Origin of the sequence: Janthinobacterium sp. SUN206, from assembly GCF_030587305.1 — a bacterium.
GTDB lineage: Bacteria > Pseudomonadota > Gammaproteobacteria > Burkholderiales > Burkholderiaceae_D > Janthinobacterium > Janthinobacterium kumbetense.
Genome location: NZ_JAPWIB010000005.1, coordinates 1 through 115,343, shown reverse-complemented (window position 1 = coordinate 115,343; position 115,343 = coordinate 1). Strand labels below are relative to the sequence as shown.

The 115,343-nt window shown below is 61.2% G+C and carries 97 protein-coding genes, 1 tRNA gene, 1 rRNA gene and 2 pseudogenes (1 of these 101 running past the window's edge); 38 read left to right on the top strand and 63 right to left on the bottom strand.

Annotated elements, in window-relative coordinates; all coding sequences use genetic code 11:
* Positions 1-776, bottom strand: the 5' portion of a protein-coding gene (locus tag O3300_RS23885) for a polysaccharide deacetylase family protein (protein WP_305054519.1). The gene continues 31 nt to the left of window position 1, outside the view; 776 of the gene's 807 nt are visible here — the first part of the coding sequence; it begins with the start codon at positions 774-776; its stop codon lies off the left edge, out of view.
* Positions 777-846: 70 nt separating this feature from the next.
* Positions 847-1,818, bottom strand: a complete 972-nt coding sequence (locus O3300_RS23880; RefSeq protein WP_034760259.1) for a beta-propeller fold lactonase family protein — start codon at positions 1,816-1,818, stop codon at positions 847-849.
* Between the two features lie 197 nt (positions 1,819-2,015).
* On the opposite strand from O3300_RS23880, the gene O3300_RS23875 reads away from it, so the two are divergent.
* Both O3300_RS23875 and O3300_RS23870 read left to right on the top strand, forming a co-directional pair.
* Complete coding sequence (locus O3300_RS23875; RefSeq protein WP_034782471.1) at positions 2,016-2,372, top strand: FKBP-type peptidyl-prolyl cis-trans isomerase; 357 nt, start codon at positions 2,016-2,018, stop codon at positions 2,370-2,372.
* Positions 2,373-2,571: 199 nt separating this feature from the next.
* Positions 2,572-2,826 carry an acyl-CoA-binding protein gene (locus O3300_RS23870; protein WP_034782468.1) on the top strand — a complete coding sequence of 85 codons (255 nt, stop codon included), beginning with the start codon at positions 2,572-2,574 and terminating at the stop codon, positions 2,824-2,826.
* A 138-nt stretch (positions 2,827-2,964) separates the two neighbouring features.
* Here O3300_RS23870 and proX read toward each other — a convergent pair whose 3' ends face one another.
* The 4 genes from proX to O3300_RS23850 all read right to left on the bottom strand — a co-directional run bounded on the left by proX (position 2,965) and on the right by O3300_RS23850 (position 7,222).
* The gene (proX, locus tag O3300_RS23865; protein WP_305054313.1) at positions 2,965-4,023 is read right to left on the bottom strand and encodes a glycine betaine/L-proline ABC transporter substrate-binding protein ProX; all 1,059 of its coding nucleotides are present in this window, start codon (positions 4,021-4,023) and stop codon (positions 2,965-2,967) included.
* Positions 4,024-4,032: 9 nt separating this feature from the next.
* On the bottom strand, positions 4,033-5,136 hold the full coding sequence (gene proW, locus O3300_RS23860; RefSeq protein WP_289906358.1) for a glycine betaine/L-proline ABC transporter permease ProW: 1,104 nt from the start codon (positions 5,134-5,136) through the stop codon (positions 4,033-4,035).
* Positions 5,133-6,365: a glycine betaine/L-proline ABC transporter ATP-binding protein ProV gene (gene proV, locus O3300_RS23855; protein WP_099668215.1), complete on the bottom strand. Its 1,233-nt coding sequence runs from the start codon at positions 6,363-6,365 to the stop codon at positions 5,133-5,135. Before proV ends, proW begins: the two co-directional genes overlap by 4 nt.
* Before the next feature lie 572 nt (positions 6,366-6,937).
* Positions 6,938-7,222, bottom strand: a complete 285-nt coding sequence (locus O3300_RS23850) for a polyhydroxyalkanoic acid system family protein (RefSeq protein WP_099665323.1) — start codon at positions 7,220-7,222, stop codon at positions 6,938-6,940.
* A gap of 200 nt (positions 7,223-7,422) precedes the next feature.
* Here O3300_RS23850 and O3300_RS23845 point away from each other — a divergent pair, with 200 nt between their 5' ends.
* From O3300_RS23845 to O3300_RS23830, 4 genes are all read left to right on the top strand, one after another.
* The gene (locus O3300_RS23845) at positions 7,423-8,820 is read left to right on the top strand and encodes a hypothetical protein (RefSeq protein ID WP_305054312.1); all 1,398 of its coding nucleotides are present in this window, start codon (positions 7,423-7,425) and stop codon (positions 8,818-8,820) included.
* Between the two features lie 90 nt (positions 8,821-8,910).
* Complete coding sequence (locus O3300_RS23840) at positions 8,911-9,198, top strand: protealysin inhibitor emfourin (RefSeq protein ID WP_077400196.1); 288 nt, start codon at positions 8,911-8,913, stop codon at positions 9,196-9,198.
* Between the two features lie 332 nt (positions 9,199-9,530).
* A complete protein-coding gene (gene fdxA, locus O3300_RS23835; protein WP_010395176.1) occupies positions 9,531-9,854 on the top strand; it encodes a ferredoxin FdxA in 324 nt (107 codons plus the stop codon).
* Between the two features lie 275 nt (positions 9,855-10,129).
* Positions 10,130-11,350, top strand: coding sequence for a polyhydroxyalkanoate depolymerase (locus tag O3300_RS23830; RefSeq protein WP_077400193.1), 1,221 nt, complete (start codon positions 10,130-10,132; stop codon positions 11,348-11,350).
* Positions 11,351-11,416: 66 nt separating this feature from the next.
* Here the strand turns inward: O3300_RS23830 and O3300_RS23825 are convergent, their stop codons facing one another.
* The 3 genes from O3300_RS23825 to O3300_RS23815 form a co-directional block, all read right to left on the bottom strand.
* The gene (locus O3300_RS23825) at positions 11,417-12,100 is read right to left on the bottom strand and encodes a DOPA 4,5-dioxygenase family protein (RefSeq protein ID WP_305054311.1); all 684 of its coding nucleotides are present in this window, start codon (positions 12,098-12,100) and stop codon (positions 11,417-11,419) included.
* Positions 12,101-12,142: 42 nt separating this feature from the next.
* The gene (locus O3300_RS23820) at positions 12,143-14,707 is read right to left on the bottom strand and encodes a TonB-dependent siderophore receptor (RefSeq protein ID WP_305054310.1); all 2,565 of its coding nucleotides are present in this window, start codon (positions 14,705-14,707) and stop codon (positions 12,143-12,145) included.
* A 129-nt stretch (positions 14,708-14,836) separates the two neighbouring features.
* Positions 14,837-15,577 carry an ABC transporter substrate-binding protein gene (locus tag O3300_RS23815; protein ID WP_099665327.1) on the bottom strand — a complete coding sequence of 247 codons (741 nt, stop codon included), beginning with the start codon at positions 15,575-15,577 and terminating at the stop codon, positions 14,837-14,839.
* A 43-nt stretch (positions 15,578-15,620) separates the two neighbouring features.
* On the opposite strand from O3300_RS23815, the gene O3300_RS23810 reads away from it, so the two are divergent.
* The 7 genes from O3300_RS23810 to O3300_RS23780 are packed head-to-tail and all read left to right on the top strand — an operon-like array spanning position 15,621 to position 24,030.
* On the top strand, positions 15,621-15,920 hold the full coding sequence (locus O3300_RS23810) for a hypothetical protein (protein ID WP_251349780.1): 300 nt from the start codon (positions 15,621-15,623) through the stop codon (positions 15,918-15,920).
* Between the two features lie 19 nt (positions 15,921-15,939).
* Positions 15,940-16,671, top strand: coding sequence for an electron transport complex subunit RsxB (rsxB, locus tag O3300_RS23805; protein ID WP_305054309.1), 732 nt, complete (start codon positions 15,940-15,942; stop codon positions 16,669-16,671).
* A complete protein-coding gene (gene nth, locus O3300_RS23800) occupies positions 16,668-17,315 on the top strand; it encodes an endonuclease III (protein WP_034782448.1) in 648 nt (215 codons plus the stop codon). The genes rsxB and nth overlap by 4 nt, the downstream gene beginning before the upstream one ends.
* A gap of 27 nt (positions 17,316-17,342) precedes the next feature.
* Positions 17,343-20,201, top strand: coding sequence for a class I adenylate-forming enzyme family protein (locus O3300_RS23795; protein ID WP_305054308.1), 2,859 nt, complete (start codon positions 17,343-17,345; stop codon positions 20,199-20,201).
* A 14-nt stretch (positions 20,202-20,215) separates the two neighbouring features.
* Positions 20,216-22,009, top strand: coding sequence for an AMP-binding protein (locus O3300_RS23790; RefSeq protein WP_305054307.1), 1,794 nt, complete (start codon positions 20,216-20,218; stop codon positions 22,007-22,009).
* Between the two features lies 1 nt (position 22,010).
* Complete coding sequence (locus tag O3300_RS23785; protein ID WP_305054306.1) at positions 22,011-22,901, top strand: hypothetical protein; 891 nt, start codon at positions 22,011-22,013, stop codon at positions 22,899-22,901.
* A gap of 34 nt (positions 22,902-22,935) precedes the next feature.
* Positions 22,936-24,030: an MBOAT family O-acyltransferase gene (locus O3300_RS23780; RefSeq protein ID WP_305054305.1), complete on the top strand. Its 1,095-nt coding sequence runs from the start codon at positions 22,936-22,938 to the stop codon at positions 24,028-24,030.
* Positions 24,031-24,207: 177 nt separating this feature from the next.
* Here the strand turns inward: O3300_RS23780 and proB are convergent, their stop codons facing one another.
* The 5 genes from proB to rplU all read right to left on the bottom strand — a co-directional run bounded on the left by proB (position 24,208) and on the right by rplU (position 27,624).
* Positions 24,208-25,326 (bottom strand): glutamate 5-kinase, encoded by a 1,119-nt coding sequence (gene proB, locus O3300_RS23775; RefSeq protein WP_305054304.1) that lies wholly within the window; start codon positions 25,324-25,326, stop codon positions 24,208-24,210.
* Between the two features lie 27 nt (positions 25,327-25,353).
* Positions 25,354-25,764, bottom strand: a complete 411-nt coding sequence (locus O3300_RS23770; protein WP_035825091.1) for a hypothetical protein — start codon at positions 25,762-25,764, stop codon at positions 25,354-25,356.
* 12 nt (positions 25,765-25,776) lie between these two features.
* Complete coding sequence (obgE, locus tag O3300_RS23765) at positions 25,777-26,886, bottom strand: GTPase ObgE (protein ID WP_077400162.1); 1,110 nt, start codon at positions 26,884-26,886, stop codon at positions 25,777-25,779.
* 113 nt (positions 26,887-26,999) lie between these two features.
* On the bottom strand, positions 27,000-27,272 hold the full coding sequence (gene rpmA, locus O3300_RS23760; RefSeq protein WP_070219281.1) for a 50S ribosomal protein L27: 273 nt from the start codon (positions 27,270-27,272) through the stop codon (positions 27,000-27,002).
* A 40-nt stretch (positions 27,273-27,312) separates the two neighbouring features.
* Complete coding sequence (rplU, locus tag O3300_RS23755) at positions 27,313-27,624, bottom strand: 50S ribosomal protein L21 (RefSeq protein ID WP_034754730.1); 312 nt, start codon at positions 27,622-27,624, stop codon at positions 27,313-27,315.
* A gap of 304 nt (positions 27,625-27,928) precedes the next feature.
* On the opposite strand from rplU, the gene ispB reads away from it, so the two are divergent.
* A complete protein-coding gene (gene ispB, locus O3300_RS23750) occupies positions 27,929-28,918 on the top strand; it encodes an octaprenyl diphosphate synthase (RefSeq protein WP_099395339.1) in 990 nt (329 codons plus the stop codon).
* A 66-nt stretch (positions 28,919-28,984) separates the two neighbouring features.
* On the opposite strand, the gene arsH is transcribed toward ispB, so the two are convergent.
* The 3 genes from arsH to O3300_RS23735 are packed head-to-tail and all read right to left on the bottom strand — an operon-like array spanning position 28,985 to position 30,514.
* Positions 28,985-29,722: an arsenical resistance protein ArsH gene (arsH, locus tag O3300_RS23745; protein ID WP_289918027.1), complete on the bottom strand. Its 738-nt coding sequence runs from the start codon at positions 29,720-29,722 to the stop codon at positions 28,985-28,987.
* A gap of 1 nt (position 29,723) precedes the next feature.
* Positions 29,724-30,146: an arsenate reductase (glutaredoxin) gene (arsC, locus tag O3300_RS23740; RefSeq protein WP_289899830.1), complete on the bottom strand. Its 423-nt coding sequence runs from the start codon at positions 30,144-30,146 to the stop codon at positions 29,724-29,726.
* Positions 30,143-30,514 (bottom strand): helix-turn-helix transcriptional regulator, encoded by a 372-nt coding sequence (locus tag O3300_RS23735; protein WP_289899829.1) that lies wholly within the window; start codon positions 30,512-30,514, stop codon positions 30,143-30,145. The genes arsC and O3300_RS23735 overlap by 4 nt, the downstream gene beginning before the upstream one ends.
* A gap of 132 nt (positions 30,515-30,646) precedes the next feature.
* On the opposite strand from O3300_RS23735, the gene O3300_RS23730 reads away from it, so the two are divergent.
* From O3300_RS23730 to O3300_RS23720, 3 genes are all read left to right on the top strand, one after another.
* Complete coding sequence (locus O3300_RS23730; protein WP_305054303.1) at positions 30,647-32,740, top strand: AsmA family protein; 2,094 nt, start codon at positions 30,647-30,649, stop codon at positions 32,738-32,740.
* Between the two features lie 54 nt (positions 32,741-32,794).
* Positions 32,795-32,871: transfer RNA gene (locus tag O3300_RS23725), tRNA-Pro, on the top strand.
* A gap of 128 nt (positions 32,872-32,999) precedes the next feature.
* Positions 33,000-34,394 (top strand): GntP family permease, encoded by a 1,395-nt coding sequence (locus tag O3300_RS23720; RefSeq protein ID WP_305054302.1) that lies wholly within the window; start codon positions 33,000-33,002, stop codon positions 34,392-34,394.
* 1 nt (position 34,395) lies between these two features.
* Here O3300_RS23720 and O3300_RS23715 read toward each other — a convergent pair whose 3' ends face one another.
* From O3300_RS23715 to O3300_RS23700, 4 genes are all read right to left on the bottom strand, one after another.
* Complete coding sequence (locus O3300_RS23715) at positions 34,396-35,799, bottom strand: sodium:solute symporter family protein (RefSeq protein WP_251349768.1); 1,404 nt, start codon at positions 35,797-35,799, stop codon at positions 34,396-34,398.
* A 105-nt stretch (positions 35,800-35,904) separates the two neighbouring features.
* Positions 35,905-36,693, bottom strand: a complete 789-nt coding sequence (pcaD, locus tag O3300_RS23710; RefSeq protein WP_369812320.1) for a 3-oxoadipate enol-lactonase — start codon at positions 36,691-36,693, stop codon at positions 35,905-35,907.
* Between the two features lie 51 nt (positions 36,694-36,744).
* A complete protein-coding gene (gene catC, locus O3300_RS23705; RefSeq protein ID WP_251349767.1) occupies positions 36,745-37,035 on the bottom strand; it encodes a muconolactone Delta-isomerase in 291 nt (96 codons plus the stop codon).
* Positions 37,036-37,188: 153 nt separating this feature from the next.
* Positions 37,189-38,298 carry a muconate/chloromuconate family cycloisomerase gene (locus O3300_RS23700; RefSeq protein WP_305054301.1) on the bottom strand — a complete coding sequence of 370 codons (1,110 nt, stop codon included), beginning with the start codon at positions 38,296-38,298 and terminating at the stop codon, positions 37,189-37,191.
* Between the two features lie 102 nt (positions 38,299-38,400).
* Here O3300_RS23700 and O3300_RS23695 point away from each other — a divergent pair, with 102 nt between their 5' ends.
* Positions 38,401-39,315, top strand: coding sequence for a LysR family transcriptional regulator (locus O3300_RS23695; RefSeq protein ID WP_305054300.1), 915 nt, complete (start codon positions 38,401-38,403; stop codon positions 39,313-39,315).
* 3 nt (positions 39,316-39,318) lie between these two features.
* On the opposite strand, the gene O3300_RS23690 is transcribed toward O3300_RS23695, so the two are convergent.
* The 14 genes from O3300_RS23690 to O3300_RS23625 all read right to left on the bottom strand — a co-directional run bounded on the left by O3300_RS23690 (position 39,319) and on the right by O3300_RS23625 (position 55,129).
* Complete coding sequence (locus tag O3300_RS23690) at positions 39,319-39,711, bottom strand: hypothetical protein (protein WP_305054299.1); 393 nt, start codon at positions 39,709-39,711, stop codon at positions 39,319-39,321.
* A gap of 56 nt (positions 39,712-39,767) precedes the next feature.
* The gene (locus O3300_RS23685; protein ID WP_305054298.1) at positions 39,768-41,117 is read right to left on the bottom strand and encodes a PepSY domain-containing protein; all 1,350 of its coding nucleotides are present in this window, start codon (positions 41,115-41,117) and stop codon (positions 39,768-39,770) included.
* Between the two features lie 8 nt (positions 41,118-41,125).
* Positions 41,126-43,240, bottom strand: coding sequence for a TonB-dependent receptor domain-containing protein (locus O3300_RS23680; protein ID WP_305054297.1), 2,115 nt, complete (start codon positions 43,238-43,240; stop codon positions 41,126-41,128).
* A gap of 77 nt (positions 43,241-43,317) precedes the next feature.
* Positions 43,318-43,716, bottom strand: a complete 399-nt coding sequence (locus tag O3300_RS23675) for a DUF2946 domain-containing protein (RefSeq protein ID WP_251349761.1) — start codon at positions 43,714-43,716, stop codon at positions 43,318-43,320.
* Positions 43,717-43,763: 47 nt separating this feature from the next.
* Positions 43,764-44,333, bottom strand: a complete 570-nt coding sequence (locus tag O3300_RS23670) for a membrane integrity-associated transporter subunit PqiC (protein ID WP_251349760.1) — start codon at positions 44,331-44,333, stop codon at positions 43,764-43,766.
* A 23-nt stretch (positions 44,334-44,356) separates the two neighbouring features.
* A complete protein-coding gene (locus O3300_RS23665) occupies positions 44,357-45,988 on the bottom strand; it encodes an intermembrane transport protein PqiB (RefSeq protein ID WP_305054296.1) in 1,632 nt (543 codons plus the stop codon).
* Positions 45,981-47,273: a paraquat-inducible protein A gene (locus O3300_RS23660; RefSeq protein WP_369812319.1), complete on the bottom strand. Its 1,293-nt coding sequence runs from the start codon at positions 47,271-47,273 to the stop codon at positions 45,981-45,983. The genes O3300_RS23665 and O3300_RS23660 overlap by 8 nt, the downstream gene beginning before the upstream one ends.
* A 128-nt stretch (positions 47,274-47,401) precedes the next feature.
* Positions 47,402-48,751 carry an amidase gene (locus tag O3300_RS23655; protein ID WP_305054295.1) on the bottom strand — a complete coding sequence of 450 codons (1,350 nt, stop codon included), beginning with the start codon at positions 48,749-48,751 and terminating at the stop codon, positions 47,402-47,404.
* Positions 48,752-48,755: 4 nt separating this feature from the next.
* On the bottom strand, positions 48,756-49,433 hold the full coding sequence (locus O3300_RS23650; protein WP_099665347.1) for a DUF2848 domain-containing protein: 678 nt from the start codon (positions 49,431-49,433) through the stop codon (positions 48,756-48,758).
* A 9-nt stretch (positions 49,434-49,442) separates the two neighbouring features.
* Complete coding sequence (locus O3300_RS23645; RefSeq protein WP_099665348.1) at positions 49,443-50,768, bottom strand: MFS transporter; 1,326 nt, start codon at positions 50,766-50,768, stop codon at positions 49,443-49,445.
* 106 nt (positions 50,769-50,874) lie between these two features.
* Complete coding sequence (locus tag O3300_RS23640) at positions 50,875-51,546, bottom strand: DUF4286 family protein (protein ID WP_305054294.1); 672 nt, start codon at positions 51,544-51,546, stop codon at positions 50,875-50,877.
* A 134-nt stretch (positions 51,547-51,680) separates the two neighbouring features.
* Entirely contained in the window at positions 51,681-52,607 is a 927-nt protein-coding gene (locus tag O3300_RS23635) for a LysR family transcriptional regulator (protein ID WP_305054293.1), read from the bottom strand.
* A gap of 57 nt (positions 52,608-52,664) precedes the next feature.
* The gene (locus O3300_RS23630) at positions 52,665-53,900 is read right to left on the bottom strand and encodes a M20/M25/M40 family metallo-hydrolase (RefSeq protein WP_099665351.1); all 1,236 of its coding nucleotides are present in this window, start codon (positions 53,898-53,900) and stop codon (positions 52,665-52,667) included.
* Positions 53,897-55,129, bottom strand: a complete 1,233-nt coding sequence (locus tag O3300_RS23625) for a urate hydroxylase PuuD (RefSeq protein ID WP_305054292.1) — start codon at positions 55,127-55,129, stop codon at positions 53,897-53,899. Before O3300_RS23625 ends, O3300_RS23630 begins: the two co-directional genes overlap by 4 nt.
* A 131-nt stretch (positions 55,130-55,260) precedes the next feature.
* On the opposite strand from O3300_RS23625, the gene O3300_RS23620 reads away from it, so the two are divergent.
* Complete coding sequence (locus O3300_RS23620; protein WP_034754583.1) at positions 55,261-56,199, top strand: LysR family transcriptional regulator; 939 nt, start codon at positions 55,261-55,263, stop codon at positions 56,197-56,199.
* Between the two features lie 72 nt (positions 56,200-56,271).
* Positions 56,272-58,026, top strand: coding sequence for an allantoate amidohydrolase (locus tag O3300_RS23615; protein WP_305054291.1), 1,755 nt, complete (start codon positions 56,272-56,274; stop codon positions 58,024-58,026).
* Positions 58,027-58,028: 2 nt separating this feature from the next.
* Here O3300_RS23615 and O3300_RS23610 read toward each other — a convergent pair whose 3' ends face one another.
* The 7 genes from O3300_RS23610 to O3300_RS23580 form a co-directional block, all read right to left on the bottom strand.
* Positions 58,029-59,264, bottom strand: a complete 1,236-nt coding sequence (locus O3300_RS23610; protein ID WP_305054290.1) for a Zn-dependent hydrolase — start codon at positions 59,262-59,264, stop codon at positions 58,029-58,031.
* Positions 59,265-59,274: 10 nt separating this feature from the next.
* The gene (gene hydA / locus O3300_RS23605; RefSeq protein WP_305054289.1) at positions 59,275-60,666 is read right to left on the bottom strand and encodes a dihydropyrimidinase; all 1,392 of its coding nucleotides are present in this window, start codon (positions 60,664-60,666) and stop codon (positions 59,275-59,277) included.
* 17 nt (positions 60,667-60,683) lie between these two features.
* Positions 60,684-62,168: an NCS1 family nucleobase:cation symporter-1 gene (locus O3300_RS23600; RefSeq protein WP_305054288.1), complete on the bottom strand. Its 1,485-nt coding sequence runs from the start codon at positions 62,166-62,168 to the stop codon at positions 60,684-60,686.
* A 122-nt stretch (positions 62,169-62,290) separates the two neighbouring features.
* Positions 62,291-63,571 carry an NAD-dependent dihydropyrimidine dehydrogenase subunit PreA gene (gene preA, locus O3300_RS23595; RefSeq protein ID WP_305054286.1) on the bottom strand — a complete coding sequence of 427 codons (1,281 nt, stop codon included), beginning with the start codon at positions 63,569-63,571 and terminating at the stop codon, positions 62,291-62,293.
* Positions 63,571-64,938, bottom strand: coding sequence for an NAD(P)-dependent oxidoreductase (locus O3300_RS23590; RefSeq protein WP_305054285.1), 1,368 nt, complete (start codon positions 64,936-64,938; stop codon positions 63,571-63,573). The genes preA and O3300_RS23590 overlap by 1 nt, the downstream gene beginning before the upstream one ends.
* Before the next feature lie 47 nt (positions 64,939-64,985).
* Positions 64,986-66,488, bottom strand: coding sequence for a CoA-acylating methylmalonate-semialdehyde dehydrogenase (locus tag O3300_RS23585; RefSeq protein WP_099665359.1), 1,503 nt, complete (start codon positions 66,486-66,488; stop codon positions 64,986-64,988).
* 8 nt (positions 66,489-66,496) lie between these two features.
* Positions 66,497-67,813 carry an aspartate aminotransferase family protein gene (locus O3300_RS23580; protein ID WP_289899799.1) on the bottom strand — a complete coding sequence of 439 codons (1,317 nt, stop codon included), beginning with the start codon at positions 67,811-67,813 and terminating at the stop codon, positions 66,497-66,499.
* A 199-nt stretch (positions 67,814-68,012) separates the two neighbouring features.
* Here O3300_RS23580 and O3300_RS23575 point away from each other — a divergent pair, with 199 nt between their 5' ends.
* From O3300_RS23575 to O3300_RS23550, 6 genes are all read left to right on the top strand, one after another.
* Positions 68,013-69,470 carry a PLP-dependent aminotransferase family protein gene (locus O3300_RS23575; protein ID WP_251349745.1) on the top strand — a complete coding sequence of 486 codons (1,458 nt, stop codon included), beginning with the start codon at positions 68,013-68,015 and terminating at the stop codon, positions 69,468-69,470.
* Between the two features lie 10 nt (positions 69,471-69,480).
* Complete coding sequence (locus O3300_RS23570; RefSeq protein WP_305054284.1) at positions 69,481-70,158, top strand: TetR/AcrR family transcriptional regulator; 678 nt, start codon at positions 69,481-69,483, stop codon at positions 70,156-70,158.
* Between the two features lie 91 nt (positions 70,159-70,249).
* A complete protein-coding gene (locus O3300_RS23565) occupies positions 70,250-70,765 on the top strand; it encodes a hypothetical protein (RefSeq protein ID WP_305054283.1) in 516 nt (171 codons plus the stop codon).
* A gap of 141 nt (positions 70,766-70,906) precedes the next feature.
* On the top strand, positions 70,907-71,176 hold the full coding sequence (locus O3300_RS23560) for a hypothetical protein (RefSeq protein ID WP_305054282.1): 270 nt from the start codon (positions 70,907-70,909) through the stop codon (positions 71,174-71,176).
* A 160-nt stretch (positions 71,177-71,336) separates the two neighbouring features.
* Positions 71,337-71,759 (top strand): VOC family protein, encoded by a 423-nt coding sequence (locus tag O3300_RS23555; protein ID WP_099665365.1) that lies wholly within the window; start codon positions 71,337-71,339, stop codon positions 71,757-71,759.
* Between the two features lie 11 nt (positions 71,760-71,770).
* Complete coding sequence (locus tag O3300_RS23550; protein WP_305054281.1) at positions 71,771-72,934, top strand: dipeptidase; 1,164 nt, start codon at positions 71,771-71,773, stop codon at positions 72,932-72,934.
* Between the two features lies 1 nt (position 72,935).
* Here the strand turns inward: O3300_RS23550 and O3300_RS23545 are convergent, their stop codons facing one another.
* From O3300_RS23545 to xapA, 7 genes and pseudogenes are all read right to left on the bottom strand, one after another.
* The gene (locus O3300_RS23545; protein ID WP_180278815.1) at positions 72,936-74,153 is read right to left on the bottom strand and encodes a nucleoside deaminase; all 1,218 of its coding nucleotides are present in this window, start codon (positions 74,151-74,153) and stop codon (positions 72,936-72,938) included.
* 4 nt (positions 74,154-74,157) lie between these two features.
* Positions 74,158-74,580 (bottom strand): annotated as a pseudogene (locus O3300_RS23540) (cytidine deaminase); the annotation flags it as partial.
* A gap of 84 nt (positions 74,581-74,664) precedes the next feature.
* Positions 74,665-75,987 carry a thymidine phosphorylase gene (gene deoA, locus O3300_RS23535; RefSeq protein ID WP_305054280.1) on the bottom strand — a complete coding sequence of 441 codons (1,323 nt, stop codon included), beginning with the start codon at positions 75,985-75,987 and terminating at the stop codon, positions 74,665-74,667.
* Positions 75,988-76,061: 74 nt separating this feature from the next.
* A complete protein-coding gene (locus tag O3300_RS23530) occupies positions 76,062-78,443 on the bottom strand; it encodes an aldehyde dehydrogenase family protein (RefSeq protein ID WP_369812318.1) in 2,382 nt (793 codons plus the stop codon).
* Positions 78,444-78,455: 12 nt separating this feature from the next.
* Positions 78,456-79,415, bottom strand: coding sequence for a deoxyribose-phosphate aldolase (gene deoC, locus O3300_RS23525; RefSeq protein ID WP_046685481.1), 960 nt, complete (start codon positions 79,413-79,415; stop codon positions 78,456-78,458).
* Positions 79,412-80,605 (bottom strand): phosphopentomutase, encoded by a 1,194-nt coding sequence (locus tag O3300_RS23520; RefSeq protein ID WP_305054279.1) that lies wholly within the window; start codon positions 80,603-80,605, stop codon positions 79,412-79,414. The genes deoC and O3300_RS23520 overlap by 4 nt, the downstream gene beginning before the upstream one ends.
* Before the next feature lie 117 nt (positions 80,606-80,722).
* Positions 80,723-81,562, bottom strand: coding sequence for a xanthosine phosphorylase (xapA, locus tag O3300_RS23515; protein ID WP_305054278.1), 840 nt, complete (start codon positions 81,560-81,562; stop codon positions 80,723-80,725).
* A gap of 380 nt (positions 81,563-81,942) precedes the next feature.
* Between xapA and O3300_RS23510 the strand changes: the two genes are divergently transcribed.
* From O3300_RS23510 to O3300_RS23480, 7 genes are all read left to right on the top strand, one after another.
* Entirely contained in the window at positions 81,943-83,100 is a 1,158-nt protein-coding gene (locus O3300_RS23510; RefSeq protein ID WP_305054277.1) for a carbohydrate kinase, read from the top strand.
* Position 83,101: 1 nt separating this feature from the next.
* Entirely contained in the window at positions 83,102-84,031 is a 930-nt protein-coding gene (locus O3300_RS23505; protein WP_099665374.1) for a pseudouridine-5'-phosphate glycosidase, read from the top strand.
* 87 nt (positions 84,032-84,118) lie between these two features.
* Positions 84,119-85,021 carry a LysR family transcriptional regulator gene (locus O3300_RS23500; RefSeq protein WP_077400023.1) on the top strand — a complete coding sequence of 301 codons (903 nt, stop codon included), beginning with the start codon at positions 84,119-84,121 and terminating at the stop codon, positions 85,019-85,021.
* Positions 85,022-85,400: 379 nt separating this feature from the next.
* On the top strand, positions 85,401-86,396 hold the full coding sequence (locus O3300_RS23495; RefSeq protein ID WP_289917938.1) for a BMP family protein: 996 nt from the start codon (positions 85,401-85,403) through the stop codon (positions 86,394-86,396).
* An 81-nt stretch (positions 86,397-86,477) separates the two neighbouring features.
* Positions 86,478-88,007: an ABC transporter ATP-binding protein gene (locus O3300_RS23490; protein ID WP_305054276.1), complete on the top strand. Its 1,530-nt coding sequence runs from the start codon at positions 86,478-86,480 to the stop codon at positions 88,005-88,007.
* Positions 88,004-89,083, top strand: coding sequence for an ABC transporter permease (locus tag O3300_RS23485; protein WP_035824975.1), 1,080 nt, complete (start codon positions 88,004-88,006; stop codon positions 89,081-89,083). Before O3300_RS23490 ends, O3300_RS23485 begins: the two co-directional genes overlap by 4 nt.
* 4 nt (positions 89,084-89,087) lie before the next feature.
* Positions 89,088-90,059, top strand: coding sequence for an ABC transporter permease (locus O3300_RS23480; RefSeq protein WP_034754516.1), 972 nt, complete (start codon positions 89,088-89,090; stop codon positions 90,057-90,059).
* Positions 90,060-90,166: 107 nt separating this feature from the next.
* On the opposite strand, the gene O3300_RS23475 is transcribed toward O3300_RS23480, so the two are convergent.
* Positions 90,167-92,266, bottom strand: a complete 2,100-nt coding sequence (locus O3300_RS23475) for a peptidase domain-containing ABC transporter (protein WP_099665378.1) — start codon at positions 92,264-92,266, stop codon at positions 90,167-90,169.
* Between the two features lie 38 nt (positions 92,267-92,304).
* Positions 92,305-93,684, bottom strand: coding sequence for an HlyD family secretion protein (locus O3300_RS23470; RefSeq protein WP_305054275.1), 1,380 nt, complete (start codon positions 93,682-93,684; stop codon positions 92,305-92,307).
* 515 nt (positions 93,685-94,199) lie between these two features.
* Here O3300_RS23470 and O3300_RS23465 point away from each other — a divergent pair.
* From O3300_RS23465 to O3300_RS23455, 3 genes are all read left to right on the top strand, one after another.
* On the top strand, positions 94,200-94,442 hold the full coding sequence (locus O3300_RS23465; RefSeq protein WP_143451385.1) for a hypothetical protein: 243 nt from the start codon (positions 94,200-94,202) through the stop codon (positions 94,440-94,442).
* 137 nt (positions 94,443-94,579) lie between these two features.
* Entirely contained in the window at positions 94,580-96,298 is a 1,719-nt protein-coding gene (locus O3300_RS23460; protein WP_305054274.1) for a hypothetical protein, read from the top strand.
* Positions 96,280-96,825, top strand: coding sequence for a toxin-activating lysine-acyltransferase (locus tag O3300_RS23455; RefSeq protein ID WP_305054273.1), 546 nt, complete (start codon positions 96,280-96,282; stop codon positions 96,823-96,825). Before O3300_RS23460 ends, O3300_RS23455 begins: the two co-directional genes overlap by 19 nt.
* 392 nt (positions 96,826-97,217) lie before the next feature.
* On the opposite strand, the pseudogene O3300_RS23450 reads toward O3300_RS23455, so the two are convergent.
* Positions 97,218-97,802, bottom strand: a pseudogene (locus O3300_RS23450) (NUDIX domain-containing protein); the annotation flags it as partial.
* 85 nt (positions 97,803-97,887) lie between these two features.
* Between O3300_RS23450 and O3300_RS23445 the strand changes: the two are divergent.
* Positions 97,888-98,652, top strand: a complete 765-nt coding sequence (locus O3300_RS23445) for a DeoR/GlpR family DNA-binding transcription regulator (protein WP_305054272.1) — start codon at positions 97,888-97,890, stop codon at positions 98,650-98,652.
* 35 nt (positions 98,653-98,687) lie between these two features.
* Here O3300_RS23445 and O3300_RS23440 read toward each other — a convergent pair whose 3' ends face one another.
* The 10 genes from O3300_RS23440 to puuE form a co-directional block, all read right to left on the bottom strand.
* Positions 98,688-99,758 (bottom strand): S1/P1 nuclease, encoded by a 1,071-nt coding sequence (locus O3300_RS23440; RefSeq protein ID WP_305054271.1) that lies wholly within the window; start codon positions 99,756-99,758, stop codon positions 98,688-98,690.
* 2 nt (positions 99,759-99,760) lie between these two features.
* Positions 99,761-100,990, bottom strand: a complete 1,230-nt coding sequence (locus O3300_RS23435) for a phospholipase D-like domain-containing protein (RefSeq protein WP_305054270.1) — start codon at positions 100,988-100,990, stop codon at positions 99,761-99,763.
* Between the two features lie 17 nt (positions 100,991-101,007).
* Complete coding sequence (locus tag O3300_RS23430) at positions 101,008-102,660, bottom strand: bifunctional UDP-sugar hydrolase/5'-nucleotidase (RefSeq protein ID WP_305054269.1); 1,653 nt, start codon at positions 102,658-102,660, stop codon at positions 101,008-101,010.
* Positions 102,661-102,871: 211 nt separating this feature from the next.
* On the bottom strand, positions 102,872-105,295 hold the full coding sequence (locus tag O3300_RS23425; protein ID WP_099665385.1) for a TonB-dependent receptor: 2,424 nt from the start codon (positions 105,293-105,295) through the stop codon (positions 102,872-102,874).
* A gap of 531 nt (positions 105,296-105,826) precedes the next feature.
* On the bottom strand, positions 105,827-107,314 hold the full coding sequence (locus tag O3300_RS23420; protein WP_305054268.1) for an adenosine deaminase: 1,488 nt from the start codon (positions 107,312-107,314) through the stop codon (positions 105,827-105,829).
* Between the two features lie 43 nt (positions 107,315-107,357).
* A complete protein-coding gene (guaD, locus tag O3300_RS23415) occupies positions 107,358-108,674 on the bottom strand; it encodes a guanine deaminase (protein ID WP_289899781.1) in 1,317 nt (438 codons plus the stop codon).
* Between the two features lie 9 nt (positions 108,675-108,683).
* On the bottom strand, positions 108,684-109,751 hold the full coding sequence (gene xdhC, locus O3300_RS23410; protein ID WP_305054267.1) for a xanthine dehydrogenase accessory protein XdhC: 1,068 nt from the start codon (positions 109,749-109,751) through the stop codon (positions 108,684-108,686).
* A gap of 9 nt (positions 109,752-109,760) precedes the next feature.
* Positions 109,761-112,106, bottom strand: a complete 2,346-nt coding sequence (gene xdhB / locus O3300_RS23405) for a xanthine dehydrogenase molybdopterin binding subunit (RefSeq protein ID WP_305054266.1) — start codon at positions 112,104-112,106, stop codon at positions 109,761-109,763.
* 10 nt (positions 112,107-112,116) lie between these two features.
* Positions 112,117-113,583 (bottom strand): xanthine dehydrogenase small subunit, encoded by a 1,467-nt coding sequence (xdhA, locus tag O3300_RS23400; RefSeq protein ID WP_305054265.1) that lies wholly within the window; start codon positions 113,581-113,583, stop codon positions 112,117-112,119.
* Positions 113,584-113,682: 99 nt separating this feature from the next.
* Positions 113,683-114,636: an allantoinase PuuE gene (gene puuE / locus O3300_RS23395; RefSeq protein WP_305054264.1), complete on the bottom strand. Its 954-nt coding sequence runs from the start codon at positions 114,634-114,636 to the stop codon at positions 113,683-113,685.
* Between the two features lie 121 nt (positions 114,637-114,757).
* Between puuE and uraH the strand changes: the two genes are divergently transcribed.
* A complete protein-coding gene (uraH, locus tag O3300_RS23390; RefSeq protein ID WP_070303439.1) occupies positions 114,758-115,111 on the top strand; it encodes a hydroxyisourate hydrolase in 354 nt (117 codons plus the stop codon).
* A gap of 124 nt (positions 115,112-115,235) precedes the next feature.
* Here uraH and rrf read toward each other — a convergent pair.
* Positions 115,236-115,343, bottom strand: a 5S ribosomal RNA gene (gene rrf, locus O3300_RS23385); the annotation flags it as partial.

Sequence of the window (115,343 nt, the reverse complement as noted above, 5' to 3'; positions counted from 1 at the left end):
GGGTGCTCGCGCAGGGTGGCAAAGCAGAAACCTTTGTCTTGCAGGCCGGAAATCAAGGCGTCCAGGTTGGCCGGTGCCCATGCATCCTTGCGCGACCAGATGCCCATGTGCGCAATGAAAATATCGCCGCTGCGCAAGTTCGCCAGGGCTTTCTTCAGCAGCGTGGCGTTTGGATACTTATCGCTGGGTAATTCATCGCCCGAATAGCCGGCCGGCGCCCAGCCCGCGTGCTGGTAGCCGCAGGCGCTGCCGGCCGCCAGGGTGCGCGGCGACGTGTAGCCGCCCGGCGCGCGCCAGAACGGGTCGAGCTTGCGCCCGGTCAGCTCCTGGAAGCGCGTATCGACGCGGCGCAATTCTTCGCAGAACTGCTGATCCGTGAATGACGCCAGCTTGCCGCCATCCTTGCCGAACTGGGGCTTGACCTGGATCAAGCCGTTGGCCAGATCCTTCTTCCAGTACACGTGGTCAAACGTATGCGTGCCAAACGCATGGCCTTCGGCCACGCGGGCTTTCCAGTACGGCGCCCACGAGGCATCGAGCGAATAGTCGCCGCGCGTGGTCTTTTCATTGGCCAGGAAGAAGGTTGCCTTCACATGGCGTTTATTCAGCACGTCGGCGATCAGCTGCGCTTGCGACTGGCTGCCCGTGTCAAACGTCATGTAGATGGTGCCCTTGCAGGCGGCTGGCGCTAAAGATGCAGCTGGAGATGCGGCTGGGGCAGCAGATACGGCGGCAGGTACGGCAGCAGGTGTGGCGGCATGCGCGGGCGACAGCATGGCGTTGGCGCACAGCAGCATGGCGGGCGCGTGGCCCGCGAAAATGAAGCGTTTCATCATCACCGGCTCATCACATGCGCGGCGAGTGGGTGGCGAAGTACACGCCATGGGGCGAGCGGCCCACCGGGATGGTCTTGATCACCTTGCGCGTGGTAAGGTCGATCACGGCCACTTTCTTGATCCAGCGCAACGTTACCCACATGGTCTTGCCGTCCGGCGTGATTTCCATGCAATCGGGGCCGCCCGGCACATTGATGGTGCCCACGTTTTCCAGGGTTTGCTGGTCGATGATGTTAATGGTGTTCGACACGCGGTTCGAGACAAACGTCATGCGGTTGTCGCCCAGCGCGCGGAAATTGTGCGTGCCGGCGCCCGCCTTGATGCGCTTGACGGTCTTTTGCGTGCGCCAGTCGATCACTTCCACGTAATCGCTGCCCATGATGCCCACCAGCAAATGCTTGCCATCGGGCGTCATCGTGATGCCGGCCGGCGCCGGGCCGACAGGCATGGTCCATTTCACCGTTTGCGTGGCCAGGTCGATGGCGCTGACCTGGTTGCTGCCCTGCTGCGTAATGAAAGCCATGGTGCTGTCGGCCGTGAACGCCATGTGGCTGGGCAGTTTTGGCAGCGGGATGCGCTTGGCCAGGGTCAGGTTCTTGCCGTCGTAGCGGTACAGGTCGATGCGGTCCAGGCGCAAGGAGTTCGAGATGAACCATTTCTGGTCCGGCGAAAAGCCGATCTGGTACGGGTCGAGGATGTTGCTGATGCGGCGCTGGATCTGGCCCGACACAGGGTCGAGGAAGATCAGCTCGTTGCCGACGGAACTGGCGACGATCAGCGACTTGCCGTCCGGCGTTTCCATCAGATGGTGCGGTTCCTTGCCGACGGCAAAGGTGGACAGGGGAGCATAGGTTTTCTGGTCCAGCAGTTGCACCGTAGCATCACGGGAATTGAGCACCACCACCACTTCGGCTTGCGCCGTCGATATTGCGGAAACCAGGCACAGCGAGGAAAAAACAAGGCGGCGTAGACTGCGGAACATGGCAAAAATCACTGTTAAATACAAAACATGCATTTTACGTGGAACACTGTATTTATTGTGTGAAATCCCCCCTTAAATGCTGCCGGCAGCCACACATCGCCGTAATTTCCGTTTTTTCCCCGTGCCAGGCCTGGAATGGCGCTTTGCAACTCATTGCTCTACAATCTGAAGCTTTCATCGCCTACACAAGGATAATCATGACCACCACCACTACCGCTTCCGGCCTGCAATACATCGACACCACCGTTGGCGAAGGCGCTGAAGCGCAAGCCGGCAACAATGTTGTCGTGCATTACACGGGCTGGCTGCAAAACGACGACGGCAGCGCCGGCGCGAAATTTGACTCGAGCAAGGACCGCAACGATCCATTCGAATTCCCGCTGGGTGCCGGCCGCGTCATTCAAGGCTGGGACGAAGGCGTGCAAGGCATGAAAGTGGGCGGCAAGCGCCAGCTGATCATCCCGGCAGCACTGGGCTATGGCGCACGCGGCGCCGGCGGCGTGATTCCTCCGAACGCCACCCTGATTTTCGACGTCGAACTGCTGGGCGTATAAGCACCGACTCCGCAGCGCTCAAGCGACTGTACCGACGCCGCCCCTGTTCACTCAGCGGCGGCGTTTTTGTTTTGAGTGTGTCCTCTAATGCACGGCGCGCTTTTTTCACTATGATGTCAGGCACTGCAGCACGCACGGTGGCCACTCCGCCGGGCCTGCCGCACTTTTCCAGCGATTCCATCAGCACACAGGAGCCATCATGAGTTTACAAGAGCAATTCGAACAAGCGCAGCTCGATTCCAAGACCCTGTCCGAGCGTCCGGACAATATGACCTTGTTGAAAATCTACGCCTTGTTCAAGCAAGCGTCGAGCGGCGACGCCACGGGCGAGCGTCCTGGCATGACCGATTTCGTCAACCGCGCCAAGTTCGACGCCTGGGCGGCCCTGGCCGGCACCTCGAAGGAAGAGGCGCAACAGCAATACATCGACCTGATCGAAGACTTGAAGGATTAAACCTGAAAACGCCTGTTTTGCAGAGAAATGGGCCGAAAACGGCTGAAAACTCACCAAAAACCACAAAAACAGGCTGAAAATGCAAAAGTGGCTACCAAATCGGTAGCCACTTTTTTTACGCCTGTCTCAGCCGCAAACTTACTTTTTCGCCGCCGCCAGCGCTTGCGCGATCCAGCCGTCAAACGTCTGCTGGTGGAACTTGATCCAGCCAGCCGTATGACGGGCGATATCGGCTTGCGTGTTTTCGCCGCGGCGCATGCGCTCGTTCTGCGCATTGATGTCCGCCACGGGCAATTGCATCACTTCGAACAGCTTGGCCGCGGCCGGATTCTTCTCCGCCCAGGCCTTGTTCGACACGATGCGCGCCGTGTTGACGGCAAAGCCGTAGTCGCTGCCATCGTCGAGGCGGGTATTCACCTTGTCCGGATTGGCCGAGAACGGCACTTTCAGCCAGACCACGTCCTTGCCCGGCACCAGCACGCCGCTGACCCAGTACGGCGTCCACGTGTAATACAGGATCGGTTCGCCACGCTTGTAGCGGCCCAGGGTGTCGGCGATCAGGGCCGCATAGCTGCCCTGCACGTGGGTCACCGTCTTGCGCAATTTATACGCATCCATGTGGTTCTCGATCAGCGCTTCGCAGCCCCAGCCGGGGTTGCAACCGGTCAAGTCGGCCTTGCCATCGCCATCATGGTCGAACAGCTTGGCCAGGTTGGGATCGCGCAACTGGTCGATATTCGTGATGTTGTACTTTTCCGCCGTCACCTTGTCGATCAGATAACCTTGCGCGGCAGGCCCCGCATACTGGCCCGTGCGCGACAGCTTGGCGTCGCCGCCCGCATTGTTATAGAAATCCTTGTGCATCGGGTCCCAGTGCACGGCCATGAAGGTGGCGTCACCGTTGGCAATGGCGATATGCGCCGTCGGATATTCCACTTCCTTGATGGGCTGCACTTCGTAGCCCAGCTTTTCCAGGGCCTTGTCGACCAGCATGGTCTGGAAGGTTTCTTCCGCGATCGAGCTTTGCAGCGGTTGCACCTTGACGCCCTTGCCGGGCAGCGCATCGGCAGCGGCGGCCGGCGTCTGCGCCATGGCCAGGCTGGTGGTCAGGGCCATGGCGGCGATCGCCAGGGCGGAAAACAGCTGGAACTTGCGTTGCGATTTTTGCGTCACTTTGAAATTGTCGATTTGATGCATGTGTATCCTTTATTGTGCGTTGGCCAGCGTTACTTGCTGTTCAACATTATTTTTCTCCGCATTGCCGCGCACCAGGCGCAGCACGAAACCGGCAGGACCCGTCTGGTACCAGTGGCGCACGCCGCGGCGTGGCTGGCCCATCGCTTGCGTCAAGCGGTCCAGGGTGATGGCCAGCAGCACGATGCCCAGGCCGCCCACGGTGGCCAGGCCCATGTCCAGGCGGCCGATGCCGCGCAATACCATCTGGCCCAAGCCGCCGACGGCGATCATCGAGGCGATCACGACCATCGACAGCGACAGCATCAGCGACTGGTTGATACCGGCCATGATCGATGGCATGGCCAGCGGGAATTGCACGCGGGTCAGCAACTGCCACGGCGAGGCGCCATAGGCGCGGGCCGCTTCGATCAGGTCGGGACGCACCTGGCGGATGCCGAGGTTGGTCAGACGCACCAGCGGCGGCAGGGCAAAGATGATCGTCACGATCACGCCAGGCGCATTACCGATACCAAACAGCATTACCACGGGCACTAGGTAGACAAACGCGGGCGTCGTCTGCATGGCATCCAGCAGGGGGCGCAGGATATTCTGTGCGCGGTCGCTGCTGGCAAGGAAGATGCCCAACGGCAAGCCGATGGCCAGGCAGAACGCCAGCGACGTCAAGACCAGCGACAGGGTCGTCATGGCTTCCGGCCAGATGCCCAGCATCGACACCACCAGCAGCGCCAGCACGGTGCCGATGGCCAGGGTGCGGCTGGTAAATTGCCAAGCCAGCAAGCCGATGATGGCGATCACCGTCAGCGACGGGGCGGCCAGCAGCACGCCTTCCACGCCGGACAGCACACTGTCGATCGGCGCGCGCACGGCCTGGAAGAAGGGACGGAAATGCGCGACGACCCAGCCCAGGCCCTGGTTGATCCAGCTTTCCAGCGGCAGCGAGCCGTCGAAAATCTGCGTCAGGTGAAAGCCGGACGCATGTTCCGGCTGCACGGCAGGCGCGGCGGCGTCCAGCCAGGCGGTGCTGGCGTCGGTAGGCGGCGTCAGCGCCCAGGGATTGATTTGAGCGGCCTGTTCAACAACAGGTTCTACTGCGGAAACGGTGCTTGGGTTCATGCTTGTCCTTTCTGTTGTTGTTCGGCTATGGCTGGCGTGTCGCGGTCGAGGAACTTCAGCAAGGTTGTCTTGCTGATGGCGCCGCGGAAGCTGCCGTCATTGGCCACCACAGGGACGGCGTAAGGCAGTTGCGCCACCTGGCCGAACAGGCCGGCGACTGGCTCATCTGCATTGATGGTCTGCACGTCGGGCAGATAGGCATGCGCCAGGCCCAGCGGACCGACATGGCCGTCGAGCGCACTGCGCAGCGAATCGGCCGAGACGACGCCGAGAAACTTGCGCTGCGGATTGACGACGTAGGCAAACGCGCGATCCTGCTCTTCCAGCATCGACAGCGCGGCGCGCGAGCCGCGGCTCGGCGACTCGGACACGACGATCTGGCTCTTGCGGGCGATATCGCTGGCCTTGAAGACAGCCGCCGCATCGACGCCGCGCACGAAGTTGCGCACGTAATCGTTGGCAGGCTTGCGCAGGATTTCTTCCGGCGTGCCCACTTGCACCACGTGGCCGTCTTTCATGATGGCAACGCGGTCGCCGATGCGCATGGCTTCGTCGAGGTCATGCGAAATGAAGACGATGGTGCGGCGCTTGATTTGCTGCAAGCGCAGCAGTTCCGATTGCATTTCCGTACGGATAATCGGATCGAGCGCGGAAAACGCTTCATCCATCAACAGAATCGATGGATCGCAGGCCAGCGCACGGGCCAGGCCCACGCGCTGCTGCATGCCGCCCGACAATTCGTCGGGATAGCTGGCGCCGTAGCCGTCCAGGCCCACTTGTTCCAGCGCTTGCTGGGCCAGCGCATGGCGCTCGGCCTTGGGCATGCCGGCCAGTTCCATGCCGAAGGCAGTGTTGTCGAGCACGGTAATTTGCGGCAGCAGCGCGAACGACTGGAACACCATGCTGATGTCCTTGCGGCGCAGGGCGCGCAGCTGGGCGTCCGGCAAGGTATTGATGTCGTTGCCGTCGATCAAGATGCGGCCGGCGGTCGGCTCGATCAGGCGGTTCAGCATGCGCACCAGGGTCGACTTGCCCGAACCGGACAGGCCCATGATGACGAAGATCTCGCCCGCTTCAATGGTAAAGGTGGCGTCGAAAACGCCGATGGTGCAGTCGGTCTGGGCCAGGATATCCTGCTTGCTGGCGCCCTGATGGACGAGTTCAAGTGCTTCTTCTGGCTTGTCGCCGAACACTTTGAACACATGGTCGATAATAATTTGTTTTGCCACGATGTGGTTCTCCCTCGATTTGACGAATGGAATGAAACCCAGCAAGCTGCCAGCTTGCGGCGGGAATCAGCAAACCCTGTTGCGTCGGCTACGCCACGGCGCAAAAGCGCACGGGAGCGACAGGAAACAGGGGGTGACACGCATGTGACCAGCGGATGGCCAAAGCCGGTGCCGGGGTGCCGTGTGCGTGCTAAAAGAGGCTGTGGTTCAGGACTTTTAACAACGCTAGCGCCATGCAAATACATGGCACCAAATGTATTTGACCGAAAAAAAATCGACCAAGCTACTTTTAACTGGATGCGGGTGTAAAACCCAATGAATTATTCACCACTCAGCGAGTGGGGAGTACTGCGAAGCAGATGGTGAAACGCGGTGTAGCTGTTGTAAATATGACTCAAGTATAACGCAAAAAGCCGCCAAAGTCCAATGGCTTTCCAAATAGAAATGTGCTAGCAATGTTCGCCAGCGTACAGTCAGACGTGAAAAAGGCGAAAAGCGACGTGTTTTCATCGTCTTTTCGCCCATCGCTGCGACGCGTTTTCTAGCACCAAACATGGCGCCAGACAAGCGGATCAAACTGGCTCGGTAAACACCTTGCGCATCTTTTCGGCGATCTTGCCTTCAATCGTGGAAGCGAAGGCGCTGAGCATGAAGCCCAGCTTGATTTGCAGTTGCGCCTGCTCTTTTTCCAGGGTCAGCGAACCATCGACGCCGCTGCGCTCGAAGCGCAGCACATCGCCATCCCAGGCGCAGGCCAGGTCATATTCCTGGGCCAGCTTGTCGGCCACTTGCTGCGCCGCTTCGCGCGCCTTTGCTGCTGTCAGCTTATGTTGCTGAACTATATTTATATCCGCCATCAAACGATCCTTTTATTATAAAAACGGGTGCCATACGGCCAGCATCATACCAGCCGCCACGCGGCAGCCGCAGCCATGGGGAACGGCGGCACACGGAAAAAACCGCGCTTTCTTGCGCCGCACTTGCGCCGCATCAAACCGCAACCACCGAAGCAGGCCGACTATCTCCATTCCAGTTGCGAGTGTCTTGGAGAGCTACCATGGACCAGAAAGTCATCGTGCCGGTCGAAGCCGTGCTGACCAAATGCGTGTCCTTGCCTGTCGGCTACGTCCCTACCCCCTCGGCGCCCTACCGCCTGCACCGCAAGAATGCGCAACTGACTCTGCAGCCGGGTCCGCCCCGCCTGACGGACGCCGCGGTCCGCAACCTGGCCGCCGTTCCCGTCGGTTCGCGCGTGCTGATCTGGAAGCAAGACCCGTCCGTGAGCGAGCTGGGCACGCGCAAGGCCTTCCTGCCCGGCCTGATACTGCAAGGTCCGCGCGACGCACGCATCACCTTTGGCGAGCCGGGCATCGCCCAGGTCAGCCCGAACGCCTTTGGCGACTTCATCGTCTCGCCCAACACCGACCAGTTCGACGCCGTGCACACCTTTGCCATCGTGCGCATGACGCTCACCATGTACCAGCGCGCGATGGCCAGCAACAACACGGCGCCGCCCCTGCCCTGGCAATGGAATAGCGCCAGCAACACGGCACCGCTGCGCGTGTTCCCGCACGGCTTGCCCAATGTTATGAATGCCTATTACAGCCGCAGCGACAAGGCCCTCAAGTTCGGCGACTTCATTCCCAGCGGCGCCACCGAGCGCGTCTACACCTGCCGCTCGCTCGACATCGTCTCGCATGAAACCGGGCACGCCATCCTCGATGGCCTCAAGCCGAATTGGCTGCTCAACAATAATCCACCGCAGACGGGCGGCTTGCACGAATCGTTCGGCGACCTGACGGCCATCTTCCTGGCCCTGTCGCAGCTGGACCAGGTCGAGGCCGTGATCGCGCAAACCAAGTCCGACCTGCACGACAAAACCTTCCTGGCCGACCTGGCGGAACAGTTCGGCCTGGCGCTGGGCCGGCCGAACGGCTTGCGCAATGCCGATAACGACATCAAATTGTCGGAGGCCGGCACGGAAGTGCACGCCATCTCGCAAGTGTTTACAGGCGCTATCTACGACATCCTGGCCGACATCTTTGCCCACGAACGCCAGCCCCAGCTGGAAGATGACGCGGCCGTGCTGCACCGTTGCGGCGACTACCTGCGCAGCCTGGTCTTGCGCGCCCTGGTGGCGTCCCCCGACCAGGCGGCCACGTACGCCGACGTGGCCGGTCATATGCTGACCCTGGCGCAAGCCGACGGCTTTACCAGCTACCTCGATTTCATCCGCAACAGCTTTACCGTGCGCGAAGTGCTCAAGGACAATGCCATGACGGAGGATGGACAAATGACCTTTGCCCCCGATGTCATCGACGAAGCGGGCGCCGTGCAAGACAGGCGCGCCTGCTGCGGTACCATGAACCATGCGGAATACAGCGAATCGGATCAATTGCTGGAAGCGGAGCGCGAAGCACTGGCGGCCTGGTGCCGCAGTTACGCCCCCCGGTAAGCGCCCCGCGCCGCAAGCCCGCCAGCGGTCAGCCGCAGGCGATGGCATGCCGCATCATCACCACCACCACCGTCCCCAAGAAGGAGCAGCATGAAAATTTCAGCCCGCAGCAGCGGCGGCTTTGCCGGCCTGAGCGAACAGTACGACATCGATACGCAAGCCCACCCGGCCGGCCCCGGGCTGGAAGCGGCACTGGCCAGCAGCGGTTTTTTCACGCACCCGCAGGGCACGGGCGAACAGGTGGGCGCCGATATTCCCCATTGGCAAATCACCGTCGAGGCACCGGCCGCGCGCCGCACCATCACGTTTGCCGAAGATGGCAGTGCTGAAAATGCACGTTGGCAACAGTTGCTGACGCAAATACGCGCCAGCGCCTGATTGTTCCGGCACTTATTTTTACCGATCTTGATTTGGGTAAAACAAAAACACCACACGGCGAGCGCCCGCCTCGCCCGTCCTGCTCCCTGCAGCATCGGGCGACTGTCGCTTTCTTGCCGCGTTCTTCATGGTAACGTCCCGGATAGTCGCTGAATTGCACGCTCTGCGCGGCAACGGCGCTGCCAAAAAATGAATTTGCTTATATGTATTGTATATAAGCGGGATTTGTGAGAAATAGCGAATTGCCTTAAAATACAATGCTTTGCTTTAGTATGCGCCGCCGAGGTTCCTGCAGGCGCTACAGCACCTCCCCCCAAATTGATAGGACTGTTATGACCCACGTTGTCACCGAATCCTGCATCGCCTGTCGCTATACCGACTGCGTCGATGTCTGCCCGGTAGATTGTTTCCGGGAAGGCCCGAACTTCCTGGCAATCGATCCGGACGAATGTATTGACTGCGCAGTCTGCGTGGCAGAGTGCCCGGTGAACGCGATTTTCGCGGAAGAAGACGTGCCGGGCGACCAGCAAGCCTTCATCAAGATCAACGTCGACCTGGCCCGTAACTGGCCTTCGATCACCAAGACGAAGGCTGCCTTGCCGGAAGCCGAGCAATACAAGGACGTCAAGGACAAGCTCGACATGCTGGTGCGCTAAGCGCACGGCACTTGCCGCGGCGTTTCCGGCGGAGACACTGTTCTCCGCAGGGGCGTGGCGGTGAAAAAATGTACAAAAAGCAGCGGAAACGCTGCTTTTTTTGCTTTTAGAGCATCGTTGCAGGTCTATCCACGCAAGTGTGGCGCGCTGTCACACCAAAGCGCAAACTGTGGACCTATGCGCGGTAATGCACATTTTGTCCTCAACAAATATCGTAAAATTGGATTATGATATTTGAGCCGATATTGGCGCTTGGAATTAAACAAGGACTATATATGCTTTACCAACTGCACGAACTGCAACGCTCCTTCCTCACTCCGGTGATGCAATGGGCAGACATGTCCTCCAAGTTATTTACCAACCCGGTTTCTCCACTGGCCCACACCCCGTTTTCGCAACGCATCGCAGCCGGCTACGAGCTGATGTACCGCCTTGGCAAAGACTACGAAAAACCACAATTCGACATCAAATCCGTTCTCGTCCAAGGCGAGAACGTCGACATCCGCGAACACGTTGTCGTGACAAAACCGTTTTGCCGCCTGATTCACTTCAAAAAAGAAGCCACTGGCTTGCAACAGCCCAAAGTTTTGCTGGTTGCCCCCCTGTCCGGTCACCACTCGACCCTGCTGCGCGATACCGTGCGCGGCTTGCTGGCCGAGCACGATGTCTACATCACCGACTGGACGGACGCGCGCATGGTACCGCTGACGGAGGGCCCGTTCCACCTGGACGACTACATTTATTATGTGCAGGAATTCATCCGCCTGCTGGCGCCTGACTTGCACGTCATTTCCGTCTGTCAACCGACCGTGCCCGTGCTGGCTGCCATCTCGCTGATGGCGACGGCCAAAGATCCGCACATGCCGAAAACCATGACGATGATGGGCGGCCCGATCGACCCGCGCCGTTCACCCACGCAAGTGAACAACCTGGCGACGGAAAAGAAATTCTCGTGGTTTGAAAACACCGTGATCTACGCGGTGCCGCCGAACTACCCAGGTTTTGGCCGCAAGGTGTATCCGGGCTTCCTGCAGCACGCCGGCTTCATCGCCATGAACCCGGGCCGTCACGCGCAAAGCCACCGCGAGTTCTACATGCACCTGGTGACGGGCGACGACGAGCCGGCGGAAGGCCATCGCCAGTTCTACAACGAGTACAACGCCGTGCTGGACATGCCGGCCGAGTACTACCTGGAAACCATTAAAACGGTTTTCCAGGAATTCAGCCTGCCGATGGGCACGTGGAAAGTGGGCGGCCAGCTGGTGCGTCCGCAAGACATCACGAATGTGGCGCTGTTCACCGTAGAAGGCGAGCTGGACGACATTTCCGGCGCCGGCCAGACGCAGGCGGCGCATGACCTGTGTTCCGGCATCCCTGCCGAGATGCAGCAGGATTTCGTGGCGCCAAAATGTGGCCATTATGGCATTTTCTCGGGCCGCCGCTGGCGCGAAATCATTTGCCCGAAAATCGGCGAATTCATCCAGAAACATTCCTGATCCGCAGTATTTCAGGCAAAACGGCACGCCAGGCTACCCTGGCGTGCCGTTTTTTTTATGCCCCGCTCATGCGCGTGACGTTTCGACCTTCACCGTCGGGCGCGTATTGACAAAGATTTGCTCGACTCGCGGCTCGCCCGGCCCCGGCTTCTTCATCGCATAGCCATTCACGGGCTGCGAGCGGTTCACCCACAGCGCGTAATACAAATGGTCGGCGCGCGGATCTTCCGTGTTCGGGTGGATCAGTATCGTCAGGCCCAGGCTATTGAGTTGCAGCCACGGCACGATGACGGGCAGCAAGTCATTCGTGAAGCCAAAGTAAAACGACGGCGTCACGTGCGGGCCGCGCGGCTCCAGGTTCCAGTCGCCCAGTTCGATCTGGAAACGCTCGGCCGCCCACTTGCGTATCAGCGCCGCCTTTTGGTAACTGTCTTCGTCAAAATAGATATGCGCGTGATAACTCTCGATATCCGTGTAGGCACGTGGCTTTGCCGGCAAGGTTTCCTCGCCGGGCCGCACGCTGACGGGGCGCGGCGTGGGCGCCGTGTCCGTATGCTCGCCCCACGGGCTTTTGCCCGGTGCAGGTTTGGCGCGTTTGACGGCGCCATCCTGCGCCAGGGCCGTGCCGGCCAGGCCCGAAGCGGCCAATGCCGCCACGAGTCCCCCGCCGCGCAAGACCGTGCGGCGCTGCGGCGAGAGGAGATTGGCCCATTCCAGGTCGATGGCCGCGTGTTGAGTATTGTCTGACATAGGATTTCCTGTTCTTGATGATAAATATGGAGAGAAGGCAGATCAAAAGTGAACGGTGGCGCGGGCATAGTAATAACCGCCCAGTACGCCCAACGGTCCCGAGTTGTCGTACGCGCCCGTGTACTGCGCCAGATTCGCGGCGCTGCGCGCGTCCCGCGGCACCTGGCCCGGTTTCTGGTCGAAGACATTGTTGGCGCCCACCGTCACGTTGATGCGCTTGCTGATGTCGTAGCCGACGCTGACATCCGTCACGAAGGCGGCCTTCAGTTGGTAATCGCCGCCCGTGATGGCGTTCAGGCGCTTGAGCTTGCCGTAGCGCGTCTCGCGCACGTTGAACGTCCAGCCCGCCTTTTCATACGCCAGGGTGACGATTTCCTTGTCGCGCGGCGCCCGGTACAGCAAGTCGTACTCGGCCGATTTACTCAGGGTGCCGATATTCGGCAAGCCTTGCAGCACCGTCGGCAAGGCCGCCTTGCCGACCAGGCTCGTGTGGTTGATATTCGCGGCCGCCGTCCAGCGCAACTTGCCGTCGGCCAGGCGCAAGACATCCTCGGCCGTCAAATCGATGCCGCGCGTGCGCGTGTCGCCCACGTTGGCAAAGTAATGCGCGACGAGGCCATTGCCCACCGTCAAACCCGCCGAGCGCAGCAGGTTTTCGATCACGCTCGCTTGCGCCGCCGTCAGTGGCCGGCCGCTGCCGTCGAGCGCCACGCCCGAGCTGCGGTCGATGCCGATGTTCGACGACACGCCCAGGCGGTCGCGGACCTTGATTTGATACGCGTCAACGGCCAGGCGCAGGGTAGGCGTAGGATTGAAGGTCAGCCCGGCCGACAGATTCGTCGATTTTTCCGGTTTCAGCGCTTGCGCACCCAGTGCCCGCGCTGCGGCCGAGTTCGGCTGCGCCAGGGTATACGGCACACCCGCATGGTCGGAGGTGTTCGAATACGATTGCGTCACCAAGCTCGGCGCATGGAAACCATTGCTGACGGTGCCGCGTACGGCCACCGTGGGCGTGACGTCATAGCGGGCGGACAAACGGCCCGTCGTCTTGCTGCCGAAATCGGAATATTTCTCGGCGCGCAGTGCCGTGTCGAGCAGCAATTGCGGCGTCAGTTTCGCGCCCAGGCCGACATACGCCGCATAGCTGTGGCGCGCCGTGTCCGAGGCGTCGACGGGCAGGTAGCCGGCCAGCGCCGATGAGCCACTGCCCTGCCAGGAAGCGGGTTCGCCCGGACTGCGTTGCTGCGTTTCATGCGAATACTCGAGACCGACGCTCAGGTCGGCCGGCTCGCTCAAGCCCAGCGGCACGGGACGGCGCGCGTCGGCGTTGGTGGTCGAGCGGCTGTAGCGCTGATTGCCGATGGTGAAATCCGTCTTGCCACCTGGATAGCTCAGCGAATAATTGGCCGAGTTTTCCACGCCCACGTCGATATCGTCGCGTCCGTAAGTACTGCTGATATCCCAGTTCCAGCCCGCCGTCTCGCCCTTGACGCCGCCCGTCAGGGAAAAATCGTTTTCGCTCGTCGTTTCATACGGCGTGAAGCCGTCGGGATACACGGACAGCAAGCCTTTGTTGTTATTAAAAATGGTATTGGGCAGACGGAAATTCTGCGCCGAGCGGGCATTGCGGTGCGCATACGTGCCAAAGCCATACAGTTGCACCTCGTTCGACACGTCATAGCCGAAGTTGGCGCTGAGCGAAGCGGTCGTGCTTTGCGGCACGCCCGTATTGCGCCACGGATTGCTGTTGCGGCTTGCTTCTGCCGGGTTCGGCGAGGCGCCGGCCGGCAAGCTGTTATTCGGCCCCAATTTCACCAGCTGGCCATCGCTGTTGCGCACGGCCGGATACGACAGATAGCCGGGATTCAGTCCGAAATTGCGCACGGCGATGCCCTGGCGCTGGACTTCGGCGCCGAAGTGGGCAAAGCCGTGTTCGCCCAGGCGCGTGCCGCCATCGATGCGCACGGAACCGTTCGTGCCGTCGCCGTCGTAGGTGGAGCCGAGTTGCGTGCTGAAGCTGCCCTTGTCATCCGCTTTCAGGATGATGTTGATGACGCCGGCGATGGCGTCGGAACCGTAGATGGCCGAGGCGCCATCGCGCAGGATTTCCACACGGGCAATGGCGCCCGTGGGTATCAGGGCCAGGTCGGTGGCGACGGAACCGGGAAAACCATCCTCGTTGACGATGGCCGTCGTATGCCGGCGCTTGCCATTGACCAATACCAGGGTATGCGACGGGTCGAGGTTGCGCAATTGACCGGCACGCACGATGCTGCCCAGGTCCGGCTGCACGCGGGCCGGCAAGTTGAACGACGGCAAGGCCGTATCCAGCGCATCGAGCAAGTTCAGCTTGCCCGTGGCCTGCAATTGCTGCGCGCTGATCACGTCGATGGGGGCGGCGCTGTTGGCCACCGTGCGGCCCGTGCCGCGCGCGCCCGTGACGATGACGGTGTCATACGGCGCGGCGGCCAGTGCGCCAGCGCCATCCGGCGCGGCCTGCGCGTGGAGCACGCCAGGCGCCCCCAGCAGCAGTACGGCCACGGAGACGGCGTGCGCCAGTTGCTGCAAACGCGGGGCGGGGTCATGCTTGTGAATCGGTTCCAGCATACGAAAACATCCTTTCAAAGTCGTCAACACAGTGGCTGCAGACTAAAGGATGGACAAACAAACAAGAACGAATGGTTTCGTATTTAGATATTTCGTTTTGGCAACTAACAACAGCGGCGGCACGCCGTGTCAGGGAGTCGCCGGGGCGGTCGCCAGGCTCTGGTCGAGCCGCTTCCAGTAATCGCGTTCCAGCCGGGCCGTATCGATATCGCGCGCCGCCTCGTTGAAGCGTTTTTGCCACGCCGCCCCCCCGGCATCGCGCTGGAAGCACACATGCACGGGACGCTCCTTGAAGACGGTATCGATGACGGCGATGCGTTCGCGCTCGGCCTTGCTGAAGTTGCGCCCCATCAACAAGTGCTGCAGGACATGGCGCTCGATGACGATCACGCGGTAACGCTTGATGAACAGTTTCTTCAGATTCGTCGCGTCGTTCAAACCCTCTTCCGTCTTCAGCTCGCCACGCGCCACCATGCCATCGAACTGTTCCCCATTCGAGTAGCCGGCCACGGTGCCGATGCGCAGCTTGCCCAGGTCGGCGAGGCTGGCGCCAGGCACGCCGTCCTCCTTCAGGTAGGCCAGCACACCCTGCGTGTTACCAACCGGAACAGAAAAGTGGCAGAGTTTTTCCCGTTCCGGCGTGCGCCACACGGCCAGAAACCCGGCATAGCGGGAACTGGCCAAGCCAAACTGCATGGCGCGCTTCCAGGGAAAATAGTCATACTTGACCGTATAGCCGAGACGCTCGAAAACGGCGCTGACCATGGCGCCCGACATGCCGTCGGCCGGCAGGCTGCGGGAAATAAAAGGCGGCCAGTCTTCCGCCGCGAAGCGGACGATGCGCGAACTGGCAGCGCCCGGCGCCGCCATGGGGGAACTAGCCTGCCCGTGTGCAAGGGCAAGTGCAGAGTGCATGAACAAACAGAAGGGCAAACCAACTGTCCGGAGGAAACGCATGTTTGGCTCCTATGGCCTGGCGCACCTTGCAATGCAGGCGCGGCAACAGGACTGGCGGTCGGCTTTTTTGATCACTGGTTTGATAAAAATCATGCTCCCACAAAAAAAAGAAATTGCAAAGTTGTTTATTTGCACTTTGACATTCCCAGGGGAAATAAAATACGATTGCGGCGCGCCTGCAACAGGCTGTCATGCCGCCGGCTATCCCCTCTTGCGCAACAGGTTTTTACTTGTGCGCGCGCCGGATGGCCGATAATGGCGTTTTACCGTGGAAGATGACCGTGCCGCACCCTGCCCCTCCCTCACTTGCCGACCAGATCGAAGACTTGCTGCCGCAAACGCAATGCACCAAATGCGGCTACAACGGTTGCCGCCCGTATGCGGAAGCGATTGCCGCCGGCAGCGCCGACATCAACCAGTGCCCACCGGGCGGTGCGCAAGGCATCGTGCGCCTGGCCGGCTTGCTGGGCAAAAAAGTCATCCCGCTCAATCCCGTCAACGGCCTCGAACGTCCGCGATCTGTCGCCTATATCGACGAATCGCTGTGTATCGGCTGTACCCTGTGCATCCAGGCTTGCCCGGTGGACGCCATCGTCGGCGCCGCCAAGCAGATGCATACGGTGGTGACAAGCCTGTGCACGGGTTGCGACTTGTGCGTGGCGCCCTGCCCCGTCGACTGCATCGTCATGTACCCGGTCAGCGGCGACGCCACGGGCTGGGATGCCTGGAGCCAGACAGAAGCAGACGACGCGCGCGCGCGCCACGATTTCCGCACGCAGCGCCTGCGCCGCGAAACGGAGGAAAACGAAGCGCGCCTGGCCGCCAAGGCCGTCGCCAAGATGCGCGAAGTGACGCAGGAAGTGCCCGTCACGCCCGATGAACAGGCGGAAAAGGAACGCAAGAGCGCCATCATCGCCGCGGCCATGGAGCGCGCGCGCGCCAAGGCCGCTGCCGCCAGCACGGATACCCCCCAGCCAGCCCCCACCACCCCGAAAAAAGACGCATGAACGCCGCCAAACGCCTGGAAATCTTTACGCGCTTTCGCGCCGCCAATCCTTCCCCGAAAACGGAACTCGACTACACGACGCCGTTCGAGCTGCTGATCGCCGTGCTGCTGTCGGCACAGGCGACGGACGTGTCCGTCAACAAGGCGACCCGCTTGCTGTATCCGGTCGCCAATACGCCAGCCACGATACTGGCCCTGGGCGTGGACGAGCTGGCCAGCTACATCCGCACCATCGGCCTGTTCCGCACCAAGGCGAAGAACGTCATCGCCACCTGCCAGATCCTGCTCGAGCAGCACGGCGGCGAAGTGCCGCGCGACCGCGCCTCGCTGGAAGCCTTGCCCGGCGTGGGCCGCAAGACGGCGAACGTGGTCATGAACACGGCGTTTGGCGAACCGACGATGGCCGTGGACACGCATATCTTCCGCGTCTCGAACCGCACCGGCATCGCGCCGGGCAAGAATGTCGATATCGTCGAGCAAAAACTGCTGAAATTCATCCCCAAGGAATTCCTGCACGACGCCCACCACTGGCTCATCCTGCACGGCCGCTACACGTGCACGGCGCGCAAGCCCCAATGCTGGAACTGCATGATTGCCGACCTGTGCGATTACAAGGACAAGTCGCCGATGCCGGCCGTGGTCTGACAACACACCTTTACGAACGGCGACACCATGTTGCAAACGACACTAGATACCCTGGTTTGCCCCGCCTGCCGACAGCCCCTGCAAAGCAACACGCCAGCCGGGGCGTCGGCACCGTTGCTGGAAGCGATATTGAGCTGTCCGGCGTGCGCGATTACCGTTCCCGTCGTGCAAGGCTTTGTGCTCTTTACGGAAGCACGGCAAGGCGGCGATGCCCACATGCTGCCGGCACTGCGTGCCCAGCTGACGCCCAGCGCCGACTATCTGTCCTTCATGCACCGCCGCCATGTGCGCCGCATTCCCGACCGCTACGCCGCCTTTCAACCCTTCAATGAATCCACCCGCGCCTTTTATGCCTTGCTGGGCCTGATCAGGGAGCATTTGCAACCTGGCGACCTCATTCTCGACACCTGGGGCCGAACGGGCTGGAGTGGCGAAATGCTGGCTGCGGCGTTTCCCCAGCAACATGTCATTTCTGTATGGGAAGGCAACTTCGATGTGCTCGGCTACATGGGATATGCGCACTGGTTGCCCGCTGGACAGCGCGCGCCCAACCATGACATTATTTTCTTGCCGCCGGGTAGTCCCATGCCTTTTCGCGACGGCACGTTCGCGCTGATTCATGGCCTTGATTCACTGCATCGCTATGCGCCACTGACCTTCGCCGGCGACATGCTGCGCATCGCCCGCAGCGATGCGCCGATCATCTTCCCGCATGTACACATGGCCAATAGCCAGCCCACGCCGTACTTCGAGCGCGGCGGCAACATTATTCACGGCCGTTGCTACCAGCAGCGCTTTGATGCTGCGCAAGCACGCGGCGAACGCAAGACGCTGGTGATGTCGGAGGTAACCCTGTTCGACGCCATCGGACAGTTGCATGGCGAACCGGACACTGCACACTACAACGGCGTCGTGGCGCTGGTGCCTCCCGCATGGGAAGGGGCGCCCCTGCGCCAGGCCGATCTCGACCTGGCATTGCCCTCATCGCGCGCCGTCGTCAATGCCTTGCTGCGGCTCGACAGCTTGAACGGCTGGTGTGTGCCCGATACCGATGCGCTGGGTGGCTTGATGCAAGATTTGCTGGTGCGCCATCCTTGTTATGCGGAACGCCTGGCGCGCCTCGGACCACGACAACTGAGCGCTGAAGAATTGCAGATCCTGTTCCAGCTGGGCCAGCTACGTACCCTGGAGCAAGTGGCGCAGCGCCTGCGCCTGCCAGTGGAATACGTTTGCCAGCAAGCCAGAAACATGGTCGATATGGAACTGCTGCAGATGGCCCCCATCAGCAGCGCCATGGCACGCTTGCAATCGTACTATGCCAGCCAGATCGTGCGTCCGCTGCCACAGGAAGAAACCTTTGAGTATCTGTGGCAATTACTGCCCACGCTGTACCAGCAGCGCCCGCTCCTGCTGTGCGGCATGGACGACAGCGCCTTTGGCTGGGCCGAAGTCGAGCTACTCGTGCCCGCGTTGCAACGGGGCTTGCTGGCGATGGGCGTGCGGGCAGGTGACCGCGTCGCCATGCTGTGTGCCCACCACCCTGAAGCGGTACTGCTCAGCTGGGCCTGCTGGCGCATCGGCGCTGTCGTGGTTCCCTTGCGCAAGGAATTGACGGACACGCCCGCCTTGCTGCAACCCTTGCTGGAACGCATTGCTCCCGCCCTGCTGGTACTGGATCATCCCCGTCACAGCGCCGCCGCTTTGGCAAGCTGCCCGGCGCTGCTGCTCGACGATATCGGCCAGGAAGCGGCGGCGGTCTTGCCGCCAGATTGCGCATTGCCTGAATTATCAGCCTTGCTGGAAGGCTGGATGGAGCTGCCGCCGACGCCGGAGCTGCCCGGACAGGCCGTCCACCCCGACGATCCTGCCGTGATCCTGTTTACTTCTGGCAGTACTGGCATCCCCAAGGGCGTCGTCCACAGCCAGCGCGCCCTCATGCAGAGCGGCCAGCTGGCGGCGACGGAATTTGGCTGGCATGATGGCGACATCCTGCTGTCGCTGGGCGACTGCCACACCATGAGCGGCTTGCGCAACCCCATGGTCGCCGCCCTGTTTGCCGGTGCCAGCGTGTATCTGGCCGATGAAAGCGAACGGGGCAATGTCGGCAAGACCTTGCAAGCGGCCCAGCGCCATGGCGTGACCGTCCTGGCGACAGGTCCCGCCTGGCTAGCCATGCTGCAGTTGCTGCCGGCCCACCTGACCCTGCACCCGGCCAGCTTGCGGCAAATCATTTCCACGGGCGCGCCCCTGCAAACGTCGCTGCACACGGCCTTGAGCGAGCGCATGCGGCTCGCCATCATCGATTATTACGGACTGACTGAAACGGGGGGGCTGTGCATGCTGTTCCAGCACGCGCCCGGTGCCACGCAAGCTTGCGGCCGCGCCGTCGGCGCCATCGTGCAAATCTGCGATGACAGGGGCATGCCGCTCGGGAAAGGACAAACAGGGGAATTGCGCGTGCACAGCAACCAGCTCATGCTGGAATACTGGCGCGATCCGGCGCAAACGGCGTCCATCGCCCGCGATGGCTGGATCTTCACTGGCGATATCGCCAGCCACGATGGCCTCGGCAACATTACCTTGCTGGGCCGGCACGACGACCAGCTCAAGAACGAATATGGCGACATCGTCCACCCTGCCCCGCTGGAACGGGCGATGTGCAGCTATCCACACGTCAGGGAAGCCGCCATCACCGCAGGACCACGGGGACTGATCGGCATGCTGGTGGTCGACGGCGGCTTCGAATTACCCGCTTTTGTCGCCTATTGCCGCCAGCACGCGCAAATCGAGGCATTCCCCCGTGACCTGCGCATCCAGGCAGCGTTACCGTACACGGCCGCAGGAAAACTCGACCGCCGCGCACTGGCCCATTCAATCACACCATAACAGATACGCTCACCATGTTTCAGACTCGTCCCACACCTGCGAATACGCCATTCCTGATCGGCCCCAAGTCTTTGTCGCATAGCCATCTGGAGGAACAAATCCTGCAAGTGGCTGCCCGGCTGATCAGCAGCGAACTGCACAATAAACGCGTGCTGCTGATGGTGCGCGACGATCTGGCCTATGCGCCCTTGTTGCTCGGCTGCATGCGGGCCGGCGCGATTCCCCTGCTGCTCGATCCGGGAACCTCGGTGCGGCAAGTCAGGGATTTACTGCAGCATACGCATATCGATGGCGTCATTGCCGATGCGGACGCCATCGACCTGTGGCGCGCCGAGGGTGTCCCTCTGCCGGCGCAGCAGATACGCGTCGGCACTGTCCAGGCCAAGGGTTTGCTGCTGAACAAGCTGCTGGGGCGGCGGGCGCCAGCCGACCTGGACAACTGGCCTGGCCTGCTGTCCGCTCCCGCACCGGCACCGTTGCCGCCGGCAAGACAGGAGGGGCCTGCCTATGTCGTGTTCACCTCCGGCAGTACGGCCCGTCCGAAAGGCGTGGAAATGCACTGGCCCGCCCTGCTCGCGCATTTGCGGACGATCGGCGAACATTACGCGCTGACGCCCGCATCACGCCTGCTGAACCTGATGCCGCTATCGCATGCCGATGGCCTGGTGCAAGGCGTGCTGCTGGCTTATCAACGCGGCTGTACCCTGGTGCGTCCTGCGCCATTCAGCATTGTCGCCATCGAGAGCATCCTGATTGCGATCTACCGCGAACAAGTCACGCACCTGATCGCCGCGCCCACGGCATTGGCCCTGATGCAGCAATATGGCGCCCACCTGGCGGAAAACTTCGAGAATGGCCATTTCCGCTTCGCCGTTTCCTGCAGCGCCCCCTTGAGCGCGGCTACCTGGACCAGCTTCAGCCAATGTTTCAATGTAAAGCTCATCAATACCTACGGCTTGAGCGAAACGGGAACCTGCGGACTATATGCGGGACCGGACGCGGCCAGCCACAAGATCGGCAGCGTGGGCATGCCGCGCGACATGCTGGCAAAAATCTTGCGGGACGATGGCAGCGAGGCCGGCTGCGACGAGGCCGGAGAACTGTGCCTGCAAGGTGCCAACCTGATGCAGGGCTACCTGGACAATCCGCAAGCGACCGCTGCCGTCCTGCGCAATGGCTGGCTGCATACGGGTGACCTGGCACGGCGCGACAGCGATGGCGTGTACTGGATCACGGGGCGCATCAAGGACGTGATCATTTGCGGCGGCTACAATCTGTCGCCGGAAGCCATCAATGGCGTACTGATGCAACACCCGGCCGTACTGGAAGCGGCGACCGTCGCCTTGCCTGACCCGACGTGGGGCGAAATCCCCGTCGCCTGCGTAGTATTGCGCCCTGGCATGGAGGCGGACAACCAGCAACTGCTGCTGCATTGCGCCCAACATCTGGGTGCACACGAATTGCCGAAACGCATTAGTTTTACCGGCCAATTGCCGCGCACGCCGTCAGGCAAGGTCATCACGGCACAGTTGCAGCACGCGCTATCGCTTGCGCCCAAGGAAGCAAGCGCCCAGGGCAATCAGCAGGCAGACATTTTTGCGCTGGCCGCGGACCTGTTCAATTTACCGGCAAGTGCGCTGAAGGGGGATTCAGGCCCCGCCAATACGCCAGGCTGGGATTCGCTGGCACATATCAACTTCGTGATCGGCCTGGAAACGCTGTTCAAGGTGCGTCTGAGTCCATCGGATGTGGTGCATATGGAAACCATGGACGCCACCGTGCAACTGATCAAGCGGCTGACGCGCTGAGATGGCGAACGCACTTCCTCTGCGCATCTGGCCATACAGTGCGGCGCTGGCAGCTGGCGTGGTCGGACTATGCATACTGCTGCGTCATGTGCCCGGCCCACGCTACGACAATACGATTGCAGGCCAGACGAAAACGTTTCTCGACGCGCCCAGGCCAGAAGGGAAATGGCGCGTGCTGGCGCTGGGTTCGTCCCTGCTCCATGCCGCCACCCCGCAAACAGCCAATGTGCAGCGTGCCGAGCTGCCGGACATCGCCTGGATGCGGATGACGAAAGGCGGCGCAGGTATCGGCTATTTGCAATCGAGCCTCGCCACCCTTGGCAGCCGCCCACCGGAGGTGCTGGTCCTCGAACAGAACCTGTTCTTGCCAGATGATGGCAACGCGACAATGGATCAACTACGCGAAGATGTCTGGCACTGGGGCAAGCAAGCTGCTTCATTGCTCACCGCTGGCAAACTTGCCTCGCCACCGCGATACTGGGAGCGCAATGATCAGGAACTTGCATTTACCTGCGGCCCGGAGCTGAAGAAATTAAGCGCGTCACAAATACGGCAGCATGCTGCCGAACTACAAAATCTGTATCGACAGGGCACCTTCGATGCTGCACTGATCAACAACATTGCCACGCTGGCGCAACGGGGCGTGCGGGTAATACTGCTCGATGTGAGGCGATCATTGCTGATTGAACAACAGACGGCGCAACAAAAGACAGACTGGCAGCGGCGCTTGCAAGCATTGCTGCCTGCGAGCCAAAACATCATCTATCTAGCCTCGCCCGCACTCACCGAACAAAACCTTTATTGCGACGCCAGCCATCTGAACACGCAAGGCGCGCGTCAGTTCGCTCCCTGGTGGCAAACCCAGTTACGGCAGTTGCGGGACAGGGGTTGACATGGTGTGGCTGACAATTTTTGGCATGCTGTGCATGCTTGTTCTGGTCGTGCTTTACTGGCGTTTGCCAGTGGCCTGGCGCCCCTGGCTGCTGGTGGCCACAGGCGGCGCGCTGCTATGGCATGATGGCTGGGCCAGCATGGCGGCCTGGGGTGCATTGCTGGCATGGCTGGCCTTCATCTGCGGCCCCCGATGGCGGCGCCCAGCCCTGATGCAGACGCTGGGCCTGACGGGTGTCTTGCTCGCCTTTCTGGCTTACCAGTACGCGAAAGCCGGCCATGGCATGGCCGCCTACCTGGGCTACGCCTTCGTCTCGCTGAAAGCCTGGCACCTGATCGCCGAGCATGGCGGCGGCATCGCGCGCGATGGCCGCGCCGGCACGACCCTGGGCTATCTGCTCTTCCCGCCCACCCTGGCCGTCGGCCCGATCCAGCGTTACGATGCCTTCCGCATGGAACTACTGCGCGCGCGCTGGGACAGCCAACTCGCCTCGCAAGCATTGCAGCGCATGCTGTACGGTTATTGCAAAGTGGTTTTGTTGGCGGGATACATACTCACTTTCAAGCTCAACAACCTGAACCTGTCGACCGGTTACGCCTGGCTCGATGCCTATCTGCCCTTGCTCGGTTATGGCTTGAACCTGTACTGGCAATTCTCGGGCTATTGTGATATTGCCATCGGCTTCGCCGCGCTGCTGGGCATGCGCGTACCGGAAAACTTCCATTTCCCCTTTGCTGCCCGTAATCTGCCCGATTTCTGGCGCCGCTGGCACATCACGGTGTCGGAATGGTGCCGTGATTTCGTTTTCCGGCCCATCCTGACGCGCACGCGACAATACCTGTTTGCCAGCCTGGGCAGCATGATCGTGCTGGGCTTGTGGCATGAACTGTCGCCGCGCTACCTCGCCTGGGGTCTGTTTCACGGTGCCGGCCTGGCCATCGTCCATCTGTGGGGCAAGCACATGCCATGGGCGGAGCAGTTGCGCCGCTATGCCCTGTGGCGTGTCTTCAGCTGGTTTTTGACCTTGCAATTTGTCATACTGAGCTTCGCGCTGACGTCGACGCCGGACCTGCAAACGGCCTGGTCTTGCCTGACGGTGCTGTTCGCACCACTGTTACCTGGGAGTTAAGGTGTACCAATTTCTCTTGCGCTACCTGCCAGCGCCGCTCGTGCACGGGCTCTTCACGCTATGGTATGGGGGACTGCTGCTGCTGCTGTGGCTGAAATGGCCTCTGGCGCTGGGAATGGGATTTCGTTACGGGCAACTGTAGGCCGGGACCGATGCAGGCATCGGCCCCGTTATCGCTTACAGCAACACCATATTGTCGCGGTGGATCAGCTCATGGCCTTCCATGTAACCGAGAATGGCTTCGATTTCGGTGGACGGCTTGCGCATGATGCGGCGCGCTTCGCCGCTCGTGTAGTTGGACAGGCCGCGCGCCACGGGCACGCCATCGACGTCGACGCAGGTGATCACGGCGCCGCGGCCGAACTCGCCGTTCACGCCCGTCACGCCGATCGGCAGCAGGGACTTGCCTTCCTGGCGCAGCTTTTGCACGGCGCCCGCGTCCAGCACGACGGCGCCGGCCGTGTGCAGATGATCGGCCATCCACTGCTTACGCGCCGTCAATTGCCCCGTTTGTGCTCGCAACTCCGTGCCGATCGCTTCGCCCTGGGCGAGGCGGCTGAGCACGTCGCTGTCGCGGCCCCAGGCGATGATGGTGTGGGCGCCGGACTTGGCGGCGCGCTTGGCAGCGAGGATTTTCGTCAGCATGCCGCCACGGCCCAGGCTGCTGCCGGCGCCGCCGGCCATCGCTTCCAGGGCCGGATCGCCGGCGATGCCTTGCGTGATCAGGTAGGCGGTCGGGTCCTTGCGCGGGTCGGCCGAGAACAGGCCGTGCTGGTCCGTCAGGATGACGAGCGCATCGGCTTCGATCAGGTTGGCGACCAGGGCGCCCAGGGTATCGTTGTCGCCGAACTTGATTTCATCGGTGACGACGGTGTCGTTTTCATTGATGATCGGCACCACGCCCAGGCGCAGCAGGGTCGTCAGGGTGGAGCGGGCATTCAGGTAGCGTTCGCGGTCGGCCAGGTCGGCGTGCGTGAGCAGCACTTGCGCCGTGCCGAGGCTGTGGGCACGGAAGCTGCTTTCATAGATTTGCGCCAGGCCCATCTGGCCGACGGCGGCGCAGGCCTGCAATTCGTGGATATCGGTGGGGCGCTGCTCGAAACCGAGGCGCAGCATGCCTTCGGCGATGGCGCCGGAACTGACGAGCACCACTTCCTTGCCCAGGGCGCGCAAGCCGGAAATCTGCGCAGCCCAGCGCGCGATGGCGGCATGGTCGAGCCCGCGGCCATCGTTGGTGACCAGCGAAGAGCCGACTTTGATGATGATACGGGTAGCTTTTTGAATCACGGAATCCATGGGGCGGCGCTCTTCACTTAATAGACGTCAGCGCGCAGGACGCAGCAGCAGCAAGGCCAGCCCCGCCGTCAGCTCCATTGCGCACATGAACAACACAAAACCCTGGGGCAAGCCGAAGCTGATGGCCGCGAACAGACGGCCGGCGGGCTGCGCCAGGACCAACATTGCTGTGATATCGCCGAGCACAGGCGGTTCGCCCTGCCGTGCCGCGAACAGTGCCAGGAGCGCGGTAGCGCCCCAGACACCGACATGCGTGGCGTAGAACTGGCTGTAGCCATTGACGCCATTGAGGAAGATGCCCATGCCGGCCGCCATTTCATCGGCGAACAACAGGCAGGCGACCGCGCTCAGCCCGTAAGCATACGCGATCAGATGCAATACACGGCGCTGCCACGCTTGCTTGCGCGCTGGCGCGGCAGCGGCCGTCTGTACCGACATCAGGGTAAAGCCTTAGTCGAGGATCTTGAAACGCGGATCATCCGGGTCGATCGACGAGATACCGCGTGCTTCTTCGGTCATCTGCGTTTCTTCGGCACGGCTTTCGCTGTGTTTCTTCGCTTCCAGATGCTGGTAAATCGCATTCACCAGTTCCGGGCAACCTTGATGGTTCAGCGCGGAAATCTCGAAGACGGGACCTTTCCAGGCGAAACGCTTGAGGAAGTCCTTGACGATCTTCTTGCGCTCTTCTTCCGGCACCATGTCGAGCTTGTTCAACACCAGCCAGCGCGGCTTGTCGACCAGCGACTCGTCGTACTTCTTCAATTCCTTCACCAGCGCCTTGGCTTCCTTGACAGGATCGACGTTGGTTTCGAACGGCGCCAGGTCGACGATGTGCAACAGCAGACCCGTACGCTGCAAGTGACGCAGGAATTGATGGCCCAGGCCCGCGCCTTCGGAAGCGCCTTCGATCAAGCCGGGAATATCGGCGATCACAAAGCTCTTCTCGTGCGACACGCGCACCACGCCCAGGTTCGGGTGCAGGGTGGTAAATGGATAATCGGCAATTTTCGGGCGCGCGTTCGAGACGGCCGAAATGAAGGTCGACTTGCCGGCGTTCGGCATGCCCAGCAGGCCCACGTCGGCCAGAACTTTCAGTTCCAGGCGCAGTTCGCGGCGTTCGCCTTCCTTGCCCTCGCCTTTTTGGCGTGGCGCGCGGTTGGTCGAGGACTTGAAGTGGATATTGCCCCAGCCGCCTTCGCCGCCCTTGGCCAGCAATTCGATCTGGCCGTGTTCGGTCAAATCGGCCAGGATTTCGCCGCTCGCGTTGTCGATGATCAAGGTGCCCACAGGCATGCGCAGGTGGATGTCATCCGCGCCCTTGCCATAGCAATCTGCGCCACGGCCAGGCTCGCCATTGCGAGCCTTGTGCATTTTGGAGAAACGGAAATCGACGAGCGTGTTGATATTGCGGTCGGCGACAGCCCAGATGGACCCGCCCTTGCCGCCATCGCCGCCATCGGGACCGCCGAAAGGCCGGAATTTTTCACGGCAGAAAGATGCGCAGCCGTTGCCGCCATCGCCCGCGATGACTTCGATTTTTGCTTCGTCGATAAACTTCATAATTTTGCCGCCATAAAACTAAAAAGGCTCTACCTTGGGCAGAGCCTTTCGATTGAAGGCTTGCGCCTTACATCATGCGATCATGGCGGAGCGAACTGGCGCTCCGCGATGAATTACGCTGGTACTGCTTCGTTTGGTACAACGGTCACGAATTGCTTCGAGCCAGCACCTTTGACAACGAACTTCACTTTGCCCGCGATCAGCGCGAACAACGTGTGGTCCTTGCCCATGCCTACGCCTTCGCCGGCGCGCACTGGGGTGCCGCGTTGACGAATGATGATGCCGCCAGCATTGATAGCTTGGCCGCCGTAGACTTTAACGCCCAGACGTTTTGATTCTGAATCACGGCCGTTTCGCGTTGTGCCGCCGCCTTTTTTATGTGCCATTTAAGACTCCTTGATAGCTGATTAATTCAAACAGCGGCGATTAGCCGTTGATCGAAACGATTTGGATTTCGGTAAAATTCTGGCGATGGCCTTGATGCTTTTGGTAGTGCTTACGACGACGCATCTTGAAAATTTTGACCTTATCATGGCGACCATGCGCCACAACCGTAACCAGTACCGTTGCACCTTCGACCAACGGAGCACCAAACTTGATGCTGTCGCCCGCGCCTACTGCGAGCACTTGATCGATGGTGATTTCGGAACCAATGTCTGCCGGTATCTGTTCTACTTTAAGTTTTTCGCCAGCGACAACTTTGTATTGTTTGCCACCGGTTTTTATGACCGCGTACATGATTTGAAACCTCATCAAATGTTGAAAGAATTTGTCCCACTGCCATGAAAAGCAAGCCGTGCACAACAGGGGGAATCAGCGATTATACACGGACTGAGAAATTGCGTCAAAAAGTATTCACAAAGCTTGACGATCGTGGTATGTCGACAACCTGACCATCATGTCAGGCTTGCGCCAGGCGGACAGCAAAACGCGCGCCAGTGCCAAGCAGATCAATCAATTGCTCTACAGTCATAGGCAAACGTCACGCACGCGCAAGCCTTGTCGTATAATCGCGGCACCCACAATCTAATGCAGGTTCGCCTTGTCTGACGCTAACAAACACGTTAACCAAAACACCATCGTGCAAACGATTGCCGCCGATATGGACGCAGTCAATACGGTGATCCGCCAAAAGTTGCACTCCGATGTGATTCTGATCAACCAGATCGCTGAATACATCATCAGCGCAGGCGGCAAACGCATCCGTCCCGTGCTGATCTTGCTGGTGGCCAATGCCCACGCCTATCGCGGCACGGCGCACCATGAACTGGCCGCCGTGGTCGAATTCATCCATACCGCCACCCTGCTGCACGACGACGTCGTCGACGAATCGTCGATGCGCCGCGGACGCCAGACGGCCAACGCCCTGTTCGGCAATGCCGCCTCGGTGCTGGTGGGCGATTTCCTGCACTCGCGCTCGTTCCAGCTGATGGTCTCGCTGAATAATATGCGCGTCATGCAAATCCTGTCCGACGCCACCAACGTGATCGCCGAAGGCGAAGTGCTGCAGTTGCTGAACATGCACGATCCGGACGTGACGCAAGACAGCTACCTGAACGTCATCCGCTCGAAGACGGCCAAGCTGTTCGAAGCGTCGGCGCAACTGGGCGCCCTGATCGCCGGCGCCAGCGAAGACGATATCGAAGCGGCTGCCGAATACGGCCGCTCGCTGGGCACGGCTTTCCAGCTGATCGACGACGTGCTCGACTATGCAGGCGACGCTGCCGAAATCGGCAAGAACGTGGGCGACGACTTGCGCGAAGGCAAACCGACCATGCCGCTGATCTGGCTGATGGAAAACGGTACGCCAGAGCAACGCGAACTGGTGCGCAGCTGCATCGAGCAAGGCGACGAACAGCATTTCGACGCCGTCCTGACGGCCATCACCAGCAGCGGCGCCCTCGACTACACGCGCAAGCAGGCGGAAATCGCCGGCCAGCGCGCCGCCGATGCCATCGCCGGCTGGCCGGACAGCGTCTACAAGCAATCTATGCTGCAACTGTGCTCGTTTGCCGTGGACCGCAATCACTGATCGCGATTTGCGCTACAGCAAAGACAACGGCGCCGATGGCGCCGTTTTTTATGCACTGTCGAAAAGCTAGGTGCGCTCGTGCTCCATTGCCGCGCCCGCCAATTCCTGCACGATGGCCGGCGCCGCTTCCAGCCGCTCGCTGTAGCGGCTGCCCAGGTAATCGCGGCGGTCACGCACCAGCAGGGTGAATTTGTACAGTTCCTCCATCACGTCGACCAGGCGCTCGTAGTACGGCGACGGCTTCATGCGGCCGTCATCGTCGAATTCCTGGTATGCCTTGGCAACGGAAGACTGGTTCGGAATGGTGACCATGCGCATCCAGCGTCCCAGCACACGCAAGCCGTTGACGGCGTTGAACGATTGCGAACCACCGGACACTTGCATCACAGCAAGGGTTCGCCCCTGCGTGGGCCGTACGCTGCCCGTTTCCAACGGCAGCCAGTCGATCTGCGACTTAAAGACACCCGTGACGGCGCCGTGCCGCTCGGGGCTGCACCATACCTGCCCTTCCGACCACAGCGACAGCGCGCGCAACTCTTGCACTTTCGGATGCTCGGGCGACACGCTGTCGACCATGGGCAAGCCGTGCGGGTCGAACACGCGCGTGTCGGCGCCGAAGTGGCGCAGGATGCGTTCCGCCTCCAGGGTCAGCAGCTTGCTGTACGAGCGTTCGCGCAAGGAACCGTACAGCAGCAAGATGCGCGGCGCGTGGGTGGACACGCTGGCCGGCGCCAGCTTGTCCAGGTCCGGCACGTCCAGGTGCGCGGCGCTGATGTTCGGCAACTCGTTGGCAAGGTCTGCCATCTCAGGCCACCGGCTTGCCGTCGGCGCCCACCACGGCCTGGCCGTCTTCCTTGGCAAACGCGCCCTGCTGCGGCAGCGGCAGGATTTCCAGCACTTTTTCCGAAGGCCGGCACAGGCGCACGCCCAGTTCCGTGACGACGATGGGGCGGTTGATCAAGATAGGATGGGCTTGCATAGCGTCGAGCAAGGCCGCATCGGGCAAATCCGGATTGGCCAGGCCCAGCTCGTCGTACAGGGCGCCCTTGTCGCGCATGACGGCGCGTACGGTCAGGCCGGCGCGGGCGATCAGGTCGACCAATTCCTCGCGCGAAGGCGGATGCTTGACGTAATCGATGATGACGGGTTCGACGCCCGTGTTGCGGATCAGGGCCAGGGTATTGCGCGAGGTGCCGCACGCCGTGTTGTGATAAATCGTGATCGTCATGTCGTGATGTCCTTCAGTAAATGTGGTTCGCTGACGCAGCAAGGCGCGCCAGCGCAGCAGTTCTCGGTCAAAAAGGCCAGCAAGCCGTTCATGCCCGCATAGTTGGCCGCATAGATGATGGAACGGCCCGCCTTGCTTGCCGTTACCAAATTGGCGTGCGCCAATTCTTTCAAGTGAAACGACAGCGACGAGGGCGCGATGGCCAGCGCTTCGGCGATTTTCGTCGCCGCCATGCCTTGCGGCCCCGCTTGCACCAGCAGGCGGAACACGGCCAGCCGCGATTCCTGTGCCAGCGCGGCCAGGGCCACGATGGCGGAAGTACTCGTCAGCGGTGTCGCTCCGCTCGCTATTTGCTGTGTATTTTCCATATTTCAATAATAGTCGAATTATTGAATCTTTTCAAGCCACACGCCTTGGCTACCTATCTTACGTAACCTAGCGCACCGACTGTCATGGCCTATCGGTCTACCTTGATGAAAAATCACTGCGATCGGCATCCCATGACACGCTCGACACCCCTGAAAATCCTCGGCTGGAGCCTGGCCGCCCTGCTGGCCCTGGTCGCCGTCGTGGTCATCTTTGTACTGACCTTCGACTGGAACCGCGCGCGCCCCTACATCAACGAGAAGGTGTCGGAAAGCACGGGCCGCACCTTCGTCATCGGCGGCGATTTGCAGGTGAAATGGAAACAAGGGCTGAAAACGGAGCCCGGCTGGCGCCGCTACGTGCCGCGGCCCATCATCAGCGCGCAGGACGTGCGCATGAGCAACCCGGACTGGGCCACGGCCGGCCCGCAACTGGCCAGCGCGCAACGCATCGACGTGGCCATCCATCCACTGCCCCTGTTGCAACATAAGCTGGTGCTGACGGACCTGGCGCTCGAGGCGCCAAACATTGCCCTGCAACGGCGCGCCGACGGCAGCAACAGCTGGACCTTGAAGGACAATGGCCCGTCGGCATGGGACGTGGAAATCCAGCGCATGGCCTTCGGCAACGGCACCATCCGCTATCTGGACGAAGGCATCGCGCTGGACGTGCGCGCCAAGGTCAGCTCGACGGCCCCCGACGCCACGCCGGGCGATGCGCCAGGCAACGCGCCCGTGCAGAAATACGGCATCGAATTCACCCTGGGCGGCAGCTACCGCAAGGCGCCCGTGACGGGCGGCGGCAAGGCGGGCGCCGTGCTGTCCTTGACCGATGACAACACCGTCTATCCCGTGCAGGCACATGCCGTGCTGGGCAAGAACAAGGCCAGCATCGACGGCACCCTGACGGACCCGCGCTCCTTGTCCGGCATCGATTTGCAGCTGAGCCTCGCCGGCGCCAGCATGGCCGACCTGTATCCGCTGACGGGCGTGCTGCTGCCGGAAACGCCGGACTACACCACCAAGGGACGCTTGCTGGGCAAGAAAGACGGCGCCACCTGGAACTGGACCTATCAAGACTTCAAGGGCACGGTGGGCCAGAGCGACCTGGCCGGCACCCTGCAATACTTGCCGCGCCAGCCGCGTCCCCTGCTGCGCGGCGAAGTGACGTCGCAGCAATTGCGCCTGGAAGACCTGGGTCCCACCATCGGCGCCGACAGCAATGCGCAGAAACAGGCGCGCGGCAAGGCACCCGTGCAGCCGGACAACAAAGCCTTGCCCGTGGAACAGTTCAACACGGCCAAATGGAATGCGCTCGATGCCGACGTGAAATTCACGGGCAAGAAACTGGTGCGCACGCATGACATTCCGTTCAACGATATCGTCGCCCATATCCACATGAAAGACAAGGTGTTGAGTTTGACGCCGCTCAACTTCGGCATGGCCGGTGGCGACATCACCTCGAATATCACGCTCGACGGCCGTCAAAAGACCATCGCCGCGCAAGCCAAGGTGGCGGCGCGTCACCTCAAAATTCGCGAACTGTTTCCCAAGCTGCAATCGATGCAAGCGAGTTTCGGCGAAGTGTATGGCGACGCGGCGCTGACGGGCCACGGCAACTCCGTCTCGGCCATGCTGGCCAGCGCGAATGGCGAACTGGCGACCACCGTCAGCGAAGGCTCCGTCAGCCAATTCATGCTGGAACTGGCCGGCCTGAACCTGGCCAACGCCGTCTTCGTCAAAATCTTTGGCGACAAGCAAGTGCACCTCAATTGCATGGCCAGCGACTTCGCCGTCACGAATGGCCAGGCCGACGTGCGCCGCTTCGTGCTCGATACGGACACGGCCGTCGTGAATGTCACGGGCAACGTCAACCTGGCAAGAGAAACCCTGGACCTCGACGTGCGCCCACGCACCAAGGGCGCCCGCATCATCACCCTGCGCACGCCGCTGTACGCGAAAGGCACGTTCAAGAACCCGGACGTGGGCCCGCAAAAAGGCCCGCTGGCCCTGAAAGCGGGCGCCGCCGTGGCCCTGGCCACCGTCGTCACGCCGCTGGCCGCCCTGCTGCCACTCGTCAACGTCGACAAGGCCCCCGACACGGACTGCGCCGCCGTCATGGCGCAAGCAAACGCCACCCGCAAGGCCCCCGCCTCGCCGGCGACGAACGCGCCAGCCAAGAAAGTGAGCGAAGCGGACATCAGGAAGGCCCAGCAGGAAAAGAAATAGACCTTGATGCAACCGCTTGAAAGCCACCCCGCCATCTGCTGTAATGAAGGAAAGCGGGGTGTGGCTCAGCCTGGTAGAGCGCTGCGTTCGGGACGCAGAGGCCGGAGGTTCGAATCCTCTCACCCCGACCAGCCCTTTCTCCTTACTGCGCCTGCATCAACTGCTTGCACCTTGACCTGCGCGTTGGTGTCTTGCCGAGAAGTATGATACTAATTACATCATTAGTATCCTGATCACTTTCCGCGCAAGGGCCTGACCGATGTCTTTCCTGATAGTTCTGGCCGCACTGGCCTTCCTGATGCTGGCCGCCTACCGCGGCTACAGCGTAATCCTGTTTGCGCCCGTCGCCGCGCTGGGTGCCGTGCTGCTCACCGATCCGTCCGCCGTGCCGGCTGTCTTCAGCGGTATCTTCATGGAAAAGATGGTGGGCTTTATCAAGCTGTATTTCCCCGTCTTTTTGCTCGGCGCCGTGTTCGGCAAACTCATCGAGCTGTCCGGTTTTTCCCAGTCCATCGTCGTGGCGGCCATTCGCTATATCGGCAGCTCGCGCGCGAATGCCGTGATCGTTGCCGTGTGCGCGGCCCTGACGTACGGCGGCGTGTCGCTGTTCGTGGTGGTGTTCGCCGTGTATCCGTTTGCGGCCGAGCTGTATCGCCAGAGCAATATCCCCAAGCGGCTGATGCCGGGCGCCATCGCCCTGGGCGCGTTCTCGTTCACCATGGATACCTTGCCCGGCACGCCGCAGATCCAGAACATCATCCCCACCACCTTTTTCAATACGACGGGCTGGGCCGCGCCGTGGCTGGGCACCATCGGCGCCGTGCTGACGGTGATCATGGGGCTGGCTTTCCTCGAATGGCGCCGCCGTTCCGTCATGGCGACGGGCGAAGGCTATGGGGCCGAGGCCGAAAAGGCCAAGGCCGACGTGGGCGACCTGCCCCATCCGCTACTGTCGGTAGCGCCCCTGGTGCTGGTGGGGGTGGCCAACTTTGCGCTGACCCGGCTGATTCCCCACTGGTACGGTGCCAGCTACTCGCTCACCGCCGAGGCGTTGCCAGGGCTGCATGCGCCCGTGACCACGTCGATCGCGTCCGTGACAGGTATCTGGGCCGTGGAAGGCGCCTTGTTGCTGGGAATTTTGCTCGTGTGCGCAACGGCTTTCGGGCGCATCCGCGCCGCCTTTGCGGAAGGCACCAAGGCGGCCGTGGGCGGCGCCTTGCTGGCGGCCATGAATACGGCCTCCGAATATGGCTTTGGCGGCGTCATCGCCGCCCTGCCCGGCTTTCTTGCCGTCAGCAACACCTTGCGCAGCGTACCCGATCCGCTCGTCAACGCGGCCGTGTCTGTGACGACCCTGGCCGGCATTACGGGTTCGGCCTCGGGCGGGATGAGCATCGCGCTGGCCGCCATGTCGGACAGTTTCATCCAGGCCGCTCAGCAGGCGCATATTCCGCTGGAAGTCATGCACCGCGTGGTGGCCATGGCCAGCGGCGGCATGGATACCTTGCCGCACAATGGCGCCGTGATCACCCTGCTGGCCGTCACGGGCCTCACGCACCGCCAGTCCTACCGCGACATTTTCGGCATCACCGTCATCAAGACGGTGGCCGTGTTCCTCGTCATTGCCCTGTATTACCTGACGGGGCTGGTCTGACCTAGAGCCGTGACGACGATGCCGGCTTCGCCACGGCTTGCGCCGGCTTGAACAGATGGCTGATACCCATGGTCAGCAGCGGACCGGCCAGCGCCAGGTAGGAACTGTCGACGCCGTAGGGATTGCCTGCCAGAAACCAGCCGATGGTGGCGATCACGGAGACGATCACGCCGACAAAGGCGCCGCGCGGCGTGCCGAATTTCGGCGCATAGAAAGCCATCAGCACCAGCACGGCCAGGGTGGCGCGCAGGGCCTTGCCGAGGAAGGCGATCATCAGCAGCTTTTCCGCATACAGCGCCAGCACCAGCGGCAGCAAGCCGGCCACGACGATGGCGATGCGCAGGAACATCAGCGATTTCGCGTCGTTCTTCGCCTTGTTGTACCAGGGATCATAAAAATCCTTCATGGCCAGGGTGGCCGATGCCAGGGTGGTGGCGGAAATGCCGCCGAACAGGGCGCCGGCCAGGCCGACGATCATGATGCTGGCGGAAAACGCCGGCATGTGGGCGATCAGGGTCGGGAAGGCGTCGATCGACTTCATGCCCGGATACAACACGGCGCTGCACATGCCGATCAGCGCGGCCATCAGGCCGAACGGAATCATCAACGAAGACACGTAATAGCAGGCGCGCTTGGCCACGGCCGGGTTATCCGTGCTGACGAGGGCCTGGATCACGTATTGCGTGGCGAAGATGGAACCGATGCCGCCGATCATCCACGCGATGATCTGGCCCCAGCCGATCTCGACCCAGTTGAACATCTTGGCCGGCAGCTGCGCCTGCAGCGCGCCGATGCCGCCGGTTGCTTCCAGCGCATACGCCAGCGCCAGGATCACGCCCAGGTACTTGACGATGGAGTGGGCGAAATTGGTGTACACCACCGAGCGCATGCCGCCCAGACTGACATAGATCACGGTGATGGCACCCACCAGCAGGATGGCCACCGTCTTGTTGATGTGCAGCACGGCCGCCAGCACGGCGCCACCGCTCGCATACAGGGCCACGGCAACGATGCTCAGCGCGACGATGGTAAGGATGGATGCCGCATAGCGCACGGGTTCGCCGTACGTCTGCGCCAGGATGCCGGAAATCGTCGATTGCCCGCTTTCCTTGTATTTTTTCACCAGCACGATGGCCAGCAGCAAAAATCCCAGCGACAGCGCCACCAGGTTCCAGGCGGCGGAAATGCCCAGTTCATAGCCCTTCTGGGCCGTACCGATGCTGACGGAACTACCGATGAATTCCGACAATAGCAGCGCGCCGATCAGGTAAGCGGGATAGTTGCGTCCGCCCGCCGTCATGCCCTCGGCGCTGTTGGCATGCTTGCGCACGCTATACGTAATGTACGACATGAGGGCGAAATAGCCCACCGTGACCGCCGCGATGATGATCAATCTGTTTTCCATCTGTCTACTCCAAGTTTGCTTTTTTTCTTATTATTTTTTCAAAAAAGCTTCCCCTGCCGCGTGCCGGTCTTTGCCGGTGGCGGTGCTCAGGGGCAAAGCGAAATCTTACCCTGCCGGCGACGATACAAAGGCGTGCAGCTGCGCCGTGAAGGCTGGCGCCGCCTCGACATTCGACAAATGCGACGCGGGCACCTGGGCCAGCTGTGCACCTGCCACCTGCCGCTGCAGCCAGCGCGCATCGTCCACCGTGGTGACGGGATCGTGCTCGCCGGCGATGACCAGGGTCGGCACCGCAATCGTGGCCACCTGCGCGCGCAAGTCCGCCTGTGCCAGCGCTGCGCAGCAGGCCGCGTAGCCTTCGGCATCCTGCCCGCGCAAGGTGGCGATCATGCGCGCCACCGTGGCCGCTTCACGCGCGATGAAGGCTGACGTAAACCAGCGCGCGGCGGCGCCATCGGCCACCGTGGCCATGCCGTCGCGGCGCACCTGCGCCGCGCGCGTCAGCCAGGCGTCGGCCGTGCCGATGCGCGCCGCCGTATTCGCCAGCACGAGCTTCGTCAAGCGCTGCGGCTGGTGAATGCCCAGCCACTGGCCCGTCAAGCCGCCCATGGAAATGCCGCAGAACGCGGCACGGGCGATATCCAGGTGGTCGAGCAGCGCCACCACGTCCAGGCCCAGGCGCTCGATGCCGAACGGCGCGCCGCCGCTGGCCGAGCGGCCATGGCCGCGCGTATCGTAGCGCACGACATAGAAGTCGCTGGCCAGATCCGCCGCCTGGACATCCCACATGGACAGGTCCGTGCCCAGGGAATTCGACAATACCAAGCACGGTTTGCTCCGCTCGCCGTCGGTGCGGTAATGCAGCAGCGTATCTTCCCCGTTCCAGGTGGTCACGACAATTCCGGTATCCCTCTGTTTCATCGCATGTATCCTTTGCTCCGCGGGTCAGGCATCGCCGTCGCGCACCGACGACGGGTGACGGCACAGCGGCATCACGTCGATCTGCATGTAGGGAAACAAGGGCAGCGAAGTGAGCAAGTTGTGCAGCTCGTCCACGCTGTCCACGTCGAAGACGCTGATGTTGGCGTACTGCCCGGCGATGCGCCACAGGTGGCGCCACTTGCCCTCGTGCTGCAAGCGCTGCGCCAGTTCCTTTTCCGTCTGTTTCAGTTGCGCCGCCTGCTCGGCGGGCATGCTCAATGGCAGGTTCACATTCATGCGTACATGGAATAACATGGTGTCTCCTTAAGATTTTTATAGGCACTTACAACGCCTAACAAAACCGTAGCGAGCGGAAGAGAGTTGCGGTCGAGAAGCGCAGCTGTACGAAGGTACAGTGAGCATCGCAGACCGTAAATCACGACGCGCAGTAGGTTTTGATAGGCGTCTTCAGGCGCGCTGCATGGCGCGCAGTTTGTCCATATCGATCTCGACGCCCAGGCCCGGCCCCGTCGGCACCTGCAGCATGAAGTCGCGGTACACGAGCGGTTCGCGCAAGACTTCCTGCGTCAGCAGCAGTGGCCCGAACAGCTCCGTGCCCCAGGCCAGTTCGGCAAAGGTCGAGCAGACGTGGGCCGTCGCGGCCGTGCCGACGCCGCCTTCGAGCATAGTGCCGCCGTACAGGCCGACGCCGGCCAGGCGTGCCACGGTGGCCACTTCCAGCGCCGGCAGCAAGCCGCCCGACTGCGTGATCTTCACCGCGTACACGTCAGCCGCATCGGCCTGGGCCAGCGCCAGCGCGTCGGCGGGACCGTGCAAGGCTTCGTCGGCCATGATGGCCACGTCGAAGCGCTGCGTCAGGCGCGCCAGCGCGGCGCGGTTGCCCGCCTTGACGGGCTGCTCGATCAAGTCGATGCCGCCCGCTTCCAGCGCGGCGATGCCGCGCACGGCGTCCGTCTCGCTCCAGGCCTGGTTGACGTCGACGCGCACGCTGGCCCGTTCGCCCAGCGCCCGCTTGATTTCCAGCACGTGGGCCACGTCGTCCATCACGTCGCGCAAGCCGATCTTCAGCTTGAAGATGCGGTGGCGGCGCAATTCCAGCATTTTTTCCCCTTCGGCGATATCGCGCGCGGTATCGCCGCTGGCCAGCACCCAGGCCACGGGCAGCGCATCGCGCACGCGGCCGCCCAGCAATTCCGACAGCGGCACATTCAGGCGGCGCGCCTGCGCGTCCAGCAGGGCCGTCTCGATCGCGCACTTGGCGAAGCGGTTGCCCTGGATGACCTTGCGCACCCTGGCCATCGCCTTGGCCACTTCGCTCGCTTCCATGCCGACCAGCAGCGGCGCGATGTAGGTATCGATATTCGTCTTGATGCTTTCCGGGCTTTCGCCGCCGTAGCTCAAGCCGCCGATGGTGGTCGCCTCGCCCCAGCCCGTGATGCCGTCGGCGCAGCGCAGCCGTACCAGCACCAGGGTTTGCGTATTCATGGTGGCGACGGACAGCTTGTGCGGACGGATGGTTGGCACATCGACCAAGTAGGTCTCGATATTTTGAATCATATTTATTCCGTATAATTCTGTGGAGTGGAGACACGATATTCCCCGAATGTCTCCACGTCCAACACCGAGTTGGTATCAAACCTATACCTGAAAGGTATGAAGATGGAATTACGGCACTTGCGCTACTTCGTGGCGGTGGCAGAGGAAAGGAACTTCACGCGGGCCGCTGCGCGCCTGCATATCGCGCAGCCGCCACTGAGCCGGCAGATGCAGCAGCTGGAAGAAACCCTGGGCGTGGCGCTGATCGAGAAAGGCTCGCGACCCTTGCGGCTGACGGAAGCGGGCGAGTTTTTTCTCGCCCACGCGCGCCCGCTGCTCGACCAGGTGCGCGACCTGAAGGCGATGACCCAGCGCATCGGCAAGCTGGAACGCACGCTGTCGATCGGCTTCGTCGCCTCGACCCTGTATGGGGAATTGCCCGACGTCGTGCACCGCTATTGCGAGCGCCATCCCGAGGTCGACGTGACCCTGCATGAAATGACGACGGTGGAGCAAATCAAGGCCCTGAAGGAAGGCCGCATCGACGTGGGTTTCGGGCGCCTGAAAAGCGAAGACCCCAGCATCCGCCGCATCCTGCTGCGCGAGGAGCGCCTGGTGGTGGCCCTGCCACCCGGCCACCGGCTGGCCAAGGGGGAAGGCGGATTGCGCCTGACGGACCTGGTGCACGAAACCCTGCTCGTGTACCCGAAAGCGCCGCGCCCCAGCTTTGCCGACCAGGTGCTGGCCATGTTCAGCGAAGGCAATGTCACGCCCGGCCCCGTCACGGAAGTGCGCGAACTGCAGATTTCCATGGGACTGGTCGCGGCCGGCCAGGGCATTTCCATCGTGCCAGAAAGCGTGCAGGCCATGCATCACCGGAACGTCGTGTACCGCAAGCTGGACGACAAGCACGCGTTCTCGCCCATTTTATTCAGCATGCGGCACATGGACCGCTCGCCCGAGCTGGACAACCTCCTCGCCGCCGTGTACTCGATCTACGATGAACACGGCATCGCGCACGTCAAGGAAAGCCTGTAGCCCTCAGGCAGACAGCGGCGCGTCGGCCAGCAATGCCGAACGCAGCGCGCGGATGCGCAGTTCCGTGAAATAGCCGCCCGCCTCGTTGTAGCGCAGGTAGTGGCGGCCGCAATTGAGGCAGCGGGCCACCTGGCTCAGATTAGCGGGATAGTAGCGCGGCGCGATGGGCGCATCGACGCTGTCGTAGCGCGTGCCGTGCGGGTGATACTCGTCAAACGTCGGTTCTTCGTACGGATCTTCGCGCAGGGTGCCGATTTCTTCAAACCGGTCCAGCTCCAGCGAGGTGGGCAGGCGCTGCCAGGCGTCCAACGGAACGGCGCAGCAGCTGCATTTCTGGGTAACCGCGGCCGACGCGGCGGCCAGTGCGGACAAGGCGGGGAAATCGATGAATACCATGGTTCAGCCTATGCAAGGGGCGGCCCATGGCAACGAGCCTGGCCGCGCCCCTTATTCTAGCGCAGCCACATCCGGCCGACACGCGGCCCACATTTTGCCAGGCCCAGCTCCAGCAGCATCAGCAGGCCGCCGGAGATGAGCAGCAGCGGCATCAGCGCACACATGCCCGCCGCCGTCATCCAGGCCAGCGTGGAAAGCGAGGTCCAGGCGCCGGGCAGCAGCTTGGGTAAACCCAGCGAGCCCGGCAAGCGCCGCTTGAAAAACATCACCCAGCCCGACACGAGCGAGAACAGCACGCTGGCGCCGAACAGCAGCAGCAAGGCCTGGTTCCACCAGCCGAATTCGCCGCGATGAAACGGGATGCCGATGGCCGTCGCCTTGCCGAACGCCGTCTGCGCCTCCCACCCCGCATAGTACAAAGGCTTGCCGCTGTAGGCGTCGAATTGCAGGTCGAAGCGCAAGGTAGGCTGACTGCGGTCGGCCATGGTGGCGCGCCACACATCGTCCTGGCTGACGGGCGCCGTCAATTGCACGGCGATGGCGGGCGCATGGCTGCGCGCCACCTGCCACGCATCCTGCCAGTCGAGCGGGGCGCCCTCCTCCGTTGAGTGCAGGCCGCGTGGCACGGGCGGCGGCGCCTGGCCGCTGACGTCGCGCAGCGCGCGGATGCGCCCGCCCGCCTGCTGGCTCCACGTCAGCCCCGTCGTCAGGATGACGACACTGACGATGCCGAGCGCCACGCCGAGAAAAGCATGCCACTGGCGCCAGCCATTGCGCCCGCGCGCACCCCGCTTCGGCAAGCCCGATTGCGCGCCGCGCGGCCACCACAGGACCACACCCGTCACCAGCATCACCATCAGCCAGCTGGCCGCCAGCTCGATCACCCAGCGCCAGCCATCGTTTTGCAGCAGACGCGAATGCAGCTTTTTCGCCCAGTTGCCGATGCGTTCACTGCTGGCCAGGCGGCCCAGCACACGCGCATCATAGGGGTTCACATACACGACGACGGCTTGCGCGGGCAGGCCGAACTTCGGCCTGGCGGGCGTGGCCGGCGCGGCATGTCCGCCATGGCCCGCATGTTCATCCTGCGCGCCGCCGGGCGGCGCGAACGCCACCTGCACCGCGTCATCCTGCTGAAACGGCGGCACCACATGCTGCACCGCCCAGCCACGCGGCGCCGCCCGTTCGGCCGCCGCCACGGCGGCATCCAGCGGCAGCATGGCACCCTGCGGCGCCACATGGTCGAGGTGCTGGTACAGCCTTGCCTCGATCTGCGGCGTGAATACGTACAAAATGCCCGTCAGGGTGGCCACCAGGGCAAACGGTGAAGCGATCAGCGCGGCCCAGAAGTGGATGCGCCAATACAGGCTTTTGCGCCGTGCGATGAGAAAAGTTGCGTCGTCCATGGCCATCCTCACAGTGCGTTGAAGGTATAGGCCAGGCCCAGCATCACGCTGCGCGGCGCGCCGGGCGTGTACTGGTTCTGGCTGTTCGGCGCATAGCTGCCCGTGCCCGCATAACTGCTGCTGGCCGAATCGGCATAGCGTTTATCTGCCAGGTTGCGCACCTGCGCCCACGCTTCCAGCCCGCGCGCGAGCTGGTAACTGGCGCGCAGGTTCAGCAAGGCGTGCCCCTTGTACTCCACCGTGTTGGCATTGTTCATCCAGTAGCGCCCCTGGTGCACGGCTTCGAGCGCGATACGCGCGCCGGCCACGGGCTTGTAGCCGATCTCGATCGAGGTGATATCGCGCGGCGCCTGCGGCATGGTGCGGCCGCTGTAATCGAGAGTGGAGGACACCTGGTAGCGCAGGTAGCGGTGGCGCGCGATGGCCGTGGCGAAGCGCGCGTCGAACGGGCCACTGTCGTAGTTCAGGCCCAGCTCCAGGCCTTCGCTGCGCGTGCGCCCCGCATTGCGGTTTTCGCTGTTGCCGGGCGAGAGCGTGTAGCTGACGATGGTATCGCGCCCGTCGAGCCGGTACAGGGCCGTATCGAGTTTCAAACGACCCTGCAAAAAGGCCCAGCGCAAGCCCAGTTCATAGTTGTTGTAGACGGACGGCTGCAAGTCGGCGATGCCCGTCTTGCCATACAGTTGGCTCACCTCGGGCGGCGTAAAGCCCTGGCTGACGTTCGCATACGCGCTGCCCGCATGGCCGAGGGCGTAGGTGGTGCCCAGCTTCGGGCTCACGTGCGAAAAGCTGCGCGACTCGTCGGGCGCGCCATAATTGACGCTGCCGCCGGGCGCCAGCCTGTTATGGTAATCGTAGCGGATGGCGTCCGAACGGCCGCCCAGCACCACGCGCGTGCCCGCCAGCGGAGAAAATTCCCATTGCGCGAAAACGGCAGTATTGAGGATATCCGTCTGGTAGTCGCGCACGCCCTGCGGATTGCTGGCATTGGCCAGCGTGTAGCGCAGGTAGCGGCCCGTGGCGGCATCGCGCACGATGGACAGGTTATCGCTGACAAAGGGATTGTCGCTCTTGTCCACATACACGCCGGCGATCAGGCGCGAACGCAGCCAGGCGAATTCCTGCTGGTGCTTCACGTCCAGCCCCAGCGAATCAACATGGTTATTGTTGATGACGCCCTTGCACAGCATGCCTGCGCAGCTGCCGATGGAATACGCGGGAACCTGCCCATGGTCGTTCTTGCGTGTAAACACGGTGACGGTGCTCGTGCCATTGGCCGTCGTCGCGCCCTCCCACGCCAGATTCATGCGCGTGGTCTTGTCCTTGCGGTAGGTAAACGTGTTCAGGCTCTTGCCGGGGTCATTGCGGTAGTCGTTCTCGAACAGGCTGCCCGTCATCGCCGCATCGAGATCCGTGTGGACGATGGTGGCGCGCAGCTGCGAGGTGGAACTGAGCGCATAGTCGGCGCGCAGCGAGAACGAATCCTTGTCGCCGTAGCTGTACTCTTGCCAGTTGTCGCGCGAACGGCGCGAACTGTAGTGGGAAAAGCGCAGTCCCAGCGGCCCCCAGGTATCGCTGGCGGAAGTGTCGTAGCGGGTGTAGCCGCCCACGTTATCGCGCCGCACGCCCACGCTTGCCGTGGGTGTCACGCTGGCGCCGGCCGTGAGGAAATTGACGGCGCCGCCGACGGCATTGCTGCCGTACAGCGACGAGGCGGCGCCCTTCACCACTTCCACGCCACTGGCGCCCGCCATGTTCATCTCGTTGAGCGAATTGTGGTTGAAGACGCCCAGCGGGCGGATGGGAATGCCGTCTTCCAGGTACTGGTAGACGGCATTCGTGCCGATGGGCTGGCGGATGCTCATGCTGTGCTGTTCGTTGCCCAGGTCATTCCAGTACACGCCGGCGATGCGGTTGAGGATATCGCCCATGGTCTTGGGCTTGTCGCGTTCCAGGGTTGTGGCATTGACGACGCCGATGGCCTGTGGCGTCTCGGACAGCCACGCTTGCGCGCGCGAACCGGAAACGACGACAGTGTCGATGGCGTGGTCAAGTTGCTGCGCCCGCGCGCAGGGGTAAGCCACGGTGATGGCCGCGGCCAGCACCAACAGTTTCTTGTTCATGTGATTCTCGTTTAAGTGTGCGGATGCGGCGTGCCCCACCGCAAGGCGGACAGCGCCAACATTGAAAATGCAAGGACTTAGACGAGTGCGGGCGGCGCGCGCGATTGCGCGGTGGACCAGATGAACAGCGGAGACGGCGACTGGTAGTACAGGGCCGGGAAAATGGCCGTGCCGCCGGCGACGGGCAGCGGCAGCACGGGACTGGGCGGCAAGCCCACGGAACCCGCATGCGTGGAACAGAAGGCGCAATGCTCCATCTGCATGGCCTTGCCGCCGGACTTGCCGTCGGCGCCGCCATCATCGTCGACCTGGACGAAACGGATGCCGGCCACCGAGCAGATTTCCGCCCAGCCGGAGCCGGACTCCTGCTTGGCATTGGCGACGGCCTGGGAAACCGATGGCGCGAGCGCCGCCAGCAGGATCGCGAAACAGGCGATCCAGGCGGCAAAGCGGCGCGTGAACAAGGTCATTCCCATGGCCGCATTTTACCAGCGGCCGCCGGGACTGGGTAGCGGAAAGCGGCTCAGGCGGCCGGACAGGCGGCGTTGCCGTTGTCAAAAGCGCGCACCACGCTCGCCGTATCGGCGGCGATGCGGTTCACGGCGCGGCGGTGACCGAGCACCAGTTCATCGTAGCCGGTGCCCACCTTTTCATTGGCTATCGTGCGGCAAGTCACTACTTTGCTGGTGGCCAGCTGGCGCACGCTCCACACGGCGTCGATCAGCGCATATTGGCCCATCACGGACTCGAAACGCTGCACATTGGTGCTGATGCGGTACACGGGCAAGTTGTCCGGATGCGGCGTGCGGAACACGTCGATGGCGCCCAGGTCGTTCGTCACGGCCGTCGACAGGGCCTGGCCGATCTCGCCGGCCAACGGCCCCGCCCAGCGCTGCTGCTCCAGCAATTCGATGCGCCCCGATGGCGCCGTCACGACAAACTGGTTACGGCTCACCTGCTGCGGCACGCTGACGGCCAGCACCTCGACATAGTATTTGACGGGTTTGGCCGGCTGCGCGTCGGCGCCGCCGCTGAGCGTATAGAAATGCTCGGGCTGGGGCGTGGAGCAGGCGCCCAGCAAGATGGCTGTCATCAAAAGCGCAAAAATTGGCTGCTTCATTTTTTCTCATCTCCTTTTTTACCGCGGATCAGGGACTCTGGGTGGCGTTCCAGGTAATCCGACAGGGCATTGAGCGATTGCAGGGTTTGCGTCAGCTGCTGCAAGGCCTGGCGCACGTCCGACTGCAGCGGCGAATCCTTTTGCAGCACCTGTTCGGCCGTGCCGAAGGTCTGTTTCGCCGCCGTCAAGGTATCGCGCATTTCCGGCACCACCTGGCCATCGAGCTGCTTGAACAGGGTATTGGCCTGCTTGATGGTGGCGTTCAGATTATTGCCGATCTCCGCATACGGTACCTGATCGAGCTTGCGGGCGATGCTGGCGATCTGCGTCTGCAATTCGTCGAGCGTGTTCGGCACGGTCGGCACTTCCAGCGGATACTTGTTCGCGTCGAGCACCACCTTCGGCGCTTTCGGGAAGAAGTCCAGCGCGATGTACAGCTGGCTGGTCAGCAGGTTGCCCGTGCGTAGCTGGGCGCGCAAGCCACGGCTGACCATGCGTTCGAGCAGCTGGTGGCCGGCCGAACCTTCCTCATCGTCGACAGCGGCCTTGAAGCGCATGCCCAGGCGGGCCGGGTACAGATTGACGGTGACGGGCATGCGGAAGTTCTTCTTCACGGGATCGAACTCGATGCCGACCGAACGCACCTCGCCCAGCACGATGCCGCGGAAGTCCACCGTGGCGCCGGGCTGCAAGCCGCGCAGGGACTGGTCGAAATAGAACACGGTGGTGATGGCCTGGCCATCGGGTTCGCGCATGGCGCTGGCCTCATCGGCCGCCAGGCGGAAATTGGTATTGGCCGGTGCCGGCTCTTCGGGCTTGCGGCCATTTTCCGCCTCGAAGGCGATGCCGCCCACCAGCATGGCCGCCAGGGACTGGGTGTTCAGCTTGAAGCCGTTCGAATCGAGGCGCACATCGACGCCGCTGGCATGCCACCAGCGCGCGTTCTTGCCGACGAACTGGTCGTACGGCGCGTTCACGAAGACGGACATGGTGATGCCGTTGCCATCCTTGTCCAGCGCAAAGCTGACCACCTTGCCCACGCGCAGGCGGTGGAAGAACAGGGGTGAACCCACGTCGACGGAGCCGAGGCTTTCCGCATGCAGGGTGTACAGCTTGCCCTTCTGGTCGCCGGCCACGGCGGGCGGACTTTCCATGCCGATGAAGTTGTCTTTCTTCGCTTCCGACTTGCCCGTGTCGACGCCGATGTAGGCGCCCGACAGCAAGGTGCCCAGCCCCGTCACGCCGCTGGCGCCGATCTGCGGGCGCACCACCCAGAAACGCGAATCGGCGGTAGCGAAGCGGCGCGCTTCCTTGCTCATGTCGATCGTCACCAGCACCTTGCTCAAGTCCTCGCCCAGTGTGATGGCGCGCACCTGGCCGATATCGACATCCTTGTACTTGACCTTGGTCTTGCCAGGCTCGAGTCCTTCGGCGCTCTTGAAGCTGACCGTCACCGTAGGCCCCTGGTCGAGGATGGACTTGGCGGCCAGGCCGGCGCCGATCAGCGCGGCCAGCAGCGGGATGAGCCATACCAGCGACGGCAGCCAGCGGCTGCCCTGTTCCACATCAGGCTCCGGCAATGGGCGGCCGCCCGCTTCGGCAAGGTCGCCTGCTTCTTTGTCAGACATGCTGTTCTCCAATCACTGTATTGTTTCCGGTATTTGTCACCACCACGGGTTCTTCCTCGCCGGGCACCTGCCCGTCGACGGGGTCCCAGATCAGGCGCGGGTCGAACTGCATCGCCGCCAGCATGGTCAGCACCACCACGGCGCCAAAGGCCAGCGCACCAGGACCGGCCGTGATCACGGCCAGCGACTTGAAGCGCACCAGCGCCACCGTCAGGGTGACGACAAAGATGTCGAGCATGGACCAGCGGCCGATGAATTCGACCATGCGGTACAAGATGGTGCGCTGGCGCGGCCGCCAGCGCGAACGCCGCTGCGCGGTGAATGCCAGCAGCGCCAGCACGCCCAGCTTCAGCATCGGCACGACCACGCTGGCGATGAAAATGATGATGGCCAGACCTTTCGAGCCGCTGGTCCAGAACAGCACCACGCCGCTCATGATGGTGTCGTCCTGCGCGCCGAACAGCGATTGCGTCACCATCACGGGCAGCAGGTTGGCAGGAATGTAGAGGATCATGGCGGCGGTCAGCAAGGCCCAGGTGCGGTTGATGCTGTCCGGTTTGCGCACGTGCAGGGCCGTGCCGCAGCGCACGCAAGCCAGGTGCCTGCCCTTGCCCAGCGGCGGCGCCACCAGGCCGCAGGCATGGCAGGGCAGCACCTTCTCGCCCGGTGCGAAGGCCTTGTAGCGGATGCCGGGCAGCGCTTGCCGCGTCAGGTTGTCGCCCAGGTTCCACAGGGCCTTGGGGTCGAACGAGACGACGATGGCCAGCATCAGGGTCAGCGCGCCAAACGCGAACAGCCCCGGTTGCGGCAGCACCGTGGCCAGGCTGGTCATCTTGACGACGGTGATCAGGATGCCGATCATCAGCACCTCCGTCATGCCCCATTCGCGCGCCGTCTGCACGGCGCGCAGCACGCGGTTAAAGCCGGGCACCTTGACGCCGCCGCGCAGGCCCAGCGCCACGTACAGCAGGGAACCGAGTTCGATGGCGGGAAAGAGGATGGTAAACAGGAAGACCATCGTCGCCACGATGTGCATCTGCTCGGACCACAGCACGCGGATGGAACCGAGCAAGGTGGCGCTGGAAGTGAGGCCATTGACGTCGAGTTCGACGATAGGGAAAAACTGGGCGATCAGGAAGACAAAAGCGGCGCCCAGAGTGAGCGCCACCACCTTGGTCAATTCGGCCGATGCGCCCTGCGCATGCGCGCCGCGATACAGCACCGAGCGGCAACGGATGCAGCGCGCCTTTTCGCGGGGACGCAGCGGACGTTTGCGGTACAGCACGCCGCAGTCATGACAACTAATCAGGTCGTATCGGTGCACAGTGTGAAGTTTGCCGGCGCCTGAAGCGCGACTATCCCATGTCAATGCCAGCCATCATGACAGAGTTGGCATTTTTCTGCACTACAGCATTATTCTTTTCCACGCTCCCGCAGCAGCGCCTCCACGGCGCGGCCGATTTGCAGCACTGTATCGTCGACGCCCGCCAGGCCGCAAATACCCAGCCCCACGGGCAGCTCGCCGTCGGCGTGGCAAGGCAGCGACAGCGCGCAGCCGTCGAGGAAGTTGATCACGCTGGCGTTGCGCAGCACCAGGCCATTCGTGGCAAAGAAGGTGGCGTCATCCGCTTCCAGCGGCGCGACTTCCGGCGCCTGGATGGCCACGCTGGGCATCAGCCAGGCGTCGAACGGCGCCAGGCGCCGCCGGGCGACGCCGATCAGGCGCGCGCGCGCATCGAGCAGGTCGATGTAGTCGGCCGCGCCCTGCTGCTGACCGCGGCGGATGCGCGCCGCCACGCGCTGGTCGTACTGTGCACCCTTCTCTTCAAGTAATATCCTGTGCCAGTGCCAGGCTTCCGCCGCCACCAGCCCGCCGCCGCCATTGATCGTCGGCAGCTCCAGCAATTCGGGGAAATCGAACTGTTCTACCTGCGCGCCAGCTTGCCGCAGCTTGTCCAGGGCAGCATCGAAAGCCTGCTGCACCTGCGGCGCCACATGCGTACCGACATAGTCCAGGGTAAAGCCAAAGCGCAAGCCTTTCAGTGCTGGCGCCTGCGCGCTGATGTCATGGCCCGACAGCGCTGCGTACAAAATGGCGCAGCAATCGACACTGTGCGCGATGGGCCCGGCCGAATCGAGGGAGCGCGACAGCGGCACCGTGCCGGTCAGCGGCACGGAAGCGGCCGTCGGCTTGAAGCCCGTCAAGCCGCAAAAAGCGGACGGGATGCGGATCGAGCCGCCCGTGTCCGTGCCCAGCGCTCCCGCAGCCATCCCCAGCGCCACCGTCACGGCGCCGCCCGAGGTGGAGCCGCCCGCCACGCGCGCGCGGTCGTGCGGATTGCGCGGCGTGCCGTAATGGGGATTCAAGCCCAGGCCGGAGAATGCGAATTCGCTCATGTTGGTGCGGCCCAGCAGGATGGCGCCAGCCGCGCGCAGACGCGCCACGGCGCCGGCATCCACAACGGCGGGCGGGGCGTCAGCCAGCGCCAGCGAGGCGGCGCTGCTGACCTGCCCCCTGACGTCGAACAGGTCCTTGATGGACAGGGGAATGCCTGCCAGCAGCGAAGGCATCCAGCCTGCCGCGCGCGCCGCATCGCTGGCACGGGCCTCGGCCAGCGCCTGTTCGCCATCGAGGCTGACATAGGCATGGCCGCCCTGCGCCCTGTGCGCCTCGGCGCGCGCCAGCATGCGCTGCGTCAATTCCACGCTGGTGATGCGACCGGCGGCCAAGTCGGCGGCCAGTTCACGGATGGTCTTGGTCATTGCGTTATCCTTCCACGGGCAGGGTTTGCACGGCATAGCGGTGCTGCAGGCGGCGCTGCAAGGCTGGATCATACAGCTCCAGCTCGAAGGCGTCGCCGTGGCCCATTTCACCGATGATGGGCTGCGTGCCACAAAACATGGCGCTGCCCACGGGCAGAGTCGCCTGCCCCGTGTAGCGCAGGATCAGGTCTTCCGGTGACAGCATGCGCGTCACGGGGCCATCCTGGTACAGGGCCGGCACGCCGGCGCGCTCGCGCCAGGAGCGCATCTGCAGCTGGTCCCAGTGGTCCGCCACATCGGCATAGCGCCACAAGGTGTCGCCCACGGGCTTGCCGCACATCTGCTTCGACACCGTCACGCCATAGCTTTCCACCTTGCGGTCCGTATGGTCGGAGCCGATGCCCACCAGCAGGCCGTATTCGGTGGAGAACAGCACGAATTCGGCCTCGCCGGACGAATCGCGGCCCGGCACTTCGATGGCGGCATCGCTGGACAGCAGCGCCGCCGCCACGCGGTAAAAGGTCGGCACGCTTTTCGGGCGCGCCACGCCGATGGCTTCCAGTTCGGCGATATGGTGTTCGACCATCGCCAGGTCGCGGCCCGTCCAGCCAGCGATGATCAGGTTGTCGATGTCGAAGGTGACGGGGCCGTGGCCCGCCAGGTTGAAGGTATGGGTAGTCATGGTATCTCTTTACTCCTCAAGAGGGCCGCGGCCCGTTTCTCTGGCTGCGAAGACGGCGGCACCGGTGATCAGCAGGGCCGCCGCTACATACAGCGAGACGGCCATGGTGCTGTTGTACGAGCGGTACAGGCTGGCGATGACGAGCGGTGCAAAGCCGCCGCCGATGACGCCGGCCAAGGTATAGGCCAGCGAGGAACCCGCATAGCGCACCTTGGTGGGGAATTGCTCGATGACGAAGGCCGCTTGCGGGCCGTACATGATGGCGTGGATGACCAGGCCTACGACAACGGCCGTGACGATGGCGGCCGGACTGGCCGTGTCGAGCAGGGTGAAGAAGGCAAACGCCCACACGAGTCCCAGCACGGCGCCCAGCGCATATACGGGTCGGCGGCCGATCTTGTCCGACAGCGCGCCAAACACGGGCACCGACAGCGCATTGCAGGCCGTGCCGATCATGATGGCGGTCAGCGCCAGCGTCGACGACAGGTGCAGTACCGTCGTCACATACGTCAGGGTGAACACCACCACCAGCGCATACAGCACGTCCGAGCCGATGCGCACGCCGCCGGCGATCAGCAAACGGCGCCAGTAGAGGCGCAGCACGTCGCCGATCGGCGCTTCCGCCTTCGCATCCTTCTGGTCAAGTTCCTTGAACAGCGGCGTTTCCTCGATGCCGCTGCGTATCCACATGCCGAAGGCCACCAGCAACAGGCTGGCGATGAACGGCATGCGCCAGCCCCAGTCCATGAACGCTTCATGCGGCAGCAGGTAGGTGATCAAACCGATGCAGCCAGTGGCCAGCAAGGTGCCGAACGACGGCCCCACCTGCGTCCACGAAGCGTTGCGGCCCCGTTTGTCCGGCGCGCCGTGTTCGACGGAAATCAGCACGGCGCCCGCCCATTCGCCACCCAGCGCGATGCCCTGCACGAAGCGCAGGGCCACCAGCAGGACCGGGCTCCAGATGCCAGCCGTCGCATACGTGGGCAAGAGGCCCATCAAGCCAGTCGTCACGCCCATCAGCATCAGGGTCACCACCAGTACCCAGCGGCGTCCCAGCTTGTCGCCCAGGTGGCCGAAGATCACGCCGCCGATGGGACGCGAGATATAGCCGACGGCGTACGTGGAAAAGGCCAAGATGGTGCCCGTCAGCGGATCGAAAGAAGGGAAAAACAGGTGGTTGAAGATCAACGCCGCCATGGTGTTGTAGACGGTGAAGTCATACCATTCCAGGGTCGTTCCGACCATGCTGGCCGTGGCCAGGCGTCCCGTTTTTGGCTTGTCGCCCGGTGCCTGGGCCGCCGGATGCGCAGCGTTTGCCGTTGTATATGTGGTCATTGCCTACCTCTCTCGTCAGTTTTATTGCAGGTCCGGCGCAGGATGCTTTGCCCTGCGCCGTGGCCCGTGTCTCGTGTTATCAGTGCCGGCAAGATGCGCGTGCGTGTCAGGCCGCGTGCAGGTCGGCCTCGCGCAACTGCCAGGACAGTTGCAGGATGGCCGTCTGTTCGCCGTCGAGGCCCAGCGCCGCGCTGGCGGCATTGGCGGCGGCCATGGCGGCGCTTTCCGACGATGCGTCGATCAGGAAGATCGGGTCGAGCACGCGGCCCTCCTTCTGCTCCGCCGGCAGGGGGCCGGACAGGTTCGCGTCGGGCGTCAGCAAGCGAGTGGCAATCACGCCATCGATCTGCAGCAATGTCGCCCCCAGCGCGGCCATGGCGGCCACGGCTTGCGCATCCTGACCGATCGCCGACGCGCCCAGGCGCAACACCGCCAGCCAGGCGCCCGTACCCATGCCCGTTTCCGCCTCGATGGCGCAGACGCGGCGCATCGGGTCCACCATGCGCTGCAGATTCGTCACCGACCATGGCGTCTGCTGGCCGAAAGCCTTGAAGTAGTCGGGCGTCTGGAAGGCGCCCAGCGAATCGGTGCGGTACAGGCCCAGGTATTTGCGGGGACCGCGCACGCTCTGGTAGCGCGTGCCGCTGACAAAACCGGGAATGCGCACGCGCTCTTCCACGTGTTCGCGGTCATACCAGCGGTTGAAATCGCGTTCGTGTTCCGGGTCGGCGCTGGTCCAGACAAACAGGATGCCGGGCAAGGTGGGGGAGGTCGTCATGATGGTTCCGTTCTGCGTGATGGGTGGTATGCCAGCCCAGAATAGGTGGCACGCCATCACTTGGCAAACGGGTTATTCTGAACGTGACTGATAAGTTTTTCTTATGGGTCGCGGTGACAACAGCAATTTAATTCTCACGTCCGCGCACCGGCGCCATACTCTTCGCCCAGCCCCAGGGTGAACCTGGCCGCCTCCTCGCATGCCAGCATGGCCACCAATTGAATCGCTTCCGTGGTGAGGTCTTCGCTGTAACTGATGACGATGCGCTGCGGCGCCAGACTGCTGGTACAGGGAATCAGGGCGATGTGGCCCTGCTCGATTTCCTCGCGCAGGGGTGCCAGCGGCAGCACGGCGATGCCGAAACCCGCTTTGACCAGCCGCACGATGGCGGAAATCGAACTGACGCAATGTACCCTGCCCAGCTGCACGCCCTCGTCCTGGCACAGCGCTTTTAATGCGGAATGGGGTTGCGAGCCCCGGTTCATGGTGATGATCGGATGCTGCGCCAATTGCGCCACCGTGAACGGCTTTCTCGTGTCGGGCCAGTCGGCAGCCCTGCCCGCCCAGCCCATGGCGATGGCACCGCTGCCCGTGCTGCGGAGATGGTCGCCCGTCAGCATGTCCGTCTGCAGCGCGATATCGAGCTCGCCCTGCTGCAACTGTTCGTGCAGGCGGCGCGTCGATTCCGACGTCAGTTGAATCTCGATGCCCGGATAGCGCTCCTGCACCCGCTGCAGGAACGGAATCAGCCAGGTATGCACGATGGTTTCGATGACGCCGATGCGCACTTCGCCCGTGATGTGCGCGGGCGAGGAATTGGCCGCATACATGTCGCGGCACAGTTCCAGCATGCGCTCGGCGTACACGAGCAGGTTGCGCCCGGCGAAGGTCAGGCGGATTTCACGCGCGTCGCGGTCGAACAGACGCGTGCCGAAATCCTGCTCCAGCGAGGCGATGCGGTTCGAGATGGCCGCCTGCGTGATGTGCAGCTTGTCGGCCGCCGTGCGGAAGCTGCCCAGCCGCGCAGCCCAGACAAACGCTTCGAGAAAACGGGTATTCAATGGGGCTCTTCTTCACAGTTTGAATGTCCGCCCCATTGTAAGCCAAAGTCAGCGACCTTATTTCTGCGCCAGGAAGTCCAGCAGGGTCAGGGCGACGATCTTGCTGGCCTTGCGCAAATCGTCGAGCGCCAGGCGCTCGTCGGCCTTCTTCGCATTCGATTCGGGCACCGTGCGCGGACCGGCGCCATACAGCACGGCGGGGATACCCCGCTCGCCATACAGACGCGCATCCGCATACAGGGGCGTGCCGACGGCGGGAATCGTTTCGCCGAGGATGGCTTGCGCATTTTTCTGCAGGCTGCCCACCAGCTGTTCGGAACCGGGCAAGGGGCGCAGCGCGTGCGAGAGCAGCAGGCGGCGAATTTCGAGGCGGATGCCGGGCTCGCCCCGTACGGCGTCCTCGATCAGCGCGCGCACCTGCGCTTCCACCGCCACAGGGTCTTCTTCCGGAATCATGCGGCGGTCCATCTTCATGACCACCTTGCCCGGCACCACATTGGTATTCGTGCCGCCGTCGATGCGCCCCACCAGCATGGTGGGCGAATCGATGCCCGCCACTGCGGATTTGATCTTTTTCAGCTCCGGCAACTGGCCGTAGATAGCGTTGAGGATCTTGTTGGCCGCCTGCAGCGCGTCGTGTCCCGTCTCCGGCATGGAGCCGTGGCCCGACTTGCCGTGCACGGTGATTTCCAGCTGCAGGCAGGCGTTGTGGGCGGTGACGATGCCGTAGCTGAAACCGGCGGCGATGACGAAATCGGGCTTCGTCAGCTGCTGCTCCAGCAGCCAGCCCGGCCCCAGCAAGCCGCCGAATTCCTCGTCGTACGTAAAATGCAGCTCAAGCTGGCCCTTCAAGGGAATGCCCAGCGCCTCGAGCGCGCGCGCGGCAAACACATAGGTGGCGAAATCGCCCTTCGACACGGCCGTCGCGCGGCCGTAGATATAGCCGTCGTCGATCTGGCCGCCATACGGCGGGTACGTCCAGTTGTCGCCAGGCGGCACCACGTCGCCATGCGCATTCAGGGCCACCGTCGGCCCGCCCGCGGCATACGGCCGGCGCACGATCAGGTTGGTGATGCTTTGCATGCCGTACGCTTCCACCTGCGCCGCTGGCACCGCGTGCTTTTCCGCCTGCCAGCCATACGCCTGCAGCAGCTGCGCCACCAGGTCCGCATGGGGCGCGTTATTGCCGGGCGGCGTATCCGTCGGCTGCTGCACCACCTTCTGCAAAAAGGCGACTTCCTCGTCGAAGTGTTCGTCGATCCAGGCCGTGATTCGTTCTGCGTGCGTTGTCATTTTGCTCCTTGCATGGTCTGTTGCAGCCAGGCGCCCAGCTCACTGCGCTCGGCGTCCGTCATATTGGTCAGGTTCCCGATCGGCATGGCCTTCAGTTCAATGGCCTGCTTGTAGATCTGCGCCGCGTGCTGGCGGATTTCGACTTCATTATCCAGCATCATGCCGGCCGGCGCCGTGGCAAAGCCCGGTTGCGTGGGCTGGGCCGAATGGCAGGTGGCGCAGCGCTGGGCGATGATGGCATGCACGGCCTTGAACTGCGCGGCAGGGTCCACCGCCGGCGCGGCCGCCACGGCCACGGGCGCCTTGGGCGCGATGGCCACTGCGACGGCCACCAGCAAGGCCACGCCCAGGGCCGGATAGCGCCACTCGACGCGGCCCTTGTGGCGCAGGTTGAAGAAGTGGCGGATGAAGACGCCGGCCGCCATGATCAGCGCCAGCACCAGCCAGGCGTGATCGTTGCGGTAGGTCATCGCGTAGTGGTTGCTGATCATGATGAACAGCACCGGCAACGTAAAATAATTGTTATGCACGCTGCGCTGCTTGGCCTTCAAACCGTGCTTGGGATCGGGCAGCTTGCCGGCGGCCATGGCTTCGACCATCTTGCGCTGGCCGGGAATGATCAGCATCAGTACATTGGCCACCATGATGGTGCCGATCATGGCGCCCACGTGGATGTAGGCGGCGCGCCCGCTGAGCAAGTGCGTGAGCACATATGCGGCGCCGACGATCAGGGCAAACACCGTCACGCCGAACCACAGCTCGTATTGCGCCAGCTTTGATCGGCACAGCAGGTCGTACACGGCCCAGCCGATGACGAGGGTGGCGATGCCGATGCCGATCGCCTGGCCGCTGCTGATGTCGGCCACGGATTTGTCGATCATCATGGCCTGGGCATTGAAGTAGTAGGCAATCGTCAGCAGCGCAAAGCCGGACAGCCAGGTCGAATACGCTTCCCACTTGAACCAGTGCAGTTCCTTCGGCAGTTCCGCGGGCGCCACCAGGTATTTTTGGGGGTTATAGAAGCCGCCGCCGTGCACGGCCCACAATTCTCCCGACACGCCTTTCTTTGCCAGCTCCGAGCCGGGCGCGGGCGGGCGGATCGAGTTGTCGAGCCAGACAAAATAAAAGGAAGCGCCGATCCAGGCGATGCCCGTGATGACGTGCAGCCAGCGGACGATCAGGTTCAGCCACTCCAGGCCGTACGGAATCAGGTAGGCAAATACTTCCATAAATTTCCTCTAGTCAGACCGAACCAATATTCGTGCCAATCTACACAAGATAAACGGATTTACCGCCCATCACATGAAAAATATCGTATATTTGACATATTCAAATCGATATACAACAGAGCCGCCGCCACATGTCCAGCCTGCCGCAACACCTCGACCTGCACTTGATCCGCATCCTCTACCTGCTGCTGGTGGAAAAGAATGTCTCGCGCGTGGCGCTCAAACTCAATCAGCCGCAGCCCTCGATTTCCGCCTCCCTGCGCAAGCTGCGCGAACTGACGGGCGACCCGCTGCTGGTGCGCGGCGCGCGCGGCATGGTGCCGACCCAGCATGGCGAAAGCCTGCTCAATCCGGCCAAGCGCATCCTCGACCAGACAGAAAGCCTGTTCGTCAAGAAGACGCCGTTCGTGGCGCAGGAAGAGGCGCGCACCTTTCATATCGCCGCGCCCGACTACCTGGATAGCCAGTTCCTGCCCAACGTGGTGGCCCTGCTGCGCCGCGGTTCACCGAAAAGTCGCGTCGTGCTGCACAGCCTGGGGCCGGGCATCGACCATATCCGCCAACTGTCCGACGGGGGCCTGGACCTGGTGATCGCCAACTGGGATGAGCCGCCCGCGCATCTGCACATCTCGAAGCTGTTCGAAGATCCCATCATCTGCGCCATGCATGCGGAAAACGCCTATGCGCGGCGCACGGCCAGCGACGCCATGACCCTCGACGACTATCTGAGCCTGCCCCACGTGGCGCCGTCGCAGATGATGCCCGGCTACCACGGCGTGATCGATTCCTTCCTCGAACGGCAAAACCTGCAACGCAATGTGGTGGTGGAGTCGGCATATTTCGGCCTGATCCCCTACATGCTGACGCAGACGGATCTGGTGCTGACCACGGGCCGGCAATTCATGCGCTTCTATGAAAAGACGCTGCCGTTGAAAACGTATACCGTGCCTCTGAAATTCCCGCCCATGCGTTTTTACCAGCTGTGGCACCAGCGCGTGCACCAGGCGCCCGAACACAAATGGCTGCGCGACCAGGTCAGCGCGGCCGCCAAGGCGCTGGTGCAGCGATAGCCGCTATCAGCACGCGCATATAATGGAGACAGGAACGGGCGCTATCATCACCGCTTGCATGATCGGAAAACCATGACCACCCTTTCAGACCTGAGCGCCGGCAGCACGGCAGACTTTATCGCACGGCTGCACGGCATCTATGAACATTCGCCCTGGATCGCCCAGCGCGCAGCGCCCGCCCGGCCATTTTCCAGCCTGACGGCACTCAAGACGGAGCTGCAGCGCGTGCTGGCGCAAGCTTCGCCGGAAGAGCAGCTGGGGCTGATACGCGCCCACCCTGAGCTGGCTGGCAAGGCCGCCATCGCAGGGCAATTGACGGCGGAATCGACGCGCGAGCAGGCCAAGTCCGGCCTGAACCTGTGCAGCGCCGACGAATTCGCCACCCTGCAGCGCCTGAACGACGACTACAACGCCAAGTTCGGCTTTCCCTTCATCCTGGCCGTCAAGGGCCCGACGGGCGAAGGCTTGACGCGCCAGGACATCATCGCCACGTTTGCGCGGCGCCTGAAGAACCGACGCGCCGATGAACTGGCCGAATCGTTGCGGCAGATCAAGCGCATCGCCGAGCTGCGCCTGAACGACCTGTTCGACGTGCGCCTGGACTTCGGTCCGACCATCATGCAGCAGGCAGAAACCCTGGCCGGCTGGAGCGACAGCGATTACAACCTGACCTGCGCCTACCTGACGCCGGCGCACCAGAAAACGGCAGCACAGCTGGCCGACTGGATGCGGGACGCGGGCATGCAGGTGCACATCGACGCCGTCGGCAACGTGGTCGGGTGCTATCTGTCCGATGCGCCTGACGCAAAAACCCTGATGACGGGATCGCATTACGACACGGTGCGCAACGGCGGCAAGTACGATGGCCGCTTGGGCATCGTGCTGCCGATCGCCATCGTGCGCCACCTGCACGAACAGGGCGAAAAGCTGCCGTTTCACTTCGAGATTGTCGGCTTCGCCGAGGAGGAAGGCGTGCGCTTCAAGAGCACGTTTTTGGGCAGCACGGCCGTCACGGGCAAGTTCGACGTATCGCTGCTGGAACAACTGGATGCGGATGGCGTGAGCATGCGCGACGCGCTGGCCGCCGCCGGCCACGAAGTGAGCGCCATCGGCGCCAGCGCGCGCGATCCAGCCGACTTGCTCGGCTATGTGGAAGTGCATATCGAGCAGGGTCCCGTGCTGCTGGAGCGAGACCTGCCGCTGGGGATCGTCACGGCGATCGCCGGCAGCTCGCGCTACCTGCTCAATCTTGGCGGCGTGGCCAGCCACGCAGGCACCACGCCCATGACCATGCGCAAGGATGCAGCCAGTGCAGCGGCCGAAATCATCCTGCTGGTGGAACGGCGCTGCAACCAGGGCGAAGCGCTGGTGGGCACCGTGGGGCAGCTGCACGTGCCCAACGGCTCCGTCAACGTGATCGCCGGCGCCTGCACCCTGTCGCTCGACATCCGCGCGGCCGTTGATGCCGTGCGCCAGGCAGCCGTCGACGATATTCTCGATGGCATCGCCGCCATCTGTGCGCGGCGCCAGATAGACTACCAGCTGGAACTGCTGCTGTCGGCGCGTGCCGCACCGTGTGCGCCATGGCTGATGGCGCAGCTGGCGCAAGCCGTGGAATCGGTTGGCGTCGAACCATACGCGCTGCTGTCGGGCGCCGGCCACGACGCCATGGCCATGGCTGCCATCACCGACGTGGCCATGCTGTTTACCCGTTGCGGCAATGGCGGCATCAGCCACAACCCGCTGGAAACCATGACGGCCGACGACGCCGACATCGCGGCGCGCGCCCTGCTGGCGTTTTTGCGCAGCTTCCAGCCCAAGCCGTAAGACTACACGGCCACGGCCCGCTCCAGCATCGCGTGCAGCAGCACGTTGCAGCCCGCTTCCAGGTGCTCGGGCTTGGCGTCCTCGATTTCATTGTGGCTGATGCCGTCCTTGCACGGCACGAAGATCATGCCGGCTGGCGCCAGCCGGGCCGCATAGATGGCATCGTGGCCGGCGCCGGACACCACGTCCATCACCGTGTAGCCCAGCTTTTCAGTGGCGTTGCGCACGGCGCCCACGCAGTCGGGGTGAAATGGGCATGGCGGGTAATAGGAAACCCGCTCAAGAGAGATATCCAGTCCCGTACCGGTGCGCGTGGCGTCGATAAAGGCCGTGATTTCGCCATGCATGGTGTTGAGCAGTTCGTCGTTCACGTTACGCAGGTCGATGCTGAATTTGACTTCGCCGGGGATCACGTTGCGGCTGTTCGGGAAGACCTGCACCATGCCCACCGTGCCGCGCCCATACGGCGGATAGCGGTTGGCAATGGCGACGACTTCCTGCATGATGGTGGTGGCTACCTGCAGCGCATCCTTGCGCAAGCCCATGGGCGTGGGGCCCGCATGCGCTTCCATGCCCGTCACCACGCAGTCGTACCACGACAGCCCCATCACGGCCGGCACCACGCCGATCACCTTGTCCGCGTCTTCCAGCACAGGACCCTGCTCGATATGCGTCTCGAAGTAGGCGCCGATGGGATGGTCGCCCGGCACCTGGTCGCCACGATAGCCGATGCGCGCCAGCTCCTCGCCCACCGTTTTGCCTTCCGTGTCTTTCGCCGCGTAGGCGGTTTCGAGCGAAAAGGCGCCGCAGAACACGCCCGAGCCCATCATCACGGGCACGAAGCGCGAGCCTTCCTCGTTGGTCCAGAAAGCCACTTCGATGGGGGCCTGCGTCTTGATTTTCAGATCGTTCAGGGTACGCACCACTTCCAGGCCCGCCAGCACGCCGTAATTGCCATCGAACTTGCCGCCCGTGGGCTGCGTGTCGATGTGGCTGCCCGTCATCACGGGCGGCAGGGTATTGTCCACGCCGTCGCGGCGCATGAAGACATTGCCGATCTGGTCGATGGTGATGCTCATGCCCGCCTCACGGCCCCATCCCACCACCAGGTCGCGCCCCTGCTTGTCCAGGTCCGTCAGGGCCAGGCGCTTGACGCCGCCCTTCGCCGTCGCGCCGATCTGCGCCAGTTCCATCAGGGCTGCCCACAGGCGCTCGCCATTGATACGCAATTCATCCATCGTCGACTCCTTATGCGGTGGTGGCGGAAAACGCGGGCCGCTCAACATAGCGCCCTGCCCCTTCCGCCGCCATCAGTTCACCCTGGTGGAAGACCACCTTGCCGGCGGCAATCGTGGTGCGGGGAATGCCGCGCACGGCGCGCCCTTCGAAGACATTGAAGCCTCCCTTGGCGAACTGCGTGGCGGCGGAAATGGTGCGCGTGCCCTGCGGGTCCCACAGCACGATGTCGGCGTCGCTGCCAACGGCGATGACGCCCTTGCGCGGATACATATTGAATATCTGCGCCGCATTGGTCGACGACACCTTGACGAACTCGGACGGCGTCAGCATGCCGGAATTGACGCCCGCATCCCACACCACGGCCATGCGTTCCTCGACGCCGCCGCAACCGTTCGGGATGCGCGTGAAGTCGTCCTTGCCCGCCGCCTTCTGCTCGGCGCAAAAGGTGCAGTGGTCCGTGGCCGTCGTGTGCAGGTTACCGCTTTGCAGGCCGTGCCACAGGGCCGCCTGATGGTGTTTGCCGCGGAACGGCGGGCTCATGACGTGGCCCGCGACGAAATCGAAATCGTCGCCCTGGTAGACGCTGTCGTCGATCACCAGGTGGCCCGCCAACGCTTCGCCATACACGCGCTGACCATTCGCGCGCGCCCGCGTGATGGCGTCCAGCGACTCGGCGCACGAGACGTGCACAATGTACACGGGGGTATTCAAGACATTGGCGATGGCGATGGCGCGGTTGGCCGCTTCCGCCTCCACGGCAGGCGGGCGCGACAGCGGGTGCGCCTGCGGCCCGGCAATCCCCTTCTTGAGCAGGGCTTGCTGCAACTGGAAAACCAGTTCGCCGTTTTCCGCATGCACGGTGGGCAGTGCTCCCAGTTCAAGCGAACGTGTAAAACTTTTCACCAGGGTTTCATCGTCGGCCATGATGGCGTTTTTATACGCCATGAAATGCTTGAAGCTGTTCACGCCATGTTCGCGCACCAGCACTCCCATCTCTTCATGTACCTGCTCGCTCCACCAGGTGATCGCCACGTGGAAGGTGTAGTCGCCGGCCGCCTTGGCCGACCACTCGCGCCACTGGTGATACGCCTCGATCAGTGACTGCTTCGGTGCGGGGATGACGAAATCCATGATGGTGGTGGTGCCGCCCGCCAGGCCCGCCGCCGTGCCCGTGAAAAAATCGTCGGACGTCACGGTGCCCATGAAGGGCAGATTCATGTGCGTGTGGGTGTCTATTCCGCCCGGCATCACATACAGGCCGCCCGCATCGATCACCGTGGCGCCGACCGGCACCGGCAGGTTCTCGCCGACGGCGGCAATCGTGTCGCCCTCGATCAGCACATCGGCGCGGAAGGCGCGGTCGGCGTTGACGACAGTACCGCCACGTATCAGTGTAGTCATCTTGTCTCCTTGAGTGATTACGACTGCGGCGCCTGCTGCACTCTCTCCGCCGCCTTGCCCTTCATCATGGCGCCGTAAACGACGGCGGCAATGGCCACGCCCACGAACCAGGCGTAGGTGTAGATGGTTTTAAAACCTTCGGCCACGCCGGGAAACGCCGTGGGGAAGGCCGCGTTCAAAAAGCCCGGGATGTTCGGCAGCACGGCAATGACAAAGGCGATCAACGCCGCCATGTTCCAGCCATTGCCATACGAGTAGACACCGTCGTCGCGGTACAGCTGTTTGACGTCCAGCTGCGTCTTGCGTACAAAGTAGTAGTCGACGATGAGGATGCCGGCGATGGGGCCCAGCAGGGCCGAATAGCCGATCAGCCAGGTGAAGATATAGCCCTGCGTCGATTCGAGCACCTTCCACGGCATCATGACGATGGCGATGAAGGCCGTGATGTAGCCGCCCATCTTGTACGAAATCTGTTTCGGTGCCAGCGAAGAAAAATCGTAGGCGGGGCCAACCAGGTTGGCCGCCAGGTTGACGCTGACCGTGTCGATCAGCAGGATGATCAGGGCGATCAGCACGGCGGCGCCCGTCATGCGGCTGGCCAGGTCGACGGGATCCCAGATGGCCTTGCCGTACATGACGACGGAGCCTGCCGTGACGATCACGGCCAGCATGGCCAGCAATCCCATCGGCACGGGCAGGCCGATCGACTGGCCGATCACCTGGTCGCGCTGCGTCTTGGCGAAGCGAGTGAAGTCGGGAATGTTCAAGGCCAGGGTGGCCCAGAAGCCCACCATGGCCGTCAACGATGGCCAGAAGACGCTCCAGAACTGGCCCGCCTTTTTGCCGCCGGGGATGAATTGCGATGGCTGATCCAGCAGGCTGGCTACGCCGCCGGCCTTGCTGTGCACCCAGTACAGCAGCACGAAGCAGATGAGGATTTTCAAGGGCGCCGTGTAGGTTTCCAGCTTGCGGATCGACTCCATGCCATGCAGGATGTAATAGAACTGGATGGCCCAGAAAGCCAGGAAGCACAGCAACTGGCTGCCATTGATGCCCAGGCCCGCAATCTTCTCGCCGCCCAGCTCATGGCCCGCCAGCACGCCCATCAGGGTGTAGATCATCTGCCCGCCGAACCAGGTCTGGATGCCATACCAGCCGCAGGCGACGACGGCGCGCATCAGGGCCGGAAGACGCGCGCCCATGGTGCCGAACGAGGCGCGCGCCAGCACGGCATACGGGATACCGTACTTGGTACCCGCATGGCCGATCAGCAGCATGGGCAAGAGCACGATGGCGTTGGCGAGAAAAACCGTGAGCACGGCCTGGTAACCGGACATGCCGCTGTCGATCAAGCTGGCCGACAGGGTGTAGGCGGGAATGCACATCACCATGCCGACCCACAGCGCGGCGAAGTGATACCAGCGCCAGGTGCGCTGTGCCGCCGTGGTGGGCGCCAGGTCTTCATTCCAGAGTTGCGTGTTGCCTGAATAGTCGTGGTTCACAGGTATGCTCCATCGGTTGGGAGAGGATCGGTTTTATAGAAACGGCTCGACTTTTAAGTCAACCTAGCTTACCGCAAAGCCCGGCCGCTGTTTACAAATAAAACGCACGCAAAAAACGTGCCCTACGCCGTTTCCGCCAACGCCCGTGGATTCCTGGGATCCTGCGTCCAGTTCATGTATGGCTTGCCCGTGACCTGCGGCACCATCGTGATGCAGCCCTGCACCGGGCAGGTGATTTCGCACAGGTTGCAGCCCACGCATTCCTCCTTGATCACCTCATACGTGCGCGTGCCGGCAGCGTCGATCAGCTGCGCAATCGACTGGTGCGAGGTGTCTTCGCAAGCCACGTAGCACTTGCCGCACTTGATGCAATCGTCCTGATTGATCTGCGCGATGACCTGGTAATTCATGTCCAGGTATTTCCAGTCCGTCGTATTGGCCACGGCCTTGCCGGAAAAGTCGCTGATGCGCTCATATCCCTTCTCGTCCATCCAGCGCGACAAGCCATCCTTCATCTCTTCGACGATGCGGAAACCATGCAGCATGGCTGCAGTGCACACCTGCACGCAGCCGGCGCCCAGGGCAATGAATTCGGCCGCGTCGCGCCAGTTGCCGATGCCGCCGATGCCGGAAATGGGCAAGCCCCGCGTCTGCGGATCGCGGGCGATTTCCGCCACCATGTTCAGCGCGATGGGTTTCACGGCCGCTCCGCAATAGCCGCCGTGCGTGCTGGCGCCTCCCACGATGGGCAAGGCCACCATGCGGTCCAGGTCCAGCGAGGTAATCGAGTTGATGGTGTTTATCAGCGAGACGGCGTCCGCACCGCCCGCCTTGGCCGCGCGCGCCGGCATGCGCACGTCCGTGATGTTGGGCGTGAGCTTGACGATGACGGGGAGTTTGCTGTGCTTCTTGCACCAGGCGGTGACCATCTGCACGTACTCGGGCACCTGGCCCACGGCCGCACCCATGCCCCGCTCGGGCATGCCGTGCGGGCAGCCGAAATTGAGCTCGATGCCATCCGCGCCTGTCGCCTCCACCTTGGGCAGGATGTCGGCCCAGTAGTGCTCTTCACACGGCAGCATCAGGGAGACGATCATGGCGCGGTCGGGCCAATCCTTTTTCACCTGCGTGATTTCGCGCAGGTTGATCTCCAGCGAGCGGTCGGTAATGAGTTCGATGTTATTGAAGCCGACCACTTCGCGGTTCTTGCCGTACAGAGCGGAATAGCGCGACGAGACGTTGACGGCGGCAGGGTCTTCACCGAGCGTTTTCCACACGACGCCGCCCCATCCCGCCTCAAAGGCGCGCACCACGTTGTAGGCCTTGTCGGTCGGCGGCGCGGACGCCAGCCAGAAGGGATTCGGCGCCTTGATGCCGCAAAATTCGATGCTGAGATCAGCCATTATGCAGCCTCCACTTTGGAAAGAAGATCGTGATGGATGGCCAGTGCGGCCAGCTTGCCATGCTGGACGGCTTGCACCGTCAAGTCCTGTCCCGGCGCCACGCAGTCGCCGCCCGCGTAGATCCCCGGCAGCACCGTGCGAAAACCTGCGTCGACGGCGATCTTGTCGCCTTCGCGTTGCAACAGCGCCGCCATCGGGTCATGCAGCACGTCGGGGTCGAGGCTCTGGCCGATGGCCTTGAAAATGGCGTCGGCCGCCACGTCGAAAGTTTCGCCCGTACCAGTCAAACGCGTGCCCTGCATGCGGGTTTTCTCGAAGCGCATGCCGGCCACATGGCCGCCAGCGTCAAGCAGCACCTGCTGCGGCTGGGCCCACGTCAGCATGCGCACCTGGTTGGCCTTGGCGATTTCCTGTTCATGATGCGTGGCCGTCATGGCGTCGAAGCCGCGGCGGTAGACGAGGGTGACTTCCTCTGCGCCCAGCCTTTGAATCTGCACGGCCATGTCGATGGCCGTATTGCCGGCGCCAATCACAATCGCGCGTTTCGGCACGGGCAGTGCGGCCAGGTCGTCGGCCTGACGCAGCGCGCTGATGTAATCGACGGCGGCCAGCAAGCCAGGAGCGTCCTCGCCCGTCAAGCCCAGCTTGCGGCTGGCGCCCAGGCCCAGGCCCAGGAAGACGGCGTCGTATTGCGCGTGCAAGTCGCGCAGCTGCAGGTTCTCGCCCAGCACCTGGCGACATCGGATTTCGATGCCGCCGATGTCCAGCAGAAAGTCGATTTCCTTTTGCGCGAAATCGTCCGTCAGCTTGTACTTGGCGATGCCGTATTCATTCAAGCCGCCCGCCTTGCCTTCCTTTTCAAAGATCACCACGTCGTGTCCCAGCATGGCCAGGCGGTGCGCGCACGACAGGCCGCCAGGGCCCGCACCGACGATGGCAATTGTCTTGCCCGTGCTTGCCGCCCGTTTGAACGGGTGCGCCGCGAACTGCATATGATCGACGGCGTAGCGCTGCAAGAGGCCGATCTTGACGGGCTGGCCTTCCGCGTCGTGGTTGCGCACGCAGACGTCTTCGCAGAGGATTTCCGTCGGGCAGACGCGGGCGCAGCTGCCGCCCAGGATGTTCTGTTTCAGGATGCCGGCGGCGGCGCCGTTGATGTTCTTGTCGTGGATATTGCGGATGAAGCTGGCCACGTCGATTGCCGACGGACAGATGCGGCTGCACGGCGCGTCGTAGCAGTACAGGCAACGGGCGCTTTCGATGGCGGCCTGGCGCGCGCTCAAAGGAGGCGCCAGGTCCGTGAAATGGCCCGCCAGTTCCTCGTTGGGCAGGGCGGGATGCGGCAAATAGCTCAGGGACTCGATCATCGCGTTTTCCTTCTTTGATCCTGCGGTGGATTTTCAGTGTGAAACCGTCACTTCATCTGGGGAAAAGCAAATTCCACACCAGCGCTTGCCGTATTCGGCCAGCGCTGCATCACGGCCTTGTGACGCGTGTAGAAACGCACGCCTTCGGGACCATAGGCGTGGTGGTCGCCGAACATGCTGCGCTTCCAGCCGCCAAAGCTGTTGAAGGCCATCGGCACGGGCAAGGGGATATTGACGCCCACCATGCCGACCTGGATCTGTCGCACGAATTCGCGCGCCACGCCGCCGTCGCGCGTGTAGATGGCCACGCCGTTGCCATACTCGTTGGCGTTGATCAGCTCCACCGCATGCACCACGTCTGGGCAGCGGAGCACGCACAGCACGGGGCCAAAAATCTCTTCCTTGTAGATGCTCATGTCGCGCGTGACGTGGTCAAATAAAGTGCCGCCCACAAAAAAGCCGTTCTCGCGGCCCGGCACCACATGGTTGCGCCCATCGACGACCAGGGTCGCGCCCTGCTCCACGCCCGAGGCGATCAGTTTTTCGATGCGCTGCTTGGCGGCCAGCGACACGACGGGTCCCATTTCCGCCCCCTCTGCCATGCCGTCGCGCACTTTCAGTGCGGCCGTGCGCGTTGCCAGTGCATCGATCAATTTGTCGCCCGCGTCGCCCACGGCCACGACCACGGAAATGGCCATGCAACGCTCGCCCGCCGAACCGTAGGCAGCGCCGATCAAGGCGTCGACCGTCATGTCCATGTCCGCATCGGGCATCACCACCATGTGGTTTTTCGCGCCGCCCAGCGCTTGCACGCGCTTGCCGCTGGCACTGCCGCGCGCATAGATGTATTCGGCGATCGGCGTGGAACCGACAAAGCTGATCGCCTGCACGACAGGATGATCGAGCAAGGCGTCGACCGTCACCTTGTCGCCCTGTACCACGTTGAAGACGCCGTCGGGCAAGCCCGCCTCCTTCAGCAGTTTGGCGTGCAGCAGGGATGCCGACGGATCGCGCTCCGACGGTTTCAGGACGAAGGTATTGCCGCAGGCGATGGCGACGGGGAACATCCACATCGGCACCATCACGGGAAAATTGAATGGCGTGATGCCGGCCACCACGCCCAGCGCCTGGCGCATGGACCAGGCGTCGATGCCGCGCGAAATCTGGTCCGTGAATTCACCCTTTAACAATTGCGGGATGCCGACGGCAAATTCCACCATCTCGATGCCGCGCGCCACTTCGCCCTGCGCATCCGCGAAAGTCTTGCCGTGCTCGCGCGTGAGCATGGCGGCAAAGTCGTCCGTGTGCTGCTGGCACAGCTGCAGGTAGCGGAACAGCACGCGCGCACGCGTCAAGGGCGGCGTTGCAGACCAGGAAGGAAAGGCGGCGGCGGCCGCCTGCACGGCCGCATCCACGTCTTCCACGATGCCCAGCGCCACCCGGGCCACGGGTACGCCCAGGGCCGGGTTATACACGTCGCCATAGCGGCCACTATTCGTGTCGACTTTGGCGCCGTTGATGAAGTGGGTGATGGTGTCGAGATCGTTCATGGTGTTCCTTAGTCGAGATTTTTGAGTACCTTGGCCAGCTTGCCAAACAGCTCGTCGACATGCTGTTTTTCCAGCACCAGCGGCGGCGACAGGGCGATGATGTCGCCCGTCGTGCGTATCAGCACGCCGTCGGCGAAGGCTTGTTTGAAGGCGCTGAAGGCGCGCGCACCGGGTTTGCCGGCGATGGGATCGAGCTCGATGCCGGCGATGAGGCCAATGCTGCGCAGGTCGATCACGTGCGGCAAGCCTTTCAGCGAGTGCACGGCGTCGCTCCAATATGCCTGCATCGCTTTCGCGTGGCCGAGAATGTCCTGTTCCTCGAACACTTGCAGGGTCGCCAGCGAGGCGGCGCAAGCCAGCGGGTGACCGGAATACGTGTAACCGTGGAACAGTTCGATGCCGGCCGGCGCATCCATGAAGGCGTCGTGGATATACTTTTTGCTGAAGACGGCCCCCATCGGCACCATGCCGTTGGTCAGGCCCTTGGCCGTCGTCATCAGGTCAGGCTCGACATCGAAATAATCAGCCGCGAACGGCGTCGTCATGCGGCCAAAACCCGTGATGACTTCATCGAAAATCAAGAGGATGCCGTGCTTGGTGCACAGCTCACGCAAGCGTTTCAGATAGCCTTTCGGCGGAATCAGCACGCCCGTGGAGCCGGCCACCGGTTCGACGATGACGGCGGCAATCGTCGAGGCGTCGTGCAGAGCGACGATGCGTTCCAGTTCATCGGCCAGGTGGGTGCCGTATTCGGGCTCGCCCACCGTATAGGCGTTCTTGTCCAGGTTATGCGTGTGCGGCAAATGGTCCACGCCGGGCAACAGCGGGCCAAAGGTCTTGCGGTTGCCGCCGATGCCGCCCACGGAAATGCCGCCGAATCCCACGCCGTGGTAACCGCGTTCGCGGCCGATCAAGCGGGTGCGTGCGCCCTCGCCGCGCGCCCGGTGATAGGCCAGCGCGATCTTCAAGGCAGTGTCGACGGCTTCGGAACCGGAGTTGGTGTAGAAGACATGGCCAAATTTATGCCCCGTGTAGTCCATCAGTTTTTCCGCCAGGTCGAAGGCGGCCGGATGGCCCATCTGGAAGGTGGGCGCGAAGTCGAGCTGGCCCACCATGTCGCGGATGGCGCCGACGATTTTTGGCTGCGCATGGCCGCAGGGCACGCACCACAGGCCGGCCGTGCCATCGAGGATGCTATTGCCATCGACGTCCTTGTAGTACATGCCTTCGGCCGACACGAGCAAGCGCGGATTGGCCTTGAAATCACGGTTGTTCGTAAACGGCATCCAGAATGCCGACATCGATTCCGGCCTTGTTTCGTTCATGACCTTCTCCTTGGGATGGGTTGGCGCGGGGCCAGGATCGTTTTTGACGAAGCGTAAAATAATTTACCAGTTGGCAAAAAGCTGATGTAATAATAGACAGGCCATCCCCAATGGCACAGATACACAAACGGCAAAGTATCCCAACCGTACAGGTCGGAAAATCAGTACAGTTTTGTGCAAGGCAGCATAAGGAGCCACCGTGAAGCACAGCGACAGCGCAGACGATGCCCCCGAACAGACCAGCGGCTGGCCCGTGCTGGACATCGACCGCCAGAAAAAGGGCGGCCTCGTCGAGCAAATCGTCATCGCCATCAGCGTCATGGTAGGCAGTCGCACCCTGCGCATCGGCACGCGCATGCCGTCCGTGCGCCAGTTCGCCCGCTGCAATGGCGTGTCGACGTTTACCGTCGTCGAATCGTATGACCGCCTGGTCAACCTGGGCTTGCTGTCGTCGCGCCGCGGCTCCGGCTATTTCGTCGCACGCCACGATATCGCCGCCTCGCCGCAGACGGCCGTACACGCGAGTCCCACCGCCATCGACGCCCTCACGCCGGACCTGTATTCGGGCGTGTCCGACGCCCTGCCCGTGGGCGCGGGCTGGCTGCCGCCCGAAATGTATGGCGAAGCGACCGTGCTCGACGCCGTGCGCCAGGCCATGCGCATTCCCGCCAGCCGGCTGCGCGGCTATGGCCATCCGCTGGGCTTTCCTTCGCTGCGCCAGCACCTGGCGACAAGCCTGTCGGAAGAGCTGTTCCAGGTGGAGCCGGACCAGGTTTTGCTGACGCATGGCGCCACGCACGCTTTTGACCTGGTCCTGCGCAGCCTGACCAAGCCGGGTGACACGGTGCTGGTGGAAGACCCAGGCTACAGCAATCTGCAGTCGCTGATCCGCCACCACGGCTGCATCCCCGTGGGCATTGCGCGCGGCGAGGCGGGCCTGGACCTCGATGCGCTGGCCAGCGAGGCTGCGCGCACGCAGCCCAAGTTGATGTTTGTCAACACGGTGCTGCAAAATCCGCTCGGCACCTCGCTCAGCCAGGCGCAGGCGCACCGTTTGCTGGCACTGGCCGAGCAATTCGATTTCTGGCTGGTGGAAGACGATATCTACCGCGAACTGGCGGCGCGCGGCGACGCGTCGCTGGCGGCCATGGATGGCTTGCGCCGCGTGATCCGCGTGGGCAGTTTTTCCAAGACCCTGTCGCCCGTGCTGCGCGTCGGCTCCATCTGCGCCTCGCCTTCGCTGGTGGCCGAACTGGTGCGCGTGAAAATGCTGGCGGGCCTGACGACGTCGGAAATCAACGAGCGCGCCGTCTACCACGCCATCTCCGCGCGGCCCTACAAGCGCATGGTGGAAAGGCTGGTGGCGCAGCTCGATGCGGCCCGCGAGCGCAGCATCGATTGCCTGGCGCAGGCGGGCATGGCGCCCGTGGCGCGTCCGCGCGGCGGCATGTTCGTCAGCGCTGGCTGGCCCGATGTGCAAACGCCGGAGTGGAATGGCAAGATCATCGCCGACATGGCCTTGAAGGCCGGCATCCTGCTGTCGCCAAACGAATTTTTCATGCTGCGCGCGCCCGAGACGGTGTGGTTCCGCTTCAACGTGGCCTACACCGATACCCCCGTGCTGCAAGCCTTCCTGCAATCGATCCGTCCACGCTAAAGAATCCGCCATGGCCAGCGACAAATCCCCTGCCCTTTCCGTGAAAAATGCCGGCGGCCGGCGCCTGCAAAACCGCGACCGCCTGGAGGCGGATATCCTGGAACAAGCCGTACGGGTGTTCGCGGAAAGCGGCTATGAGGGCGCATCGATCGCCACCATCGCCGAGCGGGCCGGCCTGTCGAAGCAAAACCTGATGTATTACTTCCCATCCAAGCAGCTGCTGTACCAGCGCGTGCTCGACGACGTGCTCGACGACTGGCTGACGCGCATGGAATCGCTGGCCAATGAACACGACGAGCCGCGCGACGTGCTGCGCGCGTACATCGGCGCCAAACTGCGTTTTTCGCGCGAACAGCCGTGGGCTTCGCGCGTATATGCGCTGGAAGTGATCAATGGCGCGCCCCTGTACGGCGCGCAGATACGCGACCGGGTCGTGCCCCTGCTGCGCAAGGATATCGCCGTCTTCGAAGCCTGGATCGCCGCCGGCAGGATCGCGCCCGTCAACGCCACGCACCTGATGTTCGCCATCTGGGCCATGACGCAATCGTATGCGGATTTTTCAGCGCAGATGGCCCTGGTGCTGGAGCGCAAGCAGCTCACGCGCAAGGATTACGAGGATGCCGAAATCCTGCTTACGCACATGGTGCTGGCGGCCATCGCCCTGCCCAGGACTGTGCCCGGCACGTGATGAAATTTCCAATGAACAATCTGACAGTGATAGCATGGCGCGCTGAAGCGTTTGCAATGGCGGCGCAATATCGACAGGATAAGGAACAGGCATGAAACAATGGTCATCGGCGCGCACCGCGTCATTGCTGGGCAAAGCTGCCTGCGCGGCGCTGCTGGCAGTGGCGGGCGCGGCACAGGCGCAGACAGTCGGCATGATAGATAACCAGCCGCTGAGCGAAACCTGGCTCAACGCGGGCTTTTATTCGTATCATTTCCAGCGCGACAAGAACCTGAACGACAGCAATCCGGGCCTGGGCGCCGAGTACCGCTTTTCCACCATCGCCTCGGTCACGGCCGGCCGCTTCTACAATAGCGACCGCGCCTATTCGAACTACCTGGGCGTGTACTACCAGCCCATCAAGGTGGGCCCGCTGCGCGTCGGCGCCGTCGTTGGCGGCTTCAGCGGCTATCCGAAGATGCGCGATGGCGGCTGGTTCCCGGCCCTGGTGCCTACCATCAGCTATGAATACCAGCGCGTGGGCGTCAATATCGCCATCGTGCCATCCTACAAGGATCGCCTGTATGGCGCCCTCAGTTTCCAGCTGAAACTCAAGGTGTTTGAATAACCGTTTGTCCCGACCTGTCGCCGTTCGGTCCGCCATTCCTGCCATTCGTCGCATACGCGATGTCTGACAGCGGGGTTTTGCCTATAGTGGATTCATCGCCAGCTTGCATACGCAGCGGCACCCACACGACAGGAGAACGGCATGAAAGACCTCAATTCGGCACCGGGCAGCACTTCCTTCAGCGCTTTCTGGAGCGAGCTGTGCGCTTACACGCGCCAGGGCATGGCCGCCCTGCGCGCCATGTCCTGGCCCATGCTGCTGGCATGCTGCCTGGGCCTGGCGTTCCTGATCACCATCTTGCCGCTGGCCATCATGCTGTTTGCCCTCGTCATGCTGCTGAGATGGGCAAGCAACAGCGATGACATGGACGCGGACACGAAGGCAGCGAACTCTTCGCAGTCGCCGCAATAAAAATTTTCGCAGTAGCAAGAGTACAATGATTATTCTATGGCACTATGGATGGGCGCGGCACTGACGGGCATCAAACCCCTCCCGATGGATGGTATTGAGACGGAACGCTACGCAAGATTAACAATCGAAGCTACTCCCCCACAGCCATAGGAGTTTTCTGATGACCTCGACTGCAAAAGCCACAACCGGCACGACCATTCCATGCCTGCGCTACCGCGACGCGCCCGCCGCCATCGAATGGCTGTGCAAGGCGCTCGGCTTTGAAAAACAATTGATTGTACCTGACGGAAACGGCGGCGTCGCCCATGCGCAACTGAGCTTTGGCAATGGCATGGTCATGGTGGCGCCGGCCATCGACAGCGACTATGGTCGCCTGATGAAACTGCCCGGTGACGTCGGTGGCGCGAACACGCAAAACTGTTACCTGGTCGTCAGCGATGCCGATGCCGTCTACCGCAGCGCGCGCGAAGCGGGCGCCGAAATCGTGCTCGACATCAAGGATGAAGATTACGGCGGACGGGGCTTTACCTGCCGCGACCCGGAAGGCCATATCTGGAGCCTGGGCACCTACGATCCATGGTAAGACGGAGAACAATGATTATCAGTACCCTCGCCGCCGCCAGCCTTGCGCTGATCGGCGGTTTCCTGTCCGCTCCCGTCCTCGTCGACGAGCACCTCAACCGCGTCCATCCTCCATCCGGCAAGGCGCCGTCGGCAGCCACTGTGGCCCTGCACCAGAGCCTGTGGATCGCCGACCTGCATGCGGACAGCCTGCTGTGGCAACGCAACCTGAACCGCGACAGCCAGCGCGGCCATGTCGACTTCCCCCGCCTGCAGCGGGCCAACGTGGCGCTGCAAGCCTTTTCCGTCGTCACCAAGACGCCGCGCAAGATGAATATCGAGCGCAATGGCAGCGACACGGACAACATCACGGCCCTGGTGGTGGCGCAAGGCTTGCCGCCTGCCACCTGGAACAGCCTGCTGGCGCGCGCCACCTATCAGGCCGACGAGCTGCGCCAGCAGGCGGCCAAGAGCCAGGGCAAGGTCCGGGTCATCGGCAGCCGCGCCCAGCTGCGCAGCTTCATCGCCGCGCGAGAGCAAGATCCCACCCTGCTGGCCGGCTGGCTGACGCTAGAAGGCGCGCATGCGCTCGAAGGCAAGCTGGATAATCTCGATACCCTGTACCGGGCCGGCTACCGCATGGCCGCGCCCACGCACTTCTTCGATACGGAACTGTCCGGCTCCCAGCACGGCTTGAAGAAAGGCGGCTTGACGCCGCTGGGCAAGCAATGGCTGCGCGCCATGGAGCAACGCAAGATGATTGTCGACCTGGCGCACGCCTCGCCGGCCACCATCGACGACGTATTGACGATGGCGAAACGCCCCGTAATGGTGTCGCACACGGGCGTGCGCGGCACTTGCGCCAACGGGCGCAACCTCAGCGACGCACAACTGAAACGCATCGCCGCCCAAGGTGGCCTGGTGGGCATCGGTTTCTGGAATACGGCCGTCTGCGGCAAGGACGTGGCGTCCATCGCGCGCGCCATCAAGTACACGGTAAAACTGATCGGTGCCGAACACGTGGCCTATGGTTCGGACTTCGACGGCGCCGTCACCACGGCCATCGATGCGACGGGCTTGCCGCGCCTGACGCAGGCCCTGCTCGACGCAGGCTTGTCGGAAGCGCAGATCCGCCGCGTGGCGGGCGAAAACGTGCGCGACTTTTTACTGAAAAACCTGCCGGACGATGACGCCTAGGCTAGCCTAGCGCCTGGACCAGGGCCTGGTCCAGCACCTGGCGCGGCCGGATGCGTATCAGCTTGCGGTACAGCGGCGGCATCGACTCGCACAGCGCCAGCAGCGCGTCTTCCGCCATGGCGGGTCGCACGTACTGGAATTGCGCCGGATTATTCTCCGGCAGTGCCCCCTCCATGGTGGAGCCGTAGGCGCCCAGGGTCATGAAACTGGCGGCGCTGTCGTCCGGGCCGATGGCCAGCACGAAGGTACCGTGCTTGGGGTGGCCCAGGTAGCTTTTGAATTCTTCCTGCAGCGCCGGCGCCGCATTCGCCATCAATTCAAAGCGCAGCTGCGCGTACTGGCGCGTGCATTCCATGAACGGCGTGCGGATGGCCGATTGCGCCACGTTTCCCGGCATGCACAGCAGCAGGTTGCCAAAGGAATCGAGCAAGGCGGCCGCGTCGCCTTGGCCGCCATCGCGCACATCCTGCTCCATGGCCGCCTGCAGGAATGGCGCCAGGCCCGCATCGGGCACGTGCGGGTCGCAACGGTAAGTGAGGGCATCGGGATAGCGGCGGCGCAGGGCGCGCACCACGGCATGCTCGGATGGCAAGGTGGCAGGATCACGCAGTTGCACGTCGTCGCCGGCGTTCAGCAGCTGCATCACCTGCGCCGATGTCGACTCGAACACGAGCGAGCACAGTGCCTGCGTCGCCTCGTGGATGCTCTTGCCGATGAAAAAAGATTTGGGCGTGGCGCCGGAAGGCAGGCGCGCATACTCGGTGGCGCCGCGCACGGCCGGATAGCAAAAGCTGCGGCCGGCCTGCACCTGCAACGGCGCCGGCAAGGCCGTAAACGTGGCGCTACCATCGTAATTGATGCCCGCCTTGACATCGGGCGCGGCCACCACCACGTTGAAACCGGCCGCCAGAATCGCCCCCGTGCACATGCAGCAGGGGTCGAGCGAGGTGACGATAGTCAGTTCCCCTGGCGGCGGCAAGGGCGTGCCCTTGGCCCGCTCGGCGAAATACCAGTCCACCAGCTGGCGTTCGCCATGCGCCGTGGGGTCAAACACCAGGCCCTGGCGCACGACGTTGTTGTGCATCGATTGCAGCACGTTGCCGGCGCCATCGAGCAGCACGCCGCCCACGCCGAAGGTGCCCTGCGTCTTGGCCGCCATGGCTTCGGCCGCGGCAATCGCCACGGCGGCCTGGATGTCGATCGTCTTGTTCAAGCGGATCCTGTTACTTCATGTCCAGGTCGGAATTGCCGAAGCCATGCGGCAGCAACCAGCCCGCCGTCACTTCCATGACATCGTTTTTCAAGTTCGTCAGGATCACCGGCAAGTCGGCGCCGCCCATCTCGAACATCACCTGACGGCAGGCGCCACATGGCGAAATCGGTTCCGCCGTGTCGCCCGTGACGGCCAGCTTGGCGAAGTCACCCGGTTTGCAGCCATGCGCGATGGCGCTGAAAAACGCCGTGCGCTCGGCGCAATTGCACAGGCCATAGGCGGCGTTTTCCACGTTACAGCCACGGAAGACGCGGCCATCCTTGCACAGCAGCGCCGCGCCCACCTTGAAACGCGAGTAGGGTGCGTAGGCCAGTTCACGGCCCGCATTGGCTTCGGCGATCAGTTCTTGGTTGTTCATTTTTTCTGCAATACCCTTGAATTCATAAGACTGGGCTCAGACCACCGCCGGCACATAGCTCAGCGCTATCGCAAGCGGGGGTCTGCCCCTGGTTTTCAACTACGGACGAATGGTACGGTAAATCACGGGATTGGCCGCCAGCGCCACCGTGCCGATAGCATACGCGTCCCGGATTTCCTTGACGGCTTGCTGCGCCGCCGCTTCCGTGCGCGCGTGCACCATGGCCAGCGGCTGGCCGACAGCAACCGGCTCGCCCAGGCCGACCAGGTCCGTCAGGCCGACGGCGAAATCGATGCTGTCCGTCGGACGGCGACGGCCGCCGCCCAAGGCGACCACGGCCAGGCCGATGGCGCGGCAATCACGCACGTTGGCGTAACCGGACGACAGCGCAGGCGCCGGTACGATGAACGGCGCCTGTTCCAAGTGCTTGTCCGGATGTTCGACCAGGTCGGCCGGGCCGCCCAGTGCGGACACCATGCGCGCAAAGCGCTCGGCCGCTTCGCCCGAATCGAGGGCCGCCATCAATTTCACGCGCGCCTCTTCTTCGGTGGCGGCCAGGCCGCCCAGCACCAGCATCTCGGCGCACAGCGCCAGGGTGACTTCATGCAGGCGCGCGGGACGCGAACGGCCCGTCAGGTAATCCATGGCGCCACGCACTTCCAGCGCATTGCCGGCGTACGGCGCCAGCGACTCGTTCATGTCCGTCAAAATCGCCGACGTCTGCATGCCCGCGCCATTGCCGACGGCGACGATGCTTTCGGCCAGCTCCACCGACTTGTCGTAGGTCGGCATGAAGGCGCCCGTGCCCACTTTCACGTCCATCACCAGCGCGTCCAGCCCGGCCGACAGTTTCTTCGACAGGATGGAGCCGGTAATCATGGCCACCGATTCCACCGTGGCGGTGACGTCGCGGATGCTGTAGAAACGCTTGTCGGCCGGTGCCAGCTGCGCCGTCTGGCCGATGATGGCCACGCCAACTTCCTTGACCACCTTGCGGAACAGTTCATTGTCCGGCACCGTGCAATAGCCTGGAATGGCGTCGAACTTGTCCAGGGTGCCGCCCGTGTGTCCCAGGCCGCGGCCCGAGATCATCGGCACGTAGCCGCCGCACGCGGCGACTATGGGGCCCAGCAGCAGGGAGACGACATCGCCCACGCCGCCCGTCGAATGCTTGTCGACGATGGGGCCCGGCAAGTTCAGCGAACGCCAGTCCAGCACCTGGCCGGAATCGCGCATGGCCAGGGTAAACGCCACGCGCTCGTCCATGTTCATGTCGTTGAAATAGACGGCCATGCCCAGCGCCGCGATCTGGCCTTCGCTGACGCTGCCGTCAGTAATGCCGCGCACGAAAAACTGGATTTCCTCGGCGCTCAGCACGCCTTTGTCGCGTTTCTTGCGAATGATTTCCTGGGTTAACAACATGGAATAACTCCAATCATGAGATCTGGGGTCAGTCCCTGCGGATCTGACCCCAGCTTTGTAACGCTAGCTACCTATCAGACGCCGTAAGGAATCCACACGTTTTTCACTTGCGACGCATGCGCCAGCACGGCACGGCCGCCGCTTTGCGCGGCGCTGTACCAGTCGCGGCCCTTCGCGCCGCCTACCCAGGTGCGCTTCAGGGTGCCGGCCGACAGGCGCTCGACTTCCGCACAGCCTTCCGCCGAACCGTCATGGCGCCAGACGGCGTCGATGTCGGCGTGCGTGGCCAGGGTGCGCGCCAGTTCATCGGCGTTGCCGCTGATGATGTTGACGATGCCGCCAGGCAAGTCGGACGTGTCGAACACCTGGTACAGGTCCAGCGCGGAGAGCGGATGCGCTTCCGACGGCACCACCACCACGCGGTTGCCCAGCGCGATGGCCGGCGCCACCAGCGAAATGAAGCCCAGCAAAGGCGCTTCATTCGGGCAGACGATGCCGATCACGCCGACCGCTTCATTGAGCGCCACGGTGATTCCCTTGGTTGGCGGCTGGTGCGCCAGGCCGTCATACTTGTCGGCCCAGGCGGCGTAGTAGAACAGGCGTTCGATCGATGCCTGCACTTCCTTCTCCGGGTTCTTGCTGCCCGTCATGGCGGCGATGCGGGCGGCGAATTCGTCGGCGCGCGCAGCGAGGTTTTCGGCGATGTAGTACAGCACTTGCGCGCGGTTGTGCGCCGTGGCGCTGGTCCAGCCGGACGCTTTATGGGCCGCTTCGACGGCATTGCGGATGTCCTTGCGGCTGCCCACGCCCACTTCGGCCAGCAGGGCGCCATTCGCGCCGAACACGGGGGTGCTGTAGGCGCTGTCAGGGCGCGCCTGCTTGCCGCCGATGTACATCTTGGCCGTGCGGTCGATGGCGAACGGATCGGCTGCAGCCGGCTTTGCCGCCGCCTTGGCCTTCGCTTCCACCACCGGCAAGGCCGGACGCGCATCTTCGGCCAGGGCCGTCATGTATTCCAGCATGCCTTCGCGGCCGCCTTCGCGGCCAAAGCCCGATTCGCGGTAACCGCCGAAGCCGCACGCCGCATCGAACTGGTTGGCGCTGTTGATCCACACCACTCCAGCCTTGATGGCAGGCGCGATGTCCAGCGCCAGGCTGATCGACTCGGTCCACACGCTGGCGGCCAGGCCGTACACCGTGTTGTTCGCCAGTTGCACCGCTTCAGGCGGCGTGCGGAAGCTCATCGCCACCAGCACGGGGCCGAAGATTTCAGCTTGCGCCACGGCGGCGGAAGTAGACGCGCCCGTGATCAGGGTCGGCGGGAACCACGAACCGTCCGCCGGCAATTCGCACGCCGGTTGCCATACGTCGCAGCCTTCGGCACGGGCAGAATCGACCAACGCGGCGATGCGCTGGCGCTGCACGGGATCGACCAGCGCGCCCACGTCCATCGATTTGTCCAGGGGCGAACCGAGACGCAGGTTTTCCATGCGGGCGCGTACCTTGTTCAAGAAGCGCTCCTGGATCGATTCCTGCACCAGCAGGCGCGAACCGGCGCAGCAGACTTGTCCCTGGTTGAACCAGATCGAGTCGACCAGGCCTTCCACGGCGCCGTCCAGGTCCGCGTCTTCGAAGACGATGAACGGCGACTTGCCGCCCAATTCGAGGGACAGCTTCTTGCCGCTGCCGGCCGTCGCCTCGCGAATCAGGCGGCCCACTTCCGTGGAACCCGTAAACGCGATCTTGTCGACGCCCGGATGGTTGACGATGGCCGAGCCCACGCGGCCGTCGCCCGTGACGATATTGACCACGCCGGCCGGCACGCCCGCCTGCACGCACAGTTCGGCGAACAGCATGGCGGTCAGCGACGTGAATTCGGCCGGCTTGAAGACGACCGTGTTACCGGCCGCCAGGGCCGGGGCGATTTTCCACGACAACATCAGCAGGGGGAAATTCCACGGCACGATCTGGCCCACCACGCCCACGGCGCGGTAGTCGGCGAATTCTTCCGACTGCAGCTGCGCCCAGCCAGCGTGATGATAGAAATGGCGCGCGGCCAGCGGCAAGTCGATATCGCGCGTTTCGCGGATGGTCTTGCCGTTGTCCAGGGTTTCCAGCACGGCGAACAGGCGCGAATGCTTTTGCAGCAGACGGGCCAGCGCGTACATGACTTTCGCGCGGCCGTGGCCACCCATGCCCTGCCATACGGGCAGCGCGCGGCGCGCCGCTTCCACGGCGCGTTCCACGTCAGCATCGGTGGCTTGCGTCAGCTCGGCCAGTTGCGTGCCGTCGGCAGGGTTGGTCGAGGCGAACAGCTCGGCCGGCTCGCTCCAGGCATTGTCGATGAACAGACCGAATTTGCGCTGGTGGCCAGCTAGCCACGCCTGCGCTTCTTTTTGACTTTCGGGAGCAGGGCCGTAGTCCATAGTATTGAGAATCTCGTTAATTGTTGGCATGACGATTGTTCTTTAAGGTTGTGCGTGACGATGATTGGCCGAGTAGCTGCCGGTGACGTAGTGCTCGAGCTGGCGCTCGATATCGGTCAGCAGGCTGGAAGCACCGATGCGGAACAGGTGCGGCTGCAGCCATTCGTTGCCCAATTCTTCCTTCATCAGGGTCAGGTATTGCAGCGCGCTCTTGGCCGAGCTGACGCCGCCGGCCGGCTTGAAGCCCACCTGGAAACCCGTCTGCTCGTGGTATTCGCGGATCGTGCGCACCATCGTCAGGGCCACGGGGATGGTCGCGTTCACGCCCTCCTTGCCGGTGGAAGTCTTGATGAAATCGGCGCCGGCCATCATGCAGACCCACGACGCCTTGGCCACGTTTTCCATGGTCAGCAAGTCGCCCGTGGCGAGAATCGCCTTCACGTGCGCTTCGCCGCAAGCCTTGCGGTAGGCCAGCATTTCGTCGTACAGCACTTGCCAGTTGCCGTTCAGGACGTGCTGGCGCGTGATGACGATATCGATTTCCGAGGCGCCCGCGGCGACCGAAAGTTCGATCTCGCGCAGCTTCGTTTCCATGCTCGTCAAGCCAGCGGGGAAACCCGTCGACACGGCGGCGATGGGCAAGCGGCCCTGGATGACTTTCACGGCCGGCTGAATCATCTCGTGGTACACGCACACGGCGCCGGTGCTCAGTTCCGTCAAGCCCAACGCGTCCATCAGGTCGGCGCGCAGCGGGCGCATGGCCTTCATGCACAGGCGTTCCACGCGGCCCGGCGTATCGTCGCCGCCCAGGGTGGTCAGGTCGATCATCTGGATGGCTTTCACCAGCCAGGCGGCCTGGTATTCCTTTTTCACCGTACGGCGGTTCGCCAGGCTGGCCGCGCGGCGGTCCGTCGCGGCGCGGTTGACGCGGATCTGGTTGATCCAGCCCAGATCGAGGCCAACGGCCTCGTTACGCTTGAATTCGGGGTGCATGAGTGTCATAACAAGCTGGTTCCATTAGCAAGTGGTGGTACGCCAAGGTGCTTGGCGAGGGTTTGGCCAATATCGGAGAACGTCTCGGAAATGCCCAGTGCGCGCGGGGCGACGCCGGGGCCGAAGAAGATCATCGGAATGTGTTCGCGGGTGTGGTCGGAGCCGTGCCAGGTGGGGTCGCAGCCATGGTCGGCGGTGATCACGACCAGGTCGCCTTCCTTCAGCTTGGCCATGAATTCCGGCAGGCGCGCATCCATTTCGCGCAGCGCGTCGGCATAGCCTTCGGTGTTGCGGCGGTGGCCGAAAGCCTGGTCGAAATCGACGAAGTTCACAAAAGTGAGCGACTTGTCCTGCACTTCATCGGCCGTCTTCAACAGCGCTTCGAACAGCGCCATGTTGTCGACGCCCTTCACGACGCGCGAAATGCCCTGGGTGGCGAAAATGTCGCTGATCTTGCCCAGGCCGACGACTTCGCCGCCCGCATCCTTGACGTGGTCGAGCAGGGTCTTGCTTGGCGGCGCGACGGCGTAGTCGTGGCGGTTGGACGTGCGCGTGTAGTTGCCGTTGCTGCCCGTGAACGGGCGGGCGATGACGCGGCCGATGTTGTACGGTTCGACCAGCTTGAAGGCCATTTCGCACACCTGGTACAGGCGTTCGAGGCCGAACGATTCTTCGTGCGCGGCGATCTGCATCACCGAGTCGCCCGAGGTATAGATAATCAGCTTGCCGGTGGCGACGTGCTCGTCGCCATGCTTGTTGATGATGTCCGTGCCCGAGGCATGGCAGTCGCCGAGGAAGCCCGGCACGCCGGACATGGCTTTCAGCTTGTCGGTCAGGTCGGCCGGGAACGATGGCGTCGTGCGGGGGAAGTAGCCCCAGTCGAATTCGACGGGCACACCGGCGATTTCCCAGTGGCCGCTCTGCGTGTCCTTGCCGGTGGAACGCTCGCGCGCCGCGCCGTAGGCGCCGGTGAAACCGTCGCGCCGGTCGAAGCCCGTGGCCCATTCACCGCTGGCCAGGTGCGCCGCGGCGCCCAGGCCCAGGCGCTCCATGTTCGGGAGTTTCAAGGTCTTGCCGCTTTTGGCGACAGTGCTGGCAATATGGCCAAAGGTATTGGCACCTGCGTCGCCATACTTGGCGGCGTCTGGCGTCGCGCCAAGGCCGAAGGAATCAAGCAGGAGGATAAATGCGCGTGACATGATAAGGCTCGCTTTAGGAGTGATGCGAAGATGATGCGAACAGTGTAGGCCGGATTTTCCCGGCCTGCCGCGCGGCAGCGCCGGTGGCCGGCGCGCCGCTACTGCATAAAAAAGTGCTTAGGCTTGCGGTTTTTCAGCGACTTTGGAGAGGAAAGCCAGGATCAGCTTGACCAGGTCTTTGGCGCCGATGGCCGCGTATTTCAGGGTCTGTTCGTGCGACAGGGCGAATGGCGACATGCCTTCGGCCAGGTTGGTGATGACGGACACGCCCACCACTTTCAGGTCGCAATGGCGGGCCGACACCACTTCCGGCACCACCGACATGCCGACCGTGTCGGCGCCCAGGCGGGCCATCATGCGGATTTCCGCGGCCGTCTCGAAGTTCGGGCCAGGATAGGCGACGAAAACGCCTTCGTGCAGGGTGATGCCGTTCGAGGCAGCCGTGTCCGCGACCAGCTTGCGCAAGTCCGCATCGTAGGCGTTGGCCATGCTGAAGAAGCGCGGGCCGAAGCGGTCGTCGTTCGGGCCGACCATCGGCGTGCCTGGCAACAGGTTGATGTGGTCGCTGATGGCGACCAGGCTGCCGGCGTCCACTTCCGGGCGCAGGGAACCGGCGGCGTTGGTGACGAACAGCATTTCGCAGCCCAGCAGTTTCAGGGTGCGGATGGCGCTCGTCATGACGCCCATGCCATAGCCTTCATAGAAGTGGCCACGGCCCTTCATGCAGACGACGGCGACGCCCGACAGGGTGCCGACCACCAGTTCGCCGGCGTGGCCGTGCACGGTGCTGATCGGGAAGCCTGGCAATTCGTCAAAGCTGATGCTGACGGCGTCCGTCATCTGCTCGGCCAACACACCCAGGCCGGAGCCGAGGATCATCGCCACGCGCGGCTTGAAATTTGCAGGAGCGCGGGCACGGATGATTTCGGCGGCGTGGAAAGGGCTGTTGTTCGACATGGTTATCCTCTGATTGACTAATGATGATGGGTTGCTGCCTGCGCGGCCGTGCCCGATGAAGGACTGCGGCCCAGGTATCGGCTAAGTATGGTGTTACAGGTATATCGAAATGCGTATTGCCACTATTTGCCGCCACTATGCATCAAACGGAATATGTATGGCAAATACCATTTTTCTTGCCCATTTATACAATTCAAATATAAATGGCCGACATTATAGTCCAGGCAAGCCCAGACCTGCCATGCCCCGAAAATGCATGCATACAAGCTCCATACGACCGCTTTTCGCGCACGCCTGACACGGGCTGGACATGGGCTTGACACATCAAATACAAATGTTTACAGTAAAAGACAAATGTTTAAACCTTTAGCGAAAACCTTGTGACCGACACCAATAAAAAAGACCAGCTGTACACGTTGATCCGCAACAACCCCTTCATCTCGCAGCAAGACCTGGCGAGCGAACTGGGCTTGTCGCGCTCGGCCGTCGCCGGCCACATCGCCGGTTTGATCCGCGAGCGACGCCTGCTGGGACGCGCCTACGTGCTGCCCGACAGCCGCCCCGTGCTGTGCATAGGCGCCGCTAACCTCGACCGCAAGATGCGCACGCTGGCGACCTTGCAGATGGGCACCTCGAATCCCGTGCGCTCGGAAGAAGTGTTTGGCGGCGTCGGCCGCAACATCGCGGAAAACCTGGCCCGCCTGTCCATTCCCGTCGCCCTGCTGACGGCGCTGGGCGACGATGCGGCCGGCCACGCGCTGCAGACGCACGCGGAAGACGCAGGCATCGACATGCGCGGCAGCTTGCATTTGAGCAACACCAGCAGCGGCACCTATACGGCCGTGCTCGACGAACATGGCGAAATGCTGCTGGCGATGGCCAATATGCAACTCTACGAACAGCTGACACCCGCCTTTTTGCACAGCCGCCAGCCGCAGCGCGCCGCCGCCGCACTCACCGTCTGCGACCTGAACCTTGGCCACGACAGCGTGCAGGCGCTGCTGGCCGACGCGCGCCAGGACGCCGCCCATGCGACGCCGCTGGTCATCGTCGCCGTCTCGCAGCCGAAGATGGCGCACCTGCCGCAAGACCTGACGGGCTTGCATTTGCTGATCCTCAACCGTGGCGAACTGGAAACGCGCGTAGCGCGGGCCTTGCCCACGGCGTTCGAAGTGCGCGCCGCCTGCCGCGAAGTGCAGCGCCAGGGCGCGCGCCAGGTGATCGTCACCTGCGGCGGCGAAGGCGTGTATTTCACGGACGGCGACGGCGTGGACGCGCCTGTCGTGCACCTGGCCGCGCGCGAAGTGGATGCCGTCGACGTGACGGGCGCCGGCGACGCGTTTTCCGCCGCCGTCTGCTGGTCGCTCTACCACGACAGCAGCGATTTGAAACTGGCATGCCGGCGCGGCCTGAAACTGGCCGCCATGACCCTGGAATCGGCGGCCACCGTCTCCCCCCAGATTTCCGCCGGCGCGCTCGACAACATTGACGACGCCGACCTGGCGCCGCCCCCCCCTACCCTCTTTCAACAGGATTAACATGACTCAATTACAGAATTTCCTCTTGTTCTCGCAAGAAGTGCTCGACGCGCGCGCCGCCGGCAAGGCCATCGTGGCGCTGGAATCGACCATCATTTCGCACGGCATGCCGTATCCGCAAAACGTGGAAATGGCGCGCGAAGTGGAGCAAATCATCCGTGACGGCGGCGCCGTGCCGGCCACCATCGCCATCATCGGCGGCAAGATCTGCGTGGGCTTGTCGCCCGAGCAACTGGAATTGCTGGGCACCTCGCCCGACGCCATGAAAGTCAGCCGCCGCGACCTGCCGTTCGTCCTGTCGCAGGGTAAACTGGGTGCCACCACCGTGGCCGCCACCATGATCTGCGCGGAACTGGCGGGTATTTCCGTGTTCGTCACGGGCGGCATCGGCGGCGTGCACCGCGGCGCCGAAACGAGCTTCGACATTTCCGCCGACTTGCAGGAACTGGCGCAAACGTCCGTCGCCGTCGTCTGCGCAGGCGTGAAATCCATCCTCGACATCGGCCTGACCCTGGAATACCTGGAAACCCATGGCGTGCCCGTCATCAGCGTGGGCCAGGAAGGCTTCCCCGCCTTCTTCACGCGCGAAAGCGGTTTCAAGGCCGATTTCCGCCTCGATACGGCCGCCGAACAGGCTGCCTTCATCGGCACCAAGTGGCAACTGGGCTTGAAAGGCGGCGTGATCGTCAGCAACCCCGTGCCGGCCGCGCAAGCCATGCCCAAGGAAGAAATCGACGCCATCACCACGCAGGCGCTGCAGGAAGCGGACGCGGGCGGCGTGAAGGGCAAGCAAGTCACGCCATTCCTCTTGTCGCGCATCAAGCAGCTGACGGATGGCCGCAGCCTGGCGACGAATATCGCCCTGGTCAAGCACAATGCCCAGGTCGGTACGGCGCTGGCCATTGCCATGCAGGCAGTCGTGGCACGATAATAGGACTGCTGTAAAGAAAGCGCGCATGCCGGCATCCAGGTCTGCGCGCCGTTCCATCGCCTAGCACCACGCAACGCCAAGGAAAGCATGTCCATCGATCTGAAACAGTTAAAGTATTTTCTTGCCGTTGCCGAGGAGAAAAGCTTCAGCCGCGCCGCCGAGCGCCTGCATATCTCGCAGCCGCCCCTGAGCCAGCAGATCATGAAACTGGAAAGCGAACTGGGCGTACGCCTGTTTGCGCGCACCACGCGCACGTTCGAACTGACCGTGGCGGGCAAGGCGCTGATGAACGAGGCGGCCGACCTGCTGGCCAAGATGCGCATGACCATCGACACCATCCGCCAGATCGACCGCGGCGAAGTGGGCCGCTTGCGCGTGGGCATCGTCGGCTCTGCCATGTGGGGCCCCATTCCCAGCCTGCTGGAAGAATTCCAGACCAAATTTCCCCGCGTCAGCTGGACCATCCATGAATTTGGTCCCACGGTGCAATACGAAGCCTTGCGCGCCAAGCAGATCGATGTGGGCTTCTGGCGCGAACCCAAGCTCAACGACGACGACTTGCGTCACGACAATTTACGCCAGGAACTGTGTTTCCGCGAAAACGTCTGCGTGGCCGTCAATGAACACCACCCGCTGGCAAAAAACACGTCCATCGAACTGATCGACATCGCCCACGAACCGATGCTGACCCTGAACCTCGACAAATCCGCGTTTCCCCGCTATCTGGTGCAATGTTGCATCAATGCCGGCTTCGAACCAGTGATCTTCCAGGAAGCGAGCGAGCCGCAAACCCTGCTGGCCATGGTGGGCGCGGGCCTGGGCGTGACCCTGGTGCCGGAAACGACGAGCCGCATCGGCTGGCCCGGCGTGGTGTTTCTGCCGATCAAGACCAATCCGCCGTCGGCCAACCTGTATATCAGCTACACCACGCTGGACGACGCGCCCGTCGTGCGGGCCTTCCTGAATATCCTGAATCCCCCCGCCGCCTGAAGCCGCAATTTATATGGCTTTCATATAAATAACTAAACAAAAACGTATTTGTCATACATATCTGGCATGATGCATAGTGATTCGGACGCCCATCGCGGCGCCGGTCCCGTGCTTGCCCTGCCCGTCAACTGACGGCGCATCCCAGCCCGCTCCGGCAGCCCCCTTCGATGTTGTACGTATAAAAGACACGGGGTCGACTGTTGCATGAGCATCACATTGTCGACATAAAAGCAGTCAAGGCCAGCAATGATCTTGTGCAATACAGTGCAATGTTGATAAGGAATTATCACCTCGTGCATCAAAAACAGGCTAAATCGGCCCCAAATTATATGTTTCACCTATAAAAAATATACAATATCGATCTTCCAGGAGCCAATTCATGAAACTTACACAATTTAGTTTGACGATCGCAGCCGTATTTCTGACTGCTCAAGCGTCCGCGGCTACCCCAAAACTGGGTGTCGTGTATGACGCGGGCGGCAAGTTCGACAAGTCGTTCAACCAATCCGCTTTCGAAGGCGCCTCGCGCTTCAAAAAAGACACGGGCATTTCCTTCATCGAAGTGCAAGCCTCCAGCGATACGCAAGCCGAGCAAGTCATGCGTGGCCTGGCCCGCAAGAAACTCGACATGATCGCGGCCATCGGCTTTGCGCAAACGCAAGCCGTGCAAAAGGTCGCCAAGGAATTTCCGAACGTAAAATTCGTGCTGATCGACGGCCAGGCCGCCGGCAGCAACGTCAATTCCGTCGTCTTCAAGGAAGAAGAAGGCTCCTACCTGGTGGGCGTGGCCGCAGCCATGGCCAGCAAGAGCAAGAAGGTCGGCTTCATCGGTGGCATCGATATTCCCCTGATCCGCAACTTCGCCTGCGGCTACGCGCAAGGCGTCAAGGCCGTCAACACGAAAGCGGAAATCACGCAAAACATGGTCGGCACCACGTCCGGCGCCTGGAATGACCCGGCCAAGGGCGGCGAACTGGCCCGCTCGCAATTCGAACGCGGCGTCGATGTCGTCTTCGCCGTCGCTGGCGGCAGCGGCATGGGTACCCTGCAAATGGCCAAGGAAAAAGGCAAGCTGGCCATCGGCGTCGATTCGAACCAGAATCATCTGTATCCAGGCAGCATCCTGACCTCGATGGTCAAGCGCGTCGACAACACCGTCTACGACAGCTTCATGGAAGTCAAGAACGGCACCTGGAAGGGCGGCGTCAGCTATAAAGGCTTGAAAGAAGGCGGCGTGGATTGGGCGCTCGACGCGAACAACCGCAAGCTGATTACGCCGGAAATCGAAAAGCGCGTGTTGGGTGCGCGTAAGGACATTATCGATGGCAAGATCAAAGTGATCGATTACCGCGTCGGCAGCAGCTGCCCGGTTTAATTTTTCTCCGTATCTTTTAGCGCGCCGCCGGGGCCAGTCTCCGCGCGGCGCGTTTCCATGAAACTATCCAGTTATGAACCTATGCAGCCAGCAGTAGAATTTCGCAGCATTTCCAAGCAGTTTGGACATGTGAAGGCGAACGCCGACGTCAGCTTCTCCATCGCCAAGGGCAGTATCCACGGCCTGGTGGGGGAAAACGGCGCCGGCAAATCGACCTTGATGAGCATCCTGTACGGGTATTACCGTGCCGACGGCGGGGAAATCTTGCTCGACGGAAAAGTACAACCGATCCGCAACAGCCAGGAAGCGATCAACCTCGGCATCGGCATGGTGCACCAGCACTTCATGCTGGTCGAGAACTTCACCGTCCTCGACAATATCATGCTGGGCACGGAAGGCGGTTTTCGCCTGGCCAGCCACCGCACGGAAGCGGAAGCCAAATTGCGCGAGATTTGCGCCCGCTACCGCCTCGATGTCGACCCGCTGGCGAAGGTCGAAGACCTCTCCGTCGGTGCGCAGCAGCGCGTGGAAATCCTCAAGCAGATTTACCGCAGCGCCAATATCCTGATCCTCGACGAGCCAACAGCCGTGCTGACGGCCCAGGAAACGGCTTCGCTGTTTGAAATCTTGCGCCTGTTCAAGGAACAAGGCAAGACCATCATCTTGATCACGCACAAGCTGCAAGAGATCCTGGAAATCACCGACAACGTCACCGTCATGCGCGGCGGCACGGTGGTGGGCGCCGTGGCGACCGCCGGCACCTCGAAAGAGGAACTGGCCAACATGATGGTCGGCCGCCCCATCCAGAGCCACTTGCCCCGCGCACCGTACAATCCGGGCGCCACGGTGCTGGAAGTTGACGGTTTGCAACTTGCCGACGACCAGCAAGTCAAATTGCTGGCCGACATAGGTTTTAATCTGCGTGCCGGCGAAATCGTCGCCATCGCGGGGGTGTCGGGCAATGGCCAGAGCGAACTGCTGGAAATCCTGTCCGGCATGCGTTTACCGACGTCGGGCAAGCTGCGCTTCCTGGACAAGGACTTGCCGTTTGCCAAGCGCCACGATGCCGACGGCTTGCCGCTGACCTTCCGCGAACTGGGTATCGCCCACATTCCGGAAGACCGCTTGCGCGATGGCGTGGTGAAAAATTTTTCCGTCATGCAAAACACCATCCTCGGTTACCAGGACCACCTGAAAAACCGCTGGGGCTTGTTCAACTTCAAGGCCATCGGCGCCCGCTGCGCGCAATTGCTGAAAACCTTCGACGTGCGTCCGGCCAATCCGGACTTGCGCATCGGCTTGTTGTCGGGCGGTAACCAGCAAAAGGTGGTGATCGCGCGCGAAGTGCTGGCCAAGCCGAAACTGATGCTGGTGGGCCAGCCCACGCGCGGCGTCGACATCGGCACCATCGAAAGCATCCATACGCAATTGCTGGCCCTGCGCGACGCGGGCGTGGCGATCCTGCTGGTGTCCGTCGAACTGGAAGAAGTGCGGGCGCTGGCCGACCGCATCCTCGTCATGTGCGGCGGACGCATCACCGGCGAACTGAAAATTGAAGAATTCGATACCACCCGCATCGGTCTGTTGATGGGGGGAATGCATAAATCATGAATAACGACTTGCCACGCTGGGCGACAGCCTTTGTCATGCCCATGTTAAACCTGCTGTCGGCCTTGCTGGTCGCGGCCCTGGTGATTTATATGCTGGGCGAAGACCCGGCCGAATCGCTGTCGATCCTCGTCCACAGCGCCATCCTCAATCCGGAAGGCTTGAGCTACACCCTGTTCTACGCCAGCACCTTCATCTTCACGGGCCTGTCGGTCTCGGTGGCGATGCAGGCTGGCCTGTTCAATATCGGTTCCGAAGGCCAGATGTATATTGGCGGCCTGGGCCTCACTGTCGCCATGCTGGCCTTCGACCAGACCCTGCCCGCCTGGCTGCTGATTCCGGCCGCCATGATCGGCGCGGCCCTGTTCGGCGCGCTGTGGGGTTTCCTGCCCGGCTACCTGCAAGCGAAGCGCGGCAGCCATATCGTCGTCACCACCATCATGTTCAACTTCATCGCCGCCAGCCTGATGAACTTCGTGATCGTGAAGTACCTGATCCCGCCAGGCGAACAGAACACGGCCAGCCGCGTGTTTGCGGAAAGCGGCGAAATGCCGCGCCTGTCCACCTGGTTCCCGTCGCTGGGCGACACCCCGCTGAACATCAGCTTTATCCTGGCGATCGCCGCGCTGGTGATCTACGGCGTGATGGTCTGGCGCTCGTCGTGGGGCTTCAAGCTGCGCGCCACGGGCCTCAACAAGCATGCGGCCCACTATGCGGGCGTGTCGATCAGCAAGATGATCATCATCGTCATGCTGATCTCCGGCGCGCTGGCGGGCTTGGGTTCCGTCAATTCCATCATGGGTTCGACGCATTATCTGTCGCTCAATTTCGTCGGCGGCGCCGGCTTCATCGGCATCGCCATCGCATTGATGGGCCGCCAGCATCCGGTCGGCATCTTCCTGTCAGCCGTGCTGTTCGGCGCCCTGATACAGGGTGGTTTCGACTTGTCGCTGGAAAAGCCGAATATCCCGACGGAAACTTTCATTTTCATCCAGGGCTTGATCATCCTGTTCTGCGGCGCCATGGAAAACTTCTACGCACCGGCCATTTCCGCCCTGCTCAAGCGCACCAAAGGCTAACACCATGACACTCGACGACTTTCAATTCGCCAGCATCCTGGTATCGACCGTGCGCAATGCGCCCGTCCTGATCTTTGCCGCCATGGCCGGCCTGTTTGCCGAACGCAGCGGCATGATCGACATCGGCCTGGAAGGCAAGATCCTGGCCAGCGCCTTCGCTTCCGCTGCAGTGGCCTACACGACGCAAAACCCGTATTACGGCATGGCTGCCGGCATGCTCGTCTGCGTCGCCCTGGCCCTGCTGCAAGCGTATGTCAGCATCACGCAAAAGGGCAACCAGCTGGTAGCCGGCATGGCGATCAATATCGCCATGAGCGGACTGACGTTTGTTCTGGCGCAATTCTTCTTCCAGCAAGGTGGCCGCACGCCCGACCTCGGTTCGGCGCGGCTGTTCGACGTGGTCTTGCCGGGTACGCAATACGTGGAACACATCCCCTTCATCGGCTGGGTGTACGCCCACCTGATCGGCGGCCATTCCATCCTCGTCTACGTGGCATTCCTGCTGATTCCGCTCGTGCACTGGCTGCTGTACCACACGCGCTTCGGCCTGCGCCTGCGCGCCTGCGGCGAAAACCCGCACGCGGCCGACTCGGCCGGCGTCAGCGTGGAAGCGACGCGCTACCTGGCCATGCTGGTGGCCGGCATCCTGTGCTCGTTCTCGGGCGCATATCTTGCCATCGTGCAAAGCGGCTTCTTCCTGCGCGACATGTCGGCCGGCGCCGGGTACCTGGCCCTGACGGCCATGGTGTTCGGCAACTGGCGTCCCGTCTACACCTTCCTCGGCTGCCTGATGTTCGGCTTCTTTGCCGCCATCCAGATCCAGATTGAAGGCGTGGACTTGCCCGTCGTGGGCCGCATCCCCGGCTCGCTGATCCAGATGGTGCCGTACGTGGTCACCGTGATCGTGCTGGCGGGCTTGATGGCGAAATCCATCGCGCCGAAGGCCATCGGTATCCCGTTCGTCAAATCGCGTTAATCGCCCACAACACCGGAAAGCGATCACGCTTTCCGGTGCATTTTCCATCCTGCCTCGTTCTGAGAGCTCAGGAACACAAGTGTCGTTCCATACCTGGCGTGCGGTCCTTAAACCTGGGCACCATCCTTCTCGAATAATGATTCATGAACTTGCCCTGCAACCAGGTGGACGACACGGCTCGCCATTTTGATGGTTTCCGGTCGGTGCGCCACCATGATACGTGTCAGGTTCATCTTGTTTATCGCCAGATTGACCTTGTATTCATTTGCAATGTCGAGATGACTGGTAGCTTCGTCGAGCGCCAATATTTTGGGTTGCTTATACAATGCTCTGGCCAGCAAAATACGCTGTTTCTGCCCTCCTGACAAACTGCTGCCCATATCACCGACCAGTGTTTGATATCCCATGGGCATTCTCGCTATTTCTTCATGTATGGCAGCAAGTTTCGCGCACTCTTCGACCGCAGCATACGACATGCTCGTATCAAAAAAACTGATGTTCTCCATGATGGATCCGGCAAGCAACACATCGTCTTGCATCACGGTGCCCACCAGTGTTCGATAGGCCCTCAGCCCGATCTTCTGAATTGGAATATTGTCGATCAGCACTTCACCAGATGACGGCAACAGCAGACCAGTGATGATTTTGCACATGGTTGTCTTCCCGCAGCCACTTGCTCCAACCAAGGCGACACTTTGGCCGGCCGGTATGTGCAAGTTAACGTCCTTCAAGACCCATGGTTCACCTTCTGCGTAGCGGAAACTCACATTTTTCAATGTAATGGCGGGTTGAATGCCCGTTGTATCCAGCTCGAAATCCATTTCAGGCTCCACCGGTTCGAGCACAATATCGGCCAGACGCTCTGCATGCATACCTAGCATTCTGAAGTTGACAAAGACATCGATCAAGCTGAAGACACGACTGGAAAATGTGCTGGAATAACTGACGAAGGCCATGAGCATACCCACCGTCATGCTCCCCCCCATGACGGCCATTGCGCCCAAATAAAGCAGACTCAACCCTTGTACTCCAGAAATCAAACCATTGCCAACCTTGAATACAATGCCAAGTTTTTGGGTCTTGATATCTCTATTGATAACATCAAGTTTTAAATTACGCCAATATGCGCCACGTTCGGATTCACGTCCGAATAGCTTCAACGGAGTGATTGCACGTATGGTTTCCAGAAAGTGCGTATTTTCTTTTGAAGAAAGTAGAATCCTCTCCAAAGAAGCTTCGCGCAGGGGTTGATAAAATACCCACCGCAACAGTGCGTAACATAATGCGGCGATGACAACGATCGCTGTCAAACGTGGGCTATACATGATCATGATGATCAGGGCAAACGAGGCCATCAACCCATCGATAACACTTTCAACAAAAATATTGGTCAACGTAGATTGAATCGCACTCATGCTCGAAAAACGCGACACTACATCACCGACATGCCTTTTTTCAAAATAGGAAATGGGCAGCCGTGTCAGGTGGGCGAACACTCTATTCCCCCATTGAAAACCAATGTCTATGCTCCAACGCATCAGAAACCAGCTGCGGGCCAGTCCAATCGCAGTCTGCGTCAACAGTAGTAAGGAAAAGCCAAGAACCAGAATTTGCAAAAGATCTTTATCACCAGCAACTATCACTTCGTCAATCACAAATTGGTTGAAAAGTGGCATTACAATCGCAAATAATTCAAGTGTAATTGCGAGTAAGAAAATTTGTATCAAAGCCCGACGCAAACCGGAAATTCTTCCAGTCAATGCACGAATGGAGATCTTTTTCTCTTCCTGCTTTACTTCAAACGCATCGTTTGGCGTCAATTCCAGGGCTACGCCAGTGAAATTCTTCGACACCTCATCTATCGAAACAACTCTTTCCCCAATTGCAGGATCAATGATTTTTATAAGCAATTTACCGAAAAATTTTCGTTTGACACTTTTCAAAACGACAAAATGATTCAAATTCCAATGCAAAATGGCGGGACATTTCAGTTCTGCAAGCTGATCCAACTCCAAGCGCAGGGGACGCGCAGCCATGTGCATCGCTCCCGCATATCGTACGAGTTGCGCTAAGGTTGTCCCCTTCAGGCTTATCGAAAACTTTCGGCGCAACTCAGGCAAGCCGACGTGATAGCCAAAATAATTACAAATCATGGCCAGACTAGCAATGCCACATTCGCTTTTTTCAGTTTGGAGTATAGTTTTCATCAAGTCTATATTTTCGTTTGGCTGCTTCTTTATGATGATTAACCATTCAAACGTGTCAACAATGGTTCAGCGATCCACTCCCATATCTGCCGTTTGTCCTGAATAATGTCCGCTTCCAGCGCCATACCTGGTCGCAAGGACTGCCTCTTCCCATTAACCAGGATATAGGAACGTGCCAGCCTTACCTTAATGCGGTAAAGAGCTTCATTGCTGTTAGAACCTGGTAAGCTCCTTTCCGAGTTACTTAAAATTGTGCTGGCCAGGTTCACTGGTAATTCACTTGGAGCAAACGGCGTGTTGCTGACACCTGTAATGACGCCAGTCTGAAGGCCGAATTTTTGATAAGGGTACGCTTGCAGGCGCATTAATACATCCTGTCCGACGGCAACAAAACCAGTTGTCCGGCTCGGAGCATACAAGTGGACTTCAAGTCCGTCCGCATCTGTCTGTGGTTCGGTGGCATCGGGTACGAGTGTCGCAAGTGCCTGCCCACCACTCACGGTCTGTCCTGCCTGATAGGTAATCGTGGTAATTGTCCCGCTGCTGGGGGCGGTGATGAAATTTAATTTTCGATTCTCATTCTCTGCCGCCTCCTGACTAATACTGGCAACAGCACGATCCAATTGCACTAGTTGACCGGTGAGCTCTCCCGCCAGATTCGTACGCTCTGCATCCAAAGCGTAATTCCTGGCTGCCTGCTGAGCCTTTGTTCGCTGCAGACTGCTCAATCGACTTGAGTAATCAATCAACTCTACCTGCTTCTGCTGAACTTGCGCGTCGGAGACATAGCCACTACGCTGCAACGTTTCGTACTTCGCAACGCTTGACTTCGCCAACTCTTCACGTCGTCCCGCCAGCTCCAATTCCACGTTCAATTGACTAATTTCACTGGCTAAAATTCGCTGCCGTTCGTCAATTTGCTGGCCTTTTTCCTTTATTCTCGTAATAAGAACGCGTCGTTCCGCATCCAGCGTCTGACGTCGGACCGCCAACTGTTGCGCGATCAACCCGGTGATTTCCCCATCACCCGCCTGCCGGGCTGTTGACAATTCAAACAGAGGATCGCCGATCTGTACATGCTGCCCTTCCTTCACAAAATTTTTTGTCAGAACACCTGCAGCAAGTGCGGCAATTCCAAGGCTGCCACCCTGAGGAACAATAATACCCACGACGCGATTTTTTTTTGTAAAGCTACCAAAAGAAATAAACAGAATCAGCAACAGGCCTACGATAAAAGCAATCCCCGCCACCAGCCAGCGTGAAACGGGCTGCGCTAGACTGATGGCTCCGGCCCACTGGCTGCTTCTCGATAGGTGAACTTCCGGTCGGAACAATGGAAGCGGTTGCGATTCCTCATTTTTTGCGGGTGGCACTGTGGCGTCTATCTTCGTTTCCAGAGGCATGTCATGTATGTTCATTGATACCTATACCTTGAAGTCCATTCCCGGACATAAAGCGAATTTCTGATGAGGTTAAACATGCATAAAGCCTGACGGTATTATTTCTGTTCACTCATACTGCGCAGTAAGACATGTATGTGTCTGAGATACATGACCATATTGTTATGTGATCATCAAGCTATCTCACATGGTTAATTCGACAATAAAAATTGTCGACTTTTAGTAGCTTATCCACGGCTGTTTTGACACAGTTTTCCTCACACTATCAACGGATCAACGGAAAATAATTGTAGCCGATTTTTTTCCACTTCAATTGAATTCTATTGATTTTTCTAAAAAATCAACTTACATTAGATCAGCGTCAGATGAAACAACGCCATGATGCAACGTGAAAATAATTCATATTTTTAACGTGCACCATGATTCTATCCAAATATTTCGTTTTGATATGTTTCTTAACGAATACCCTCCATATTGGAGAAAACTTTCCAGTTCATCCTGGAATGTCAATTCATCTTTGAAAGGCAGTATTCATGCGTATTTTAAATATTCAAGAATTAGAAGCCGTTGCCGGTGCCGGCTCTAGCGACGAAGGCTGGTGGGATTTGACGGAAGATGAACGCCAACGCATCCTGGCCGATGAAGCAGCAGCAGAAGCTGCACAAAATCGCCTGCCCGATTATCAAGCCGGTGCAGGTGGCGGTGCTGGAGACACTGGCGGCGGCGGCTACTCTGATGGCAGCTATTACAGGGATTTGTGGGATATGCAGTTTTAAATTATCATCATCAATCTGAGAAGTAAATATTTATAGATGCAGGAATGGAAGGAAGGGATAAATACCCTCCTTCCGCTTCACAAAACAAGCAATAAAATTAACATTATTTGATATGTAATTTTAAATTCAATATTTTCATGATAAATAATTTTTTAGAAAATATTCTACCAAAATCTTCTTTTGTTGAATTTTCCGCACAAAAACTCACCTCGGCGAAAATAGTCTGGAGCAATCCTTACGGAATATCGCCACCGGACCTTGATGAACATGCTTTTTATATTCCTATTGATGGTGATCATCCCTCTGCCTCGTCTGCGAAAGACATCAAGCTATTTCTTGGCGAAAGATATGGCGGCGTAGGTGTAACTTCAAATGGGGGGGGAGCCCGATGTGGCTTGAGAAACAGCATTCAAATTAAAGGAATAGGCAAAAATCCCTTGGCAGGAAGTGCCACGTCTTTCTGGCATTCCTATGGTGGCGAATCTCTGGCCGGCGGGATCAGGGAAGCCATCTGGAGCGAGATAAGCCACAGCGCGCTACCTCACGGCGCCGTCAGGATACACGGCCTCATTGATACCGGCACCCGGGTTCCAGCCTTTTCGTCAGCGGAAGGGACTTCAGAAACAACCCGTCGAGGACTTACTATCCGTGAAGCGGCACTGAGACCCGGCCATTTTGTCCGATCACTTTACTTTTCGCGCCATGATGAGGCGAGATATGGCATGGCGTCGGATGCAGAAAGAACCCGCGCCGCAGTAGTGGCCTTGGCGCAAGCAAGTGACGCAGCCCCTTTCCTGAGCAATTCAAACCACCAGCTGAATAGCTTGCTAATCGCGATGGTTGAACGTTTTGCCGATCAACATGCGGCAGCAACGGCAAAACGCCTGTCACATGGCTTGCAATCTCCGTCCAACATGTGCATGGATGGACGTTGGATTGATTTTGGCACTGCATCAAGCGTTTCAGATTATGGGAAGATCATAGTCGCCAAACATGGGGTTCCTTTTGGCGAAGATAGTCAAATTAAAAATACTATCAATGAAATAGTTCTTTCCATCCAAAGGTATTTGCCTAACGAGAAGAAGAGATTCTTGGTTCCCCCAAACGATATTCTTTCCATTTTCTCAAAAAAGCTTTCTGATAGCATTCAGCTGGAATTTTTAAAACTAACTGGCATACCCGCATGGGATTTACTATCCATTGACAATCATCTAACAAAATCTGCTTTTTCTTGTTTTAAAAAAATAATACTCAAGGGAAATTCCGAACCGTTCAAGCTGTATCCTGCTTGCGCCGGGCAAGATGCTTTCATGCCAGAGAAAATGGGCAGTTACAGCCTGAACTCTTTAATTCGATTGATCAGCCTATGCAAAAATAAACAACAAGCTGAAATTTCTCTTTCCCAAGAATTAAATGACATCCGCCTGCTACATGAATTCATAGATTCATATTGGAATCTGCGTGATGCCTGTCTATTCAAAAAAAATCCTGCCGAAAGAAATTCCGCTCACCTTTTTATCAAGATTAATTCACTCAGGATAAATCAGGGAACCCCGGATTTATACAGGCATACACTCGACAGAACAATCGATATGCATGTTGCATCTGGCCTGGATAGCAAAGATTTCATCAATAACATCATCAATAAAAACAAAATCTCTCTATCCGACCCAATAGACGGAAATATAGACTTAAGCGCATGGATTGGCAAGGGTTCAATCTTCTCGGAGACTATGGCTCCCTTACTCGTGAAAAATGTCGATCAAGAAAATAAATTAATCAATTATTTTCAAAATCGCACATCCAATGACGATGAAAAAAATTTGATGAAAAAATTATGCGAAACAGTTTTTTGAGAGTGTATGACAGACCTGCACAGAAGATACAAGAAACAGCTGAAATTCTAGGCCACATCATTATCATCATGAAGAACAACCCTGCCCATGCTAATAGGGAAATTTCTTATTTATCAAACAACTTACTCAATGCAATATTGCAGAAAAATATAAAAATTTACTTCAATATTGAAGGATTTCCCGTTGGGTATATTGCATGGGCATACCTGGACAGTTCAACAGAACTACGCATCATGAAAACAAACAATGCCAATATCAGCGCGGAAGAGTGGAATTGTGGAAATTCATTATGGATCATGGATTTTCTGGCGCCGTCTGGAAATTTAATGTATATATTAAATGATTTACGCGATGATGTTTTCCTTGCCGAGAAAAAAATTCGTTACTTCAGAATAAGGAACGAAGAACGAATTTACAAAGAAATAACCCGAAATAGAAAAAATTACTTTTTCCTCGCACCGTCGCGTGGAATCGGATCCTGTACTTGCGGGAAGTCTGACTGCCCTGCATTCAAAAATCTTATTTAGCTAGAACTGTGCATTTCCAAAAGTTTTTCCAATGAGAAATATACGGGTATGTCCAAATGGCAGGCCATGCTGACCATCTGTTCCGCCCCCTGTGATGGCCCACCGATGCGCAGCACGGCATCGCAATGGCTCAATAAACGCGTCGCATGCGCGTGGAATAATTCCTCATACACGGCATCGCCCACCCGGGTAGAACCGGCCAGCGCCAGCATGGGCAAGGCCAGCCATTCACCGAGCACGGGCATGTGTCCCTTGGCATACAGCGGCAGGCAGACGGCTTGCATGGCGTCCACATTGCGCTGCATCAAGACGGGGTCGTCGCCCGTGCCGGAACGATACGGGCCAGCTACTAAAATCTGCAAGCCCCGTCGCATCTCTTGCGCTGGTGGCATCAAGTGCAACTGCGCATGCTGCAGCAGCATGATGGTCTTGCCGTCGCAGATGCGGCCATCGGCCACCATCTGCAGCGCTTGCGCCAAGGGCAGTTCCAGCACTTCGATGTCTTCCCCCTCGTGCGCCAGGCCGCCGCCGTCGCCGATGCGGCTGGCCGGATCGTACTCGGCGACAAAGAAATGCAGGCGCTCCGTCACGGAACCGGGGCTCATGAAAGCCTCGAACACTTTATGCACGGCGCCCACCGCATAGCCCGTTTCTTCTTCCACCTCGGCGCGGATGCGCTGTTCCGCGCTGGCCTCTTCCAGCAAGCCGGCCGCCGATTCGATGAGGAAACCGTCGTGGCCTTCGCGGTAGGTGGGAAAGCGGAACTGGCGGATCAAAATCACCGTGCGCTTGACTTTGTTGTAGAGCAAGATGGTGGCGCCATCGCCCCGGTCATAGGTTTCCCGCGTCTGCGTCTGCCACTGCCCATCGCGGCGCAGATAGTCGAACGTGGTTTTCTGCAATAAATACCAGTCGTGCGACAGGGTCTGCACGCCGTGGATGCGGACCCGTTCCTGCTTGCTATTTTCTTCACGCATAGTGTCTCCTTGTGCTTGTATATGCTTGCCTTTGCCGACTTTATCATGCAAACTCGTGTAATATCAAGAAAATACAAGAAAAATCATGCTGACACATCAACGCAAACAATACCTGCTGGACTTGCTCCAGCGCGAAGGGCAGATCGTCGCCAAGGCCGTCAGCGATAGCCTGGGCTTGTCGGAAGACACGATACGCCGCGACCTGCGCGAACTGGCGAAAGAGGGTTTATTGGAGCGCGTACACGGCGGCGCCCTGCCCTTGCTGCCCCGTTCGCCCGCATTAGCGCCGTTCGCGGGGCGCGAACAGCTTTCGCTGGAAGCCAAGCCCGCCATCGGCCGCGCGGCGGGCGCCATGATACAAACGGGACAAGTGGTGTTTCTCGATGGCGGCACGACTGCCGTGCAACTGGCGCGCCAGCTGCCGCGCGACTTGCGCGCCACCATCGTCACGCACAGCCCTTCGATTGCCGTCGAACTGGTGAATCACCCCGGCGTCGAGGTCCTGATGCTGGGCGGGCGCCTGTACAAGCACTCGATCGTGGGTGTCGGTGCGGCCACCGTGGAAGCCATCGGCCGCATCCGCGCCGACCTGTATTTCATGGGTGTGTCCAGCCTGCATCCGCAAGCGGGCATCACTACGGGGGATCATGAAGAAGCGTGCGTGAAACGCGCGCTCAGCGAAGCGTCCAGCCGCACTGTCGTGCTGGCTTCGCCGGAAAAGTTCAATACGGCCTCGCCGTTTCAAATCGTCCCCTTGAGCCAGGTCAACGACATCATAGTGCACCGCGACGTGGAAGACGCCCTGGTCGCGCCCTACCGCGAGATGGGAATCAGCATCACCCTGGCATGAAAAAAGCGGCCCTCAGGCCGCTCTCGCATGACACTTTACTGCGGCCAGATCGCCTGCAGCACGGCGGCCAGACGATAGCCCGCCTCGATCAGCTGCTGCTTCGCCAGCGCCGAGCTGGGCACGGGATAATTGTCCGGCACGGTCAAATTCCACACGTTGTAGACATCGCCCTTGCGGCTGGTCTGCTGCGTGGCCGGGCCGGCCACCACGTCCGTGAAGGCAATCTTTGACGCCGCCAGCGAGGCATCGGCCCATTGATACGGCCAGGTGGCGGGGTCGCCAGTATTGCCGCTGACCACGGGCGCGCTGGCGATCACGGTGCGCGCGAACTGCTGCGGCGTGCGCGTGCTCAGGCGGCGCATGGCGTAATCGACGACGGTCGTGTCCCAATATGAATGCAGGGGCTTGGTGGGCGACTTCGGATACGCGCTGGAGGGCTTGGCCGCGCCATCCTCAACCGGCAGCGGCGCGGGAATCACGGCATCGGACAGCGCCGTCATCTTCGCATCGTCGAGCAGTAAGTCATTGCCGCCGCGCGCATTGAAAATGGTGACATCGTCAATCTGCGCCTGCGTGGCGGGCACGAAAAACTGGCCATCCTTGCCGACAAACGCATTGCCCACATGCAATGGCTGGTGGATATCGCCCACCAGGTGTGTGATCAAAATCAACGCTTCGCGCTGGCTGAAGCCGTGCGGATTGCTGGCCGCATCATCCTTGCCTTGCAACACCAGGATCGCCTGCTTGAGCGTCTGCACGATATCGACATCGGCCGTGCCCACGCCATGGTCGTGGTAATGCGCGTTCTGGAACGGCACGTTCGTGTAATGGTATTCGCCATGCTTGGGGTTCGCCGCGACATAGGTCAACATTTCGGGCGATTGCGGACCGCAATATGTGCCCTTCACGCAATCGGGCCAGTTGGCGATCTTTTCCAGGCTTTCGCCCCGCAACAGCAATTTCTCCAGCCGCGCCTGCGCCGCGCTACCCTTGAGCAATTGATCGGCGATGGCGCCCACGGCGCGGTGGCCGTCGTTGCCCCAGGCCAGCGCATTGCCGGAGGAGAAAGCCGCACCCAGCGCCAGCACGGTCAACAGTTTTTTCATGTTCACTCCTTGCCTTGCGGCGCCGCCTTGGCCGGCTTCGGATATTGCTTGTTGATATCGATAGGCTGGGCATACGCCGAGCTCCACGTCTGCTCATGCAGCGCGGCAATACGCTGCGCCATGGCATCGTTGCGCAGCACCACTTCCAGGTTGCGCGACAGGTCGAAATAGCCGCCCGCCCAGTTGCTCGTGCCGACCCAGGCCAGCTTGCCGTCGATGCTCATGGTCTTGCTGTGGATCACGCGCGCAAACGGGATGAAACCCGTCGACGCCGTGGGTATCGTCACGATGCGGATTTCCACGTTCGGCACCAGGGCCAGGCTTTTCAAGTAAGCGATGGCGGGCGCTTCCGTGTTCCAGGCGGACACCATCAGCTTGATCTTCACGCCACGCTGGGCAGCCGCGCGCACGGCATTGTCGATCACGGCGTAATACGGCCGCGTGCGGTTCGGGCCGTAGGACAGGGGGGCATAGTCGAGCAGCTGGATGCGCACTTCGCTTTTCGCTTCCGCCAGCAAGGCGGGCAAGCCCGTTTCCGAGTCCCCCACGCCGGCCGGGTTGTAGGCATTCGGGCTGGCCAGCAGGAAGGCGTTTTGCGCGTAGTTGGCAGGCACGATCTTGCTGTTGAGCACCGTGGCGCGGCTGCCTTGCGACGTCAATGCCTGGGCTTGCCAATCCTGCTCGAAAATCGCTTGCACCTGGCTCACCATGGCCGGGTCCGTGATCTTCAAGCCCGTCTCATGGATGTGCTCGAACGAGCGCCAGTCGAAATTCTGGCTGCCGATGTATGCCACCTGGCCATCGACGGCCAGGTATTTCGCGTGCACGATGCCATTGCCCGTGATTTTATTGAAATCGATGAGGCGCAAGTCCAGGTTCGGTATCGCCTTGATCCGGTCGATGGTGGCCGCTTCCGACAGGCCCACGCCCTTCTGGTCCAGCAGGAAGCGGATTTTCACGCCGCGCTGGCCCGCGGCCGTCAGGCTCGCCAGCACTTTTTCAAAGGCCGTGCCCGGCTTGCTGACGGCATAGAACTGGGCGATGACGATTTCTTTCTTGGCCGAATCAAACAGCTCGCTCCACACGGTGACGGGCTCGCGCAGGTCAGGATTGGTCAAGCTCGTTTCCACGGGCGAGGTGTGTACCAGCTCAAAGCCGGGAATCGTGAAATCGGCGTGGGCCGTGCCCGCGAACAGACTGGAGAGAACGACAGAAACAAATAAGCGACGCATGGTTATTCCTTGTAATGTTATTTGACGCGCACGATGCGGCCGGCCGCCGTGGCGCTGCCAGTCGGCTTGCCGGCGCGCGCGCGGTCGATCAGGTAATTGCTGAAGGCGTCGATGTCGCGCACGCCCGTGTCCAGGCGGCGCGTGCCGGCCGCCAGCACGGTGAAGCGGTCGCCGCCGCCGGCCAGGAAACTGTTGGCGGCGACTCGGTATTGTTGATTGTCTTCAAGAGGAATGCCATTCAGCATGATGCTGCCAGGCAGCACGCGCCGACCTTGCGGCCGCGTGCTATCCCAACGGTAGCTAAAACCTTGGGACACTTGCAGCAGATTGCCCTCGCCGGCCTCTTCGCCCGGCCATTGCTGCTCGAGCAAGGTACGGATTTGCGCGCCGGAAAGACTCACGACAATCAGGGTATTGCCAAACGGCACCACGGCCTGGTTCTGGCCCACGTTCGTCATCAGGTCGGCGCCCGCTTCCAGGTCCTTGCGGATGCCGCCATTGTTCATCAGGCCAATTTGCGCGCCGGCTGCGCGCGCGCCGAACAGAGTGCTGTCGGCCACCAGGTCGCCCAGCGGGGAAGCGCCGCCGCCCTTGGTGCTGCGGCCCACGGTGGGCACGGCGATGGCGGCCACGGGACGCGACAATTCGGCCGCGCTGCGCTGCTTCACCGATTCCAGGTAGGCTGCCACGGCCGGGTCCGGCTCATACATGCCTGGCAGCATGACCACGTTTTGCGCACTGGCATCGATCAGCGCATTCTTGACGGGATCGACCTTGAGCTTGATGCGCGTCAACATGTGTCCGCCCATCTGCGCTTGCGTCACCAGGCGGCCATCGACACGGCACAGATAACCCTGGTGCGAATGGCCGCTGATAACCAGCTGAATCGCCGGGTCGAGACGTTTCACCACATCGACCACTTCGCCCTTCAGCTGGCTGCAATCTGGCTGGTCGACGGCTTCCTTGGTCTCGCCGCCCTGGTGCAGCAGCACGACGAACACGCCCACACCCTGCGCGCGCAGTTGCGGCAAGGTGGCGTTGATGGCATCCGCTTCATCACCGAATTGCAAACCGGAAATGCCGGCAGCCGTCACCACGGACGGCGTATCTTTCAGCACGGCGCCGATCAAGCCCACCTTGACGCCATGCGCCTCTTCGATGCGGTAGGCGGGCAGCAAGGACTTGCCCGTCTGCGTGTCGATGACATTGGCCGCCATATAGGTATAGCTGGCGCCCTTGAAATCGGGTGTGAACTTGCATGCCTTGTCGGCGCGCGACGAGTCGCAACCGCCGCGCTGCTGGCGCAACAGTTCCGCCTTGCCCTGGTCAAATTCATGGTTGCCGACGGAACTGGCCTTCATGCCCAGCATGTTCATGGCGACGATGCTCGGTTCGTCGGCCCACAGCGCCGACATGGCGGGGCTGGCGCCGACCAAATCGCCATTGCCGACAAAAATCAGCTGCGCGTCTTCGCGCCGCCACGCCGTCAATGCGCCGGACAAGGTATCGATGCCACCGGCCTGCACCGTCTTGCGCTCGGCATCAGCGACGCTCGTGTAGCTAAATTTGCTGCGGTCGAGATTGCCGTGAAAATCGTTCAGGGCGACCAGGTTGATATCGACGGGCGCCGCGGGGTGCGTGGCGCAACCGGTCATCAACAGGGCAAGCATGAGCAGACGTGGCAACCTCGATGGAGGCCGGTGAAGGGAAAGGGATGGGATCATGCGGAGACTCCTGGACGGGGCGGCGCCAATGGCAAAGACGGTGAAAGATCCTTACCCATAAAAAAAACAGGCCCGAAGGCCTGTACTCTTGCTATCTCAGCCTGGTTGATACAACTCGACGCCGCCCTAACGGGCAGCGCGGAGTTGACAGCCATGCTTAGAAGTCGACGCGCAAGGTGACCGACGCGAAGCGCGGTGCACCCATGTAGTAGGTTGGTGCGCGACCTGCGAACGTACCGGCAGCCGTAACGATATCATTGGCGCCAATACCCGTACCGGAACTTGGGTTGCGGTACTCGCGGTTCAACAAATTCGATACGTTCAGGGTCAGCTTAGGATTCTTGAACATGCCGAAAGTTGGCAACTGATATGCCGCATCCAGGTCAACCAGGGTGTACGCTGGCACTTCCTCGTCGTTCACCAGCGTAGCGTATTGCGAGGCGGTGTAACGGGCTTTTACGCGAACATACCAGGCGTTGGTTTCATAAGAGGCGCTCAAGCCGGCTTTCAGCTTAGGCGACAGGGAGAAATTCTTGCCAGCGGTTGGTGCATAACCAACAATGGTTTTGCCATTGACGGTTTTGGCGACCACGGCCAGATCATCTTCCATCTTGGTCTTCAGGTAGCCGAGCGAACCATAAACCGACCAGCCGTTGATCGGCGTGTTGCCGACTTCCAGCTCAATACCTTTGTTACGCACTTTGCCTACGTTGGTCGTCAGGCTGGTCAGTGTGTTTGGATCGATTGCGGTTGCCTGGCGATCTTTGAAGTCCGTGTAGAAAGCGGTCAGCGAGGTCGAAATATCCTTGGTTTGATGACGGTAGCCAACGTCCAGGCTCCACGACACTTCAGGCTTGACGTCCTTGACGATGGTGGCAACACCATTCGTCACAGTCACGTACGGCGGATTGTTCGGTGCCAGCACGAAGTTGTTCGGCGCACGCATGTTCTTCGCCAGGCTGGCAAAGATCTGGTCGTCGTTGGTAACACGGTAACGCGCGCCCAATTGTGGCAACACGTCCGAGTACGTCTTCGACACGTTGTACGTGGTTTGCGAATTGCTGCCTTCGCTGGCGTTATTGGTGAAATCACGCTTGATGTATGGAGCGCGCACACCGATGTTAAGGTTCAGCTTGTTGTCCATCAACGTGATGGTATCTTGCAAGAACGCCTGGTAAGCCGTGCTGATCGTCTCCCAATCGCGGTTTTGATACAAGGTACCGTCCGGACGGGTAATCAGGTTGTTGCGCAGCCAGATATCCGGTGCGGAGCCATCTGCATTGACCAGTTGGCCAGGTGCCGTTTGACGGTGATTCGCACGCTCGTACCAGATGCCACCCAGAATCTGGTGATCGCCCACGTTATACGTGATCGAAGTCGTGACGCCAGGACGATGAGTACGGGTCAGACTGCCGCGATAGATCGATACGGTGTCGAGGCTGTCGCCGTCGCCGTTCACATCCTTGCTGGCGGCGATCTTGCCGGTGACAGGATTGAGGAAGCCGCCGGCTTCTTTCAGCGTATTTTGCTGCACGCCGCCAGTGCCGAAACCATACCAGTAGTAAGGCACGACTTTCAGATCCAGATCTTCGGCCAGGCGGAATTTACCGATCGCCGACGCGATGACGTTCTCGAATGGGTTCAGGGCCAGCTTGTAGTAAGCGGCTGGCTGGCCGGTGCCTGCCTGTGGACCGGAAGCGCTTGCCTTGCCTGGGCTGAGTGCAGCCTGGCCAGCATAAGTGGAGCTGTAATCAGCGTCGTAACCTTCGGTGGCCAGCTCTTTCAGCGTAAGCGAGCGGAAGTTGTTATTAATCGCGCGGTTATAACCGATAGAAGCGTGAATGTAATTGAAACGGTTCCAGTCGTAATTGAAGCCAACGTCAACGTGAGTACGATCGGCTTTGCCCTTGCCTTTCCATTTATCCGCTTGCGCATTCGACACCGACATGAATGCCTTCGCTTTGTCATTGGCAAAACGGCCGGTATCGACACGCACATACGACTTTGCCAGATTCAACTGGCCCAGGGTTTGCATGACGCGTACACGGAATTTATCTTCTGGATCGCAGGTAGTAATACCAAAGTTACCGCCAGTTGCACCCACTTGTGGAGAATCAACGTCGGTCGAGCCTTGGGTCACAAATTGCGAGCAGGTGTTTTCCTGGTCTACATATTCTTGTGGAAATACAGCGAAGTTACCGGAGTCATTCACTGGCACGCCATTCACCGTCGCGCCGATTTGATCGCTGTTGAAACCGCGCATGGCCAAGCCGCCACCAAACAGACCAGTCGCATCGTAGCCATAGGTGTTCACCGATGGCAACAGAGTCAGGGCATCGTATGCATTGCCGGTTGGACGCTGTTTTGCCAACTCCTCGGCCGTCACGGTACTGCGTGCCTTTGGCGCATCTTCCTGCACCATCAAGCCCATACCAACTTTTTTCCCGGTAACGGTCACCGTCGATGGCGATACCGTGCCTTCAGCACTTTGCGCATGCGCAGTGGAGATGCCGAAGCAAGCCAGCTGGCATGCCACTGCGATCATACTTAGTCGCAATTTTGGTTGTTGAATGAACTGCATTTGAACCCCCTAGAGTGTGTTGTAACTTACAAGATTTTGACTTGCTTATATTGTGGTGAAACACGGAAACTATCCAACTAGACACGGCAGTATAAAGATCGAATATTTCAAATCCGTTACACGGATATGACCGCAATGTGACAGGAGCCGCTAGACATCCTGAATTGTCACAAAAGCGATATCAAAAATGACTTATTCAATTCTTCGCCGTCCAACTATGCATTAAGGTCTGTAGGCTGACAAATACGTTTTTTTTTAATGATTTATATATAAAAAATATAAATCACCGCTGGAAGCCGCATTTTTTGTATCAACCGAGCAAGCTCACCTCATCGGGGCGAAATTATAGATGAGCGGCAAGACTTGGAAATTGTTTCAGAAAATAATTGCAAGAAAGCACTATCAGCGCGTCATTTTGTGTCGTAAAGGCACAACAAAAAGGGGAAAAAGAGGGGATTGTAACTATGAAGAACAGCAGATTACGCGACCGCTAGTTGCGGTCGCGTGGCAAGCAGGAGAGGTGAAATACTTTTACGGCTTTACAACAGTTGCTTTTCGATCACTATTTGCAATCAGGGCCTCGAAACGGGTAAAACGGGCATCGAGTGCTTTCAGCAAGCGTTGCTTGTCCGCTTCCACCAAAAACGAATACCGCAAGCTGTTGTAGGACAGCTTTTTCATTTCCGCATAATCGGTCTTGTACTGGCTGGCAAACAGCACGTATTCATTCGACAAGGTATTGCGCGATACGCCCGCATCATCGGTGGAAATCACGAACGGCACGCCATACTTGCGGTACAGGGTGATCGGATGCGCCTGACCCTTGATGCCGAGAATGTAATCGTTGCTGGTCAGGTTCACTTCCACAGGGATGCCCCGTTCGCGCATTTTTTGCATGGTCGCCAGCGCATTGTGCTCGTAGGCGATATCCATGCCATGACCGATACGGTCGGCGCCCGCCACATCGACGGCTTCGGCGATATGGAAAGCCATGCCTTCCGGCGGCACCATGCCCAGCGCCAGCTCACCGGCGTGCAGGGCGATCTTGACGTTCGGATATTTTGCCTTGAGGAACTTGAACATTTCCATGTGCAGGCTGTAGTCGCGCATCGACACGTTCACGCTTTCCTGGCCCACGATGTTCACGCCCACCAGCAAGGGATTCAGGCTCGCTGCCTTGAACGCGGCCACCATCGAGGAAAAAACTTGCGATGGCGACAGGAAACGCAGCACATACGCCTGGTAACGCATGGTGAAGTGCGCATCGTCGATGCCGGCGCTGCTGGCGTTGACGTTGTCGTTGTAGGCGGTGATGCTTTTCTGGAAGCCGGCATCCTGCTCCAGGCTGCCTGTCCAGTTGGCCAGCAGCGCTTGCAGCGCGGCCGGCTGCAAGCCCGGCTCCAGCACTTGCTGGTCGAACTGCGCGCTTTGCACGAATGGCGACAGCTCGAAAATCGTTTCGATGTAGCTGAGGTTTTCCGCGATGGCGCGCTGCTTCAGGGTTTTCAGGCCATCGGCCGTGTTCGTGGATGCCACGGGGCCGAAATAGCCAAAGGTATCGAAGAAGGTACGGTCCGGCGGCGTCTGGATGGCGCCGTGATTATAGAAATCCTTGGTCGACCAGCGCTGCAGCAATTCCGCATACAGGCCCGCATCGGCAAACACTTCCGTGGACGACAGGCAGGCGCGCTGCGCGGCCGGCTTGGCGCGCTCGGCCGCCACGACGTCCTTGTTGCTTTCGATGCGGTAGGTCGTCTTGTTGACGCAATAGTTTTCCTTGTCGACCCAGTCGAGGAATTGCTCGGCGTAAATGGCGCCCGAGTAATGGTGATGCAAGTCACCGCCCTTGGGCATCATGGAAAAGAACAGGCTCAACTCGGCTGTCTTCGGCTGCGCACCGGCAACCAGGGCGGCAAAATGGCGCGCGGTAGCCGCTTCATTGGAAGACGGGGCGGCCTGCGCCGTGCCGGTCAAGGCCAGCGCGGCGCCAAGCGCCAGGCCAGTGAGTTTCTTGTGCATTCGCGTTCTCGCTCAGGATAATTCGTATGGAACAACGGGTAGGTCAGCCCTGCCCTCGCACATGCACGCATCGGCCGCCTGAATAGGTGGCGGCCACAGCGCGGTCGTCGCCCAGCAGCGCAAAGGCAAACAGCAATTCCTCCAGGCTTTGACAGCCGGCAGTGCGGCGCTCGAGCAGCGGCGTCGATTGCTTGTCGAGCACAATAAAATCCGCTTCCGTGCCTGCCGCGAAATTGCCCAGGGTGCCTTCCAGTTGCATGGCCCGTGCAGCGCCCAAGGTCGCCAGATAAAACATGCGCAAGGCGGGCAGATAGCTGCCTTTCAAGCGTGCTACTTTATAGGCTTCGTTCATTGTTTGCAACATCGAGAACGAGGTGCCGCCCCCCACGTCGGTGGCCAGCGACAGCAGCACCCGCGCCGCATCGGCCCGCTCGAAATCAAACAGGCCGCTGCCCAAGAACAGGTTTGATGTAGGACAAATGGCGGCCGCCGACGACGTCTCCGCCATGCGCGCGCGGTCACGCTCGTCGAGCCAGATGCAATGGCCAAACATGGCGCGCGGACGCAGCATGCCGTACTGGTCATACACATCGAGATAGCTGCGCGCCTGCGGATGCAATTCGCGCACCCAGCGGCATTCATCCGCGTTTTCCGACACGTGCGTCTGCAAATACGTATCCGGATAGGCGCGCGCCAGCTCACCCGCCAGGTGCATCTGTTCATTTGTCGAGGTCGGCACGAAACGGGGCGTGATCGCGTACAACGAACGGCCGTGCTTGTGCCAGCGCTGGATCAGTTCTTCGCTTTCGCGCGCACCCGACTCGGCCGTGTCGCGCAGAAACTCGGGGCAATTGCGGTCCATCATGACCTTGCCCGCCACCATGCGCAAGCCGCGCGCCTCGCTGGCGCCAAAGAAGGCATCGACCGATTGCGGATGCACGCTGCCATACACCATGGCCGTCGTGGTGCCGCAGCGCAGCAGTTCATCGAGGAAAAACTCGGCCACATCGCGCGCATGTTGAGGATTCTCAAACGCGCGTTCGGTGGGGAAAGTATACGTTTCCAGCCACGGCAGCAAACCGGGAGCGGGCGAGGCGATCATTTCCGTCTGCGGGAAGTGCAGATGGGTATCGATGAAACCCGGCACGATCAGCTTGCCGCGGTAATCGACGATCTCGGTGCCGGGCGGCAAAGTCGCTTGCAGCTGCGCATAATCGCCGGCGGCCACGACCTTGCCATCGGCCACGATCAGCAAGCCATCCGCATGCCAGGCGTGCGCCTCCTCGCTAAAGGCGGGATCTGCGTGGAAGTGCAGCAAGCTGGCACGGTAAGCTTGCAATGTAGCAGGAACAATCGGCATGACTTCTTTCTATAACGGGTGAATGGCGGCGCGTTTCTCGCGTCGCGGTGGCGCGCTGGCAGAGGCCAGCCGCAGCGGTGCGGCCAGGGCGGCCGCGGCCGCTTCCTCCCACACCATGAGTAGTTGACAGGCAACGGACGCGGCAATCACGGCCGGCGCCTTGTTGCGAATACCGGGCATGCCGATCGGACATACCATGGCGGCAATGCGCGCGTCGGGCACGCCGCGCGCCTGCAGGCGGTGCTCGAACTGCTTGCGTTTCGTGTGCGAACCGATCAAGCCGAACCAGCCCGCATCCTCGCGCTCCATGATGGCTTGCGTCAAGCGCTGATCGAGCGCATGGCTATGCGTCATGACGAGAAAACTGCCGCCCGGCGGCGCCATGGCGACAAATTCCTCGGGCATATCGGTCGCGGCGATGCGCACATTATCCGGTAGTTGCACGGGAAACATGTCTTCCCGTTCATCCACCCAGGTGATATTGCAAGGCAAGTGGGCCAGCGCGCGCACGATGGCGGCGCCCACATGGCCGGCGCCAAACAAGGTCAAATGGGCGCGTGGTGCCAGGCAGGGATCGACCAGCCAGCGCCGGCCCTTGCCATCCTGGGCGACATGGGTACTGCGTTCGCGCGAAAACGTGTCGGGCGCCTGTGCGCCTGTGCCGGCGATCAGGTGACCGGCAGCATCGAACAGCGCCGACGCGGCTACACCGTCGAGCGCCGTCAAACGCCAGCTGTCTTGCTGGCGACGTTCGCGCAAGGCGGCCAGCAATTCTTTCAGGCTGGCATCGACATATTCGAATGCCAGGTGGACGACGCCGCCGCAGCATTGTCCCAGGCTGGGGCCCAGTGCAAAACGCTCGAGCCGCGCATGGGTCTCGCCCGTTGCCAGCATGGTCTTGGCGATTTCCACGGCGCGCAATTCCAGGTGGCCGCCACCGATGGTGTCCACCTGGCCATCGAGGGTCACGCGCATCTTCGCCCCCGCCTCGCGCGGTCCGGAACCTTCCACCAGGGCAACCGTCACCAGCACGGATGCCTGCGTGTCGTTCTCCATCGCTGTCAGCCAGTCGCTCATGCTGTACTCCTAGGCACCGGCATGCGCCGCTTGCACGGCCATGACCGCCTTGAGGATTTCCTCGCTGGTGGCGGGGGCATTCAGCGGTGGCTGCACGGCGTGATGGCCCACGCTGGAAATGGCGTCGCGGATGGCGAAGAACACGGAAAACGGCAACAGCAGCGGCGGTTCGCCCACGGCCTTGGAACGGTGGATGCTGTCTTCCACATTGCGATTCTGAAACAGTTTCACACGGAAATCTTCCGGACAATCGGAAATGCCAGGAATTTTGTACGTCGATGGCGCGTGCGTCATCAACTTACCCGCCGCATTCCACCACAGCTGTTCCGTCGTCAGCCAACCCATGCCCTGGATAAATGCCCCCTCCACTTGACCCAGATCAATCGCGGGATTCAATGACTGGCCCGCATCGTACAAGGCGTCCGCACGCAGCAATTTCCATTCGCCCGTCAGGGTATCGACCACCACTTCGGCCACAGCCGCGCCATACGCGTAATACGAAAACGGATGGCCCGTCATCGTCTTCGCATCCCACGACAGGCCGGGCGTGGCATAGAAACCGTCCGACCACAGTTGTACGCGGGCCAGATACGCCTTCTGTACCAGTTCGGCAAACGCGACGACATGGCCATGCACGTGGATATGGTTGTCAAAGAAGCGCACAGCAGCAACGTCGCCGCCGTACAGTTTGACCGCGTAATCGGCCAGGCGTTCACGGATCTGGCGCGCCGCATCCTGCGCCGCCTTGCCGTTCAGGTCGGCGCCGGTGGACGCCGCCGTGGCCGACGTGTTCGCCACCTTGCTGGTATCGGTGGCCGTGGCCCGCACGCGGTCCAGGTCCAGGCCCAGCTCGTGGGCCACCACCTGCATGACCTTGGTATTGATGCCCTGCCCCATTTCCGTGCCGCCATGGTTGACCAGCACGGAGCCATCCACGTACACGTGCACGAGGGCGCCGGCCTGGTTCAGATGCGTGACGTTGAAAGCGATGCCGAATTTCAAGGGCGTGAAGGCCAGGCCCTTCTTCAGGACCGGGCTGGCCTCGTTGTAGGCATCGATGGCGCGGCGGCGCGCCCGGTAATCGCTGCTCTCTTCCAGTTCGGCAACGAGTTCATGGATCACGTTGTCGACGATCTTCTGCCCGTAGGGCGTGACGTTGCGTCCCTCGGCATCGTTGCGGCCATAGAAATTGAGCAGGCGGATATCGAGCGCATCGCGTTGCAAGTGGCGGGCGATTTCATCGATGACGTACTCGATGGCAATGGCGCCCTGCGGCCCGCCAAAGCCCCGGAATGCCGTGTTCGATTGGGTATTCGTCTTGCCGCAGGCGGCGCGGATGTCCACGTCGGACAGGTAATATGTATTGTCGAAGTGACAGACGGCGCGCGTGGCGACGGGGCCGGACAAGTCGGCCGAATAGCCCGCGCGCGTGGTCATGTCGACCTTGGCGGCAAGGATGCGGCCTTCGTCGTCGTAGCCCACTTCGTACTCATAGTAAAAACAGTGGCGCTTGCCCGTCACCAGCATGTCGTCGTCGCGGTCGGCGCGCAATTTCACGGGACGCTTCAGTTTGGCCGCCGCAATCGATGACGCCGCTGCCCACAGGGCCGATTGCGATTCCTTGCCACCGAAACCGCCACCCATGCGCCGGCACTCGACCGTGATGTTGTGCGAATGCACGCCCAGCGCATGCGCCACCACGTGCTGCATCTCGCTCGGATGCTGGGTCGAACACAGCACCAGCATGCCTTGCGCTTCCTTCGGGATGGCGTAGGAAATCTGTCCTTCCAGATAAAACTGTTCCTGGCCGCCCACGTAGAGCTGGCCCTTGACCACATGCGGCGCGCCTTCGAACGCGGCCTGGTAATTGCCGCGCGTCAGCTGCATCGGCGGCAGCACATACGATTGCGCGGCCTTGGCCGCTTGCGGCGTCATGATCGCGGGCAATTCTTCATATGACACTTGCGCCAGACGGGCGGCGCGGCGCGCATGGTCATGCGTATCAGCCACAACGATGAAGATGGGCTGGCCCACGTATTGCACCAGATCAAAAGCCAGGATGGGATCGTCGTGGATAATGGGACCGCAATCATTCGTGCCGGGAATATCCTGCGCCGTATAGACGGCGACGACACCGCCAGCGGCGCGCACGGCCGACAAATCCATGGTCGTAATGCGCGCGTGCGGCTTTTGCGACAGCCCCAGCGCCGCATGCAAGGTGCCCTGCAGTTCGGCGATATCGTCCGTGTAAGTGGCTTGTCCCAGCACATGCAATTGTGCCGATTCATGCGGGCTGGGCTTGCCCACGGCGGCCCAGGCAGCCGCTTGCAGTTCGGGCGTGGCAGGATGGTTCATGCTGGTCCTTTCAGGCGCGGCAAGCGTAGGCGTTGACGGCCGTGCGCAACAAGGGCGCAGCGGGACGTGTTTCCAGCCAGAAGCGGCGCAGCAGGTTTTGCGCCGTCGTCATGCGGTAAGTGTTCGAGGCGCGCATGTCGGACAGGGGCGCGTAATCGTCGGCCAGCAAGCGCATGGCGATGACGAGGTTGTCTTCCGTCCACGCCTGTCCACGCAAAAATGCTTCCGTTTGCGCGGCGCGCTGCGGCGTGGCCGCCATGCCGCCAAAGGCGATGCGCGCATCGACGATACGTTCGCCATCGAGCTGGAACGCGAAGGCGGCGCACACGGCCGAAATATCCTGGTCGAAGCGCTTGGCCAGTTTATACGTACGAAATTGCACGTCGGCACGCGGCAAGGGCACGCGCACGGCTTCGACGAATTCGCCTGGCTGCAAATCTTTCTTTTGGTACCCCAGATAGAAGTTTTCCAGCGGCATGATGCGCTGGCCGGCAGGGCCGCGCAGCACGATCTCGCTGCCCAGCGCAATCAGCCACGGCATCGAGTCGCCGATGGGAGAACCATTGGCCACATTGCCGCCCAGGGTACCCGCGTTACGAATCGGCAAGGAGGCAAAGCGCTGCCACAGTTCCGACAATTCCTCCGGGTAATGCTGGCACAGCGCCCCGTAAGCATCGTTCAGGCTGGCGCCAGCGCCGATGTGCAGCTTGCCGTCGTCCGCGGAGATGGTTTTCAGCGCAGCCACGTGGCCCAGATAAATGATCTCGCCCAGGTCGCGCAATTGCTTGGTCACCCACAAGCCCACGTCGGTGGAACCGGCCAGCAGGCAGGCTTGCGGCTTTTCCGCGCGCAACGCCACCAATTCATCGATGCTGCGCGGCGCGTGGAAGTGCTGGCCGCCATGTTCATACGTATGCAGGCTGCCGCGCTGCAGCGCCTGCAATTGCTCCCTCAAGGCATCGCGATCGAACGTGACGTGCGGCAATTCCCCCATGCGCCTGGCGGCATCGATGATGGGCCGGTAACCGGTGCAGCGGCACAGATTGCCCGACAGGGTGTCGTCGATTTCGCAGCGCGTGGGCGTCTCGCCGTTTTTTTTCAGATACATGCCCCACAAGGACATGACAAAACCGGGCGTGCAAAAACCGCACTGGGATCCGTGGCACTCGACCATCGCCTGCTGCACCGGGTGCAGGGCGCCATCCGGCTGCTGCAAGTCTTCCACGGAAAACAGGGCCTTGCCATCGAGGGTGGGCGTGAGCTGGATGCAGGCGTTGACGGCCTTCATCTCGACCTGGCCATCGACCAGGCTGCCGATGACGACGGTGCAGGCGCCGCAATCGCCTTCGGCGCAGCCTTCCTTGGTGCCAGTGCAATGCAAATCCTCGCGCAGGTGCTGCAACACAGTCTGCGTAGGGGCGGCGTTGCGTACTTCCTGTACGGCACCACGGTAATAAAAGCGGATCGGTTCTGACATGCTGGCCTCGGTATAGTCCCAGTATAGGAGATTAACACCGGCATATGGGACAACTATATGCAAAGACTGATTTTACTTATCATCCAATATCAATACCCATCAAGCAGCATAGGGATGCGTCGTATGCCAGTGCTCAGCGATATCGATGCGGCGCGTGATCCACACCTGCTCATGGCCCTGTACATAGTCGAGGAAGCGCGCCAGCGCCGCGGCCCGTCCCGGACGTCCCACCAGGCGGCAATGCAAGCCCACCGACAACATCTTCGGCTGATTCAAGCCGTTCGGATCGCCTTCCGCATACAACACATCGAAGGCATCCTTCAGATAATCGAAAAATTGCGTGCCCGAATTAAAGCCTTGCATGGCGGCAAAGCGCATGTCGTTCGTGTCCAGGGTGTAAGGCACGATCAGCTGCGGCTGCACGGCCGGCATGCCGGCGGCATCCGTGTACGCCACTTTTTCCCAGAATGGCAGATCGTCGCCATAGTAATCGGCGTCGTAGCGGAAACCGCCATGCTCGACCACCAGTTTGCGCGTATTGGGCGAATCGCGCCCCGTGTACCAGCCTTGCGGGGCGGAACCCGTCAATTCGCGGATGATCTGCACGGCTTCGCGCATGTGTTCGCGCTCCGTTGCTTCATCCATGTTTTGGTAGGAAATCCAGCGCAAGCCATGACAGGCGATTTCATGCCCCAGTTGCTGGAACGCGGCCACCGCCTCCGGATTGCGTTTCAAGGCCATCGATACGCCGAATACGGTCAGCGGCAGGCGCCGATCCTCGAACATGCGCAGCAAGCGCCATAATCCGGCACGCGAGCCGTATTCGTAGATCGACTCCATGCTCAGGTGGCGCGCGGGAAAAGCGGTCGCACCGATCATTTCCGATAAAAAGGTTTCCGAGGCGGGATCGCCATGCAGCACGCTGTTTTCCGCCCCTTCCTCGTAATTGAGAACGAATTGCAGGGCGATGCGGGCCTGGCCCGGCCATTGCGGATGCGGGGGCGTGCGGCCATAGCCGATCAAGTCGCGTGGATAATCTTCGTAATTGTTCATGCGGAGGCGCGCCTATAGGAGGACAATGTTGGCTATATGCCCAATCATATAGCCAGGCGCAGTCACCGGTATATGATTTGCACGATAAGCACATTCACTCACCCTATATACAGGATAGCAAATGGGAAAACTCAGCACGCATGTACTCGATATCGCCCACGGCAGGCCGGGAGCCGGCGTCAAGGTGGCCCTGTTTTCAGTCGCGCCGGAAGGAAAAGTGCTATTGAAGATGGATATGACCAATAGCGATGGCCGCTGCAGCACGCCTTTGCTGGAAGGCGAGAGCATGAAAGCGGGTCAATATGAACTGGTGTTTAACGCAGGCGACTATTTCGCCGCCCAGGGAGTGGAACTGCCTTCGCCCCGCTTCATCGATCTGGTCACCCTGGCCTTCGGCATTGCGCATACGGACGAGAACTACCACGTGCCGCTGGTAGTGTCGCCGTGGTCGTATTCGACCTATCGTGGAAGTTAAGCGACGTTACATGACAAAGGCAGCGCGCAGCGCTGCTTTTTTTACGCCTGCCTGCTGACAAAACCACCAGACGAAAAAAAACCCGCCAATTGCTTGACGGGTTTTCTTCTACTGCGAATAACAAGCCTGACGATAACCTACTTTCACACTGGTTGCAGCACTATCATCGGCGCAAAGTTGTTTCACGGTCCTGTTCGGGATGGGAAGGGGTGGGACCAACTTGCTATGGTCA

Coding starts and splice junctions, on each gene's coding strand:
- O3300_RS23880 (WP_034760259.1), bottom strand. CDS start 1,818: ATGTTCCGCAGTCTACGCCGCCTTGTTTTTTCCTCGCTGTGCCTGGTT.
- O3300_RS23875 (WP_034782471.1), top strand. CDS start 2,016: ATGACCACCACCACTACCGCTTCCGGCCTGCAATACATCGACACCACC.
- O3300_RS23870 (WP_034782468.1), top strand. CDS start 2,572: ATGAGTTTACAAGAGCAATTCGAACAAGCGCAGCTCGATTCCAAGACC.
- proX (WP_305054313.1), bottom strand. CDS start 4,023: ATGCATCAAATCGACAATTTCAAAGTGACGCAAAAATCGCAACGCAAG.
- proW (WP_289906358.1), bottom strand. CDS start 5,136: ATGAACCCAAGCACCGTTTCCGCAGTAGAACCTGTTGTTGAACAGGCC.
- O3300_RS23850 (WP_099665323.1), bottom strand. CDS start 7,222: ATGGCGGATATAAATATAGTTCAGCAACATAAGCTGACAGCAGCAAAG.
- O3300_RS23845 (WP_305054312.1), top strand. CDS start 7,423: ATGGACCAGAAAGTCATCGTGCCGGTCGAAGCCGTGCTGACCAAATGC.
- O3300_RS23840 (WP_077400196.1), top strand. CDS start 8,911: ATGAAAATTTCAGCCCGCAGCAGCGGCGGCTTTGCCGGCCTGAGCGAA.
- fdxA (WP_010395176.1), top strand. CDS start 9,531: ATGACCCACGTTGTCACCGAATCCTGCATCGCCTGTCGCTATACCGAC.
- O3300_RS23830 (WP_077400193.1), top strand. CDS start 10,130: ATGCTTTACCAACTGCACGAACTGCAACGCTCCTTCCTCACTCCGGTG.
- O3300_RS23825 (WP_305054311.1), bottom strand. CDS start 12,100: ATGTCAGACAATACTCAACACGCGGCCATCGACCTGGAATGGGCCAAT.
- O3300_RS23820 (WP_305054310.1), bottom strand. CDS start 14,707: ATGCTGGAACCGATTCACAAGCATGACCCCGCCCCGCGTTTGCAGCAA.
- O3300_RS23815 (WP_099665327.1), bottom strand. CDS start 15,577: ATGGCGGCGCCGGGCGCTGCCAGTTCGCGCATCGTCCGCTTCGCGGCG.
- O3300_RS23810 (WP_251349780.1), top strand. CDS start 15,621: ATGAACAAACAGAAGGGCAAACCAACTGTCCGGAGGAAACGCATGTTT.
- rsxB (WP_305054309.1), top strand. CDS start 15,940: ATGACCGTGCCGCACCCTGCCCCTCCCTCACTTGCCGACCAGATCGAA.
- nth (WP_034782448.1), top strand. CDS start 16,668: ATGAACGCCGCCAAACGCCTGGAAATCTTTACGCGCTTTCGCGCCGCC.
- O3300_RS23795 (WP_305054308.1), top strand. CDS start 17,343: ATGTTGCAAACGACACTAGATACCCTGGTTTGCCCCGCCTGCCGACAG.
- O3300_RS23790 (WP_305054307.1), top strand. CDS start 20,216: ATGTTTCAGACTCGTCCCACACCTGCGAATACGCCATTCCTGATCGGC.
- O3300_RS23785 (WP_305054306.1), top strand. CDS start 22,011: ATGGCGAACGCACTTCCTCTGCGCATCTGGCCATACAGTGCGGCGCTG.
- O3300_RS23780 (WP_305054305.1), top strand. CDS start 22,936: ATGCTTGTTCTGGTCGTGCTTTACTGGCGTTTGCCAGTGGCCTGGCGC.
- proB (WP_305054304.1), bottom strand. CDS start 25,326: ATGGATTCCGTGATTCAAAAAGCTACCCGTATCATCATCAAAGTCGGC.
- O3300_RS23770 (WP_035825091.1), bottom strand. CDS start 25,764: ATGTCGGTACAGACGGCCGCTGCCGCGCCAGCGCGCAAGCAAGCGTGG.
- obgE (WP_077400162.1), bottom strand. CDS start 26,886: ATGAAGTTTATCGACGAAGCAAAAATCGAAGTCATCGCGGGCGATGGC.
- rpmA (WP_070219281.1), bottom strand. CDS start 27,272: ATGGCACATAAAAAAGGCGGCGGCACAACGCGAAACGGCCGTGATTCA.
- rplU (WP_034754730.1), bottom strand. CDS start 27,624: ATGTACGCGGTCATAAAAACCGGTGGCAAACAATACAAAGTTGTCGCT.
- arsH (WP_289918027.1), bottom strand. CDS start 29,722: ATGGCAGACCTTGCCAACGAGTTGCCGAACATCAGCGCCGCGCACCTG.
- arsC (WP_289899830.1), bottom strand. CDS start 30,146: ATGACGATCACGATTTATCACAACACGGCGTGCGGCACCTCGCGCAAT.
- O3300_RS23735 (WP_289899829.1), bottom strand. CDS start 30,514: ATGGAAAATACACAGCAAATAGCGAGCGGAGCGACACCGCTGACGAGT.
- O3300_RS23730 (WP_305054303.1), top strand. CDS start 30,647: ATGACACGCTCGACACCCCTGAAAATCCTCGGCTGGAGCCTGGCCGCC.
- O3300_RS23720 (WP_305054302.1), top strand. CDS start 33,000: ATGTCTTTCCTGATAGTTCTGGCCGCACTGGCCTTCCTGATGCTGGCC.
- O3300_RS23715 (WP_251349768.1), bottom strand. CDS start 35,799: ATGGAAAACAGATTGATCATCATCGCGGCGGTCACGGTGGGCTATTTC.
- catC (WP_251349767.1), bottom strand. CDS start 37,035: ATGTTATTCCATGTACGCATGAATGTGAACCTGCCATTGAGCATGCCC.
- O3300_RS23700 (WP_305054301.1), bottom strand. CDS start 38,298: ATGATTCAAAATATCGAGACCTACTTGGTCGATGTGCCAACCATCCGT.
- O3300_RS23695 (WP_305054300.1), top strand. CDS start 38,401: ATGGAATTACGGCACTTGCGCTACTTCGTGGCGGTGGCAGAGGAAAGG.
- O3300_RS23690 (WP_305054299.1), bottom strand. CDS start 39,711: ATGGTATTCATCGATTTCCCCGCCTTGTCCGCACTGGCCGCCGCGTCG.
- O3300_RS23685 (WP_305054298.1), bottom strand. CDS start 41,117: ATGGACGACGCAACTTTTCTCATCGCACGGCGCAAAAGCCTGTATTGG.
- O3300_RS23680 (WP_305054297.1), bottom strand. CDS start 43,240: ATGAACAAGAAACTGTTGGTGCTGGCCGCGGCCATCACCGTGGCTTAC.
- O3300_RS23675 (WP_251349761.1), bottom strand. CDS start 43,716: ATGGGAATGACCTTGTTCACGCGCCGCTTTGCCGCCTGGATCGCCTGT.
- O3300_RS23670 (WP_251349760.1), bottom strand. CDS start 44,333: ATGACAGCCATCTTGCTGGGCGCCTGCTCCACGCCCCAGCCCGAGCAT.
- O3300_RS23665 (WP_305054296.1), bottom strand. CDS start 45,988: ATGTCTGACAAAGAAGCAGGCGACCTTGCCGAAGCGGGCGGCCGCCCA.
- O3300_RS23655 (WP_305054295.1), bottom strand. CDS start 48,751: ATGACCAAGACCATCCGTGAACTGGCCGCCGACTTGGCCGCCGGTCGC.
- O3300_RS23650 (WP_099665347.1), bottom strand. CDS start 49,433: ATGACTACCCATACCTTCAACCTGGCGGGCCACGGCCCCGTCACCTTC.
- O3300_RS23645 (WP_099665348.1), bottom strand. CDS start 50,768: ATGACCACATATACAACGGCAAACGCTGCGCATCCGGCGGCCCAGGCA.
- O3300_RS23640 (WP_305054294.1), bottom strand. CDS start 51,546: ATGACGACCTCCCCCACCTTGCCCGGCATCCTGTTTGTCTGGACCAGC.
- O3300_RS23630 (WP_099665351.1), bottom strand. CDS start 53,900: ATGACAACGCACGCAGAACGAATCACGGCCTGGATCGACGAACACTTC.
- O3300_RS23625 (WP_305054292.1), bottom strand. CDS start 55,129: ATGGAAGTATTTGCCTACCTGATTCCGTACGGCCTGGAGTGGCTGAAC.
- O3300_RS23620 (WP_034754583.1), top strand. CDS start 55,261: ATGTCCAGCCTGCCGCAACACCTCGACCTGCACTTGATCCGCATCCTC.
- O3300_RS23615 (WP_305054291.1), top strand. CDS start 56,272: ATGACCACCCTTTCAGACCTGAGCGCCGGCAGCACGGCAGACTTTATC.
- O3300_RS23610 (WP_305054290.1), bottom strand. CDS start 59,264: ATGGATGAATTGCGTATCAATGGCGAGCGCCTGTGGGCAGCCCTGATG.
- hydA (WP_305054289.1), bottom strand. CDS start 60,666: ATGACTACACTGATACGTGGCGGTACTGTCGTCAACGCCGACCGCGCC.
- preA (WP_305054286.1), bottom strand. CDS start 63,571: ATGGCTGATCTCAGCATCGAATTTTGCGGCATCAAGGCGCCGAATCCC.
- O3300_RS23590 (WP_305054285.1), bottom strand. CDS start 64,938: ATGATCGAGTCCCTGAGCTATTTGCCGCATCCCGCCCTGCCCAACGAG.
- O3300_RS23585 (WP_099665359.1), bottom strand. CDS start 66,488: ATGAACGATCTCGACACCATCACCCACTTCATCAACGGCGCCAAAGTC.
- O3300_RS23580 (WP_289899799.1), bottom strand. CDS start 67,813: ATGAACGAAACAAGGCCGGAATCGATGTCGGCATTCTGGATGCCGTTT.
- O3300_RS23570 (WP_305054284.1), top strand. CDS start 69,481: ATGGCCAGCGACAAATCCCCTGCCCTTTCCGTGAAAAATGCCGGCGGC.
- O3300_RS23565 (WP_305054283.1), top strand. CDS start 70,250: ATGAAACAATGGTCATCGGCGCGCACCGCGTCATTGCTGGGCAAAGCT.
- O3300_RS23560 (WP_305054282.1), top strand. CDS start 70,907: ATGAAAGACCTCAATTCGGCACCGGGCAGCACTTCCTTCAGCGCTTTC.
- O3300_RS23555 (WP_099665365.1), top strand. CDS start 71,337: ATGACCTCGACTGCAAAAGCCACAACCGGCACGACCATTCCATGCCTG.
- O3300_RS23550 (WP_305054281.1), top strand. CDS start 71,771: ATGATTATCAGTACCCTCGCCGCCGCCAGCCTTGCGCTGATCGGCGGT.
- deoA (WP_305054280.1), bottom strand. CDS start 75,987: ATGTTGTTAACCCAGGAAATCATTCGCAAGAAACGCGACAAAGGCGTG.
- O3300_RS23530 (WP_369812318.1), bottom strand. CDS start 78,443: ATGCCAACAATTAACGAGATTCTCAATACTATGGACTACGGCCCTGCT.
- deoC (WP_046685481.1), bottom strand. CDS start 79,415: ATGACACTCATGCACCCCGAATTCAAGCGTAACGAGGCCGTTGGCCTC.
- O3300_RS23520 (WP_305054279.1), bottom strand. CDS start 80,605: ATGTCACGCGCATTTATCCTCCTGCTTGATTCCTTCGGCCTTGGCGCG.
- xapA (WP_305054278.1), bottom strand. CDS start 81,562: ATGTCGAACAACAGCCCTTTCCACGCCGCCGAAATCATCCGTGCCCGC.
- O3300_RS23505 (WP_099665374.1), top strand. CDS start 83,102: ATGACTCAATTACAGAATTTCCTCTTGTTCTCGCAAGAAGTGCTCGAC.
- O3300_RS23500 (WP_077400023.1), top strand. CDS start 84,119: ATGTCCATCGATCTGAAACAGTTAAAGTATTTTCTTGCCGTTGCCGAG.
- O3300_RS23495 (WP_289917938.1), top strand. CDS start 85,401: ATGAAACTTACACAATTTAGTTTGACGATCGCAGCCGTATTTCTGACT.
- O3300_RS23490 (WP_305054276.1), top strand. CDS start 86,478: ATGCAGCCAGCAGTAGAATTTCGCAGCATTTCCAAGCAGTTTGGACAT.
- O3300_RS23485 (WP_035824975.1), top strand. CDS start 88,004: ATGAATAACGACTTGCCACGCTGGGCGACAGCCTTTGTCATGCCCATG.
- O3300_RS23480 (WP_034754516.1), top strand. CDS start 89,088: ATGACACTCGACGACTTTCAATTCGCCAGCATCCTGGTATCGACCGTG.
- O3300_RS23475 (WP_099665378.1), bottom strand. CDS start 92,266: ATGAAAACTATACTCCAAACTGAAAAAAGCGAATGTGGCATTGCTAGT.
- O3300_RS23470 (WP_305054275.1), bottom strand. CDS start 93,684: ATGAACATACATGACATGCCTCTGGAAACGAAGATAGACGCCACAGTG.
- O3300_RS23465 (WP_143451385.1), top strand. CDS start 94,200: ATGCGTATTTTAAATATTCAAGAATTAGAAGCCGTTGCCGGTGCCGGC.
- O3300_RS23460 (WP_305054274.1), top strand. CDS start 94,580: ATGATAAATAATTTTTTAGAAAATATTCTACCAAAATCTTCTTTTGTT.
- O3300_RS23455 (WP_305054273.1), top strand. CDS start 96,280: ATGCGAAACAGTTTTTTGAGAGTGTATGACAGACCTGCACAGAAGATA.
- O3300_RS23445 (WP_305054272.1), top strand. CDS start 97,888: ATGCTGACACATCAACGCAAACAATACCTGCTGGACTTGCTCCAGCGC.
- O3300_RS23440 (WP_305054271.1), bottom strand. CDS start 99,758: ATGAAAAAACTGTTGACCGTGCTGGCGCTGGGTGCGGCTTTCTCCTCC.
- O3300_RS23435 (WP_305054270.1), bottom strand. CDS start 100,990: ATGCGTCGCTTATTTGTTTCTGTCGTTCTCTCCAGTCTGTTCGCGGGC.
- O3300_RS23430 (WP_305054269.1), bottom strand. CDS start 102,660: ATGCTTGCCCTGTTGATGACCGGTTGCGCCACGCACCCCGCGGCGCCC.
- O3300_RS23425 (WP_099665385.1), bottom strand. CDS start 105,295: ATGCAGTTCATTCAACAACCAAAATTGCGACTAAGTATGATCGCAGTG.
- O3300_RS23420 (WP_305054268.1), bottom strand. CDS start 107,314: ATGCACAAGAAACTCACTGGCCTGGCGCTTGGCGCCGCGCTGGCCTTG.
- guaD (WP_289899781.1), bottom strand. CDS start 108,674: ATGCCGATTGTTCCTGCTACATTGCAAGCTTACCGTGCCAGCTTGCTG.
- xdhC (WP_305054267.1), bottom strand. CDS start 109,751: ATGAGCGACTGGCTGACAGCGATGGAGAACGACACGCAGGCATCCGTG.
- xdhB (WP_305054266.1), bottom strand. CDS start 112,106: ATGAACCATCCTGCCACGCCCGAACTGCAAGCGGCTGCCTGGGCCGCC.
- xdhA (WP_305054265.1), bottom strand. CDS start 113,583: ATGTCAGAACCGATCCGCTTTTATTACCGTGGTGCCGTACAGGAAGTA.
- puuE (WP_305054264.1), bottom strand. CDS start 114,636: ATGAACAATTACGAAGATTATCCACGCGACTTGATCGGCTATGGCCGC.
- uraH (WP_070303439.1), top strand. CDS start 114,758: ATGGGAAAACTCAGCACGCATGTACTCGATATCGCCCACGGCAGGCCG.